Raw genomic sequence first — 113,938 nt, forward strand, 5'->3', positions numbered from 1 at the left:
AACGCCGCCGCCCGCCGGGGATAGTCCTCCGGCGGATGATTCGCCGCCCGCCGGTTATCCGCGCCCGCCAAATTCCGTGGTGCCGGGGCCGGCCGGGGGCTCAGTCCAGCGCGACCGCGCGCACCCTCTCGACGAGCTCGGCGTACTCGGCGAACTCGGACGGCGTCAGCGCGCGCCCGTACACGGCCGCCGTCACCCGGTTCGTCGCGGCCTCGGCCTCCGCGCGGCGGGCGACGGCGGACGCGTCGGCGGCCGCGTCGTCGGCGACGTCGAGCCAGCCGACGAACCGCGCCCGGGCGGGTCCGCCCTGCGCGAGGACGGCGTCCAGCGGGGCGAGCCCGGCGGCGGTCGTCGCGCACAGGTGCACGGCGCCGCGCCACTCGCGCAGGACGTTGATCAGCTGCATCAGCCGGGCGGGCCCGCCGGCCGCGGTCGCCTCGGCGCGCCATCCGGCGAACAGCGGCAGGCCGGAGCCGTCGGCGGTATCGATGACCCGCCCGGCCAGCTCGGTGAGCCGTTCGACCGCCGCGGCGTCGAGACCGGACAGGTGGTCCTCGCCCCACCGCGCGCAGGCGCGGCCGTACCGGCGGGCGGCCTCGCGGGCGCCCGCGACGGCCACCCCCTGCTCCCAGAAGAGCCGGACGGCGCCGGGCTCGAACCAGCCGAACGCGGCGCACACCACGCTCGCGTCGACGTCGCCCAGCACACCGCCGCGCCCGGCGAAGTACCACGCGAACGGGTTGTCGTACCCGGCCTCCTTGCCGCGCTCGCCGGTGACCCGGTCGAGCATCCAGGCCGCGCCGACGTCGTGGACGTTCTTGTCGACGGTCGGCACGGTCCGGTCGAGGTCGGTAACGGTCGGTTCGCCCACGCGCGGCACCCTTCCCACAAGAAACCGAATGGTCTTCGGTTGGGGAGGGTACCGGGACGGAGCACCCGTCGGCTACGGCCCGTCCGGGAGCTACCCGAGGCGCAGCCGCTCGACCGGGTGCGGGCCCTCGGTCTCCAGGCGGTACTCCTCGCCGTACTTGTCGATGTGCTCGTCGATGACGCGCTGCTGCGGCGGCCGCTCGGCGTTGATCTTGGCCTGCCACTCCTCGAACCGACGGTGCGCCTCCTGGACGTAGCCGGTGCCCAGCGTCGTCCAGTCGATCTGGGTCGCCAGGACCTCCCGGACGTACTCCTTGTTCGGCTCGAACCGGACCGGCTCGGGCAGCGCGGGCGCCAGGATGCTCTCGGGGTCGCGGCCGTCGTGCCGCCGCATCAGGTCGCACGCGATGTGCAGGTGCTCCAGCTCCATGTTCAGGTGGAGCTCCCAGATGTTCTTGACCCGCGGGTCGGTCTCGGTCTGCATGAACGAGTAGTAGAGGTAGCACTCGTTGTACTCGTGGTTGACGAGCCGCTCCCACCAGGTCTCGCCCGGGTCGACCAGCGACTCGTAGTGCGTGACGTGCTCCTCCTCCACCAGGCCGATCTCCTGGTAGAGCTGGCGGGCGATCGGCTCCATGTACATGGGGCCGACGTTCATGTAGAAGTTCATCGTCTGCTGCTCGGCCGACATGATGGTCAGCGCGTGCAGCTTCGACAGCGGCGCGGCCGTCTCCCGGTCGTAGGGCTCGCGGACGTTGTCCATCGGGTGCCGGTGCTGCAGCGGGCCGGGACGTCCCGGCATCACCTCGGTGAGCTGGTCGACGATCTTCTCCGCCCGGCGGTGCTCGATCATCTCGTACAGGTTCGCGTACCGGTAGAGGTGGTCGAAGTCCTCCAGCAGCCCGAACTCGTACGCCTGCTTGAGGTAGGGGTCGGGCTCCATCCGCGCGACCCAGCCGGTGAGGTCGACGGCGACCTGCTCGTAGGACAGGGTCGTCTCGAGGACGGACGCCTGGCCGGGCAGCAGCCAGTTGACGGTCTTCTGCTGCTGCTGCTCCATGTAGCGGACGTGCGCGAGCTTCTGCTTGACCTCGGGGTCGGGGCACACGCGGTTGAAGTGGTGGCTGAACATGATCGCCTCCACCTCGATGCCGTTCATCGTGATGATGCGGCACTTGGTGTAGGGATCGGCGTGGTCGGGGTCGACGGGCGCGACGTCGAGCTGACCCCAGTTGCGCAGCTGCTCGTCGAGCGGGATGCCGCGGTGTTCGAGCGGGTTGAAGGCCACCAGGCTCACCCTCCTGTGGGACGTTCGTCGGTTCGGCCGCCGCTTGTCGCCGGCCGCGTCTCGTGGGCAAGCCGCACGTACCCCGCCCGCCCCTTTCACACATGGATCGGACGGCCGCGTACCGGATCTTTGCCCGCCCATCGCCCCTTCCTCGCTTACCGGACCGGGCGACGGGTACTGCACCGGCGCCCGCGCCGTGAGCCGGGCGGACCGCTCGCCGAGACACCGGAGGACCCGCATGAGCACCGCACCCACCGCGGTCGAGAACGACATCGTCGACCTGCTGCGCGCCCAGCACGGCCAGATCCGCGACCTGTTCGACAAGGTCGAGCACACCACGGGGAGGGAGCGCACCGAGGCGTTCCAGGCGCTCGTCCGGCTGCTCGCGGTGCACGAGACCGCCGAGGAGGAGATCGTCCACCCGGCGGCCCGCAAGGCGCTGCCCGGCGGCGACGGGATCATCGCGGACCGGCTGCTCGAGGAGCGCGCGGCCAAGGAACTGCTCGCCGAGCTGGACGGCATGGACACCGCGGCGCCCGACTTCCTGGAGAAGCTCGACAGGCTCCGCATCGAGGTGCTGACGCACGCGCGCGCCGAGGAGCGCTACGAGTTCGACCGGCTCGGCGCCGCGTTCACCGCGGGGCAGCGCAAGGGCATGGCGGCGGCCTTGAAGGCCGCCGAGGCGACCGCGCCCACGCATCCGCATCCCGGCACGGAGAGCGCGTCGAAGAACATGATCATCGGGCCGATGGCGGCGGTCGCCGACCGCGTCCGCGACATGATCCGCGACGCCCGCGACAAGGGCTGACGGCCGGGACGGCCGGGCGCCGTCCTACTTCCAGTCGAGGCAGACCACGACGGCGTCGTCGGCCAGGTCGGCGCCCTCGTGGTACTCGATCAGCTCGTCGATGACGGTCAGCGGGACCTCGGCGGCGTCCTGCAGCCGGGTGCGGCGGGTGGCCTGCTCCAGCGCGGTCGCGCCGAACTCGCCGCGCGCGGTCCGGGCCGAGAACACGCCGTCGCTGACGACGACGAGGCGGTCGCCGGGCTCGAGCCGGAACCGCTGCGGCTTGTACTCGGTGTCGGGGAACATGCCGAGCGGGAGCTGCTGCTCCAGCTCGACGGTGGTGACGTCGGTGCCGCGCATCCGCAGGATGCGCGGCGACCCGGCGTCGATGACGTGGACGACGCCGTCGGCGAGGTCGATGCGCATCACGAGCGTCTCGGTGAACTCGCGGCCGCCGTAGCGGACGTGCACCATGTCGTTGGCGAGGCTGGCCTGCTCGGCGATGTCGGCGCCGGACCGGCGGGCGTTGCGCATCGCGCCGACGGTCAGCGACGTCAGCAGCGCCGCCTGGATGCCGGTGCCGGAGCCGTTGGTGACGGTGAGCGCGAGATGGTCGTGCTCGGTGGACCAGTCGAAGTTGTCGCCGCCGATGGAGTAGGCGGGCTCCAGGTGCCCGGCGAGGCTGAACCGGTCGCCGGTGCAGGCGTGCCCGGGCAGGAGCTGCCACTGCAGCTCGGCGGCGAGGGTGAGGCGCTTGTGCCGCCGGGCCCGCTCGTAGCGGTCGGTGTGGTGCCACGCGACCTTCAGCGCCGAGCCGAGCACCTCGCCGATCTCCACGAGGCCGGCGAGCTCGCCGTCCGTCCACGGGTCCGCGGCGGACAGCTCGAGCACGCCCATCCGCTCGCCGCGGCTGGTGACGGGCACGAACAGCACCTCGGGGGCCGCGCCGCCGCCGTCCCGGCCGGGGGAGAGCCGGACGGGACCCCGCGACACGAACGCCCGGCCCGCGTTCGTCCCGCGGATGCGCAGGCCGCCGGCGCCGTCCCCGTTCCCGGCGGCCCGGGTGCCGGCGGGGGCGCCGAGCGGCGGGACCGGCAGCAGGACGCGCGAGTGGTAGTCGTTCACCAGCAGGCGCACCGCGGCGAGCCCGGGGCGGGCCTCCGCGAGGGCGGCGGCCAGCGCCTCGGGGAGCGCGTGCGCGGGCGCGGAGCGCAGCGCCCGCTCCACCGCGCTCCAGGGACTCGCAGACCCGCCACCCACTTCGTACCCCGTCCTGCCCCAAAACCAATGATCATGACGAACGGCGACCGCCTGCCCCCCGGTCCGACTCGCCCGGTGGGTCCCACCCGCTCGGGACGGAGAACCGCAGGGGAAGACTGCCAGAAAAGTTTGCCATATGGCAAATACTTGACGGCGTGCGGGGTGGTGCGGCGGCGCCCCGCCGTGCTCCGCGTCATGGGCGCGCCCGCCGGCCGCCCGTCCGGGCGTCCGGTCAGGCCGTCCGCGAGCCCGCCGCGCGCACCGCGCCCGGCCCGCCCGCCTCCAGCCGGTCGCACGCCATCCCGAACTCGGTCAGCGCGTCGATGAGCCGGCCCCGGGACGTCGCCGACATCTGCTCCAGCACCTCGCGCACCGCCTCCCGGCGCCGCCGGGTCAGCTCCCCGTGCAGCCGCTCGCCCTGGTCGGTGAGCCGCACGATGATCTCCCGCCGGTCGGCCGGGGCCGCCTCGCGCACCACCAGCCCGGCCGCCTCCAGCCGGTCGCACAGCCGGCTCGTCGAGGACGGGATCGCGCCGAGCTCCTCCGCGAGCCCGCCGAGGTTCAGCCGCCCGAACCGCGCGATCGCCTCCACCGCGCGGAGCTGGATCGGCGACACCGCCGGTTCCAGCCCCTGGTCGGCGCGGCTCCACAGCAGCGCCGCCGTGCTCAGCACCCGCTCCACGGCGGCCGTGACGTCACCCGGCACCTCGCCCGGCGCGGGGCCCGTCCCGCCGGCGCCCGTCCCGTCCGCCGCTTGCCCGTCGGCCGGCGGCCCAGGTCGTCGCTGAGTCACACCCCCGCCTTTCTGGAGCTCCTACATCGCGCCCCCGGCGCGCCGCCGTGCCCGCGCGGCCGGGTTCCGGGCGCGGTGCGGGCGGTACCCCACGATACGCCTCAGCCGGGCCCCCGCCGGGACGGATCGGGACCGGTGCGCAGCCGGTCCACCAGGTCGCCGAGCGCGCTCTCCGACACCGGGTCCTCCCAGGCCCAGAACGGGACGGCCCGCAGGTGGCGGCCCTGCGGGTCGAGGATCTGCCCCGCCAGCTTCATCTGCCACAGCCCCACCGCGCGGTCGGTGACGGTCAGTTGCGGGAAGCCGCGGCGCAGCGCCGTCTCGAACGACTGGACCCGGTCGATCGACCGCAGCCACACCGCGAACAGCATGTTGTCCGCGCCGGACAGGGACGCGCACATCCGCGTCTCGCGCAGCCCCGCGAGCCGTCCGGCCAGCCGCGCCACCTCGTCCGGCGGCGCGCTCGCCCACAGGTACACCGTCACCGGCCAGCCCGACAGCGACCGCGCGACCTCGCACCGGTACATCAGCGCGCCGCCCCGCTCCATCCGGGCGAGGCGCCGCCGGACGGTCGTGGGGCTGAGACCGGTCCGCTCCGCGAGCCGCGCGACCGGCTGCCGGCAGTCCTCCACGAGCAGCCGCGCCAGGTCGCGGTCCGCGGTCCGCAGCGCCGGGTCCCCCGTGCCGCTCGGACGGTCGCCGAGCAGCACCCCCCGCTGCCGCTCGTCGAGCCGGTCGAGGCGCCACCGGCTGCCCTCCGAGTGCAGCGTCGTCGCGATCTGGGTGCGGGTCGCGGTCACGCCCGCCAGCCGCCCCAGCCGGAACCCGACGTAGCGGGCCAGCTCGGCGTTGTCCCGCAGGACGACCGTCGCGATCAGGTCCCGGCCGCCGGTGACGTGCTCGAGGTTGAACACGTGCGGGTCCTCGGCGATGTCGGCCGCGACCTCGTGCAGCCGGCCCGGCGCGCAGTCGATCTCGATGAACGCCACCACCGGCGTCATCCACTCCACCGCCACCGGGAAGCACGCCAGCCAGGCCAGCCCGGCCGCGGTCAGCCGCGCCCAGCGGCGCGCCGCGGTGGAGCCGTCCACGCCGAGGGCCGCGCCGATCCGGCGCCAGTCGGCGCGGGGCGCGGTCTGCAGCGCGGTGACGAGCAGGTGATCCAGTTCGTCCAGGGTGCCCGATGTGTGCATTCGATCCGGGTTTCGCGGCGGATACCGGCAGGTGACGGCCGGGGAAACGGTGCGAACCGCACCATACCCGCATGTCGATCCGTGAAGACGCCGCCGACCTGCGGGAAGAACTGACCGTCCTGCGCCGCGCCCTGCACCGCGAGCCGGAACTCGGCCTCGACCTGCCGCGCACCCAGGAGAAGGTGCTCGCCGCCCTGGACGGCCTGCCGCTGGAGATCTCCACCGGAAAGGCCCTGACCTCCGTCACCGCCGTGCTGCGCGGCGGCCGCGCCGGACGCCCGGACGGGACGCGCGCGCCCGCCGTGCTGCTGCGCGGCGACATGGACGCGCTGCCCGTCCAGGAGGACACCGGCCTCGACTACGCCTCGGCGATCCCCGGCCGCATGCACGCCTGCGGCCACGACCTGCACGTCGCGGGCCTCGTCGGCGCCGCGAAGCTGCTCGCCGCCCGCCGCGCCGACCTGCCCGGCGACGTCGTGTTCATGTTCCAGCCGGGGGAGGAGGGCATGGGCGGCGCCAAGATCATGATCGACGAGGGCGTGCTGGACGCCGCCGGCACGCGCGTCGCCGCCGCCTACGGCCTGCACGTCTTCTCCACCGCCCTCCCGCAGGGCATCGCGGTGACCCGGCCGGGGCCCGTGCTCGCCGCGTCCGACGCCGTCCACGTCACCGTCCGTGGCAAGGGCGGGCACGGCTCGTCGCCGCACGCCGCCAAGGACCCGGTCCCCGCGCTCGCCGCCATGGTCACCGCCTTCCAGACGATGGTGACCCGCGACCTCGACGCCTTCGACCCCGCCGTGGTCACCGTCGGGTCCGTGCACGCCGGGACCGCGGGCAACGTCATCCCCGAGACGGCGACGCTCGAGGCCACCGTCCGGTCGTTCTCCGAGGACGCGCACCGCCGTGTGCGCGCGGGGATCGAGCGGGTGGTCCGCGGCATCGCCGAGGCGCACGGCGTCACCGCCGACCTCGACTACGCCGAGCAGTACCCGGTCACCGTCAACGACGGCGCCGAGGCCGCGTTCGCGCTGGACACCGCCCGCGACCTGCTCGGCGACGAGCGCGCCTTCGAGGCGCCGCGCCCGATGGCCGGCTCCGAGGACTTCTCGTTCGTCCTGAACGAGGTGCCCGGCGCGTTCCTGGGGCTGGGCGCCTGCCCCGCCGACCGCGACCCCGCCACCGCGCCCATGAACCACTCCCCGCAGGCCGCCTACGACGACGCCGTCCTGCCCGACGCGGCCGCCCTGCTCACCGAGCTGGCCGTCCGCCGGCTGGCCCGAGGGGAGTCCGCGTGACGGCCACCGCGGGCGCCAAGGCCCCCCGCCCCGAGGGCCCGGACGGCGCGCCGCCCGTCCAGTCGGTGACCGCCGTCGTCGGCGTGCTGGTCATGTTCGAGATGGTCAGCGGCTTCCTGCAGGCCGGCGTCGCGCCGATGCTGCCCGGCATCGCCGACCACCTCGGCGTCTCCGACTCCGCCGTGACGTGGGTCGTCGCGGTCCAGCTCGTCGCCGCCGCGGTCAGCGTCCCCGCGTTCGGGCGGCTCGGCGACCTGTACGGGCACCGCCGGATGCTGCGCATCGCGATCGTCTCGACCGCGATCGGGTCGGTGCTCGTCGCGCTCGCGCCGAACTTCGGGCTCCTGCTGCTCGGCCGCTTCCTGCAGGGGCCGCTCGCCGCGCTACTGCCGCTGGAGATCTCGCTCGTCCGCGACCGGCTGCCCGTCGAGCTCGCCCGCCGCGCGATCGCCCGGCTCGTCGGCGCCCTCACCCTCGGCGGGCTGCTCGGCGGCGTCGGGATGGGCGTCGCGGACGCCGCGTTCGGCGACGTCCGGCTCGCCCTCGCCGTCCCGGCCGTCCTCGCGGTGCTGTGCGTGCCCGTCGCGTGGATGTACGTCCCCGAGTCGGTCACCCGCGCCGCCGGGCGCGTCGACTGGCCCGGCATCACGATGCTCGGCCTCGCCGTCGTCGGCGTCCTCGCGGGCGTCTCGCTCGGCGGCGAGCAGGGGTGGCTGACCGGCACCGCCCTCGGCTGCCTCGCGTTCGGCCTCGTCCTCCTCGTCGCCTGGGCCGTCATGGAGCTGCGGGTCGCGCAGCCCCTCGTCGACCTGCGCGCCATGGCCGGACGGCACGTCGCGCCGTACTACTTCGCCTCGTTCGCGTTCGGCGTGGTGTACTTCGGCGTCCAGTCCCCGAACTCGACGTTCATGGCCGCCGACCCGGACGAGGCGGGCTACGGGTTCGGCATGTCGGCGCTGTCGATCTCGATGGTCATGCTGCCCGCGATGGTCTGCAGCATCGTCGCGTCCACCCAGACCGCCCGGCTCGCCGCCAAGATCGGCTACCGCAACGCGCTGATCGGCTCCTACGGCCTCGTCGCGGTCGGCTTTGCCGGGATGGCCGTCGCGCACGGCGCCGTCTGGCAGTTCGTCATCGAGCTGATGTTCATGGGCCTCGGGCTCGGCGTCGCGCTCAGCGCCATGCCGACCGTGATCGCCGAGGCGAGCGACCCGTCCCGCACCGGCGTCTCGACGGCCCTGTACAACAACGTCAAGACGATCGGCGGCGCCGTCGCGGGCGGCGTGTTCGGCACCGTGCTCGCCGCCGCCGCGGGCTCGGACCACCCGAGCGAGGGCGGGTACATGACCGTCTGGATCGTCAGCGGCCTGTTCGCCCTCATCGCCGCCGCGCTCGCCCTCCTCGCGGGCAAGCAGCGGGCGTGACGGACGGACGCCCCCGGCACCGGGCGGTCACGACGCCGTGCGGCCGATGGGTCGCCCCGCGCAGTTCCATCGCGAAGAAGAAGTACGGGATGTCCGGCCCATCGACCCGATGACCAGCGCCGACGGCACCAGCGGCCCCCGCGCCAGCGGCAGGACGGCGGCGGCATGGCTCAGCGTGAACGGCACGCGCGCTCCCTCACGGCACTCGACGAGATCGTTCGCCGAGTACGACGGGCCGCCGCCGCGCCGAGTTGTGGAGGGATCGTGAAGATCCGTCAGGTCGGCTGCGGTGCCTTCCGGCGGGACGCCAGCAGCCGCTCGAGACCGCCGGGGGACCCCGAAGGCTCGGGCAGGCGGCGCGCGTTGAAGTCGTCGACGAGGGTCCGGACGGTCTCGCGGGCGCACGACTTGTTCGTCCCGATGAAGCCCGTCGGGCCGCGCTTGATCCAGCCGGTGACGTACGCCCCGGTCACGGGCTCGCCCGTGCCGACCCGGCCCGCCGTGTTCGGGACCGTCCCGGTGGCCGCGTCGAACGGCAGGCCGGGGACGGGACGCCCGTGGTAGCCGATCGACGACAGCACCAGGCCCGCCTCGACGAACTCGGTCTCCCCGGTCGGCGCCGCGCGGCCGTCGACGAGTTCGTTGCGGACGAACTCGACGCCGTCCGCCGTGATCCGCGCGGGCGACAGCAGGTACCGCAGCGTGATCCGCCGCTCCCCGGACGGCGCGCGGCCGTCGAGCCCGCGGAGCATGCCCAGCTTGTGGACGGTCGAGTGCGGCGCGCCCTCGCCGGGTTCGAGGCTCGCGCCGGCCGCGTCGACGGCGACGCCGATGCCCGGGACGTCGAGCAGGCCGCGCAGCTCGGCGACCGTGAACGCCGACTGGGCGGGGCCGCGCCGTCCCGCCACCACGATCTCCTCGAGGCGGCTCCCGCAGAGGGCGTCCAGCGCGGCGGGCGCGATGTCGGTGCCCGCGAGCCGCTCGGGGTCGCTCGCCAGGACGCGCGCCACGTCCAGCGCCACGTTCCCGTTCCCGACGATCACCGCGCGCCGGTGCGACAGGTCGAACGTCCGGTCCGCGTGGTCCGGGTGGCCGTTGTACCAGGCGACGAACTCCGTCGCCGTCCCGGCGAGCCCGGCGCCCGGGACGTCCAGCCGCCGGTCCGACGACGCGCCCACCGCGTAGATCACCGCGTGGTGGTGCTCGAGCAGTTCCTCGTGCGTCACGTCGCGGCCCACCTCGACGCCGAGGAACAGCCGGAAGCCGTCCTGCGCGGAGATCCGGTCGAAGAGGTCGGTGACCTGCCGGGTCTTCGGGTGGTCGGGGGCGACGCCCGTCCGGGCCAGCCCGTACGGGACGGACAGCCGCTCGAACACGTCGACCCTCGCCCCGGGGACGGTCAGCAGCTCGTCCGCGGCGAACATCGCGGCCGGGCCGGACCCGACGATCGCGACCCGCGGGGGTTCGCCGCCGCGCACCCGCAGCGGCGGGGGCTGCGGCGCGAGCAGCGGCGCCGGCGGGCGCGGCTCCCGGTAGAAGTCGGCGTTCAGCGGCAGGAACGGGAGCTGCTCCTCCGCCAGCTTCGTGTGCGGGACGATCGCGCCCACCGGGCACGCCGACACGCACGCCCCGCAGTCCACGCACGCCGCGGGATCGATGTAGAGCATCTCCGCGGTGTGGAAGTCCGGCTCGTCCGGCGTCGGATGGATGCAGTTGACCGGGCACGCGTGGACGCACGAGGCGTCGTTGCAGCACGACTGCGTGACGACGTGGGGCATCGGGCTACGCCGCCTGCCGCGCCGGCCGGTGCGGCTCGCCGCGGTACCGCGACGCCGGGCCGTCGATGCGGCACATCCGCCACAGCCGCTTCGACACCGGGTTCATCAGCCCGAGCTGCTCGGCCAGCATCCGGACGTCCCCGAAGTAGCCGCGCAGGATCTCCCGCGAGTGCGGGCGGCTCCAGAACGCCTCCCGGATCACCTTGCGCGGGATGCCGAACTCCTTGGCCATCTCCGGCGGCGGCGCCATGATCGCGCCCGCCAGCCAGCGCATGATCAGCGGGTACGCGATCGACGTGATCGCGCGCCCCGCCTTCGTCTGCCGGGACACGTGCTCGTGCAGGAACCGGTGCGCGAACGAGATGTGCCGCGCCTCCTCGGCGATGTGGATCTCCATCGTGCGCAGCAGCGCCGGCGGCCGCGCCGCCCCGTCGTGGATGACGCTCTTCTGGAAGTGGTCGATCGGCTCCTCGCCGGCGAGGATGCCGATGAAGAAGAGGATCGGCAGGTGCGCGCCCAGGTGCCAGTAGTTGGACGTGATCCGGTAGTGCCGCCGCATGCCGGGCACGTCCGCGCCCGTCCGGTTCACCATCTCCTGGAACATCTGGATGTGGTTGCACTCCTCCGTCATCTCGTGGAGGCAGTACCGGAACTCGGGCGACCCGTTCGGCAGCCGCATCGCGTACTGCATCATGCCGCGGATCAGCACGCTCTCGAACTGGAGCCCGACCTTGGTGATGTTGGCGGACCGCCACATCCCGATGGCGATCTTCTTCTCCTCGGGCAGCGCCTTGTACCAGGGGTGCGCGCCGAGCGGGTCGCAGTCCGGGAGGATCCACCGCGGGTCGTTCGTGTCGACGGCGAACTCGGGGGAGTCCCAGTCGATGTCCAGGTACGGGTCGAAGCGCCGGTGGACCGATCCCTCGGACAGGGTCCGCAGCACGTCCCGGTAGTCCTGATCGATCTTCACGATCGCCTCCAGCCGAGCGACGTTTACACTTACAGGGGCGACTGTAAGCAGCAGATGACCAAGGGGTCAATACCCGAACCGGATCCGGCAGGGTGATGTGGGATACTTCTGGGACCCGGAAGGAAGGCCACGGTGACCCAGACGAAGAGCGCGACCAGGCGCCCGTCCCTGTCACCCGAGCAGATCCGGGTCAGGATCCTCGACGCCGCCGCCGACTGCCTCGTCGACGGCGGGTTCGCCTCCGGACGCCTGCTGTCGGCGATCGCCCGCAAGGCCGGGCTGTCTCGCCCAACCCTTTACAAGTACGGCGGCACGATCGACGACATCAAGCAGGCGCTTCTCGAACGCGAGCTCGCCGCCTTCCTCGACGCGCTCGCCCCCCGCCTGCGCGCCCTCGCCTGGACGGTCGACGGCATCGCCGACCTGCTGATCTTCATCGTCGGCTACGCCCGCGGACACACCCTCCTCAACGCCGCGCTCCGCGACGTCCCCGAACTCGTCCTCCCCGTCTTCACCCTGCAGGCCGCGGGCCCGATCCGGCTCATCACGGAGATGGCGGAGCCGATCGTCCAGGAGCAGATCGACGCCGGGAGCATCCCGCCCGTCGACGTCCCCGTCCTCACCGACGTCCTGTTCCGCGTCACGCTCTCGACCGTCCTCATCCGCAGCGACATGGACTTCGACGACCCCGCCACCCTCCGCAGCTACCTGCACACCGCGATCAACTTCGCCGCCGAGCTCCCGACGTCCTGAGCTCCAGCGCCGCCACGGTGACCCGGCCGCCGAACAGGCTCAGCCGCTGCGCGAACACCGGGACCAGGCCGCTCCCGACCGCCTGCACCAGCCCCTCGTCCGGGACCAGCACCACCGCGCGCCCGTCCGCGGCCAGCACCCGCGCGATCTCCCGCCACAGCCGCGCGGGCCGGTCCGCGAGCCGTCCCCGCGCCCCCACCTGCACGCCCCACGGCGGGTTGCACAGCACGCGGTCGACGCTGCGGTCGTCCACGGGCAGCGCCCCGGCGTCGCCCCGCCGCACCCGGACGGGCGCCGCGCCCGCGTTCCGCGCGGCGGCCCGCAGCGCCCCGGCGTCGAGGTCGAACCCCTCCAGGGACGCGCCCGGCTCCCCGACCTCGATCAGCAGCGTGCCCGCACCGCAGCACGGATCCACCACCCGATGCCCCGGCCGCACCTCCGCGAGCTGCGCCATCGCCGCCGCGACCGGCGGATGCAGCGTCCCGGGCACGCTCTCGACCTTGTAGGCCCGCCGGTGCGCGGGCCGCTCGCCCACCCGGAGCAGCACCGACGCGCGCGTCCCGTCCAGCGTGACCCGCCACCCCGCGCACCCGTCCGGCGGGGCCGTCCCGTCCCGCCGCGAGTGGTACGGGACGCCCGCCCGCTCCGCGAGCACCCGCCCCACCGCGTCCTCGACGTCGAACCGGTTGAAGTTCCGGCGCCCCAGGAAGGACGCCGACACCTCGACGCCCGCGAACCCCCGCGGCCCGCCGAGCGCCCCGCGCTCGCGCACCAGCCCGTCGACGTCGACGCCCCGCGCCAGCCGGGCGAGGGCTTCGAGCCCGTCCCTGCGCCTCCCGACGTCCTCGCCACGGGCGGCCACCAGGAACACGTCGTCGGCCGTGCGCAGACTGCCCACGGCTCCCCGGAAGCCGACCTCGCGGTGACCGACCGACTCGACGCACGCGGACCCCGTCCGCAGAATCTCCGTGCTCACCACGGGCTCCAGCCCGCGAACGCACCGCGCCACCAGGCGCGCCGCCGTCACGAGACGGCGAACGCACCGGGACGCGGAGAACCACCGAACGCACGCATGACAGCGTTCTCCCACGTCGCAACCCGGGACGGCGCACACCGCCGCCCCGCATCGCCGGCGCCGGGCCCTGCCGCGCCGCGCCGACGGGCCGCTAACGCAGGTGGAAGAACGTCATGATCGCCATGCTAGCCCCGGCCCGCGCCCGTATTCATCCCGTTTTGCGTGCCGGCAGGGAAGGTCGGCCCGCGGCGCGGCGGACGACGCCCTAGCGGGACGGGCGGTACGGGGCGGTGGGGAGGCCGCGGACGGGGGTGGGGGCGGTGAGGACGCGGCCGTCGGCGGGGGCGGGGGAGTCGAGGCCGTAGGCGGCGGTCGTGACCAGCACGCGGTACGGGGGCCACGGGGACAGGCACACGCTCGTGGGTTGCAGGGCGGGGACGGGGAGGTCGGCGAGGAGTTCGCCGGACGGCGCGTAGCGGCGGACGGCCGAGGCGCCCCAGATCGCGGACCACACGCAGCCCTCGGCGTCGACGGCCATCCCGTCCGGGGAGCCGTCGTGGACGCGGGCGAACATTTCGCGCTCGCCCGGCGTGCCGGACGCGGGGTCGATCGGGACGCGGTAGATCACGCCGTGCGGGCTGTCGGCGAGGTACATCGTCGTGCCGTCGGGCGTGAACACCGGGCCGTTCGGCACGGTCAGGCCGTCCATCACCCGGTGCACGGAGCCGTCGCGGTCCGTGCGGTAGAGGGAGCCCGCGCCCTGCGTGCCGTCGTAGGCCATCGAGCCCGCCCAGAACCGGCCGGACGGATCGGCCGCGCCGTCGTTCATCCGCATGGGCGTGGGCGCGCCGTCCTCGGGGCGGGCGAGCCACTCGGGGGCGGCGTGCTCGCGCAGGAGGACGACGCCCGTGCCGGCGGCCGCGATCCAGCCGTCCCCGGCGGGGGCGACGGCGCCGAGCGGAAACGGGACGGACGCCGCGAGGGCCGGGGGCTCGAGGCGGTACAGGTTCCCGGCGAGGAGGTCGACGGCGACGAAGCCGCCGTCGACGGCGCGCAGGCCCTCGCCGAGTTCCCACGGGCCCGCGCCGGGGAGGGGCGTGAACGGTCCGGCGGTCATCGCAGCGCGGCTCCTTCGGGCAGGCCGAGCAGGCCGAGTTCGTCGCGGCGGGGGAGGCCCTCCCAGTCGCCGCGGCTCTGCACGGCGAACGCGCCGACCGTGTGGGCGCGGACGAGGCGGGCCTCGGCGTCGAGGCCGTCGAGCAGCCCGGACAGGTACCCGGCGACGAACCCGTCGCCGGCGCCGACCGAGTCGACCGGGCGGACGCGCCGCGCGGGCACCGTGCGGGTGCCCTCGGCGGTGTGCGAGCGGGCCTCGGCGCCGTCCTTGACGACGACCTCGCGGGCGCCGTTCGCGAGGAGCCGTCCGGGGTCGCCGATCAGCGGGAGCTCGTCGGGCGACGCGATGACGTGGTCGGCGCGCGCGGCGAGCGGGGCGAGGGCCGCGGCGGCGGCGTCGCGGGTCCAGAGCCGCTCGCGGTGGTTGACGTCGAGGCTGACGCGGGCGCCGCGGGCGCGGGCGAGGTCGCACGCGGCGGTGACGGCGTCGCGGCACGAGCGGCTCAGCGCGGGCGTGATGCCGGTGACGTGGACGATCGCGGGTTCGAGGTCGAGGGCCGTGACGTCGTCCGGGCTCAGCCGGGACCCGGCGGAGCCCTCCCGGAGGTACTGGACGCGCGTCACGTCGGGCAGCCGCTGCTCGAACATGATCACGCCCGTGGGGGCGGTGTCGTCGCGCCGGACGCCCGAGACGTCGACGCCCTCGGCCCGCAGGGTGCGGGTGACGAGGTGGCCGGGTTCGTCCGTCCCGACCCGCCCGGCCCACGCGGCGGTGTGCCCGAGGCGGGCGAGCCCGATCGCGACGTTGCTCTCCGCGCCCGCGATGCTCGTCGCGAACCCGGCGCCGAGGCGGATCGGGCCCGTGGCGCGCAGGGCCATCATCGTCTCGCCGAGCGTGAGGACGTCGACCCGGGTCACGGCCGCACCGCCGCGACGAACGCGCGGGCCCGGCGGCGCAGCGCGCCGAGGTCGCCGCCGTGGGGCGCGTCCCCGCACAGCGGCGAGCCGACGCCGACCGCGACGGCGCCGAGCGAGAGGTACTCGACGGCCTCGGCCTCGCCGACCCCGCCGACCGGGACGAACGGGACGTCCGGGAACGGGTCGCGCAGCGCCTTCAGGTAGCCGGGGCCGTTCGCGCTCGCCGGGAACAGCTTCACGGCCGTGGCCCCGGACGCGACGGCGGACGCCGTCTCGGTCGGCGTGAGCGCGCCCGCGAGCACCGGCAGGCCGAGCCGCAGCGCCTCGTCGACGCCCGCGCCGAGCGACGGCGTCACCGCGTATCCGGCGCCCGCGTCCCGCGCCCGCCGCGCGTCGTCCGCCGTCAGGACCGTCCCGGCGCCGACCCGGACGCCCGCGCCCGCGACCTCCTCGATCACCCGCAGCGCGTCCGCGCCGCTCAGCGAGACCTCGATCAGCGCGATGCCCTCGTCGGCGAGGGCGAGCGCCGTCCGGACGGACGCGGCGCGGTCCCGGCCGCGCACGATCGCGACCAGCCGGTTCCGCCGCAGTTCCTCGATCATCCGGTCGTTCACCATTCCGCGTGTCCTCCGTCGGGGTGCCGCCACACCGGCGGCCGCCAGCGGTGCCCGGTCCGGCCGGCGGCGCGCACCGCGTCCTCGTCGATCTCGATGCCCAGGCCGGGCGCGTCCCACCGCTCGATCGAGCCGTGCACGAACGCGAACGGCGACGTGTCGGCCAGGTAGTCGAGCACCTCGGCGCCGTCGTTGTAGTGGATGCCGATGCTCTGCTCCTGGATCAGGAAGTTCGGCGTCGCGAACGCCACCTGCAGGCTCGCGGCCAGCGACAGCGGGCCGAGCGGGCAGTGCGGGGCGAGCAGCGCGCCGTGCGTCTCCGCGAGCGACGCGATCCGCCGCACCTCGGAGATGCCGCCCGCGTGCGACAGGTCCGGCTGCGCCACCGCGATCCCGGCCTGCAGCGCGGGCAGGAAGTCGGTGCGGGAGAACAGCCGCTCGCCGGTGGCGATGGGCGTCACCGTGGCCGCGACGACGTCCCCGAGCCGGTGCGTGTACTCCGGCAGCACGGGTTCCTCGACGAACAGCGGCCGGTACGGTTCGAGCAGCGGGACGATCCGGCGTGCGGCGGCGACGCCGATGCGGCCGTGGAAGTCGACGGCGAAGTCGTTGCCGTCCCCGACCGCCTCCCGGACGGTCGCGACCCGCCGGACGATCGCGTCGATCTCGCGGACCGTCGGGGACGGGCCGACCCGCCCCGACGCGTTGATCTTCACGGCGGTGAGGCCCGCCGCGAGCTGCGCCGCGGCGGCGTCGCCGACCTCGCCCGGTTCGTCCCCGCCGACCCAGCCGTACACCCGGACCCGGTCGCGGACGGCGCCGCCGAGGAGCTGGTGCACGGGCACGCCCAGCGACTTGCCGAGGATGTCCCAGAGCGCCTGGTCGAGGCCCGCGACCGCGCTGGACAGCACGGGCCCGCCCCGGTAGAACGCCGCCTTCGTCATGAGCTGCCACAGCCGCTCGATGTGGCGCGGGTCCTCGCCGAGCAGGAGCTCCGACACCTCCTCGACGGCCGCGCGGGTCGTCTCCGCGCGCCCCTCGACGACGGGCTCGCCCCAGCCGACGAGGCCGTCGTCGGTCTCCACCCGGCAGAACAGCCAGCGCGGCGGCACCAGGAACGTCTCGACTCCGATGATCTTCACGCCGTCCCCTCGCCGACACGGCGCCCGCCGGTCACGCCGACCCCTTGGTGATGCTCCAGCCGCCGTCGACGAACAGCGACGCGCCGGTGACGAACGAGGCGTCCGGCCCGGCGAGGAACGCGATCGCGGCGGCGACCTCCTCCGGGCGGCCGAGGCGGCCCGCGACGGTCTCGGCGGCGCTGCGCTCCCGGTCGTCCTCGCCGATCCCGTCCCACTGCGCGGTCAGCACGGGCCCCGGCAGGACGGCGTTGACCCGCACCCCCGGGCCGTACTCGACGGCGAGCTGCCGGGTCAGCCCGGTCAGCCCGGCCTTCGCCGCCGCGTACGCGGGGCGGGCGGGCAGCCCGAACGCGGCGTGCACGGACGACACCACCACGATCGACGCGCGCGGGCTGCGGCGCAGGTCGTCCAGCGTGGCCCGGACGCCGAGGAACGTGCCGGTGAGGGTGACGTCGAGCTGCCGCCGCCACGACTCGACCGAAACCTCGTCGGCCGCGCCCGGCTCGTAGCGGACGGCGTTGGAGACCAGCACGTCGACCGGGCCGAGCGCCGCGCGGCAGGCGCCGACGGCGCGCTCCCAGTCGGCGGCGTCGCCGACGTCGCAGCGCACGCCGAGCGCGCCGGGCAGCTCCGCCGCGACGGCCTCGACCTCCGGCGCGACGTCGAGCAGCGCGACGGCGTACCCGTCGGCCGCCAGCCGCCGCGCGGTCGCCGCGCCGATGCCGCTCGCCGCGCCCGTCACGACCGCGACCGGCCGTGCCCCCGTGGACGCCGTCATCGTCCCCCCGCCTCCATGTGCCGCGTCTCCTTCGTCTGCGTTTCCGTGTCCCGCGTGCGCGCCACGCCCACCCGGACGGCGAGCGACGTCGAGCCGCCCGGCGCGATCGGCTCCCAGGGGCCGAGCGCCTCGCACTCGACGATCCGGTCCGGCGGGTTCAGCCCGCCGAGATGCTCCAGCGGCCGGGGCAGCGGGTGCTCCATCCACACCTCGGCGCGCGAACCGCCGTCGGGGTAGGCGGCCCCGTCGCGGACGTCGAAGTCCATCGTCAGCCGCCGTCCCGCGCGCGTGTAGGCGAGCCGCCCGGTGGCGCCGGGGAAGCCGAGCTTGCCGACGACGTCCTGCGCCGGAACCTCGATCGCGCCCGGATCGGGACGCGTCCACGCCGGCGCGGCCGTCCCGACCGCGAGCTCCACCGGGTCGGCGGAGCCCGGGGCGACCTCGACGCGGACCGTCCCGCCGCCCGGGTACTGGGCGACGTTCCACAGCGCCCACCGCACCGGAGCGTCGGTCTCGTTGACCGCCGTCAGCCGCAGGTCGTAGGAGGCCCCGGCGGCGAGCCGGAACTCCCGGCGCAGCCGCAGGCCGGTCCGCGGGTCGTGCTCGCTGGTCAGCGTCACTTCCGCGAACCCCGGCCCGGTCCGGACGTCCGCGCGGTACGGGCCCGAGTCGAGCACCGGATCCGGCGGCCCCGCCCACTCGGCGTCCGACGACCAGCCCTGCGGCGCCGGCCACGTCTTGTCGCCGCCGTAGTTGCGCCAGTTCGCCATCGGCCCGGACGTGCGCTCCGGCCGGTGCCCGCCGGCCGGGTGCAGCCGGTCGTCCAGCAGCGCGGGGTTGCGCCACAGGAGCTCGTCGCCGTCGTGGACGAGCGCGAGCAGCCGGCCGCCGAGCGCCGGGACGATCCCGAGCCGCAGCACCCCGTTGTCGAGCCACACGACCTCGTACGGGCCGGACGCGTCGGTCCGGACGTCCGTCATGAGGCGTCCGGCACGAGGACGACCTTGCCCTTGCTGTTCCCGGCGGCGAGCGCGTACGCCTCGTCCGCGCGGGAGAACCCGAACGCGTCGCTGACGACCTTCTCGGGCCGCAGCCCCCACCCGACCAGGTTGCGCGCCAGCTCGCTCATCGCGGGCAGCGACGTCACCCAGGACGCGTGGATCGTGAGCTGCTTGTGCAGGAGCGTGTCCGACACCTCGGTGACCAGGTCGCCGCCCTCGCCGACGAGGGACACGTGCCCCCATTCGGCGGCGGCCTCCAGCGCGAGGCTCCGGCCCGGCCGCGAACCCGAGCAGTCGATCGTGACGGCCGCGCCGCCGCGCCCGGTGAGGTCCGCGACGGCCTCGGCCGCGCGGTCGTCCGAGGGGAGCGTCGCGTCGAACACGCCGAGCCCGTCCGCCCACGCGCGCCGCGCCTCCGACGGCTCCACGCCGATGACCTTGCGGGCGCCCATCCCGCGGCCGATCATCCCGGCGGCGAGCCCGACCGGGCCGAGCCCGACGACGAGCAGGTCGGCGTCGCCGCTGACGCCCGCGCGCCGCAGCCCCTCGTAGGCGGTGCCGAACCCGCAGGCGATGAGCGCCCCGTCCACGTACGACAGCTCGTCCGGCAGCGGCACGCACGTCCGCTCCTCCGCGAGCAGGTACGGGGCGTGCCCGCCGTCGCGCTGCCACCCGTACGACTCGCGTCCCGCGTCGCAGCTGATGTAGTGCCCGCGGCGGCAGTTGTCGCACAGGCCGCAGCCCACGATGTGGTACACGATCACGCGGTCGCCGACGCCGAAGCGCCGCACCCCCGGGCCGGTCGCGACGATCCGGCCGGACGGCTCGTGCCCCGCGACCACGCCGCGGTAGGCGGGGCCGTCGACGCCCCGGTACCCCTTGTACTCGCGGTAGATGAAGCCGATGTCGCTGCCGCAGATCCCGGACGCGCCGACCTCGACCAGCACCTGCCCGTGGCCCGGCTCCGGCACCGGGTACTCGCGGAGCACGGCCGTCGAGTCGCCGGGCAGGAAGACGCCCTGCATCGTTGATTCCATGGAAGCACCCCCGGTTCTCAGGCCGCCGCGTTCGCCCGGCCGCGCCGCGCGACGAGCACGTTGATCAGCACGGCGCCGACGATGATCACGCCGCGCACCACGTTCTGCAGGAAGGAGTCGACGCCGAGCAGCACGAGCCCGTTGCCGATGACGGTGATGAACACGACGCCGAGCAGGGTGCCGAGCATCCCGCCGCGGCCCCCGGCGAGCGCCGTCCCGCCGATCACCACGGCCGCGATCACGTCGAACTCCAGGCCGGACGCGGCGCCGCCGCTGCCCGAGCCGAGCCGGGCGGCGAGCAGCACGCCGGTGATCGCCGACAGCAGCCCGGTCGTCGCGAACAGCAGCACCCGGACGCGGGTCAGGTCGATGCCCGCGAGCCGCGCGGCCGCCGCGTTGCCGCCGATCGTGTAGATCGACCGCCCGTACGCGGTGAACTTCGCGATGTAGGCGAACACCGCGAACAGGATCAGCATCACGATCGCGGACGTCGGGACGCCGAGGACGTCGCCGCCCAGCACGTCGAACAGGCCGCTGTCCGGGAGCGTCACCGGCAGCGCGTCCGTCAGGTACAGGCCGAGGCCGCCGAGGACGCTCCACAGGCCGAGCGTCGTGATGAACGACGGCACGTCGAACGCGGCGCGCAGCCAGCCCGCGAGCGCGCCCCAGGCGACGCCGAGGGCGAGCGTCACCAGGATCGCGACGACCGGATTCAGGCCCCACTCGGTCGCGCCCTTCGCGACCAGCACCGACGCGAACGCCGTCGCCGGGCCGACGCTGATGTCGATCTCCCCGGCGATGATCACCAGCGTGACGCCCCACGCGGCGATGCCGACGGACGCGGCGTCCCGCAGGATGCCGAGCTGGTTGTCCAGCGTCAGGAACCCCGCGGCCGAGCTCGTCAGCGCCACGTACAGGACGACGATGGCGACCAGCAGCCCGATCTCGTTCAGCTGGTGCGCCCGGCCCTGGAACAGGCGCGCCGCACCGCCGCCGGTGCGCGCCCCGCCGGGCGGGGCGGTCTGCGTGGTGGTCATGGATCTCTCCTCGATATTCCGGCGGCCGCTCACGCGGCCATGGCGGCGGACAGGACGGCGTCGACGGTCACGTCGTCGCCGGCGAACTCGGCCGCGACCGTCCCGCCGCGCAGCGCGATCACGCGGTCGCACACCAGCGGCAGCTCTTCCAGTTCCCCCGACACGAACAGCACGGCGGCGCCCTGGTCGGCCAGCTCCCGGACCAGCCGGTAGATGCCCTCCTTGGCCTCGACGTCGACGCCGCGGGTCGGCTCGTCCAGCAGCAGGATCCGGCTGCCCGCGTGCAGCCACCGGCCGATCACGGCCTTCTGCTGGTTGCCGCCGCTGAGCGTGGCGATGGGGGAGCGGCCGGACGCAGTCCGGATCGACAGCCGCTCGATCAGCCCGCGCGCGACCCGGTCGACCTTCGCGGGCACGACGGACGTCCCGCTGCTGACCGCCCGGAAGTCCGACATCACCATGTTCTCGCCGACGCCGAGCAGCGGGACGATCGCCTCGCCCTTGCGGTCCTCGGGCGTCAGGCCGACGCCGCGCCGCTTCATCCCCGCCGCCGTGACGCGCGGGACCTCGCGGCCCTCGATCCGGACCGTCCCGGCGGCGGCCGGGTCGAACCCGGCGATCGCCCGCAGGATCTCGGTCCGTCCGGACCCCATCAGCCCCGCCAGCCCCAGGATCTCCCCCGGGTACAGGTCGAACGACACCTCGGCGACCTTCGGCGGCACCCGCAGCCCCGACACCGACAGCAGCGGGACGCCGTCCCGCCGCACGTCCCGCGCCGGCGGGCGCACCGCGGCCTCGTAGGTCGAGCCGAGCATCATCGCGACGGCCTCCTCGGTGGAGGTGGCCGCCATGTCGACCGTCCCGACGACCTCGCCGTTCCGCATGATCGTCGCGGTGCGGGCGATCCGCCGGATCTCGTCCAGCCGGTGGCTCACGTAGACCACCGCGACGCCGTCCGCCGCGATCCGCCGCACCGCCTCGAGGACGATCTCGACCTCGGCGGCGGCGAGCGCGCTCGTCGGCTCGTCGAGAATCAGCAGCTTCGGGTCGCGGCGCACGGCCCGGCAGATCTCCACGAGCTGCTGCTCGGCGAGCGGCAGCGCGCCGACGCGGGCGTCGGGGGAGATGCGCAGCCCGAGCCGGTCGAAGACCTCGCGGGCGGCGGCGCGCATCGCGGCGTGGTCGACGCGGCCCGCGCCCGTCCGGGGCCAGGCGCCGAGGAACAGGTTCTCCGCCGCGGTCATGCCCGGCACGAGGCTCAGCTCCTGGTGGACGGTCCGCACGCCGAGCTCCCCGGCCCGGCGGACGCCGCCGTCGCCGAGCGCGGTGCCGCCGATCTCGACGGTGCCCGCGTCGGCGCGCTCCACGCCCGACAGCACCTTGATCAGCGTGGACTTCCCGGCCCCGTTGCGGCCGAGCAGCGCGCGGACCTCGCCGGGCTCGATCTCCAGGTTCGCCCCCGTCAGCGCCCGGACGCCCGGGTAGTGCCTGGTGACGTCGGCGACGCGCAGCAGCGGCGTGCTCATTGCGCTCCTTCTTTCCTCGGACGGGACGACGACGGCGTGCGGCGCGCGGCGGTGCGGCGCGCGGGCGGCCTACGGGATGCCATCGGGGTGCTCCTGCATCCAGCGGGCCCCGTCCTTCGGGCCGAGGTAGCGGTCGATGGGCGCCGGGATGATGAAGTCCTCCGGCGGGTTCCCCGCGAGGACGTTCTCGACGGCCTCGCCCGCCAGCCGTCCGACCTTGATGCCGGAGATGTCCGCGACGCCCTTGAGGACGCGGCCGTCCTGCAGCTTCCCGGCCGCCTCGACGGACATGTCCCCGCCGAACACCGCGACCTTCCCGGCCTTGCCGCGCGCCTCGACGGCCCGCACGGCGCCGAGCATCTGCGACCCGGCCTCGCCGTAGAAGGCGTCGATGTCGGGGTGCGCGGTGAGGAGCTGCTCGCCGCGCTGGACGGCCTCGTCCATCGTCAGGCCCTGCTGGTTCGCGACGATCTTCGCGCCGGGCACGGCGGCGGTCAGCGCCTTCTCGAAGCCCTGCCGGCGCTGGATGCAGACCTCGAACTGCTCGCAGTTGATGACGCCGACCTTCGGGTCCGCGATCCCGGCGGCGCGGAAGTGCGCGGCCATCTGCTCGCCGCTGACCCGCCCGAACTCGAACGGGTCGCCGAGCACGAAGGCGTCCACGTACTCGCGCGCGGCGGCGTCCTCGACGCAGGTGTTGTAGCAGATCACCGGCACGTCGCTCTCGTGGGCGAGGCGCAGCGCCGGGACGGACGCGGTGGCCGAGGCGGGCGACACGACGAGCGCGTCGACCTTCGCGGAGCTCATCGTGTTGACGAACGAGCTCTCCTTGGCGGGGTCGGACTGGATGTTGGTCTGGACGAGCTGCGGCCGGTCCGCCCCGTGCCCGAGCACCCCGCCGAGCCCCCGCTCGACCCCGGCGTAGTAGCCCTCGGCGTTGAGGTAGACGACGCCGATGCGGCCGTTCTCGCCCACCCTGTCGCAGGCGGCCGTGACCGCCAGTACCAGAGCCGCGAGCAGGGCGGGCACGAGCACTGCCCGGCCGACCGGCCGCCCGCGGCGCTTGGCATGGTTCATCGACGTTCTCCTCGTTCCCGGCTGCCCGGATCGTTCCCGGATGCGCGCTGACCTTGTCTAATGCCTCTCCGGCGACCCTGTCAATATTAATTCATAATTTATTGATAGTCTGGTCGGCGTTAGAGTGCTCGCCGGACGACAGGGAAGGACCGCCGCACGTGGTGCACTACTCGGAGCGTGGGCTGCACGGCCAGACGGTGCAGGAGATCGCGCGCCGCATCCTGACCGGGGAGCTGGAGCCCGGCGACACCATCGACGTGGCGGCCCTCGGCGACGAGCTCGACCTCAGCCTGACCGCGCTGCGCGAGGCTTTGAAGGTGCTCGCCGCGAAGGGGCTGGTCGCGTCCCGGCAGAAGCGCGGCACGTTCGTCCGCCCCAGGGCGGACTGGAGCCTGCTCGACCCGGACGTCATCCGCTGGCAGTTCGCCAACCGCAACGACCAGGCGTTCCTGGAGAACCTCGCCGAGGTCCGCGGCATCATCGAGCCGCAGGCCGCCCGGCTCGCCGCGCTCCGCCGCACCGCCGCCGACCTCGCCGCCCTCGACGGCGCGCTGCGCGCCATGGCGGAGGCCGACGGGGACATCGCCCTCGCCGTCCAAGCCGACCTCGACTTCCACCGCGCCCTGCTGACCGCGACCCACAACGAGCTGCTGCAGCGCATGGAGGTCGTGATCGAGGTCGGGCTCGCCGAGCGGGACCGGCTCGTCCACGGCGTCCGCCGGCACGACGACCCGGTGCCCAGCCACCGTGCCGTCCTCGACGCCGTCCACGCCGCCGCCCCGGACGACGCCGAGCGCGCCATGCGCGACCTGCTCGCCAAGGCCGCCCGCGACCTCGACACCCTCGACCGCGACTGACCACCCGCCGAGATCATTGATCTCTCATCGCAAGAATGCGACTCTCGTCAGGGACGCGGGCGAGAGGACGGAACGCGATGCCGGTGATCGACATGGACGGGGTGCGCGCGCTCGGGCGCGAACTGAGCAACTGGGGACGCTGGGGCGACGACGACCAGCGCGGCACGCTGAACCTCGTCACCCCCGCGTGCGTGAGCGCCGCCGCCGCGGCCGTCCGGCGGGGCGTGTCGTTCTCGCTGGCCATGCCCGCCGACGAGAACGGCCCCCACGACCTGCGGACGAGCGGGCGGTTCAACCCCATCCACACCATGACCCGCTACCGGGGCGACACCCCGCGCGGCGAGTTCACGGGCGGCTTCGCGTCCGCCGAGGACATGCTGATCATCGGCACGCACTCGTCCACGCACGTCGACGCGCTCGCGCACCTCTGGTACGACGACCTGCTCTACAACGGCTTCCACCACGACGACGCAGTGACGGCGCGCGGCGCGGAACGCTGCTCGATCCAGAACCTCGCCGCGGGCGTCGTGGCGCGCGGAATCCTGGCGGACGTGCCGCGGCACCGCGGCCTCGACCACCTGCCGCCGGGCACGGGCGTCGGGCCGGACGAACTGGACGCCGTGCTCGCCGCGGCCGGCGTCGTCCCGCGCGAGGGCGACGTCCTGCTGCTGCGGACGGGCACCTACCCCCGGCAGCGGCGCGGCTTCGACGTCGAGCCGGGCCGGTCGCCGGGCCTCACCTGGGAGTGCGCCCGCTGGATCCGCGACCGCGGCATCGCGGCGGTGTGCGCGGACAACCTGGCCGTCGAGGTCCTCGGCGCGAACGGCGACGGCCCGATGATCCCGTTCCACATGCTCGCGATCCGCGACATGGGCCTGCTCCTCGGCGAGATGTTCGACTTCGAGGACCTCGCCGCCGACTGCGCCGCCGACGGCGTCCACGAGGTCATGTTCACCGCGTCGCCGCTGAACGTCCCCTACGCGGTCGGCTCACCCCTCAACCCGCTCGCCGTCAAGTGACGGCACGTCCGTCTGGACGAACACCGCTCGCGATAGCAAACGAGCCCGTACGCTCGGCGGCGGAACTCGCACGCACGAAGACGGCCGGGGGAGTTGTGGCCGAACCACATGAGCACGGCCCGCTCGGCCCCGAGGACGCGGTGCGGCTGCGATGCCTTCGAGCTGCGGCGTACGCACAGGCCGACTTCGAGGAGCGGGCGGAACAGGCTCGCACGGGCTCCGGCGAGTTCACACCGGCGGACGAGGCGATCCCAGGCTGGGCCGGGGACGATCGCCGTCAAGTGACGGGCTGAGGGTGCGGGGGCGGGGCGGGGGCGCGGAGGGCGGTGAGGCAGAAGCGCCAGACGTTGTCGGCGAGGAGCCGGCGGTCCGGCGGGTCGGCCATGCCGATGATCAGCGACAGGAACGAGTTCGTCACCATCGACGTGATGATGTGGACGTCCCAGTCGAGGTCGGCCGGGGACAGCAGGCCCGCGTCGGACGCCTCGACGATCAGCTCGCGCATCAGCGCCTCGTAGGCGCGGCCCGTCGCGGCGATCGTCTCGGGGCTGGTCGCGGCGATCCGCACGTGCTCGTGCGCGATGACCCGGCTGAGCGCCTCGTTCTCCCGGTGCCACTCCAGCGGCCGGGTCACCGCGAGCCGCAGCCGTTCGAGGGGGTCGTCGGTGCTGGTCATGACGTGGTCGCGGATGCGCGGCGTCGAGTCGGTGACGATCGTGGTGAAGACCGTCCGGAGGAACTCCTCCTTGCCGGCGAAGCATCGGTAGAAGGTTTTGATCGCCACGCCCGCGCGGCGGACGAGCTCCTCGATCGTGTACGAGGAGTCGCCGCGTTCGAGCAGCAGCCGGTGGCCCGCGGCGACGAGCTTCGCCCGCGGGCCGACGAACGTTCCCGGGCGGGGGCGCGCGGTGGCGCCGCGCTCGACGCGTTCCGCCCAGCCTGGCTCCAACGTCACCCGGCAAGGCTACCGCGCGGCCGATCGCGGGCCGGGCGAAAGACCGGGAGCGCGACATCCGGGGCGATCTCCTCGAACGCGACCTCCAGCCGCATTCCGACCTCCAGACGGTCGGTGCCGAGCACGGTCGCGTGGACGAGCGGTCCTTCGTCCAGCTCCACCAGCGCGACGTTCGGTGGCGCGCCCGCGAACGAGGTCGCGTACCGCTGGTGGACGATCGTCCAGGTGACGAGCGTGCCGCGCCCGCTCGCGTCCGTCCAGGCCATCGGCGCGGCGCCGTGCTTCGGGCAGGCGCCGGCCGGCCACACCGCGTGCCCGCACGTGCCGCAGCGCATGACCAGGTACCGGCCGTCCCGGCAGGCCGCCCAGAACTCGGCGTCCGCCGCGTCCGGCGCGACGTCCCCGGGGAACGGCCGCGGCGTCCCGTTCCCGCTCACCGGTGCCTCCCGAGGACGAGCGACACGTGCGCCCACGAGCCGTGCACGCCGCCGTTGCCGCCGCTGCCGCTCACCAGGCACAGCTCGGCGTCCGGCACCTGGTTCGTCGGCGCGTCGCCGCGTATCTGCATGATCCCCTCCGACAGCGGGGTGAAGCCGGTCGCGTAGAACCCCGAGTGCTGCCCGCCCCCGGTGTTCGTGGGCAGCGTCCCGCCGGGCCCGGTGCGCCCCTCGCGGACGAACGCGGGCGCCTCGCCCGCGCCGCAGAACCCGTACTCCTCGAGCTGCAGGAGGGTGGCGATCGTGAACGGCGCGTAGAGCTGCGCGACGTCGATGTCGTCCGGTCCGACGCCCGCCTGGCCGAACGCGCGCGGCGCGGCGTCGGGGAGCGCCCCGAACCGTCCCGCCATCGTCCCGTCCCACCAGTTCGCGATGTTGTGGCCGGTGCCCGCGCCGAGCACGGCGACGGGCGTGCCCGCGCAGTCCGCCGCCCGCTCCGCGGTGGTGAGGACGACGGCGGCGCCGCCGTCGGTCGGCCGCGAGCAGTCGAGCAGCCGCAGCGGGTCGACGATCATCCGGGACGCCTGGTGGTCGGCGACCGTGATCGGCGCGCCGTACCCGACCGCGCCCGGCCGGACGCTGCCGTAGCCGCGCTCCACGACGGCGACCTCGGCGAGGTCCGCCGAGGTCGCGCCGTGGACGTCGAGGTACCGGCGGGCGGCCATCGCGTAGACCGCGCCCGGCCCGACCAGCCCGTACAGGTACGGGTAGCCGTAGCTGTACCCGCCGATGTCCGACCTGCCGCCGCCACCGTGGTTGGGCTCCAGCCGGGGCGCCGTCCCGGTGAACGCCTCCCCGTAGACGCTGAGGACGTACTCGGCCTGCCCGCTCGCGAGCAGCCCCGCCGCGACGACCACCGAGAGGGCGGGCGTCGCGCCGCCCGACATCAGCGCGAACGACGAGCGCGGCGACAGGCCCGCGTACCGCAGGTCCTCGGGCAGCGCGCCGAAGCAGATGACGGTGTCGATCCGCTCGCGGGGCACGCCCGCGTCCGCGAGCGCGGCGTCGATCGCCCGCCGCCGCAGCTCCCGGGGGGAGATCCCGAGCCGGCGTCCCTGCTCGGTCAGGCCGAGCCCCACGATGGCGGCGCCGGTCACGCGGCCCCGCCGGGCGCCGGGAGGGTCGCGGTGTCGGCCGGGGTGAACTGGAACAGCCGCTCGGCGTTGCCGCGCAGGATCTTGTACTGTGTCTCGGCCGGCAGCCCGGCCAGCCGCTCGTGCGCGAGCTTGATCGAGTGCGGCCAGGTCGAGTCGGAGTGCGGGTAGTCGGTCTCGATCATCACGTTGTCCTCGCCGATGAGGTCGAGGTTGCGCAGCCCCGCGATGTCGTCGATGAAGCAGCCGTACACGTGGTCGCGGAACGACTGCCGGATGTCGAAGTTCAGGTAGTCGATCGTCTGCGCGCCGCCGTCCTTGCGCTCCTGCTTGCTGCCCTTGTTGGGGTCGTAGTCGACGCCGCGCTGCACCCAGTACCGCTGCTTGTCGATGACCTGCTCGGCGCGCTCCAGGAAGTACGGGATCCAGCCGATGTTGCCCTCGGCGAGCGAGATCTTGAGGTTCGGGAACCGCTCGAACACGCCGCTGAACAGCCAGTCGAGCATCGTGCCGGACGTCCGCACCGCGCCCCACGACAGGTTCGCCATGAAGGACGTGTCCTTGTTGATGGACGGAATCTGCGACGACGAGCCGACGTGCATGCAGATGACGACGCCGCACTCCTCGGCGGCCGCGAAGAACGGGTCCCAGTAGCGGTCCGGGTCGTTGATGGTGGGCAGGCCGAGCGGCTCGGGGTTCTCGCTGAACGCGACGGCGCGCACGCCGCGCTCGGCGACCCGCCGCACCTCGGCCGCCGCCTTCCGCGGGTCCCAGAGGGGGATGAGGGTGAGCGGGATGTACCGGCCGGGGGCCGCCGCGCACCACTCGTCGATCATCCAGTTGTTGTACGCCTCGATGCAGGCGAGGCCGAGCTCCTTGTCCGCGCCGCGGTAGAACGTCTGGCCGCAGAACGCGGGGAACGTCGGGAAGGTCATCGAGGCGAGGATCCCGGCCTCGTTCATGTCCTCCGCGCGGGCGACCGGGTCGTAGCAGCCGGGCCGCATCTCGTTGTAGCCGAGCGGCTCGGGGCTGTAGCTGCTCTTGTCGCGGCCGATGCAGGCGGACAGGCCGCTCGCCCGCATCTCGAAGTCGAGGTAGTACCAGGTGCCCTTGCCGTCGGCGTCGATCTCGAGGCGGGGGCCGCGCTCGCGGTGCTTCGCGGGCAGCCACCGCTGCCACAGGTGGCCCGGCTCGAGGACGTGGTCGTCGACGGAGATCAGCCAGTTCAGGTCGGGAGTCGCTTGCGTCATGACGGGTCGGTTCCCTTTCGTTTGTGGTGCGGACGCGTCTTTCGTGCGGGACGGGCGGTGCCGGGGCTCACGCCTTCGCGGGGGCCGGCTCCGGCTCGGCCGCCGTCGTGCGGCCGCCGCGGATGAGCAGGGCGAGGACGGTGCCGGCGAGGGACACGCAGGTGAAGATCACCACGGTGGTGACGAAGGAGCCGTGCGTCGGGATGTGGGTGCCCTCGACGGTCGAGGTCGCGAGGATCACCGAGGTGATCGCGAGGCCGCAGGCGACGCCGGTGTTGAGCGTGACGCGGTTGACCCCGGTGGCCTCGCCGGTGTTGCGCACCGGCACCGCCTCGACGACCAGGATCGGCAGCGCGGTCAGCGCGAAGCCGTTGGCGAGGCCGGTGAGGCACAGGCAGAACATGGTGCCGGCGAGGGACTTGTCCAGGAACATCCAGAGGAAGATGCCGAGGGCGTAGATGAGGGTGCCGAGGACCAGGCACGGGCGGGCGCCCATCTTCCCGGCGATCCGCCCGCTCACGATCGCCCCCGCGTAGGCGACGACCGCGACGACGAGCAGCACGTACCCGGCGTCCGTCGGGGACAGCCCGAGCCCGACCGGCGCGGTCTCGGGCAGCTGCAGGACCATGTGCGACAGGATCGACACCGCGCCCATCGGCCCGGCGCCCACCATGAAGGCCGCCGCGGTCGCCAGCGCCACCTTCCGGTTGCGGAACAGGTCGATGCTGACGAGCGGCTCCGGCGTGCGCCGCTCCCACCGGACCCAGGCGAGCAGGACCGCGACGCCGACGGCGATCGACAGGATCACCCGCGGGTCGCCCCAGCCCCAGTCCTCGGTCTGGCTGACGCCGAGTAGGATGCCGCCGACGCCCGGGGCGAGCAGCAGGGCGCCGACCACGTCGACCGACGGCCGGGGCGTGATGCCCGGGGTGCGCGGCAGCGCGAACAGCGCGATCAGCGCGGCGGCGGTGCCCATCGCGGTGGCCGCGACGAACATGTTCCGCCAGCCGCCGTGGTCGATGAGCAGGCCCGCGATCAGGGAGCCCGCGCCGGTGCAGACGGGCACGACGCCGCCGAGCAGCGACATCACGAACGGGACGCGCCGTTCGGGCAGCAGCTCGCGGACGAGCCCGAACGACAGCGGCAGGGCCCCGGCGGCCATCCCCTGCACGCCGCGGCCGACGACCACCAGCCACAGCGAGGTGGCGAGGACGCTGATCAGCGAACCGACGGCCGCGACCGCCAGCACGGCGACGAGCACGTTGCGGCGGCCGAAGATGTCGCCGAGCCGTCCGGCGGTCGCCGCCGACACCGCGCCGACCAGCAGGTAGGCGGTGCCGGTCCACCCGACGGCCGCGGAGTCGGCCTCGAAGACCCGCATGAACGTCGGGATGGCGGCGAGCGCCATCGCGGTCTCGAACACCGCGAAGATCTCGATGGCGACCAGGGCCACGATGAGGCGGGTGGCGCCGCGCCCGGCGCCGGACGGCGGGGCCCCGCCCTGCGGGGGACGGTCGGGGGTGGTGGTCACGGGTCCTCCTGCGCATGGGGTGGGTGGAGGCGGGGGTGGGGTGGAGGTGTGACGGGGGGCGCATAGGGAGAGGAAGCGGGACGGGACGAGCGCCCGGCGGGAACCGGACGGGCGCCGCTCAGAGCACCTCGGCGTCCTTGAGCGCGAGGATCGCGTCCCAGTCGTAGCCGAGTTCGAGGAGCACCTGCTCGGAGTGCTCGGCGTGCTCGGGGGCGCGGGTCAGGTCCGGGACGCGCTCGTCGAACTGCACGGGGGCGCTCATCAGCCGGACCTCGGTGCCGTCGTGGTCGACGGGGACGGCGTAGCCGTTCGCGGTCACCTGGGGGTCGTCGGCCGTCTCCCGCATCGTGCGCAGCACCTCCCACGGGGCCTCGAACCCCGCGAACCGGGTCCGCCAGTCGGCGAGGGTGCGGGCGGCGAAGACGGCCTCGAGCTCCGCGACGCACGCGTCGTAGTTCGCGGTCCGGGCCTTCGCGTCGGCGAACCGTTCGTCGTCGACGAGGTCGGGGCGGTCGACCTGCCGGCACAGGCCGGGCCACCAGCGGTCCGACTCGATCATCATCAGCGCGATCCAGCGGCCGTCGGACGTCCGGTACCCGCGGGCGATCGGGTTCGCCGAGCGTCCCGTCTGGACGGGGAACTCCCGTTCGAGGCCCCAGCTGTAGAGGATCGCGCTCGAGTGCTGCCACAGCGCGGTGCCGAGCAGGGACACGTCGACGAGCGCGCCCTCGCCCGTCCGTTCGCGGCGGAACAGCGCGGCGGCGATCCCGAACGCCAGGTTCATCGCCCCGGCCTTGTCGCCGAACGCGGGCGGCTGCGGCAGCGGGCGGTCGGCGTCCGGCGCGGTCAGCGCGGACGCGATCCCGCCGCGCATCCAGTACGAGGTGAAGTCGTACCCGCCCCGGTCGGCGTCCTCGCCGCGCGGGCCCTGCCCGGTGGCGCGGGCGTACACGATGCGCGGGTTGCGGGCCCGCACCGCGTCCTCGTCGAAGCCGAGCTTCTTCCGCGCGGGGCCCCGGAAGTTCGTGACGAACACGTCCGCGTGGTCGACGAGCTCCATCAGCAGCTCGCGGCCGCGCGGGTCGCGCAGGTTGAGCCCGACGCTGCGCTTGCCCCGGTTGGTCTGCGCGGTGACGATGTTGACCCCGCCGAACGACGGGACGACGCCGGACGACGCGAGCCCGCGCTGCGGGTCGCCGGTGACCGGGTCCTCGATCTTGATGACGGACGCGCCGAAGTCGGCGAGCACGGCGGCCGCCGCGGGCGCGAACGTCCACTGCGCGACCTCCAGCACCCGCACGCCGTCGAAGACCGGCGCCCCGGGGGCGTGCCCCTCTCGCTCCGGCGCCGCCCGTTCGGGCGCCGCCCGCTCGGCCGGGCTCATGCCGGCCGCGCCGCGGCGCGGTGCGCGGGCCGCGCGACCGGGGTGGGCGAAATGGCGTGACCGAATGGCTCTGCCCGCATGGTGGTGTCTCCTCGAAGGGGTGGCCGCAAGCGACGTGAACGGGGCGTGGTCGCTGCTTCGTCGGGGCGAACGAAAGTCACCGTAACCAGTAGAAGCTCATATGTCCATAGGTAGAAGGCGCTTCTCCGATGGCGCGGCGGAGAGGTGATCAAGAACCGTGTCCCCGGCGCCGAGGGACCATCCATACTGGCACGCTGACCTGGTCGAGATTATGGAGAAGGTCATTCTCTTGACGCGGTAGTCGCCGCCGCTTATGGTGAGCCCACCCGACCGATCGCCCGCCCGACGCGGCGCCGAGCGCTCCCGGGTGTCTTTTCCGGCCATTTCTCGCACATTCCTCGGCAACCCGAGAACCGCGCACGAGCACTCATACGGAGGCGCCGAATCATGGGCCAACTGGACGGCAAGGTCGCGTTCATCACCGGAGCCGGCCGCGGGCAGGGGCGCTCGCACGCGGTGCTGCTCGCCGAGCACGGCGCGGACGTGATCGCCGTCGACATCGGCGCCGACATCCCGACCGTCCCCTACCCGATGGCGACCCCCGACGACCTCGCCGAGACGGCCCGGCTGGTCGAGGCGGTCGGACGGCGCTGCGTGACCGAACTCGCCGACGTCCGCGACATCCACGCCCTGAACAAGGCGCTCGAACGCGGCATGGCCGAGCTCGGCGGCGTCGACATCGTCCTCGCCAACGCTGGCGTCCTGCACAGCGACCGCACCGAGACCACCCTCGAACAGGCCGCCGCGCGGTGGGACGACGCCGTGGGCGTGATGCTCACCGGAGTGTTCAACACCCTCAAGGTGGTCCAGCGGCCGCTCATCGACCAGGGGCGGGGCGGCGCCATCGTGATCACCGGCTCGACGGCCGGGCTGAAGGGCATGACGGACGGCTCCGGCGGCATGTCCGGCTACAACGCGGCCAAGCACGGCGTCGTCGGCCTCGCGAAGGGGTTCGCGCGGCTGCTCGGGCAGCACAACGTGCGCGTCAACGTCGTCCACCCGACGGCCGTCGACACCTTCATGATCAACAACCCGCACTCGCCGATGACCAGCGCGAGCGGCGCCGCCGCGCTCGCGCGGGTGCTGCCGGTCGACCGGCTGCAGCCGATCGACGTCAGCCGCGCGATCCTGTGGCTGGTGTCGGACGCCGCGTACGCCGTCACCGGCGTGGCGCTCCCCGTCGAAGCCGGCGTGAGCCTCTGATGAGCCCCCGCTCCTACGTGGACGGCGCCCGCCTCGGCTCCGGGGAGCCGTTCCGCGTCGAGAACCCGGCCGACCTGTCCGCGGTCGCCGACGTCCCCGCGGCCGAGCCCGCCGACTTCGAACGGGCCGTGCACGCCGCCCGCCGCGCCTTCGACGGCGACTGGTCCCGGACGCCCGCGGACGAGCGCGCCGCCCTCGTCCTGCGGTTCCTGGACGCCCTCGAAGCGCGCCGCGAACCCCTCGAGGACACGATCGTCGCCGAGACCGGCGCGCTCGCCGCGTCCGTCCGCACCCTGCACGTGAGCGGCGCGATCGCGCAGGCCCGCGACGCCGTCCGGCTGCACGCGGCGCTGCCCGCCGAGGAGCACAACCCGGTCCCGCTGGACGCGCTCGTCACCGGCGGCCGCGTCGCCGCGAGCGTCCTCGCGTGGGAGCCGCTCGGCGTCGTCGCCGCGATCCCCGCCTACAACGTGCCGCTGTTCCTCGCGCTGTGGAAGGTCGTCCCGGCGCTCCTCGCGGGCAACACCGTCGTGCTGCGCCCGAGCCCGCTCGCGCCGCTCGCCGTGCTCGCGGTCGGCGAGGCCGCCCACGAGGCCGGGTTCCCGCCCGGCACGGTGAACGTGCTGGCCGAGCCGGGCAGCGCGGGCGCCGAGCTGCTCACCACGATGCCGCAGGTCGACGCCGTCTCGTTCACCGGCTCGGCCGCCGTCGGCGCGGCCATCGCCGCGCAGGCGGCGCCCACCCACAAGCGCGTCATGCTCGAACTCGGCGGCAAGTCCGCCGCGATCTACCTGCCGGACGCCGTCGACCGCGCCGCCGCCGGGATCTCGATCGTCATGCGGGCGATGGCGGGCCAGGGCTGCGCCCTGCAGACCCGGGTGCTCGTCCCCGACCACCTGAAGAAGCAGGTCCTCGACGACGCCGCCGACGCCGTCGCCGCGCTCCGGCTCGGCGACCCCCGCGACCCGTCCACCGAGGTCGGCCCACTGATCAGCGCCGCGCAGGTCGCCCGCTGCGCCGAGCACGTCGCGGCCGCGCGCGGGCACGGCGGACGCGTCGTCGCGGGCGGCCGGGCCCGGCCCGACCTCGGCGGCCACTTCTTCGAGCCCACCGTCGTCGACCTCGACGGCACCGCCAACCCCCTCGCCCAGGAGGAGACGTTCGGCCCGGTCGTCTCCGTGCTCGGCTACCGCGACCCCGACCACGCCGTCGCCCTCGCCAACGACACCGTCTACGGGCTGTCCGGGGCGGTGTACGGGCCCGCGGACGAGGCGCTCGCCCTCGCCCGGCGCGTCCGCGCCGGCACCGTCTTCGTCAACGGCGGCTACATCGGCGCGTTCGCGTCGTCCGGCGGCCGCCGGCACAGCGGCGACTGGCGCGAGCGCGGCCGCGAGGGCATCCGGGCCTACCAGCAGGCCAAACACGTCACGGCCGTGAGCGCCTGACCCCCACGGGAGAAACCAGATGCTAGACGAGATCGCCCGGCTCGACCCGGTCAAGATCCGCACCCTCTTCGACACCGGCGGCGAGTACCGGCGCTCCCGGTCCGGCGGCGACTTCGCCCTCGACTTCCACGCCGGGCTGCGCCGCGCCCGCGAGACCGGGCCCGTCCACGAGGGGACGGTCGAGCAGGTGCTCGGCCTGCCGCACCCGGCGCCCGTCGCCGGACGGGCGCTGCCCCCGGCGGTCTTCTCGGTGTTCGACTACGCCACCGTGAACGCCGTGTTCCGCGACCCCGAGACGTTCAGCTCCGAGGCGATGCAGAGCACGTTCGACACGTTCGGGCGCAACATCCTCGGCATGGGCGGCGCCGAGCACTCCCGGCACCGCGCGGTCGTCCAGCCGTCCTTCAACCGCAACATGATGCAGTGGTGGGCCGACCGCTGGATCGACGGCATCACCCGCACCCTGCTCGACCGGATCGAGCCGCGCGGCGCCGTCGACCTCAACCTCGAGTTCTGCGCCCTGCTGCCGCTGCTGACCATCACCGGCAGCTTCGGCATCGGCATGGACGACACGCTGCGGCTCCGCGAGCTGATCGAGCAGATGATCGGCGCCACCGTCGAGCGGGACGACCGGATCGCCGCCGCCGCCGAGGCCGGCGAGATCCTCGGGCCGGTCATCGCCGACCGCCGCACCGCGCCCCGCGACGACCTCATCAGCAAGCTGCTCAACGAGACGATCCGCGACGAGGACGGCACCCGGCGCGGCCTCACCGACGCCGAGATCCTCGCGTTCGCCCGGCTGATCCTCACCGCCGGGTCCGGGACGACCTGGCGGCAGCTCGGCATCACGCTGTGGGCGCTGCTGAACGCCCCCGACCAGCTCGACGCCGTCCGCCGCGACCGCGCGCTCGTCCGCAACGCCATCGAGGAGTCGCTGCGCTGGGAGGTCACCGACCCGACCTTCTACCGCACCGCGACCCGCGACACCGAACTCGGCGGCGTCCGCATCCCCGCGGGGTCCCGCGTCGCGCTCTGCCTCACCGCCGCCAACCACGACCCGGCCCGGTGGGACGACCCCGAACGGTTCGACGTGCACCGCCCGCTCCGCCCCCACCTCTCGTTCGCCGGCGGACCCCACGTGTGCCTCGGCATGCACCTCGCCCGCGCCGAGATGAGCGTCGCGCTGAACGCGATCCTCGACCGGCTGCCGAACCTGCGCTGGGCCCCCGACGCCGCCCGTCCCGTCCTCATGGGCCTGCACTGGCGCGGCCCGAGCGAGCTTCCGGTGGTGTTCGGATGACCGACCGCACCGACGCCGCCCCCGCGGCCATCGACGTCACCCCCGAGACGTGCGCCGGCACCGGCATGTGCGGCTTCTACGCGCCCGACACCTTCGGGCTGGACGACGACGGCAAAGTGACCGTCCTGGACGAACGGGGCGACCCGCCCGCCGACGTCCGCAACGCCGCCGAGGCGTGCCCCACCCGCTCCATCCGTCTCCGGCCGTAGGAGCCGCCATGCGAACGATCCCCAGCGAACTGGCCGAACGGTACGAGGCCGAGGGATGGTGGACGCGCGACACGGTCGGCGACCTCCTCCGGCGCGGGCTCGACGCCGCACCGGACACGGTGTTCCGCGTGCACTCGTCCGTCCGGCCCTGGTCCGGGACCTTCGCCGACGTCGAGCACCTCGCCCGCCGCCTCGCCGGCGGCCTCCGCGACCGCGGCGTCGGCCCCGGCGACGCCGTCGCCTTCCAGCTGCCGAACTGGATGGAGGCCGCCGCGGCCTTCTGGGCGTCCTCCTTCCTCGGCGCCGTCGTCGTGCCGATCGTCCACATCTACGGGCACAAGGAGGTCGGCTACATCCTGGACGCGGTGAAGCCGAAGGCGTTCATCACCGCCGAACGGTTCGGCCGCCTGGAGCACGACCCCGCCGTCAGCGCGTCCGTCCCGCACGTCGGCGTCGTCGGCCGCGACTTCGACGACCTGCTCGGCGACCCGTTCCCCGGCGTCGCCCCCGTCGACCCGGCGGGCCCGGCGCTGATCACGTTCACGTCCGGGACCACCCGCGACCCCAAGGGCGTCGTGCACAGCCACCAGACCCTCGGCTGCGAGGCCCGCCAGCTCTCCGACCGCTACCCGCCCGAGATGGCCCGGCAGCTCACCTCCGCCCCCGTCGGCCACTTCATCGGCATGGTGAACGCCTTCCTCATCCCAGTACTGGACGGCACGCCGATCCACCTCGCCGACGCCTGGGACGCCGGCCGCGTCCTCGCGCTCATGGACAGCGACGACCTCATCGTCGGCGGCGGCGTCCCGTACTACATCACGAGCCTCCTCGACCACCCCGACTTCGCCGACCGGCACCTCCGCCGGATGAAGTACGCGGGACTCGGCGGCGCGCCCGTCGCCACCGCCGTCACGTCCCGCCTCACCGACCTCGGCATCATCGTCTACCGCTCGTACGGCAGCACCGAGCACCCCTCCATGACCGCGTCCCTGCACACCGCGCCCCAGGACAAGCGGCTGCACACCGACGGCAAGGCGCTGCCCGGCGTCGAGCTGCGCCTCTCCGACGACGGCGAGATCCTCAGCCGCGGCCCCGACCTGTGCCTCGGCTACACCGACGACGCCCTCACCGAGCGGGCCTTCGACGCCGACGGCTGGTACCGCACCGGCGACATCGCGGTCATGGACGACGACGGCTACATCACCATCACCGACCGCAAGTCCGACATCATCATCCGCGGCGGCGAGAACATCAGCGCCCTCGAGGTCGAGGAGGCGCTGCTCGCGCTGCCGTCCGTCGCCGAGGCCGCCGTCGTCGCCGCGCCGGACGCGCGCCTCGGCGAGCACGCGGCCGCGTTCGTCCGGCTCAAGGCGGAACCGGCGCCCACCCTCGACGACGTGCGCGCCCACCTCCAGCGGACGGGCCTCGCCCGGCAGAAGTGGCCCGAGGAACTGCACGTCGTCGACGACTTCCCCCGCACCGCCAGCGGCAAGATCCAGAAGTACGTGCTGCGGAACGCGGTCAGGGCTCGATGAGGCCGACCCGGATGGCGTAGCGCAGCAGCTCCAGCCGGTCCTTCATGCCGAGCTTCGTGAGGATGTTGGCGCGGTGCCGCTCCACCGTCTTCACGCTGATCACGAGGATGCTCGCGATCTCCTTCGAGGAGTGCCCCTCGGCGACGAGCTTCAGCACCTCCTCCTCCCGCGGCGTCAGCACGCCGTCGGACCGTCCGGCCCGGGCCCGGTCGAGGTACGTGCGGATCAGCGTGCCGACCGCGCCCGGGTACAGGAACGGCTCGCCGCGCACCGCCGCCCGGCACGCCGCGATCAGGTCCCGGTCCGCCAGCGTCTTCAGCACGTACCCGGCCGCGCCCGCCTTCAGCGCCTCGAACAGGTACTGCTCGTTGTCGTGCATCGTCAGGATGAGCACCCGCAGCCCCGGGAACGCGCGGGTCAGCTCGCGGGTCGCCTGCAGCCCCGTCATCCGCGGCATCGCCACGTCCAGGACGGCCAGGTCCGCCTCGACCCCGCCGCGCAGCAGGGCGATCGCCTCCGCGCCGTCCCCGGCCTCGGCGACGACCCGCAGGTCCGGCTCCCCGTCCAGGATCAGCCGCACCCCGCGGCGCACCAGCGCGTGATCGTCGGCCAGCAGGATGCGGATCACGGCAGCCCCTCCGGGACGGAGCGGCGCGCCGGCACGAACAGCGTCACCCGGGTGCCGCCCCCCGGCGCCGCCTCCAGCGTCAGGGTGCCGCCGACCAGCAGCGCGCGCTCCCGCATCCCGCGGATCCCCGCCCCCTCGCGGACGTGGCCGAGCCCCTTGCCGTCGTCCTCCACCCGCAGCAGCACCCCGCCGGGCTCGCCCGCCGGGGCCAGGCTCAGCTCGACCTCCGACGCGCCCGAGTGCCGCGCGACGTTCGTCAGCGACTCCTGCGCGATCCGGTACAGCACCAGCTCCACGTCCGGGTGCAGCGCGGGCAGGTCCGGGTGGAGGTTCCGCTCCACGCGCAGGACGGTGTGCGCGTCGAACTGCGACACCAGCGCGGCGAGCGCGCTCCCCAGCCCCAGGTCCTCCAGGACGTCCGGACGCAGCCGGCGGGCGATCCGCCGCACCTCCTCCAGGCTGTCCCGCGTCGTCTCCTGCGCCACCCGCAACTCCTCCCGCAACTCCGCCGGCGCCCGGCCCGTCAGCCGCTTCAGGTCCAGCAGCAGCGCCGTCAGGCTCTGGCCGATCTCGTCGTGCAGCTCCCGCGCGATCCGGCGCCGCTCGTCCTCCTGCGCCAGCAGCACCCGCGCCGTGCTCGTGCCCCGCTCGTCCTCCAGCCGCTCCAGCATCCGGTTGAACGCGTCGATCAGCGTCGCCACCTCACCGCTCCCGGTCACCGCCAGCCGCTGCCCCGGACGCAGCAGGTCCACGGTCTCCATCAGCCGGATCAGCTGCTGCAGGGGAGCGAGCCCCCAGCGCAGCAGCGCCGCGTTCGCGAGCAGCATCGACGCCAGCCCCGCCGCGAGCACCAGCGCCTCCGTCAGCCGGATCGGCACCGACACCGTCCACGGCCCGACCATCAGCAGGACGGTCGCCACCGTTCCCACCAGGGTGTTCAACCAGAAAACGCGCCAGAACAGCCGCACCCGCACCCCCTCCGCTCCCATTGTCCGCCGCCCGCGCACCCCGCCCGTCCCGGCGAGGGCCCTACACCCTCCGCCGTCCGTAAATGGGTGCCGCCCCCGATGGTGACACCCGCGGCGGCCGCCCAAGGTGGAAGGCAGACGGCATGTGAGGAGGACATCGATGCTGCTGGACAGGACGAACCTGCCCAGGACGGGCACCTCGTTCACGTTCACGACCTCCGCCGGGCAGCGCGCCGGCGTGGTCGCGCACCGCGACGGCCGCCGGGACCTCGTCCTGCACGGCCCCCACGGGGTGGCGTGCACGATCGCCCTCACCGACACCGAATCCCGCACCGTCGCCGAACTCCTCGGCGCCCCCGCCGTCGCCGACCGCGTCCCGCACCTCGCGCTCGCGCACCTCGAAGCCGTCCACATCCCCGTGCCCGCCGCGTCGCCCTACGCCGGACGCCCCCTCGACGACCTCCGCGCCCGGGCCAGCGTCGTCGCGATCCTCCGCGACGGCCGCGCGATCGACGCGCCGTCCGGGACCGTCCGGCTGCGCCACGGCGACGCCCTCGTCGCCGTCGGCGCCGAACCCGCGATCCGCGCGCTGCGCCGATCGCTCGCACCCTGAGAGGAGGGCCCGTGGCCCGCGACCGCACCGGCGTCCCGCAGGTGAACCTGCCGCTCACCGGCTGGACCGTCCGCCTGCACGACGCGCACCTCGTGGTGGACCCGGGCGGCTCCCCGCTCACCCACCACGTGCTCGCCCAGCCGATCCTCGGCGCCCACCACGTCCGGCTGGCCCGCCCGTTCGGCCCGGCGGCCGTCGACACGGTCACCGTCGCCTACGGGACGGCGTCCGGCCCGGTCGTCCTGGCCCGGCACCGCCCGTGGCGCCCCGCCCGCCTCGACGAGATCCGGCCGGTGATCCTCGCCGACCGGATCTGGGTGGTCGAGCAGCCGGGGCGCTACGACGAGGTCCGCGCGGGGGACGCCGTCCGGCTCCTGTGACTCAGCGGGGCGCCCGCCCCTGGCACCGCACGCAGTACCGCGCGTACGGCAGGATCTCCAGCCGTCCGGCGGGGATCGCCTGCCCGCACCCCTCGCACCCCCCGTACGTCCCCTCGTCGACACGGCGCAGCGCCCCGTCGATCTCCGCGAGGCTCTGCCGCAGGTTCTCCAGCCGCGAGTAGTCCGCCGCCTCGACCTCCTCCAGCGGCGACCGCTCGATCTCCTCCTCCAGCGCGACCAGCTGGGCCTCGCGCTTGCGCCGCTCCTCCTCCAGCCGCCGCCGCACCTCGCGGGTCGCCGAGCCGTCCGACACATCGTTCGCCGTCATGTGCCATCCCTTTCCATGGTGAGCGGAGCACGTCCATTCACCATCGGCGATCGGAACTCCCGGCGACATCCGTGCTGACACCCATTTCCGGGCGAGTCAGGCCCCGGACGTTCGGGCGGTGGCGGTGACCGCGACCCGGTCGCCGTTGCCCGCGTCGCGCAGCACGGCCCGGGCGACGCCGCGCCGCAGGTCCGCGGTGGCGACGACGGGCCCGACGCGGGCGGCCTGCAGGTAGCGCAGCGCGAGCGACCCCACGGTGCCGCCGGGGGCCAGGGACAGCACGGCCTCCTCCGCGGCGAGGGCCAGCAGCCCGCCGTGGACGGTGTTCGAGGAGTTGAGGCCCTCCTCGGACCGGGGCAGGAGCACCGTGCCCGGCTCCCGCCGCACGCACCCCGCCCGCTCGGCCAGCGGCATCTCCAGCCGTCCCGCCGGCGCCGGCATGTCGACGCTCAGCCGCTCCGGCAGCCGGACCGCCGGATCGGGCGCGATCATGAACGAGGCGGCGCCGAAGCCGAGGGGCGCGCCGCCGGCGGCGAACTCGACCTCGGCGACGAAGATCGACCGTCCGGCCTTCACGACCCGGGCGGCGCCGCGCACGTCGCCCGAGGCGGGCGCCGGACCGTACAGGTGGACGTCGAGCTCGATGGTGACCGGGACGCGCGGGGCCATCGTGCGCGCGGCGAGCAGCCCGGTCAGGTGGTCGGTCCACGCCGCCAGGACGGACGTCCGCAGGTGCGCGGTCCCCGGCACGTGCAGGTGCGGCGTGACGGCCCCGGTGCCGTGCAGCTCCTCGCCGTGCGACCGCACCGCGAGGCCGAACTCGGTGAGGATCCGGCTCCGGCCGTGCCAGGCCGCCTGTGCCCGTCCCATGCACCCTCCGTGAAAGCGTGATTCTCCTCTTAGAAAATCATATTTTCACGGGCGGGCGATCACCGCGCCCCGGATTCGCGCACCGGCTCGGCGGCCCAGCTGGCCAGCAGCCGGAGCCGGTCCTCGGAATCGCTGCCGGGCTCCCCGCTGTAGACGACGAGGGTCAGGTTGTCGGCGGGCAGATCCAGCGACTCGTAGGTGAGCCGCAGCTCCCCGACGACCGGATGGTGGAAGGGCTTCGCGCCGATGTGGTGCTGCCGCACGTCGTGGCGGGCCCAGCGGGCCCGGAAGTCGTCGCTGCGCGTGGACAGCTCGCCCACCAGCTCCGTCAGCTCCTTGTCGAAGGGATCGCGACCGGCCTCCGCCTGCAGCAGCGCGACGGTGTCGTCCGCCGCGCGGTCCCAGTCGCCCCAGAATTCGCGGGACCGCGCGTCGAGGAAGATGAACCGCGCATGGTTCGGGACGGCGCCCCGCGCCGCCTCGATCATGGGCGCGTAGAGCGCGCGTCCCGGCGCGTTGGCGGCGAGGATGTCGCCCCGGCCGTTCATGACGATGGCCGGGTCCGTCATGCCGTCCAGCATCCGCTGCACCGTTGGCCGGACCCGCTGCGGCGCCGACCGCCGCCGGCGGCGCGGCCCCGGACCGGCGGCCCGGGCCAGGTCGTCCAGATGGGTGCGCTCCTCCTCGTCGAGCCGGAGCGCCCGGGCCAGCGCGTCCAGCACATGGTCGGACACCCCGGACAGATCACCGCGTTCCAGCCGGGAGTAGTACTCCACGCTCACCCCGGCCAGCTGCGCGACCTCCGCCCGGCGCAGACCCGGCACCCGGCGGGCGCCGTACGAGGGCAGCCCCGCCTCCTGCGGGGTGATCCGGCCCCGCCGGGAGGTCAGGAACTCACGGACTTGGCTGCGCTGATCCACGCCTCCAGGCTAAGCGCCCGGTTTCACCGAAAGGGTGCCCTGCCAGTACACCTGTCGGCAGTGCCTTCTCCCATCCCGCCCCGGAACGTTCCATGGGAGTCGACCCCGAAACGACAAAGGAGCTTCACCTTGCGCGTTCACGCCTATGCCGCACCGGCCGCCGGCCGGCCGCTGGCCCCGACGACCATCGAGCGGCGTGACGTCGGCCCGAACGACGTGCTCATCGAGATCTACTACGCAGGCATCTGCCATTCCGACATCCACACGGTCAACGGCGACTGGGGCGCCCAGCCGTTCCCCGTCGTCCCCGGCCACGAGATCGTCGGCGTCGTCGCCGCGACCGGCGCCGACGTCACCCGGCACGCGGTCGGCGACCGCGTCGGCGTCGGCTGCATGGTCGGCTCCTGCGGCGCGTGCGCCAACTGCCGCAACGGCGACGAGCAGTACTGCGTCGAGGGCATGATCCCCACCTACGCGGGCACCGACCGGGACGGCACCACCACCCAGGGCGGCTACAGCACGCACGTCGTCGTCGACGCCGACTACGTCCTGTCGGTCCCCGACGGCATCGACCCGGCCGCCGCGGCCCCCCTCCTGTGCGCCGGCATCACCACCTACTCGCCGCTGCGCCGCTGGGGAGCCGGCCCGGGCCGCCGCGTCGCCGTCGTCGGCCTCGGCGGCCTCGGCCACATGGCCGTCAAGCTCGCCCACGCCATGGGCGCCGAGGTCACCGTCCTCTCGCAGTCGCTGAAGAAGCGGGAGGACGGCCTCCGCCTGGGCGCCGACCACTACCACGCCACCTCCGACCCCGGCACCTTCGAGCGGCTCGCGGACCGGTTCGACCTCATCGTCAACACCGTCAGCGCGCCCATCGACGTCGACGCCCACCTCCGCCTCCTCGCGGTCGACGGCACCCTCGTCAACGTCGGCGCCCCCGCCGAGCCGCTGAACGTCAACGTGTTCAGCCTGCTCAACGGCCGCCGCTCCTACGCCGGCTCCATGATCGGCGGCATCGCCGAAACCCAGCAGATGCTCGACTTCTGCGCCGAGCACGGCATCGGCGCCGACATCGAACTCATCTCCGCGGACCGCATCAACGAGGCCTACGAGCGGGTCCTGGCCTCGGACGTCCGCTACCGCTTCGTCATCGACACCAAGACCCTCGGCTGACCCGCGACCCGTCCGGGCGTCCGCGGTCGGAGGTTCGCTCCGCCGCGGACGCCCCGCCGTCCGGAAAGCGGTGATCGAGAAGTGAGACCCGAGGTGCTTGCCTTCGTCGCGGACGGACCGCTCCCGGACTGGGACGCCGACGAAGCGGAGATCGGCCGGCGCGGCGAGCGGCTGGAAGCGATCGCCCCCCGACGCCGGCGAATGGCACCGGACTCTCTGGCTTCGCGCGGTCAACGGCGGGCTCGTCGAAGATCCGGACGAGCACGACTTGTGAGCCGTCCCGGGAAGCGTCGTCTCCTCCTCGGGTAGGACGCGGGCCGCCGCGCTTGTGCGTTCGCAGCAGCGGCAAGTGCGGACGCGTGCACGACGACGAAAGGCCTCCCGCCGAAGAGCCTGGAAAGGTACCTCGGCTTCCTTCCAGATGTGGAGACCTTCCCCGTGCCTGCATTCCTCTACCGGCTGGGCCGCACGGCCTTCGAGCGGCGCTGGTACGCCGTCGTCGTGTGGCTGGCGATCCTGGGCGCCGCGGGTGTCGGCGCCGCCACCGCACCGGCCGCGACCGATGACGGGTTCGCGATGCCGGGCATCGAGTCCCAGCGGGCCTTCGATTTGGTGGAGCAGCGTTTCCCGGGCGCCGACCGCGACGCGGCCGACGCCCGGATCGTGTTCGTCGCGCCCGAGGGGCAGCGGGTCACCGCGGCAGACAACCGCGGCGCCATCGACGGCGCCCTCGCCGAGGCGGCGCGCGGCCCGCAGGTCGCGAGCGTCGTGTCCCCCTTCGCGGCCGGTGCGGTCAGCGACGACGGCACCACCGCCTACGCGACCGTCGGCTTCGACGCCGCGGCCGGCGACCTCACCGATGCCGGCAAGGAGGCGTTGGAGAGCGCGATCGACCGGGTGCGGGACGCCGGCCTGACGGTGGAGGTCGGCGGCACCGCGCTCGCGACGCAGCCCGCCGCAGGGGGCGCGGCCGAGGGGGTCGGCGTGCTCATCGCCGCCGTCGTGCTGCTGGTGACCTTCGGTTCGCTGGCCGCCGCCGGGCTCCCGCTGCTCACCGCGGTCCTCGGCGTCGGGATCAGCATGGCGTCCATCCTCGCGCTGGGCGGCGCGTTCGGCCTGTCCGTGACGACCGGGACGCTGGCGACGATGCTCGGCCTCGCGGTCGGCATCGACTACGCGATGTTCGTCGTCTCCCGGTACCGCGAGGAACGCGCGCGGGGGAGCGCGCCCGCGGAGGCGGCGGGCCTGGCCGCGGGGACGGCGGGTTCGGCGGTCGTGTTCGCCGGGCTGACGGTCGTCATCGCGCTGGCCGGTCTGTCGGTGGTCGGCGTGCCGATGCTGACCAAGATGGGGCTGGCCGCGGCGGGGGCGGTCGCCGTCGCCGTCCTCATCGCGCTGACCCTGATCCCGGCGCTGCTGGGGTTCTTCCCGGACGCCGTCCTCGGCCGGAGCGTCCGGAAGGGGACGGCGAAGGAGAACGGGCGCGCCGACGGCGTGGGCGTCCGGTGGGCGCGGCTGGTCCTGCGGCGGCCCGTGCTCGTCCTGCTCGCCGGTGTCGCCTTCCTCGGAGTGCTCGCGGTACCGGCGACGCAGCTGCAGCTGGGCATGCCCGGCGACGAGGCCAAGCCCGTCTCCACGACGGAGCGCCGGGCCTACGACGCGCTCGCCGCGGGTTTCGGGGCGGGGTTCAACGGCCCGCTGACCGTCGTCGTCGACGCCCGGGACGCCGCGGACCCGAAGGCGGCCGTGAGCCGGGTCGCCGCGGAGATCGGCGGGACGAGCGGGGTCGTCTCGGTGTCGCCCGCCCGGTTCGACCCCGCGGGCGACACCGCGCTGCTGTCGGCCGTGCCGGCCACCGGCCCCGCCGACGAGTCCACGAAGGAACTCGTGCACACCCTCCGCGAGGCGCGGGCACCGGTCGAGGCCGCCACCGGGGCGACGTACGAGATCACCGGTAGCACCGCGGTGAACATCGACGTCGCCCAGAAGATCCAGGACGCGCTGATCCCCTACCTCGCCGTCATCGTGGGGCTGGCGTTCGTCCTGCTGCTGGTGGTGTTCCGGTCCGTGCTGGTGCCGATCAAGGCGGCGCTGGGCTTCCTGCTGTCGGTGCTGGCGGCGTTCGGGTCGGTCGTGGCGGTCTTCCAGTTCGGGTGGGGCGCGGAGCCGCTCGGCGTGGAGCAGCCGGGGCCGATCATGAGCCTGATGCCGATCTTCCTGGTCGGCATCGTGTTCGGGCTCGCGATGGACTACGAGGTCTTCCTCGTCACCCGCATGCGCGAGGCGTACGTGCACGGCGACGGGCCCGGGGAGGCCGTCGTCGGCGGTTTCCGGCACAGCGCCCGGGTCGTGGTCGCCGCCGCCCTCATCATGATCGGGGTGTTCGCGGGCTTCGCCGGCTCCGCCGAGACCATGATCAAGATGATCGGGTTCGGGCTGGCGGGCGCGGTGCTGTTCGACGCGTTCGTCGTGCGCATGGCGATCGTCCCCGCCGTCCTGGCCCTGCTCGGCGACCGCGCCTGGTGGCTGCCGCGGTGGCTGGACCGTGTGCTGCCCCGCATCGACGTGGAGGGAGAATCCCTCCGCCGCGGTCCGGGCGCCGGGGAAGCCGGGGCCCGCGCCCCGGAAGCCGTCCGCCTGTAGCCATTACCCTGAGTGACGAGGGCCGTCCGTGCTCGGCGCGGACGGCCCTCACCGACCGTGGGAGCCCCGCCGTGGGACGGCGAGGACCGGGCACGCCCACCGGGAGAACCGATGATCGACACCTGGCAGCGCCGGACGATGGAGCATCCGCGCGTCATCGACGCCATGACGGCCGTGGCGGCCTTCGGCCTGTTCCTTCTGGGATGCGAGTTGACGGTGTCCGGCTCGCACGAACCGGACACGGGGGTCGGGCTGCGGGTGATCCTGGCGGCCGTGTCCTGCGTGGCCCTGCTGTGGCAGCGCACCCGCCCGCGCGCCGTCGTCGTCGCGACCGCCGTCTGCGCGGGCGCCGCGAGCGGGCTCGGCTACCTGCTCACCCCGCTGATCCTCGCACCGGTGATGCTCGCGCTGTTCCAGCTCGCGCTGCGGACCGACCGCAGGACGACCCGCCTGTTCACCCTCGCCGTCCTGATCCAGGTGGTGATCACGGCGGTGTTCGCCGACACCGGCCACCCGCTGGCGTACCGGACGATCGCGCCCGCCGCGTGGGTGCTGCTGCCCGTGGTCGGCGGCAGCGCGGTCCGGCTGCGCAACGCCTACCTCGACGAGGTGCGGGCCCGCGCCGAGCACGCGAGCGCACCCGGGAGGAGGAGGCGCGGCACCGGGTCGCCGAAGAGCGGGTGCGCATCGCCCGGGAACTGCACGACGTGGTCGCCCACCACCTGGCCCTGGCCAACGCCCAGGCGGGGACGGCCGCGCACCTCGCCCGCAACGGCCCCGAGCAGATCCGCGGCATCCTCACCGACCTGTCGGGCACGACGTCCTCGGCGCTGCGCGAGCTGAAGGCGACCGTGGGCCTGCTGCGCCGGGCGGACGACACGGCGGACGGCACGGAGGCGCCGTCACTCGAACCCGCGCCCGGCCTCGCCCGGCTCGACGAACTCACCGCGGCATGCGGCGCGGCCGGTCTCGCGGTCGACGTCGTCGTCGAGGGCGAGCCGCGTCCGCTGTCGGCGGGCGTCGACCTGACGGCGTTCCGCATCGTCCAGGAAGCCCTCACCAACGTCACCAAGCACGCCGCCGCCGCGACGGCGCGGGTGCGGCTCGCCTACGGCACCGACCGGCTCGCCATCACCGTCACCGACGACGGCACCGGCGCCGCCCCGACCTCGCCGGGACGCGGTTTCGGCCTCATCGGCATGCGGGAGCGCGCCGGCTCCGTCGGCGGCGACGTCCGCACCGGGAACCGTCCCGAAGGCGGCTTCGAGGTGGCCGCGACCCTGCCGCTGCACGTCCGCGACCCGGAGAACACCCGATGACGATCCGTGTACTGCTCGCCGACGACCAGGCCCTCCTGCGCGCCACCTTCCGCATCCTGATCGACTCCTGCCCGGACATGGAGGTGGTCGGCGAGGCGGGCGACGGCGCGCGCGCCGCCGAACTCGCCCGCGAGCACCGGCCGGACATCGTCGTCATGGACATCCGCATGCCCGGCACCGACGGGCTCGCCGCGACCACCGAGATCTGCGCCGACCCGGGCCTGTCCGGCACCCGGGTCCTCATCCTGACCACCTTCGAGACCGACGAGTACGTGGCGCGGGCGCTGCGCGCCGGTGCCAGCGGCTTCCTCGGCAAGGACGTCAGCGCCGACGCGCTCCTGGAGGGCATCCGGACGGTCGCCGCCGGGGACGCGCTCCTGTCGCCCGCCGCCGTCCGCGCGCTGGTCGCCCGCTTCCTCGCCGCACCGGCGCGCGACGACCGCCTGGGCGCGCCCGAGCAACTGGCCGAACTCACCGCCCGCGAACGGGAGGTGATGGCCCTCGCCGCGCAGGGGCTCTCCAACGCCGAGATCGCCGACGCCCTCGTGATCAGCCCGTTCACCGTGCGGAGCCACGTCCACCGGGCCATGGTGAAACTGGACGCGCGCGACCGCGCCCAGCTCGTCGTCATCGCCTACCAGACCGGCCTCGTGCGCCCGGCGCCTCCCCAAAGCGGGAGCTGACGGGCGCGGACGGTGCCGTCGGCGCCGGGGAAGCCGAGGTGGGACGGCGTGTTTTCCAGGCGCAGCGGGACGGTCTCGGCGAGCCGGCCGCACGGACCGGCGCGGCCGAGCAGCAAGTCGGCGATCGCGGCGCCGCCGGCCTGCCGGGAACCAACATCACCGCTGTTCCGCCGAGGGTCATCGGCCGTGCGTCCACTCTGCGCCGACGAAATGCGGCGACTCCGCCGCCGCTCCCTCTTCGAGCAGATTCAGGAAGTGCTTGACGACCGGTGCCTGGGGGCGTCGCGGGTCGAACAGGACGCCGATCGGGCGGGTCGGTTCGGGGTCGACGAGCCGCCGCCGTTCGAGATGGGCGAACTCGATGAGCGGAAGGACGAGCCCGGGGACGGCCGACACCCCGAGCCCCGCCGCGGCGAGGCCCGCGACGGCGGCGATGTTGCGGGCCTCGGTCACCGGGCCGAGCCGCACCTCGGCCTCGCGCAGTGCCCGGTCGGTGAAGGTGCGGACGCTGCTGGCCGGGTCGAAGGCGATGAACGGTTCGTCCTCCAGCTCCGTCCAGGGAAGCCCGCCGGGGTCGGCCCCGAAGCGGTGGTCGCGGGGGAAGACGCAGAAGAAGTGGTCGACGGCGATCTGGCGGAAACCGAGCCCGTCGTGCGGGCCGGTCAGCACGGTGACCGCCAGATCGACGTGGCCGCCCTGCACTCGGTCGAGCACCTGGTCCAGCAGTCCGTCCTCGATCTGGACGCGCACGTCGGGGTGATCGCGGCGGAACCGGGACACGATCGCGGGCAGCAGGGTCGCGGCCAGCGAGGGGAGGGCCGCGATCCGGACCAAGCCGCGGGTGCCGGCGAGGAAGCCGGCGAAGTGGCCGATCCCGCGGTCGAACTCCGCCACCACCCGTCCGGCGACCTGGGCGAACTCCTCGCCCGCGGGGGTCAGCAGCACCCGCCGCGTGGTGCGTTCGAAGAGCACGACGCCGACGCGGCGCTCCACCTCGGCGACCGTCCGGCTCAGCGACGACTGGGCGAGCCGCATCCGCTCGCCCGCGGCGGTGAAACTGCCCTCCCGCGCGACGGCGAGGACGATGCGCAGTTGCTGGATCGTCAGGTCCATGCGCTCTCCGCATCAATGTATGCGCGATCGATGTTGGACGAACAAGAGTGTCGGACCTCACACTCGTCGGCAACCCCGGAAAGGAGGTGGGCACATGGTGGCCGCGCTTGGGTTCGTCACCATCGGGCTGTTCCTCGCCCTGACCCTCACCAGGAAGGTGTCGGTGCTGCTCGCGCTCGTGCTGGTGCCGATCGCGACCGCGCTGGCCGGCGGGTTCGGCGGCGACCTCGGCGGCATGATCGCCGACGGGATGGTCAAGGTCGCCCCGGTGGCCATCATGATCACCTTCGCGGTGCTGTACTTCAGCCTGATGATCGACAGCGGGCTGTTCGACCCGGCGATCCGCCGGGTGCTGCGCTGGGCCGCGGGCGACCCGATGAAGATCACCGTGGGGACGGCGGTGCTGACGCTGCTGGTGGCCCTCGACGGGGACGGCGCGTCCACGTTCCTCATCACGGTCTCCGCGCTGCTGCCCATCTACAAGCGGCTCGGCATGCGGCCGGTGGTCCTGACCGGCGTGGTCTGCCTGGGCGCCGGGGTGATGAACCTCGTGCCCTGGGGCGGCCCGACCGCCCGCGCGATGGCCGCGCTCAAGCTGGACGGCTCCGACATCTTCCTGCCCGTCCTGCCCGCCATGATCGCCGGGATCGCGTGGGTGCTGCTCGCGGCCTACCTCATCGGACGCCGGGAACGCGCCCGGCTGGCCGAGCAGGGCGAGGCGCTGCCCGCCCCGGAGACGGTCGCGGAACCGGACGCCGCCCCGCGAACGGCGCGCGTCCTCCTCTGGTTCAACCTGCTGCTGACCGTCGCGCTGATCGCGGCGCTGGTCGCCCAGCTGATGCCGCTCGAGGTGCTGTTCGCCGTCGCGTTCACCGTCGCCCTCGCCGTCAACCGGCCGACGTGGCCGCGACAGCAGGAACTGCTGGAGAAGCACGGGGCCAACGTCATCCTGGTCACCGCGATGATCTTCGCGGCGGGCGTCTTCACCGGCATCCTGGGCGGCACCGGAATGATCACCGAGATGGCGCGCGCCATCGTGTCGGTCGTCCCGGACGGCGCCGGCGGCGTCCTGCCGACCGCGACCGCCGTCACGAGCATGCCGCTCAGCCTGGTGTTCACCCCGGACGCCTACTACTACGGCGTCATGCCGGTCGTCGCCGAGACCACCGCCGGGCTGGGCGGCGACCCCGCCGAGATCGGCCGGGCGGCGATCCTGGGCCAGATGACCACCGGGTTCCCGCTCAGCCCGCTGACCGCGTCCACGTTCATCCTCCTCGGGATGGCCAAGGTCGAGTTCGGCGCCCACCAGCGGTTCATCTTCGGCTGGGCCTTCGGCACCACGCTCGTCATGACCGCGGTCGCCCTGCTCACCGGCGCCATCTGACCATCGACCATCGGGGCTCCCATGACCACGACCACCACGTCCGTGCGGATCGGCTGCGGCGCCGGGTTCGCCGGCGACCGCATCGAGCCCGCCGCCGACCTGCTCGACCGCGGCGACCTCGACGTCCTCGTCCTGGAATGCCTGGCCGAACGGACCATCGCGCTCGGCCACCGCCGCAGGCTGAAGGACCCCGACCAGGGCTACGAGCCGCGCCTGCGCGCCCGGCTGTCGGCACTGCTGCCCCACGCGCGGCGCGTGCCGATCGTCAGCAATATGGGCGCGGCCAACCCCACCGCCGCGGGCGAGGCCACCCGAGCCCTGGCCCGCGAACTCGGCCTGGAACTACGGATCGCCGTGGTCACCGGCGACGACGTGCTCGACCGCATCGACCTGACCGCCCCCGCCCTCGAGGACGGCAGACCCCTGCAGGACCACGGCCCCGTCATCTCCGCCAACGCCTACCTGGGCGCCGACGCGCTCATGCCCGCCCTCGCCGCCGGAGCCGACGTCATCCTCACCGGCCGGGTCGCCGACCCGTCCCTGTTCCTCGCACCCCTCGCCCACCGCCTGGGCTGGAACCTGGACGACCCGCCCCGCGTCGCCGCCGGGACCATGGTCGGCCACCTGCTGGAATGCGCCGGCCACCTCACCGGCGGCTACTTCGCCGACCCCGGCCGCAAGGACGTCCCCGGGCTCGCCGACCTCGGCTTCCCCTTCGCCGACGTCGACACCGCCGGGACCGCCACCATCGGCAAGCTCCCCGGCACCGGCGGCCTGATCTCCCGCGCCACCGTCCGCGAACAACTGCTGTACGAGATCACCGACCCCGCCGCCTACCTGACCCCCGACGTCGTCCTCGACCTGCGGGGCGTCACCGTCGAGGACGTCCGCCCGGACGTCGTGCGGGTGCGCGGGGCCGCGGGCCGTCCCCGCCCCGGCACGCTCAAGGTGAGCGTCGGCTACCAGGCCGGCCACCGCGCCGAAGCGGAGATCTCCTACGCGGGCCCGAACGCCCGGCGCCGCGCCGAACTCGCCGGCGAGATCGTGGCGACCCGGCTCGGACGGGCCGGGGTGCACCCGCGCACCGGCGTCATCGGCACCCCCGACGAGGAATGCCGCCTGCGCGTCGCGGCCATCACCCCCACGCCCGAGCGCGCCGACGACGTCTGCCACGAGGTCGAAGCCCTCTACACCAACGGCCCCGCCGGAGGCGGCGGCGTCCGCACCCGAACCGACGAGGTCATCGGCATCGTCTCGACCTTGCTACCCCGCGAAGCCGTCACCCCCGCCACGCACTACCTGGAGGTCCCCGGTGCGCACGAAACTGCATGACATCGCGCACGCCCGCGCGGGCGACAAGGGCGACACCTCGACCATCTCGGTCTTCCCCTACCGCGACGAGCACTACGCCGACCTGGTCAGAGAACTGACGGCCGAAGCGGTGCGCCGCCACCTCGGCACCCGCGGCGAAGTGGTGCGCCACGAACTCCCGAACCTGCACGCCCTGCACTTCGTGTGCCGCCAGTCCCTGGAAGGCGGCGTCACGACGTCCCTCGCACTGGACACCCACGGCAAAACCCTCAGCTCCCACCTCCTGTCCCTGGAGATCGAAGTAAGCGACTGACCCCTCGAAGACACCACAAGACCGACGCGGACACCCGGCAAGACGTACAAGGCCGCCCGAAGGCCGCCGCTTCCTGGTCAACGACTACCCCAAGGGCAAGCGCTACCGCCGCCTCAAGCTGAGCCCCAGATCGTCGCCAAGCTCAAGCCGCCGACCCAAGCCGCCCAGGCTCGAACTCGTCGACCCCGAGTCCCTCACCTTCGAAGCCTTCAATGGCCGCGCCTACACCCACGGCACGATCACGGCCTACAACCTCGGCAAGTGCAAGTGCGACCACTGCCGAGCCGCTTACGCCGCCTACCGCGCCAAGCGTCGCGCCCAAGGCAAGGACAGCCCCCGCAACCCCCGCGTCGTCGACGACGACCCGCACATCCCCGCCGGCTGGTTCCGCACACACTGCTGGCACCCGGCCCGAGAAGCAGCCGACCTTGGATGGTCATGTAGCGGCAATCGATCACCGTCTATCACCGTCTATGCCCAGGGCCCGCGTCCGCCTCCTGGCAGACGGCAACGGCGGCTCCGTGCCACAAGCACGAGGCGACCCTCAAGGCCAAGGTCCAGCGATGGCGCGGAGCCGCTCATAGCCTCGGGGAGGCGTGCCGAATGTACTCTGACTAAGGACGCGTCCCCACTCGACCGGAGGCAGCAGGAGCCATGCCAGCGATGACTCTCCCATTGCCCTCCGGCGACACCTGGACTCGGGCAGACTACGAGGCGCTACCCGAAGACCTCCCAGTACGTGTGAGCCTCATCCACGGAGAACTCGTCGTGAGTCCACGGCCCCGCCCGATCCACCAGCGCATCGCGCGGCGTCTGGCGACCCGTCTCGAAGACGCGGCCCCTGACGCCTGGCAGGTCGACACGGACGTGGATGTACTGCTGGACGACGACGAGACGGAGCCGGTCGAGATCGCCCCCGACATCGTCGTCTACTCGGTCGAACACGATCCATACGAACGTCCGATCCACGCAGAGTCGGTCACCCTCGTCGCCGAGGTGGTGTCACCGTCGACCAAGAGCAAGGACCGCCGGATGCAACCGGCCCTGTACGCAGGAGCCGGGATCCGGCACTACTGGCGGGTGGAGACCGACCAGACCGAACCGGCGTTCGCGATCTACACCTACGAGTTGGACGACGCCACCGGCGGATATGTAGCGACCGGCGTCCACCACGACCGCATCACCGCGACGCTGCCCTTCGCCCTCGACATCGATCTCAAAGCCGTCTGCGAACGCTGACCTCACCTGGATCGGCACCCGTCATGTGATCTTCGCCTGCGGGACGGGCCGGTAAGTAGCGCAGGGACGAACTGGACTTCCATCCACAACGCGCCGTCCTCGGTGCAGTCCAACCGCAGCGTCACGTCGCCGGCCTTCTCGGACGCGTAGCGCAGGGCCTCGGTGACCGGCTAGCAGGCCATTAGGCACGGCACGAAGTCGTCCATATCGCGAAGGTTTCCAGATGAACCGGGATGCCGCTCTGGCGTGCTCGATCCCAGTGACAAATGGGTCACGAATGATCTTGAAAGGGGCCCTCAAGATCGCCCTGCAGGGCTCTGACCTGGGGAGGTATGAGAGCGGGCGACGGGAATCGAACCCGCGTAGCCAGTTTGGAAGACTGGGGCTCTACCATTGAGCTACGCCCGCGCGGCGCCGGGAGGGCCTGGGCGGTCCTTGTGCGCCATCCGTAGCGTACAGGGTTTCGGGTGCGGTCGTGGTCGCCGGGCGGCGGGCGGGGGCGATCGGCACTAGACTTCGGGCAGCACCCGCGCTCGCGCGTCGGTGTGCGGGCTGTAGCGCAGCTTGGTAGCGCACTGGCTTTGGGTGCCAGGGGTCGTGGGTTCGAATCCCGCCAGCCCGACCATCGGTAGTTTCGTGACCTCATGGGCATATCCCCCGGACGTACGTCCTGAGGGGGAGACATGAGGGCGGTTCAGTATCGCGAGGTGGGCGGTGCGCCCGAGGTCGTGAGCGTGCCGGATCCGGAGCCGGGGCCCGGGCAGGTGCTGCTGAAGGTGTCGGCGGCCGGGGTGTGCCATTCGGACATCGCGGTGATGGGCTGGACGGCCGAGCAGTTGACGTTCCCGTTGCCGTTGACGCTCGGGCATGAGGGGGCCGGGACGGTCGAGGCGGTCGGCGACGGGGTGCGCGGGGTGTCGATCGGGGAGTCGGTCGCGGTGTACGGCCCGTGGGGGTGCGGGGCGTGCGTGATGTGCGCGCAGGGCAAGGAGAACTACTGCGTGCGGGCGGACGAACTGGGGATCATGCCGCCGGGGCTGGGGGCGCCGGGGGCGATCGCGGAGTACCTCGTGGTCGATGATGCGAGGCACCTCGTGCCGTTGGGCGATCTGGATCCGGTGACGAACGTGCCGTTGACGGACGCGGGGCTCACGCCGTACCACGCGATCAAGGGGGCGCTCCCGAAGCTGGTGCCGGGGAGTGCGGCGGTCGTGATCGGGACGGGCGGGCTCGGGCACGTGGCGATCCAGCTGCTGCGGGCGTTGACGCCCGCGACGGTGATCGCGCTCGATGTGTCGGAGGAGAAGCTGGAGCTGGCGCGGACGGTCGGGGCGCACGAGGTGGTGCTGTCGGACGAGCGCGCGGCCGAGCGGGTCCGCGGGATGACGGGCGGGGTGCAGGCGGTGTTCGACTTCGCGGGGGTGCCGCCGACGGTGGCGACCGCCACGTCGGTGGCGGCCGCCGAGGCGGAGGTCGTGATCGTGGGGATCGGCGGGGGCGTCGCGCAGGTGGGGTTCGGCGCGATCGCCTTCGACGCCTCGGTGCGGGCCCCCTACTGGGGGTCGCGGGGCGAGCTGATCGAGGTCCTGGAGCTGGCCAGGGCGGGGATCATCGACGTCCATGTGGAGACGTACTCGCTGGACGAGGCGCCGAAGGCGTACGAGCGGCTGCACGCCGGGAAGGTGAACGGGCGGGCCGTCATCCTGCCGAACGGCTGAGCAGGGCGCGGGCGTCGGCGGTCGCGAGCTCCATCGCCCGGGGGAGGCGGTCGGCGTTGCGGCCGCCCGCGTGGGCGACGGGGCCCTTGCCGCCGGCGCCGCCGCCGACCTCGCGCGCCGCGCGGGCGAGGAGGTCGCGGGGCGTGCCGAGGCCGGGGCCGAGCGCCGCGACCAGTGTCGCCTTGCCGTTGTGGCGGGCGCCGAGGACGACCGCGTCGGCGTGCGGCAGGAGTTTCGTGGCGACGGCGCGCAGGTCGGGGACGTCGACGATCCGGGTGATGAGGCGGCCGCCCGGGTGGTGCTCGGGGGCCGACGCGAGGGTCGTCACGAGGTCGTCGAGTCGCCTGCGGTGGAGCGCCTTCAGTTCCCGCTGGGCTTCGAGGAGGACCCCGATGCGCTCGGTGAGCCGGTCGGGGGGCGCGTCGAGGAGGTCCGCGAGCTCGGTCAGGACGTGGTGCTCGTGGTCGTAGTGCCGGAGGGCGTCGGCGCCGGTGAGCGCCTCGATGCGGCGGAGCCCGGTGCCGATCGAGGATTCGCCGACGACGCGGACGGGCCCGGCCTGCGTGCCGTGGGCGACGTGGGTGCCGCCGCAGAGCTCCCGGGACGCGTCGCCGATGTCCACGACGCGGACGGTCTCGTCGTACTTCTCACCGAACAGCGCGATCGCACCCGCCGCTTCGGCCTCGGTGCGGGACGCCTCCCAGACGCGCACCTGCGGGTCGTCGAGGAGGTAGTCGTTGACGAGGGTCTGGACGGGCGCGACGTCGACGGGGGAGAAGTGCGCGAAGTCGAAGCGGAGCCTGCCGGGTTCGACGCGGGACCCCCGCTGGACCGCGTGGTCGCCGAGGACGCGGCGCAGCATCGCGTGCAGGACGTGCGTCGCGCTGTGCGAGCGGGCCGTGGCCGTGCGGCGGTCGGCGTCGACGACCGCGTGGCCGGGGCCCGGGCGCGGTTCGCCGTCCACGACACGGACGGTGTGGACGTGCAGGCCGAGTTCGGGCCGGGTGTCCAGCACGCGGAGGGTGCCGGTGGGGGTGCGGATCTCGCCGGTGTCGCCGACCTGGCCGCCGCTCTCGGCGTAGAACGGGCTGCGGTCGAGGATCACCTCGAGCTCGCCCGCGCCGTCGACGAGGGCCAGGACGCGCGTCTCCGCCTCGGTGGTGTCGTGGCCGACGAACTCGGTGGGGCCGTGCTCGGCGAGGAGGCGGCGGTAGAGGTCGCGGCGCGCGACCGCGGAGTCCTTGGTGCCGCGGCCGGCGTCGCGGGCGCGGCGGCGGCGTTCATCGACGAGTTCGCCGAACCTGTCCTCGTCGACGGTGAGGCCCGCGGAGCGCGCCGCGTCGAGGGTGAGGTCGATGGGGAAGCCGTAGGAGTCCTGCAGCGTGAACGCGGTGTCGCCGGAGAGCGTGCCGGACGAGCGGGAGATCGCGCCGTCGAGGAAGCGGGTGCCCTGCCGGAGCGTCTGCTCGAAGCCCTCTTCCTCGGACGCGGCGACGTGCCGGATCAGCTCCGCGTGCGACGCGAGCTCCGGCCACGTCCCGCCGAGGTTGTCGACGACGCCGGCGGTGAGGGGCGGGAGCGCGTCGTCGATGCCGAGCCGGCGGGCGTGCAGGATCGCGCGGCGCATCAGCCGCCGCAGGACGTGCCCGCGCCCGTCGGGGGACGGCAGGACGCCGTCGGCGATGAGGAACGCGATGGAGCGGGAGTGCTCGGCGACGATGCGGAAGGAGACGGGTTCGTCGGTGTAGTCCCGGTTCGCGAGTTCCTGGACGAGCCGGAGGGTCGGGCCCACGAGGTCGGTCTCGCACACGCCGTCCACGCCCTGCAGGATCGCCGCGAGGCGGTCGAGGCCGAGCCCGGTGTCGATGTTCTTCGCGGGCAGTTCGCCGAGGATCGGGTAGCCCTCCTTGCCCGGTCCCTCGCCGCGGAGGTTCTGCATGAAGACGAGGTTCCAGAGTTCCTGGTACCGCTCCCCGTCCACGGCGGGACCGCCCTCGCGGCCGTGGCGCGGCCCGCGGTCGTAATGCAGTTCCGAGGACGGGCCGCAGGGCCCGGGAATGCCCATCGACCAGTAATTGTCCTTCATTCCGAGTCGCTGGATGCGGTCGGACGGAACGCCGATGCGGCGCCAGAGGCGCACGGATTCGTCGTCGTCCAGGTAGACGGTGACCCATAGCCGGTCGGGGTCGAGACCGAAGTGCTCGGTGAGCAGCTCCCACGACCAGGAGATCGCCTCCTGCTTGAAGTAGTCGCCGAAGGAGAAATTGCCGAGCATCTCGAAGAACGTCGTGTGCCGCGCCGTGCGGCCGACGTTCTCGATGTCGGAGGTGCGCACGCACTTCTGCACGGACATCGCCCGCGGATGATCGGGCGTCGCCTCGCCGAGGAAGTACGGCTTGAACTGGTTCATCCCCGCGTTCGCCAGCAGCAGCGTGGGATCGGACGGGACGAGCGGGCCGGACGGGACGGCGCGGTGATCGCGCTCGCGGAAGAAGTCCAGGAAGGTCGTGCGAATGTCAGAAGAGCGCATGGAACGGCCTCACGAGGTCGATGGGATGACGGCGCACACCGCCGAGCCGGGCCGGGCACGACTGCTCGTTCCCCAGCTCGGCGCGGCTAGCTCGCCGCCCCACCTCGTGAAAGGCCATCGGACTTCCTGACTCGCGGACGTTCATTTCACCGTAGCGCACGGAAAGCGCGATCGGCACGCCCTTAACCTTTACGGTGGCGGGCGTGTACGACTATGTGGGTCCCGCCGAGTTGTTCGCCGGGGCGGATCCCGGCAGGGTCGGTGAACCGGTCGGCTCGCGGGCGGACATCGACGGCCTGGACGACGAGCCCTTCACCTACGTCGTCGATCTGGACGGCGTTCTGCGGATCGCGCCCCGCCGCAGCGAGCACGTGTCCTGCGCGGGCGGGCGTCCCGTCCTGGCGGCGGGCGAGATCGCGTTCGGGGACGGCCGGGCCGTCGAGGTGACGAACCAGTCGACCGGCTACTGCCCTGGTCCCGAGTCGTGGTCGGCGGTCGCGGCCGCCCTCGACCGCGCGGGCCTCGGCCGTCCGGACGGCTTCACGCACGTGTTCGTGTTCCGCCACTGCCCGTCGTGCGCGGAGCTCAACGTGGTGAAGGACGAGCATTTCGTGTGCGTCTTCTGCGACGCCGACCTCCCGGAGCGCCGACCCTAGCCGGGGCCGTCGGCGAGGACGCGGGGGAGCGCGTCGAGGCCGGTGATGCGGACGACGCCCGCGTGGTCGGGCGCGGGGCCGTCTGAGCGGTCGAGCCAGACGCCGGTCAGGCCGGCCGCCGCGGCGCCCCGCGCGTCGGTGTCCAGGCGGTCGCCGACGTAGGCGACGGCGGCGGGCGCCAGCCCGAGCCCCGCGCAGGCGGTGCGGAAGATCTCCGCGGCGGGCTTGGCGCAGCCGGCCTCGCTGGACGCGGTGACGTGCGGCAGCCGTTCCGCGAGCCCCATGCGCGCGAGCTTCGCGCGCTGCTGCCGGACGTCCCCGTTGGTGATCACGCCGAGCCGCAGGCCGCGCGCCGCGAGCGCCGCGAGGGCGCCGGGGACGTCCGGGTACGGCCGCCACGCCGCCTCGTAGCGACCGGTGTAGGCGGCGAACCACGCGTCGGCGCGCGCGTCGTCCCAGGTGCCGAGGCCCAGCTCGCGGGCCAGCCGGACGATGCGGGCGCGGCGCTGCCCGGTGAAGTCGAGCTCGCCCGCGAGGTACCGCTCGATCGCCGCCTCGCCGAGCTCGTGCCAGCGCGGGACGAGCCACGCGGCGTCGGCGTCCGGGAACGCCCCGGCGATCGCCTCCGCGGCGGCGCCGTCGTGGTCGAAGAGCGTCCCGTCGAGGTCGAACAGCACCGCTTCGATGTCGCGCACGGTCCGCACCCTAGACGAGCCCGCCCGGAAACTCGGATGAATCGGCTGGAGTGCTCTTGGAGCATCCGGAACGTGGACATCGCGCGGCGCCCTGGAACGCGGGCGTCCCCGCCGCCGACGGCGAGGCCCTCGGCCCCGCGTACTACTTCGAGCACCACGTGAAGCTCCTCCTCGCCCCGGGCGCCGAGCCCGGCGCCGAGCCCGGCGCCGCGCCGGGGCTCGCGGAGGTCGTCCGTCCGCACGCGGCGCACGTGTCGCGCAACGCCCGCCGCGTCCGGGCGGACGGACGCGCGGAGCGGTTCGTCACCCGGCGCTGCAGGCGGGTCGGGGCGCGGACGGCGGGCGCCCGGCTGGACGCGCTGACCGGCGCGCTGCGGGCGCGCGGGACGGTGCAGGTCGACTCCTCGTTCGGCGAGCGGCTGCCGGTCGAGCCGGACGTCGTGCTGGTGCCGGTACCCGACGGGCCGGACGCGCTGGGCGAACCCCGCGAGGTGCCGCTGCGCTGTGCGACGCCCGCGCTGTCGCTGGCCTGGAAGGTGCACTGGCTGCTCAGCGAATACGCGCCGCAGCCCAAGGACCTGTACGACGCGTGGCTGCTCGCGGGCCACGTCGGTCTCGACACGGGCCTCGTCGACGGGCTGACGCCGCGCCGCCTGGAGGGGATCGGACTCCTCCGGCTCGATCCGGAGGAGTTCGAGAACGCGTGCCCGCAGGCCGACGGGCCGCCCGCGCGGTACGTCCGGGAGCTCGCGGAACGGCTCGCGGACCCGCGCGCCCCCCGCCCGTGACCCGACCCCCGGACGCCGGGAAGGGGCGGGCCCCCGACCGGCGTCCGGGGTAGGTCGGGGGCCCGCGTGGCTCGGCCGGCGGGGGCTGGGAGGTTCCCCCGCGCCTGGATCAGCCGAGACCGTTCCTCATGGAGGTGATCAGCTCACCTCCCGTGGTGTCGCCGCTCAGTTCCCAGAAGAAGGCGCCGCCGAGGCCCTCGCCCGAGGCCCAGCGCATCTTGCCGTCGATGGTGGCGGGGGTGTCGTAGCTCCACCACTGGCTACCGCACTTGGCGTAGGCGGTCCCGGCGACGGTGCCGGTGGCGGGGCAGCGGCTCTTGAGGACCTTGTAGTCCTCGATGCCCGCCTCGTAGGTGCCGGGCGCGGCGCCGGTGGCGGTGCCGCCGGGTTCGGACTGCGTGACGCCGGTCCAGCCGCGCCCGTAGAAGCCGATGCCGATCAGCAGCTTGCTCGCGGGGACGCCCATCGCGGTGAGCTTCGCCATGGTGTCGGCGGTGTTGAAGCCCTGCTGCGGGATGCCGGGGTAGGACGTCAGCGGGGAGTGCGGCGCCGTCGGGCCCTGCGCGGCCCACGCCCCGAAGAAGTCGTAGGTCATCGGCAGGTACCAGTCGACGTACTGGGCGGCGCCCGCGTAGTCGGCCTTCTCCAGCTTGCCGCCGTCGCTGGCGTCGGCGGTGATCGCGGCGGTGACCAGGTTGTCGGTGCCGAACCGGTTCCGCAGGGCGCGCATCAGGTTCTCGAACGCCTCGGGACCGCTGGTGTCGCAGGTGAGGCCGCAGGCGTTCGGGTACTCCCAGTCGATGTCGATGCCGTCGAAGACGTCCGCCCAGCGGGGGTCCTCGACCAGGTTGTAGCAGGACTCGGCAAACGCCTGCGGGTTCTGGGCGGCCTGGCCGAAGCCGCCCGACCAGGTCCAGCCGCCGAAGGACCAGATGACCTTGATGTGCGGGTACATCTTCTTCAGCTTGCGGAGCTGGTTGAAGCTGCCCTTGAGCTCCTGGTCCCAGGTGTCGGCGACGCCGTCCACGCTCTGGTCGGCGGTGTACGCCTTCTCGTAGTCGGCGAACGAGTCGCCGATCGTGCAGCGGCCGTTCTGGACGTTGCCGAACGCGTAGTTGATGTGGGTGAGCTTCTCGGCGGAGCCGCTCGTGTGGATGTTCTTGACGTGGTAGTTGCGCTGGTAGACGCCCCACTGCGCGAAGTAGCCGATGACCTTGTCGCCGCCGGGGCCGGGCTGGCCGCCGCCCGCGTCGGTGGTGACGGACACGGCGTTGGACGCGGCGGACTCGTTCCCGGCGGCGTCGCGGGCCTTGACGGTGAACGTGTAAGCGGTCTGGGCGGTGAGGCCGGTGACGTTGGCCTGGGTACCGGTCACCGTCTGGACTTTGGTGGAGCCGCTGTACACGTCGTAGCCGGTGACGCCGACGTCGTCGGTGGCGGCGGTCCAGGCCAGCGCGACGGTGGTGGCCGTCTTGCCGGTGGAGCGCAGGCCGGTCGGGGCGGTCGGCGCCTCGGTGTCGCCGCCGGGCCCGCCGGAGCCGTCGCACGCGGCGCCGTTGACGGTGCAGCCGGTGAACCAGCCGGGGCCGGTGCCGCCGAACCCGAAGCTCGTGCTCGCCCCCGCCGCGACGGCGCCGTTCCAGCCCGCGTTGGTGAAGGTGTACTTGTTCCCGGAGACCGTCTTCGTCGCGTTCCAGGTAGCGCCGACGGACGTCCCGGACGGCAGGTCGGCGACGAGCGTCCAGCCGTCGATCGCGGCGCCCGTCCCGTTGGTGATCGTGCAGCGGCCCTCGAAGCCGGTGCCCCAGTCGGAGGTCTTGGTGCAGGTGGCGGTGACGGTTCCGGCCGACGCCGCCGGGAGCGCCGTGAGGAGTCCGCCGGCCGCCGCGAGGACGGCCGCGCCCGCGAGCGCGATGGCCCGCCGTACGCCCGGTCTTGACATGATTCTCCGTTCGTTCGGCCCCCGAGCAAACAGGAATCCCCGCTCAACTCTTAGGAAACTTTCCTAAGAATTGTGGCGATGGTAACCGGGCGGATCCGGCCGTTCAAGGGCCGGACGGGACGCCGGCGGGGCCCCGGCGGGCGGTGCGGGCGCTGGTCCGGGCGTCGGCCTGCACACGTACGTACGGGGCGCGCGGCGGAAAAAGTTCAGGCCCCGCCGAACCACCCGGGGACGTCCAGCCGCCACGGATCGGCGGGCGTGAGGGCGCGGAGGTCGTCCTCCAGGGCGCGGACGCGTTCGGGGCCGAGCCGTCGCGACCAGTCGGCGCGGACGCGCTCGAAGGCCGCCTCGGAGCGCCGCAGGGCGTCGACGGCCCGCGGCGTGAGCCGGACGGTCTTGCGGCGGGCGTCGCCGGGGTCGGGCACCCGTTCGACGTAGCCCGCGCGCTCGAGCGTCTCGATCATCTTGCCCGCGGCCTGCTTGGACACGCCGAGCCGGCGGCCCAGTTCGGCGGCCGAGGAGCCGCCGCGCATGATCGCCTGGAAGACGAACCCGTGCGTCGGGCGCAGGTCGGGGTGGCCGTGGGCGGCCAGGTCGGCGTGGACCTCGTCGATGGACGCGCGGAACGCCAGGAACATCCGCAGCGGCAGCTCGAACCCGGGGGATTCGCTTGACATGAAAGACAACCTCGTTGACCATATAGACAACCTCATTGCCTAACTTAGGGGATTCCGCCATGACCCTCGTCCGCAACGCCGACGGCCGCCGCACCGAGACGCCGAACGGGACGATGACCACGTTCGCCACCCCCACCCAGGGCGGCACCGCCGGGCTCGCCGTCTGGCGCGTCGACATGCTCCCCGGGAGGACCGGCCCCCGGCACGCCTTCGACACCGAGCAGGTGTGGACGTTCCTGGACGGCGCGGCCACCGTCGACGTCGGCGGCCGCACCGAGCGCGTCGGCCCCGGCGACACGCTCGTCCTGCCCGCCGACGTCGCCCGGCAGATGACCACCGGCGCGGACACCGGCTTCACCGCCGTCGTCGCCGGGCACGCTGGCTGCCTCGCCTACGACCCGGACGCCCTCATCGACGAGAGCAGGTGCGACATCGCGCCGCAGGGGGACGAGCGCATCGTCCCGCCCTGGGCGCGGTGACGGCGCGCGCGCCGGTCTAACCGGCGTTCAGATAGGCCAGGACCGCCAGGACGCGCCGGTTGTCGTCCTCCGACGGGGGCAGCCCGAGCTTGCCGAAGATGCTGTTCGTGTGCTTGCTGACCGCCTTCTCGGTGACGAACAGCCGCGCGGCGATCGCCGCGTTCGTCCGTCCCTCGGCCATCAGCCCGAGCACCTCGCGCTCGCGGGGGGTCAGCGCCTGCAGCGGCTCCTCGCGGGCGTGCCGGGTGAGCAGCTGGGCGACGACGTCCGGGTCGAGGGCGGTGCCGCCGCCCGCGACCCGGCGCACCGCCTCGACGAACTGCTTCACGTCCGACACCCGGTCCTTGAGCAGGTAGCCGATGCCGCCGCTGCGGTCGGACAGCAGCTCCCGCGCGTACAGCTGCTCCACGTGCTGCGACAGCACCAGCACCGGCAGGCCGGGGATCTCCCGCCGCGCCTGCAGCGCCGCCTTCAGCCCCTCGTCGGTGAACGTCGGCGGCAGCCGGACGTCCACCACCGCGACGTCCGGGCGGTGCGTCGTCAGCGCCCGCAGCAGCGACGGGCCGTTGTCGACCGCCTCCGCCACCTCGAAGCCGAACGCCTCGAGGAGCCTGATCAGGCCGTCCCGGAGGAGGGCGAGGTCCTCGGCGATGACAACGCGCACGGCAGCTCCATGGTCACGACGGTCGGGCCGCCGGTCGGGCTCGTCACCGCCATCGTCCCATCGAACGCGGCCAGCCGGCGCTCGATGCCGCGCAGCCCGCCGCCGCCCGCCGGGTCCGCCCCGCCCGTCCCGTCGTCCCCGACGATCGCGAGCAGGCGGGCGCCGTCGTGCTCCACCTGCACCCAGGCGCGCCGCGCGCCCGAGTGCTTCACCACGTTGGCGAGCGTCTCCGCGACCGCGAAGTAGGCCGCCGACTCCACCGGGGCGTCGGCGCGGCCCGGCAGGTCGATCCGCACGTCGACCGGCAGCGGCAGGCTCAGCGCCAGCGCCGCCACCGCCCCCTCCAGCCCCCGCTCGGCCAGCACCGGCGGATGGATGCCCCGGACCAGGTCGCGCAGCTCCGTCAGCGCGGTGCCGCCCGCCTCCCGCGCCTCGGCGAGCAGCTTCGCGGCCGTCTCCGGGTCGTGCTTCAGCATCTCCTCGGCCAGCCCGATGTTCATGCTCAGCGCGACCAGCCGCGCCTGCGCGCCGTCGTGCAGGTCGCGCTCGATCCGGCGCAGTTCGGCGGCCGACGCGTCCACCGTCTCCGACCGCGTCTCGGTGAGCCGCTCCACCCGCTCGGCCAGCGAGCCCCGCGTCGGCGCGAGCAGCGACCGGCAGAACAGCGCGTGCCCCTTGAGGAAGGCCGTCCCCGCCGGGACCGACACCGCCGTGAGCGCCGCGCCCAGCACGACCGTCCCGACGTAGCCGGTCGCGCCCCAGTCGTTCAGCATCCAGAACGGGCCCCAGCCGTAGTCGATCAACGGCGCCAGCCACGGTGCGACGAACACGCCCTCCAGCCCGTACACGGTCAGGCCGCCGCCGAGGACGCCGAGGACGAGCCCGAGCGGGGCGTTCAGCAGCGACCACAGCAGGTCGCGCCACGTCGCCGGGTCGCCGAGCAGCCACCCCAGCCGCCGCCACGGGCCCATGCGGCCGGACGGCCGGGGCCGGTACGGCGCCGGGATCCGCACCCCCGACCAGTCCGCCGCCCACAGCCGCTGCTGGTTCGCCACGCCGCGCAGCCCGACCACCATGACCGGAGTCAGGAAGACGCCCGCGCCGAGCGGGATCAGGAGGATCGACACGACCGTCAGGATGAACAGCGGGAGCCCGACCGCGCACGCCACGACGACCTGGACCAGCCCGCGCACGAAGTTGAGGAAGGCGCGCCGGACGAACCGTCCCCGGCGATCGGCGGGCCGCTCGTGCTCGTTCAACGTTCCTCCAGGCGTCCGATGGTGCTCCGCGCCCATTCTCGGACCCCGCGCCGCGGGCGGCAGTGGGCCCAGGCCCCCGTTCCGCGCGGCACGAGGTGGAGTTATGCCTACCCTCTCCGGCAGGCGGCGGGAAGGGAACCGCCACGGGAAGGGAACGCATGGACGAGCGTGCACACGCCCGGCGCCACGTGCTCCTGGATCCCGACGGCACCCAGGGCGACTGGCTGTACGTCGTGGTCCGGGCCGGGACGGGCGTCGTCTACGAGCAGCAGTACGGCGGGACGGCGACGCTGCACGCCGGGGTCGAGGGCTACCTCGTCCCGGTCGCCGCCCGCGACCCGGTGAGCGGCCGCGACGGGCTGCGCGAGCTGCGCGACGTCTTCGAGCGCACGCTGCGCGGCGCCGGCGCCGGCGGCCGCGCCCTCGACCCCGGCGTCCTCGACCGGATCCGGTCCGCGGTCGGGGCGCTGCGCTTCTGGGCGTCCGGCCCGGGGCGCGACACCGGGTGGGCGCCGCTCCGGGTGGACGACGACCGCATCGCCGAACTGGACGAGGCGTGGATCCCCGTTCGGACGCCCGACGGGCCCGGCGTCCTCCTGTGGAGCAACTCCGACTGAGCGCGGCGCCCGGCGGCACGGCGCCCGTCGGACGGAGGCCGTACGGTGGGCGGGCGGCGCACCGGGAACCGGGCACGCCGGGGTGACAAGACAAGCGGGCCGGTTCCCTGGACAATGCACTGCGACACCCAGGGGAGAAAGCGAATCGAAGTTGTGACAGCGACCACTGGCCAGACGGCCACCGAGCAGACCGTGACCGGGCAGTCCGCGGGAGCGGACGGCCCGCCGCCGATCACCCGGCGGATCGCCGACGAGATCGGCGTCCGCGAAGGACAGGTGCGGGTCGCGGTGGACCTGCTCGACGGCGGGGCGACCGTCCCGTTCATCGCCCGCTACCGCAAGGAGGCGACCGGCGCGCTCGACGACGCGCAGCTGCGGGCCCTGGAGGAGCGCCTGCGCTACCTCCGCGAGCTGGACGAACGGCGCGGCGCGATCCTGGAGTCGATCGAGTCGCAGGGCAAGCTGACCGGCGAGCTGCGCGCCCGCATCATGGCGGCCGAGTCGAAGGCGCGGCTGGAGGACATCTACCTCCCGTACAAGCCGAAGCGGCGCACCAAGGCGCAGATCGCCCGCGAGGCGGGCCTCGAACCGCTCGCCGACCTGCTGCTGGACGACCCGGACCGCGACCCGCAGGGCGAGGCCGGGGCCTACGTCGACGCGGAGAAGGGCGTCGCGGACGCGGCCGCCGCGCTGGAGGGCGCCCGCGCGATCCTCGTCGAGCGCTTCGCCGAGGACGCCGACCTCATCGGCGAGCTGCGCGAGCGCATGTGGAAGCGGGGCCGCATGACCTCCCGCGTCCGGGAGGGCAAGGAGGAGGCCGGGGCCAAGTTCTCCGACTACTTCGAGTTCGCCGAGCCGCTGGAGAAGCTGCCGTCGCACCGCGTCCTCGCGCTGTTCCGCGGCGAGAAGGAGGAGATCCTCGACCTCGACCTCGAACCGGAGGAGGAGCCGCAGGAACCGGGCGTCCGGACGTCCTACGAGGCGGAGATCGCGCGCCGGTTCGGCATCGTCGACCGTGGCCGCCCCGCCGACGGGTGGCTCGCCGACACCGTCCGCTGGGCGTGGCGCACCCGGATCCTGGTGCACCTCGGCATCGACCTGCGCACCCGGCTGCGGCAGGAGGCCGAGGACGAGGCCGTCCGGGTGTTCGCCGCGAACCTGCGCGACCTGCTGCTGGCCGCGCCCGCCGGGTCCCGCGCGACGATGGGCCTGGACCCGGGCCTGCGCACCGGCGTGAAGGTCGCCGTCGTGGACGCCACCGGCAAGGTCACCGCGACCGACACGATCTACCCGCACGAGCCGCGCCGCAAGTGGGACGAGTCGATCGAGACGCTCGCGAAGCTCGCCCGCGAGCACAACGTCGACCTGGTCTCGATCGGCAACGGGACGGCGTCCCGCGAGACCGACAAGCTCGCCGCCGACCTGATCGCCCGGCACCCCGACCTGAAGCTCACCAAGATCATGGTGTCCGAGGCGGGCGCGTCGGTGTACTCGGCGTCGGAGTACGCGAGCCGCGAGCTGCCCGGGATGGACGTGTCGCTGCGCGGCGCCGTCTCGATCGCCCGGCGGCTGCAGGACCCGCTCGCCGAGCTCGTCAAGATCGACCCGAAGTCGATCGGCGTCGGCCAGTACCAGCACGACGTCTCCGAGGTGAAGCTGTCGCGCTCCCTCGACGCCGTCGTCGAGGACTGCGTGAACGCCGTCGGCGTCGACGTCAACACCGCGTCCGCGCCGCTGCTGACCCGCGTGTCCGGCATCGGCGAGGGCCTCGCGGAGAACATCGTCGCGCACCGCGACGCCAACGGCCCGTTCCGCAGCCGCGACGGGCTCAAGGGCGTGCCGCGGCTCGGCCCGAAGGCGTTCGAGCAGTGCGCGGGCTTCCTGCGCATCCGCGGCGGCGACGACCCGCTCGACGCGTCGTCCGTCCACCCGGAGTCGTACCCGGTGGTGCACCGCATCCTCGGCGCGGCGGGCGGCGACATCAACGGGCTCATCGGCAACACCGCCGTGCTGCGCGGCCTGCGCCCGGACGCGTTCGTCGACGAGACGTTCGGCCTGCCGACCGTCACCGACATCATCGCCGAGCTGGAGAAGCCGGGCCGCGACCCGCGCCCCGCGTTCAGGACGGCCGCGTTCAAGGAGGGCGTCGACAAGCTCTCCGACCTCGAGCCGGGCATGATCCTCGAGGGCGTCGTGACGAACGTCGCGGCGTTCGGCGCGTTCGTCGACGTCGGCGTGCACCAGGACGGGCTCGTCCACATCTCCGCGATGTCCGACAAGTTCGTGTCCGACCCGCGCGACGTCGCCAAGCCCGGCGACATCGTCCGGGTCAAGGTGCTGGACGTCGACCTGCAGCGCAAGCGCATCTCGCTGACGCTGCGGCTGGACGACGAGCCCGGCCGCGAGCAGGGCGGCCGGCGCGGCGACTCCCGCGACCGGCGGCAGGGCCGCGGCGGACCGGGCGGCGGCGGCCAGGGCGGCGGCCAGGGCGGAGGCCAGGGCGGCGGGCGCGGCCAGAACGCGCGCGGCGGCCGCGGCGGCGGTCAGGGCGGCGGCCAGAACGGCGGCGGCCGCGGCGGCCAGGGCGGCGGGCGCGGCCAGGGCGGCGGCGGCCGGGGCGGCCAGGGCGGCCAGGGCGGCTACTCCGGCGGCGGCGGCGCGATGGCCGACGCGCTGCGCCGCGCGGGCCTCGACAAGGGCCTGCCCGGCGACGGCCGCAAGGGCGGCAAGCGCCGCTAGGACACCGCAGCCGGACGCACGGCGGGCCGCCGTCCCCTTCCGCACCGGGAGGGGCGGCGGCCCGCCGCGTCACCGCCGTCCCCGCGTCCGGGGCCGTGCCGGTGCTGCGTCAGCGGCGCGTCAGTGGCGCGTCAAGGGCGGCGCCGTTCGCCGTCCCGCCTCCGCCCCTCCTCGGACGTCTCGGACGCCTCGGGCGGGCGCGGCGGCGGCACGTCGGTGCTCCAGCGGCCGGACGGCCCCCGCCCCAGCGGATCCTGCGCGAACGGCCCGGGCGGCGGCGGTTCCCGCAGCCAGGACGGCTCGTCGCCGCGGTCCTCGTACGTGGGGGCGCCCAGCGCGGGCTCGGCGAGACCGGGCCCGCCGAAGCCGCGCGCCGCGAAACCCCGGTCGCCGAGCGCGGGACCGCCCGCGCCCGTCCCGCCGAACGGGTCGCGCGCGGCCGCCTCGCGCTCGCGGGCCGCCTCCCGCTCCGCGTCCGCGACCGGCCGGTGCCGCGGGAACTGCAGGACGGCGACGGCGGCGAGCGCGAGCGCCCCGATCCGCATCGCCGACCGCTCCGGCTCGTCCGGCCACGGCTGCCCGTACACGAACGTGCCCATGATGAGCAGGTACGACTTCGCGCAGACGGTCATGACGGTCGACACGATCGCCACCCGGCAGCGCTGGAACGCGGCGACCATGATCCCGAACCCGATCGCCGCGGCCAGCACCGTCAGGTACGGCCACGGCGTGGCGAGGATCCCGGGGTCGGCGCGGTGCGCGTGGTCGCTCCACCCCTTGATCGCGATCTCCGCGGTGCCGACGGGGAGACCGGACGCGACGCCGTAGGCGATCCCGGTGATCGGCCGCGCGTGCCGGCCGTCCGGCCGGTGGTCGCCGACGACGAGGATCAGCAGCGGCACCAGGATCGACGGCGCGATCACCAGGCCGAGCCGCCAGGCCGGCGCGTCCGCCGAGCTGAGCGGATCGTCGCCGACCACGGACGCCGCCAGCAGCAGGATCGCCGCGCCGGTCAGCACGAGGCTCAGCCACTCGCGCGCGGTGAGCCGCTCGCCGAAGAACGCCAGCGCGATGATCAGCAGCGGGACGACGCCCGACATGAAGATCGGCACCGCGGTCGGCAGGGACAGCTTGCTGAGGGCCACGATCTGCAGGCTCAGCCCGCCGAGGACGAGGCCCAGGCCGATCAGGAACACCCAGTTGCCCAGGATCGTCCAGATCATGTGCAGGATGCGGTTGCCCCGGAGGACCGCCATCCGGTCCGCCGCCAGCTTGAAGACGGCGAACCCGAGGTAGTACAGGGCGGTAGCGCTGAAGGCCGCGGTTATCCCGTTCATCCCGGACGAGTATGAAGGCTCCGGGTGCCCGATGTCACTGCCTGTACGGCCCCGTTAACGCGGAATCGTCGTCCCGCCCGTTCCGACGTGCACGTATGCTCGCCGTAACCCGCGCGCTCCCGCCGCGTCCCGTCCCCGTCGACCTGCGTTCCGCGCGCGTTCCCGCGCGCGACACCGCGGCTCGGCACCCTCCCGAGAGGCCGCGCCCGGCGCCGGACGGGGGCGCGTCCCCGGGTTTCTCCGCCGTTGTGGACCTCCGATGTCCGCAGACGACGCCCGTACCCCATAGACTTGCGCGCGAAGGCGCGGAGCCGTATTCGGCGTGCCCGCGCCGCCCTGAGACACTGCCGGGCTGAGGAATGACGCGCAGCCGGACCGGTCGGCCGGGATCGACCCGGCCGGGATCCACCGGGTCCGTGCGCGGGATGGCCGAGGGCTCGCAGGCAAGAAGGACAGAGACGCGTCGAACGCCGCGGCCGAGACAGCGCCCGATCAAGGAGACCAACCCCAGTGAAGACCGATGTCGAGGAGCTGACCCCCACCCGGGTCAAGCTCACCGTCGAGGTTCCGTTCGACGAGCTCAAGCCGAACCTCGACAAGGCGTACAAGGAGATCTCGCAGCAGGTCGCGATCAAGGGTTTCCGACGCGGAAAGGTCCCCGCCCCGCTGATCGACAAGTACGTCGGCCGGGGTGCGGTCCTGCAGGAGGCGGTCAACGACGCCCTGCCCGGTCTGTACGGCAAGGCCGTCGAGGAGAGCGAGCTCTTCGTGCTCGGCCAGCCCGACGTCGAGGTGACCGAGCTCGACGACGGCAACCAGTTCGCGTTCACCGCCGAGGTGGACATCCGGCCGAAGTTCGAGGTGCCCGACTACGACGGCCTCGAGGTCGTCGTGGACGACGCCGAGGTGACCGACGAGCAGGTCGACGAGACGATCGACAACCTGCGCGAGCGGTTCGCCTCCCTCACCACCGCCGACCGGCCGATCGAGGAGGGCGACTTCGCCACCATCGACCTGGTCGCGAAGATCGACGGCGAGGAGGTCGCGGACGCCTCCACGGCCGGCTACTCCTACGAGGTCGGCAGCAAGTCGGCCGTCGAGGGCCTCGACGACGCGCTCGTCGGGCTGTCGGCCGGCGAGGAGAAGACCTTCACCAGCACGCTGGCCGGCGGCGAGCACGCCGGCGAGGAAGCGGAGATCACCGCCACCGTGCAGAGCGTCAAGGTCAAGAACCTGCCCGAGCTGGACGAGGAGTTCGCGCAGCTCGCGAGCGAGTTCGACACCATCGAGGAGCTGCGCGAGGACGTCCGCAAGCGGCTCGAGCGGCAGGTGCGGATGCAGCAGCTGTCCGAGGCCCGGGACAAGGCCCTCGAGGCGCTGCTGGAGAAGATCGACATCCCGCTGCCGGACGCCGTGGTGGACGAGGAGATCGGCCGCCGCAACCAGCAGCTCGAGCAGCAGCTGCAGATGGCCGGGATGTCCAAGGAGGACTACCTCGCCGACCAGGAGAAGTCGGAGGAGGAGTTCGAGTCCGACGTCGCCGACGCGGCCCGGCTCGCCGTCAAGGGCGGCTTCGTCCTCGACCAGCTCGCCGTCCAGGAGGAGCTGAACGTCGAGAACGAGGAGCTCAGCGAGTACGTCGTCACGCAGGCCATGCAGATGGGCGTGCAGCCGCAGCAGCTCGCCCAGTACCTCACCGAGAACAACCAGCTCCCGGCGATCGTCTCGGAGGTGCTGCGCAGCAAGGCGCTGAACCTCGTCGTCGAGCACGTCAGCATCAAGGACGAGTCCGGCAACGTGATCGACGTCGAGGCCGTGCAGCGCGAGCTGAACGGCGAGACGGGCGAGACCGTCGAGGCCGGCGAGGACGCCGCCGAGGACGCCGAGGCCGGTGCGGCCGCCGACGAGACCGTCGAGGCCGGCGAGACCGCCGAGACCGGCGAGGCCGCCGCGGACACGGCGGAGGCCGCCGAGGAGAAGCCCGCGGACGCCGAGGCGTCCGAGGACGCCGCCGAGGGCAAGAAGGACGCCTGAGGCGCTCTCCGAGCCGCTCGCGGCCGCGCGAAGCCGATCGTCCGCCGCGGGACCCGCCGCCCGGCCCCCGAGGCCGCGCGGCGGGACGCCCGCGGCACGCGAGGCGCACGCACGCCCCGTACCCGATGCCCGGGTACGGGGCGTGCCGCATTCCGGTAGATCGCCGCATACCCGGCGCGGACCGGGTACGCCCCTGGCGAAAAGGCGGGCCCCCGGGCTTAAGGGGGCCGCTGAGCGCGTTAATGTCCAATCATCCGAACCGATTTAAAGGACCGGAGGAACACCCGGTGAGCATGCCTCCGACTTTCGACGAGTCGTCGCGGATCCAGGCGCGGGTCGCCGAGGCGCCCCTGTTGCCTCTGGGCGACCAGCTCTTCCAGCGGCTGCTGCGCGAGCGCATCGTCTTCCTCGGCCAGCAGGTCGACGACGACATCGCCAACCGCATCTGCGCCGAGCTGCTGCTGCTGTCGGCCGAGGACGGCCGCCGCGACATCACGCTCTACATCAACTCGCCAGGTGGCTCCGTCACCGCCGGCATGGCGATCTACGACATCATGCAGTACGTCCCGAACGACGTCGTCACGGTCGGCATGGGCCTGGCCGCGTCGATGGGCCAGTTCCTGCTGTGCGCCGGCGCGCCGGGCAAGCGCTACGCGCTCCCGCACGCGCGCATCATGATGCACCAGCCGTCCGGCGGCATCGGCGGCACGGCCTCGGACATCAAGATCCAGGCCGAGCAGATGCTCTACGTGAAGAGGACGCTCGCCGAGAAGATCGCCGAGCACACCGGCCAGCCGCTCGACCAGATCGAGCGCGACTCCGACCGCGACCGGTGGTTCACCGCCGACGAGGCCAAGGACTACGGGTTCGTCGACCACGTGGTGCTCAGCGCCACCCAGGTGCCCTCCGAGGGCACGGTCTCCTGACGACCCCACTGACGATTCGGAGGCAACAGTGAGCGATCTGACGCGACCCGGCATCGGCGACTTCGTCCGCCCCGGGGGGCCGGCGGGCGGATCCCCGCTGCCGGTGGACAACCGCTACATCATTCCGTCCTTCGTGGAGCGGACCACGTACGGGGTCAAGGAGATGAACCCGTACAACAAGCTCTTCGAGGAGCGGATCATCTTCCTCGGGGTGCAGATCGACGACGCGTCGGCCAACGACGTGATGGCCCAGCTGATCACGCTGGAGTCGATCGACCCCGACCGCGACATCAGCATCTACATCAACTCGCCCGGCGGCTCGTTCACGGCCATGACGGCGATCTACGACACGATGCAGTTCGTCAAGCCCGACATCCAGACGGTCTGCATCGGCCAGGCGGCCTCGGCCGCGGCCGTCCTGCTCGCCGCCGGGACGCCCGGCAAGCGTGCCGCGCTGCCCAACTCGCGGATCCTGATCCACCAGCCCGCGACCGAGGGCACCTACGGCCAGTCCAGCGACATCGAGATCCAGGCCCGCGAGATCATGCGGATCCGGGAGCTGCTCGAGTCGATCCTGGCCGAGCACAGCGGAAAGAGCATCGACGAGGTGCGCCGCGACATCGAGCGCGACAAGATCCTCACCGCCGAGGAGGCCAAGACCTACGGCCTCATCGACGACGTCTTTGCGAGCAGGAAGCGCAAAGCCGAGGTAGTGTCGTCCTGAGGCGACACGAGGACGAGGGAGTCCCCCAGCCCGGTCGTCACACTTCCGGGCGAGGGGCTTTCCAAGCCCGTCGGAGGCGGTAACGTCGAGTCCAACGTCGAGAGCCTTCGGGACGCAACCGAGCCGCACCGCATCTGAACCAGAGAGCGGCCCCACGAAAAGGAGACAGTTGGGTGGCACGCATCGGCGACGGTGGTGATCTGCTCAAGTGCTCTTTCTGCGGAAAGAGTCAGAAACAGGTCAAGAAGCTCATCGCGGGTCCGGGCGTGTACATCTGCGACGAGTGCATCGATCTCTGCAACGAGATCATCGAGGAGGAGCTCACCGAGACCTCCGACCTCAAGTGGGACAATCTGCCCAAGCCGCGGGAGATCTACGAGTTCCTCGACTCCTACGTCATCGGGCAGGAGACGGCCAAGAAGGCCATGGCCGTGGCCGTCTACAACCACTACAAGCGGATCCAGTCGGGTGACAGCGGCAGGGACGACGCGGTCGAGCTGGGCAAGTCGAACATCCTGCTCCTGGGACCGACCGGCTCCGGCAAGACGCTGCTCGCGCAGACGCTCGCCAGACTCCTCAACGTGCCGTTCGCGATCGCGGACGCGACGGCCCTGACGGAGGCCGGATACGTCGGCGAGGATGTCGAGAACATCCTCCTCAAACTGATCCAGGCGGCCGACTACGACGTCAAGAAGGCCGAGACCGGGATCATCTACATCGACGAGGTCGACAAGGTCGCCCGCAAGAGCGAGAACCCGTCGATCACCCGGGACGTCTCCGGTGAGGGCGTCCAGCAGGCCCTGCTGAAGATCCTGGAGGGCACCACCGCGAGCGTCCCGCCGCAGGGCGGCCGCAAGCACCCCCACCAGGAGTTCATCCAGATCGACACCACGAACGTGCTGTTCATCTGCGGCGGCGCGTTCGCCGGGCTCGAGAAGATCGTCGAGTCCCGGGTCGGCAAGCAGGGCATGGGCTTCGGCGCCCAGATCCGGTCCAAGGCCGACTTCGACGAGTCGTCGGCCGTGCTCGGCGACGTGATGCCCGAGGACCTGCTGAAGTTCGGGATGATCCCCGAGTTCGTCGGCCGGCTCCCGATCATCACCAACGTCCACAACCTGGACCGCGAGGCGCTGATCAACATCCTGACCGAGCCGAAGAACGCCCTGGTGCGGCAGTACCAGCGGCTGTTCGAGCTCGACGGCGTCGACCTCGAGTTCACCGACGACGCGCTGGAGGCCATCGCCGACCAGGCGATCCTGCGCGGCACCGGCGCCCGCGGCCTGCGGGCGATCATGGAAGAGGTGCTGATGTCGGTGATGTACGAGGTGCCGAGCCGCGAGGACGTCGAGCGCGTCGTGATCACCGCCGAGGCGGTGCTGGAGCACGTCAACCCCACCCTGGTGCCCCGCGAGCGCAAGAAGCGGGAGCCCCGCGAGAAGTCCGCGTAACACGCGCGAACGGCGACGCCCCCGGACGAGCCCGTCCGGGGGCGTCGCCGCGTGCGGGGCCGTGGAGGGTCAGCGCCGCCCGGACTCGCCGAGGCCCGCCTCCCGCGCCAGGACGATCGCCTGCGCGCGGTCCGCGACGTGCAGCTTCATGAAGATGTTCGACACGTGGTTGCGGACCGTCTTCGGGCTGAGGTACAGCGTCCCCGCGATCTCGGTGTTGCTGCGGCCCTGCGCGATCAGCCCCAGCACCTCGCGCTCCCGCTCGGTCAGCTCCGGGAACGCCGACCGGCGCGGGTCCGGCATGTCGGTGAAGAACGTCAGCACCCGCCGCGCGATCTCCGGCCCGTAGATCGCCTCCCCGGCCGCGACCGCCCGCACCGCCCGCGCGATCTCCTCGGCGCCCGACTCCTTCAGCAGGTAGCCGCGGGCGCCCGCCCGCATCGCCGCGAACACCGAGTCGTCGTCGCGGAACATCGTCAGCACCAGCACCCCGATGCGCGGGTTCGTCCGGGTGATCGTCCGTGTCGCCTCGATGCCGTTCCCGCCCGGCATGTGCAGGTCCATCACCACGACGTCCGGTTGCAGTTCGGCCGCGATCCGCACCGCGTCCGGCCCGTTCCCGGCCTCCGCCACGACCTCCACGCCGAGCGCCTGCAGCAGCCCCTTGAGCCCCTGCCGGAACACCGGATGGTCGTCGGTGATGAGGACCCGGATCGTCTCCCCGCTCATGGCCTCGCCTTCGCCCGGCGGGTCACGCCCGCCCGTCAGGAGGCCGATGGTATCCGGCGCCCAGCGGGAGGCGGGCCGCGACGACGGTGCCGCCGCCGTTCCGTGACGTGATCGTGCAGCCGCCGCCGACCTCGGCGGCCCACTCGCGCATGGCGTCCAGCCCCCGGGCGGTGCCGCGCCGCCCGCCGCCGCCCGCCGGCGGCAGCCCGGGGCCGGTGTCGGCCACCGTCACGTGCAGGTCCGCGTCCCGGCCGATCAGCACCACGGCGCTGCTCTCCGGCGCGTGCAGCCGCACGTTCGTGAGCGCCTCCCGGACGATCCGGTACGCCGCGACCTCGACCGCCGCGGGCAGCTCGCCCGGCGCCCCGTCGCAGCGGACCTCGACCCGCTTGCAGCAGCCCGCGGCGAACGACTCGATCGCCGCGACCAGCCCGAGGTCGTCCAGCGCGGGCGGGCGCAGCCCGTGGGCCAGCTCCCGCACCTGTCCGACCGCGCACGCCAGCCGGTCCCGGACGTCCGCGAGCAGCGGGTCCGTGCGCTCCGGTTCGCACGCGAGCGTGATGCGGGCGGCGTCCAGCGACATCGCGAGGCTCGCCAGCGTCGGGCCCAGCCCGTCGTGCAGGTCGTGCCGCAGCCGCCGCCGCTCCTCCTCGCGCCCGGCCAGGATCCGCTCCCGGGAACGCTGCAGGTCCGCGGCGATGCGGTGGAGGTGCGGGATGGTCGCGGCGTGCGCCGTCACGGCCCCCGCGGCGAACGCGCCGGCCAGCACGGCGGCCCGTGCCAGTACCGCTCGCATCCCGTACCTCTCCCTCCGGCGCCCGCGATCGCGGGCTCCGCTCTCCAGGGTGACCCGGGACGCGACCCGGTGTCAGGTGACCGGTGTCCCGAACCGGGCGGGAAAGCCCTTTCCGGGTGTTCGGGGGCGGGCCGGGGAGCCGTGCGGGTCGTGCGGGTCGGGTGGGCCTGGGGGCGGGGGAGGGTAGCCGCTCATGGGTCTCCTCGTTCAGGGCGGGACGGGCGGGCTGGGAGCGTGCCCACGGTCATTCCATCGACGCACGAGCGGTCCCGGGCGTTCTACCGTTCTCGTCCCCGTAGAATCGTCAGCCGTGACACAGCCCAGCAATGAGCGCGGCCAGGGGGCCGTCGCGGACGTCGACCTGCCCACCCAGTACCGACCGGCTGACGTCGAGGGCAGGTTGTACGAGCGCTGGGTATCGGCGGGCCTCTTCGCCGCCGATCCGGCCCGCGACCCGTCCCGGCCCGCGTACTCGATCGTCATCCCGCCGCCCAACGTGACCGGGTCGCTGCACATGGGGCACGCCCTCGACCACTCGATCCAGGACACGCTCGTCCGGCGCCGCCGGATGCAGGGGAACGAGACCGTGTGGGTGCCGGGCATGGACCACGCGGGCATCGCCACCCAGAACGTCGTGGAGCGGGAGCTGGCCAAGGAGGGCCTGTCCCGGCACGACCTCGGCCGGGAGAAGTTCGTCGAGCGGGTCTGGCAGTGGAAGGCCGAGTCCGGGGGCCGGATCCTCGGGCAGATGCGGCGGCTCGGCGACAGCGTCGACTGGTCCCGCGAGGCGTTCACGATGGACGAGCCGCGGGCCCGCGCCGTCCGGACGATCTTCAAGCGGCTGTTCGACGACGGGCTCATCTACCGCGCCGAGCGCATCATCAACTGGTGCCCGCGCTGCCTGACGGCCCTCTCCGACATCGAGGTCGAGCACAAGGACCGCGAGGGCGAGCTCGTGTCGATGCGGTACGGGTCGGGCGAGGACGAGATCATCGTCGCGACCACGCGGGCCGAGACGATGCTCGGCGACACGGCCGTCGCGGTGCATCCGGACGACGAGCGGTACAAGCACCTGGTGGGGCGGGAGGTCGAGCTGCCGCTGACCGGCCGCCGCATCCCGGTCGTCGCGGACGAGCACGTCGACCCCGAGTTCGGCACCGGCGCGGTCAAGGTGACCCCGGCGCACGACCCCAACGACTTCGAGATCGGGCGGCGGCACTCGCTGCCGTCGCTGACCGTGCTGGACGAGCGCGGCGTGGTGACGGCGCACGGCCCGTTCGAGGGCCTCGACCGGTTCCAGGCGCGGCCCGCCGTGGTGGCGGCGCTGCGCGAGCAGGGCCGGATCGTCAAGGAGGTCCGTCCGTACGAGCACTCGGTCGGGCACTGCCAGCGGTGCGCGACGGTCGTCGAGCCGCGGGTCTCGCTGCAGTGGTTCGTGAAGGTCGAGCCGCTCGCGAAGGCCGCCGGGGACGCCGTCCGGGACGGCCGCGTGGCGATCCACCCGCCGGAGATGGCGGCCCGCTACTTCGAGTGGGTCGACAACATGCACGACTGGTGCATCAGCCGGCAGCTGTGGTGGGGGCACCGCATCCCGGTCTGGTACGGGCCGGACGGCGAGACGGTGTGCCCGGGCCCGGACGAGGAGCCGCCCGCCGGGTGGACGCAGGACACCGACGTCCTCGACACGTGGTTCTCGTCGGCGCTGTGGCCGTTCTCGACGCTCGGCTGGCCCGACGACACCCCGGACCTCAAGCGCTTCTACCCGACGTCCGTGCTGGTCACCGGGTACGACATCCTGTTCTTCTGGGTCGCCCGGATGATGATGTTCGGGCTGTACGCGATGGACGGCGTCCCGCCGTTCGGCACGATCGCGCTGCACGGCATGGTCCGCGACCAGTACGGCAAGAAGATGTCGAAGTCCTTCGGCAACGTCGTCGACCCGCTCGACTGGATCGACCGGTACGGCGCCGACGCGACCCGCTTCACGCTGCTGCGCGGCGCGAACCCCGGCGGGGACGTGCCGGTGGCCGAGCAGTGGGCCGAGGGCTCCCGCAACTTCTGCAACAAGCTGTGGAACGCCACCCGGTTCGCGATGATCAACGGCGCGCACGTCGACGGCGACCTGCCGGACGAGCTGACGACGATCGACGCGTGGATCCTGTCGCGGCTGCACGCGGTCATCGCCGAGGTGGACGCGCAACTCGAGGCGTACGACTTCGCGAAGGCGTGCGAGACGCTGTACCACTTCGCGTGGGACGAGGTCTGCGACTGGTACGTCGAGCTCGCGAAGGTCCAGCTCGCGGACGACCGCGCGCCCGCGACCCGCCGCGTCCTCGGCGAGGTCCTGGACAACCTGCTGCGGCTCCTGCACCCGGTGATCCCGTTCGTCACCGAGGAGCTGTGGACGTCCCTCACGAAGGGCGAGACGATCGTGCGGGCGGCGTGGCCGGCGGCCGACCCGTCCCGCGCCGACCGGGACGCCGAGGGGCTGGTGGAGTCGCTGCAGCGGCTCGTCACCGAGGTCCGCCGGTTCCGCGCCGACCAGGGCCTCAAGCCGGGCCAGAAGGTCGCCGCCGCCCTCGAGTGGAACGGGTCCGCGCTGGCCGCGCACGAGGAGGGCGTCCGCTCCCTGCTGCGCCTGACCGCGCCGGGCGACGGGTTCTCCGCCACCGCGTCGCTGCCGGTGGAGGGCGTCACGGTCCGGCTGGACACGGCCGGGGCCATCGACGTCGCCGCGGAGCGCAAGCGCCTCGAGAAGGACCTGGCCGCCGCCCGCAAGGAGGTCGACCAGGCGAACAAGAAGCTCGGAAACGAGGCGTTCATGGCGAAGGCCCCCGAGGCCGTCGTCGCGAAGAACCGCGAGCGGCTCGCGCAGGCCGAGGCCGACATCGCGCGCCTGGAGACCCAGCTCGCCGCCCTGCCCGCGGGCTGACCCGAGCCCGCCGCCGCGCCGGCGTCCCGTCCGGGGGCGCCGGCCGGGCCGTTCACCGTGCCACGCCGCCCGCAGAGGGTTACCATCCCCATGATCGCGGGCATTCCGGTCGCCTCGAGAACCCCCCGGGAGTGCAATGGCCGACTCACGTCCTCGGACCGACCCGCCGGGCCGCCGCGCCGACGACGCGGCGCCCGGCGACGCCGCGCGCGTGCCGCCGGGGGACGGGACGGGCGAGTTCACGGTCGCGCCGACACCGTGGGGCGACTCGGTGCCGTGGTGGTCGGCCGAACCGCGCGGGGGGACGGGCCCGCAGCGGGTCGCCGACCCGAGCGGCCCGCAGCGCCTGCCGTCCGACGGGTCGGGCCCGCTGCCGGTCCAGCCCGACGGGACGGGCCCGCACCGCATGCCCAACGGCACCGGCCCCCACCGCATGCCGAACGGCACGGGCCCGCACCGCATGCCGAACGGCACCGGGCCGCTCCCGCCCGTCCCGGACGTCCCCGCGCGCCGGGGCTCGGGGATGCTGCTGGGCGCGGGCGCGGGAGCCGTCCTGCTCGTGATCCTGGTGGCGGGCGTGCTGCTGCTGCGGTCCGGCGACGCGACCGGGGAGACGTCCGGGGGGCGCGCGCAGAGGGCCAAAGCGTTCGAGTCGACGCGGACGATCGTCGCCGGGGCCACCGCGGGCGGCCTGCGCCGCGAGACGCTGCCGGCGCAGGTCGCCGTCGCGTACCCGTTCGTGATGGGCGGCGTCGAGGCGGGCGGGGTGCCGGCCGCCGAGAAGGGCGCCGCCGTCTACACCGAGGGCCCGGACGGGGTGTTCGACGTCCTGTTCGTGGGCGGGACGGGCCGGGTGGAGGATCCCGCGGCGTTCCTGCAGAAGATCCGCCCGACGACGTACATCGGCGGGCAGAACGCCAACCCGGGCGAGGCGGGCGGCAAGGCCGTCTGCGGGACGTTCGCCGTGCTGACCGACGTCCACACCTACTGCGCCTGGGCGACGGGCGACTCCTACGGCGTCGTCGCGTCCAACGTCGCCTCGCAGCAGCCCCGCTACGCGATGATGGACGCGCTCATGCTCCGGATCCGGGCGGACGTCGAGCGCGCGCGCTGACGAACAGCCGCTCGGTGTCGGCGTCCACGACGTCGAGGACCAGCCCCGTGAAGTAGACGGTGCCGAGCGCGAGCACGCGCCGCCCGAGCGCGGCGATCGCCGCGGGCGTCACCGCCGCGGCCTCGGCGGTCCGCCAGCCGGGCGGGAGCGGCCGGGTGAACCGCAGGTGCGGCAGCGGCAGCCGGACGAACGTCACCGCGAGCCCGTCGAGGGCCGCCACGGCGCCGTCGAGGTCCTTGTGGTCGGGCAGGCACACCAGCACGTGGTCGACGCCGCCCCACCGCCGGCGGGCCGCCGCGAGCGCCGCCCGGACGCCCGTCCGGTCGATGGCGGAGTCGACGAGCACCTCCGCGTCCGAGCCCGGCACGGGATGCGCCGACAGCCGGCCCGGCAGGACGACCGACGCGAGCACCTCCCGCGCGCGCTCGGGCGGCGCGTCGCGCCCGAGCAGCCGCCGGGCCGCGACGATCCCCAGCTCGGCGCTCGTCCGCCCGAGCCCGGACGGCAGGACGTCCAGGAACGCGGGATCGTCCGGGCGGATCACCTCGACGGGCGCGAGCGCGGCGGTCACCTCGGCCGACTGCGGCGCCGACACCAGCCGCGTCCCGGGTCCCGCGACGCCCCGCTTCTCCCGCGCGATCTCCGCCGGGGTGTCCCCGAGGACGCCCGCGTGCTCGAGGAACACGGGCGTGATCGCCGCGACGTCCGCGCGCACGAGGCTCACCTCGTCCGACCGCCCGCCCATCCCGGCCTCGAGGACGATCGCGTCCGCGCTCGCGCCGCGCGCCCGGACCAGCCCGGCGAGCATGAACAGCCCGGAGGGCGACAGGTAGCCGTCCGACCGTGCGGGCAGCCCGGCCATGCGGCGGTCAAGCTCCTCGGCCAGCGCGCCGAGTTCCGCGGCGGTGACCGCGCGCCCGTCCACGCGGATCCGGTCCCGGTTCGTCCGCAGGCCCGGGCTCGTCACGGTGACCACCCGCAGGCCGGCCGCCGCCAGGTACGCCGATGCGTAGACCGCCGCCGTGCCCTTCCCCTTCGACCCGACCACCGTGAGCACCGGCGCGTCCGGCGGCAGGACGCCCAGCGCGTCCGCCAGCGCCCGGGCCCGCCGCAGGCTCCGCCGCTCGCCGGGGGCCCGCGCCTCCCACTCCCGGAAGAACACCGCGTCCGCGTCCATGCCCCCATCATCCGCGAGCCGACCGGGCATGCGGGCGTCCGCCCCTCGGAAGGCCGCGGACGCCGGTCCGGGCGGGCGGCACGGGATGGGGCGGGGCGGGGCGGGAGTGCGGCGGGCTGCGGATAGGCTCGGAACATCCCCGTCCGTCATGCCGTCCGTCATCGCCAGGAGCATCGTGAGCCAGCCAGCCGAGCCGCTCGACTACCGGGACGCCGTACGGGAGATCCGGAGCCGCGGCGTCGAGTGGGACATCGACCCCACGCTCGACCGCGTCCGCGACCTGGTGGACGTCCTCGGCGAACCGCAGCGCGCGTACCCGGTGATCCACATCGCCGGGACGAACGGCAAGTCCAGCACCGCGCGGCTCGTCGAGTCGCTGCTGCGCGAGCGCGGGCTGCGCACCGGGCTGTACACCAGCCCCGAGCTGAGCACGCTGCGGGAGCGGATCGCGATCGACGGCGAGCCGATCTCCGAGGAGCGGTTCGTCGAGGTGCTGCGGGACGTCCTGCCGTACGTCGGGATGATCGACGAGAAGCACGGGGTGCGGCTGTCGTTCTTCGAGGTCCTCACGGCGATGGCGTTCGCGGCGTTCGCGGACGCGCCGGTCGACGTCGCGGTCGTCGAGGTGGGGATGGGCGGACGCTGGGACGCGACGAACGTCGCGGACGGGACGGTCGCCGTGCTCACGCCGGTCGGGCTCGACCACACCCGGTACCTCGGCGACACGCTGGAGGAGATCGCGGGGGAGAAGGCCGGGATCGTCAAGCCGGGCGCGATCGCGGTGGTCGCGCAGCAGCCGGTGGAGGCCGCGGAGGTGCTGCTGCGCCGGGTCGCCGAGACGGGCGCCACGGCGGCCCGCGAGGGCATCGAGTTCGGCGTGCTGAGCCGGGACATCGCCGTCGGCGGCCAGCAGCTGCGGATCCAGGGCCTGCACGGCGTCTACGACGAGATCTTCCTGCCGCTGTTCGGCGAGCACCAGGCGAGCAACGCCGCGGTGGCGCTGGCGGCGGTGGAGGCGTTCGCGAGCGGCGCGCCCACGCGGGGCGAGCCGAACCTGGAGGCGGCCACCCGGATCGCGCCGGGCGAGACGTACACCGGCGGGGACATCGGCCAGCTCGACCCGGCGCTGGTCCGCAGCGGGTTCGCGAAGTCCGCGTCGCCGGGGCGGCTGGAGGTCGCCCGGACCGGCCCGACGGTGCTGCTGGACTCCGCGCACAACCCGGCGGGGATGGCGGCGACCGTTCAGACGATCACCGAGGCGTTCGGGTTCACCCGGTTGGTCGGGATCCTCGCGATCGCCGAGGACAAGGACATCCCGGGCGTCCTGGACCAGCTGGAGCCGGTCCTGGCGGAGCTGGTCGTCACCCGGAACTCGTCGCCGCGGTCGCTGCCGCCCGAGGAGCTGGCCGACGAGGCCGAGAGCGTGTTCGGGTCCGACCGGGTGCACGTCGCGGAGCGGCTGGACGACGCCATCGACCGGGCGATCGGGCTGGCCGAGGAGACCGGGGAGTACCGGGGCGCCGGGGTGCTCATCACCGGTTCGGTGGTGACCGCCGGCGACGCGAGGACGCTGCTGCGCGTGGAGGAGGGGCGTTGAGCACCATGGCCGACGAAGTTTCGGGCGAAACGCGACAGAGTTCCGGACGGCCGAAAAATCCGGTGCGGAGTTTGCTGTCCGCGGTGCTGACCTGTGAGGCGCTGATCATCGGCCTCGCCGCGCCCGTCGCGGTCACCGTGATGGACGTGCCGGGCGCCACCGCCGCGTGGGTGTGCGGCGGTCTCGCGGTGATCTGCCTGGTCCTGACGGGGATGCTGCGCTTCCCGTGGGCGGTCACGGTGGGCGGCGTTCTGCAGGTCGTCATCATCGCGACCGGGTTCATGGTCCCCGCGATGTTCGCGCTCGGCGCCATTTTCGGTGCCCTGTGGGCCACGGCGATTTGGATGGGACGCAAGGCGCAGGACGCCGCGGCGCGCTAAATTCATCGGGCACGGCATCGTTCCATTCCGCCGAATTCCCCGACCACTCCGCTCCCAATTCCGACATCTTTCTCTTTCGGGAAATCACGCGCGGCGGATGACGACTCCGAGGAGGAGGCGTGTCCCTGCCCGCAGATTCCACCCCCGCCGACCCGAACCACACCGACCCGACCGGCCCAGCCCCGACCGGCGCCGATCCGAGCGGCCCGGGCTTGAGCGGCGCCGACTCGACGGGCGCCGACTCGACCGGACTCGGCTCGACCGGCGCCAGCGGCGTCGACGCGACCGGCCCAGACCTGACTGGCCCAGACCCCAACCGCACGGATCCCGACCCCTCCGTCTTCGACCTCGCCCTCCGCGAGCACTTTCTCCGCGAGCAGGCGCTCCACGAGGACGCCTTCGGGGAGGGCGCCCCCCGCGAGCACACCCTCCACGCGCGCGCGGCGGCGGGCGTTCCGCCCGCTTCGCCCGCCCCGCCTGGTCCGTCGCGGTCTCGGGAGCGGGGCGGGACGGTCGGGGCGCTCGTGGTCGTCGCGGCCGCGATCGCCGCGTGCGCGCTGGCGGTGCCCGACGCCACCGCCGGGGTCGTCCCGGACGCCGCGGACGCCCTCGGGCTCGACGGCGGGCACGCCGCGCACGTCGCGGGCCTGCTGCGCGCCACCGGGCTCGCGCTGCCCGCGCTGGTGCTCACAGTGCCGCTCGCGGCGCTCGCCGCCCGCCGCCTGCCCGCCTGGACGGTGCTCGCGGCGGGCCTGCTGACGCTCCTGGCGGCCCTCGGCGCGACCCGGGCGGTCGACTCGGTGGCGCTCGCCGGGACGGTCCGCGCCCTGCAGGGCGCCGGGGCGGGCATCGCGCTCCCGGCGGCGCTCGTCCTCGTCTGGGAGCGGGGCGGCCGCGCCCTGGCGGCGGCGTGGGCGGGGCTGCTCGCGGCCGCGCTGCTGCTCGCGACGCCGCTCGTGCTGGACGCCGTCCCGCAGCCGCCGGGCGACGCCCCCGCCGGGACCGGACGCGACTGGCGCGCGGCCCTCGCGCCCTGGACGTGGCCCGCCGCCGCCGCGCTCGCCGCCGTCCTCGCCCACCGGGTCGCGGCCGGGCGCGTCCCGTCGCCGCTGCCGCCGCCCCGCCAGGCCGAGCGCGGCGGGCTGCTCCTGCCGTTCGCGCCGTGCGCCGCGTTCGCGCTGCTGGCGGTCGTCGCCGCGCACGGCTGGTCGCCCGGGGCGCGGCTCGTCGTCGCCGGGATCGCGGTCGCGGCGCTGCTCGGCCTCGCGCTCGCCGGCACCCGGGACGCGGCGACCGGCAGCCCGTTCGGCTGCGCGATCGCGATGGTCGCCGCCGGGCTGCTCGTCCAGCCGGCGGCGGGCCCGCTCGCCGGGATCGCCGCCGCCCAGTCGCACGCCGGGGGAGGCGCGGGCGCCCCGTCCCCGGCGCCGTTCGCCGCGGGGGCCGCGGCCGCGCTCGCCGCGGCGGCGCTGTCCACGCGCGCCCCGGCGCGCGGCGCCGTCCTCGCCGGGCTCGTCCTGATGGCGGCCGCGCTTCCGCTCGGCGCCGTCCTGCTCGGGACGGGCGCGCCCTGGGCGCCGCCGCTGCTGCTCGTCCCGCTCGGCGCGGGGGCCGGGCTGGCGCTGGCCGCGTCACTGCGGGACGCGGGCCCCGGCGCCGCGCTGTTCGGGCTGTCGCTGTGCTTCCCGGCGGTGCTCGCCGGGCAGCTCGCCGCGCTGTCGCTGCAGGCGGCGTCGCTGGCCCGGATCCGCCCCGAGACGGACGCGCAGCGGCTCGCCGGGCTCGTCCAGGGGCAGCGCACGTGGCTGCTCGCGGCCGCCGCGGCGGGCGTCGTCGCCGCCGCGCTGGCCGCCCGCGCCGCGCGCGGCGCCCCCGTCGCGGCCCGGGCGGCGGGGCGGCCGCCGGGGAGGCGGAGCGCGGCGAACGCCTCCCGGGCTCCGGCGGCCCGGTAGGATTCGCGCGCATATCCCAACCTTCCTGAGGAGATTCACTCGTGTCCGAGCGCACTCTTGTCCTGGTCAAGCCCGACGGCGTCCGCCGCGGCGTGGTCGGCGAGGTCGTCTCGCGGATCGAGCGCAAGGGCCTGAAGCTCGTCGCGCTGGAACTGCGCACCCTCGCCCGCGAGACGGCCGAGGCCCACTACGAGGAGCACGCGAGCAAGCCGTTCTTCGGTGAGCTGGTCGAGTTCATCACCGGCGGACCGCTGGTCGCGATGGTCGTCGAGGGCCCCCGCGCGATCGAGGCGTTCCGGTCGCTGGCCGGCGCCACCGACCCGGTGAGCGCCGCCCCCGGCACCATCCGCGGCGACTTCGCCCTGGAGATCGGCGAGAACATCGTGCACGGCTCCGACTCGACCTACTCGGCCGACCGGGAGATCAAGCTGTTCTTCCCGGAACTGGGCTGACGACGACCGACGACGCGCGGGCCGGAAACCTCCGGCCCGCGTATCTTTAACTAAAATAAGCCTGGTCAGCACCCGTTTTTTCGGTGACTCGCGGTCGCGGGGTACCTGCCCTGACAGCCACTCTCGCGTTACGATGGACACGCCGCTATGAACGCCCGACAATCGTGAAGGGCTCCCTTTTTCATGGGTAACAAGCTGTCGTTTCTCGGCCGTGACATGGCGGTCGATCTGGGCACCGCCAACACGCTGGTCTACGTGCGCGGGCGTGGCATCGTCCTCAACGAACCGTCCGTCGTCGCGATCAACACCAACACGGGGAAGATCGTGGCCGTGGGCATCGAGGCGAAGCGGATGATCGGCCGCACGCCCGGCAACATCGTCGCCGTCCGCCCGCTCAAGGACGGCGTCATCGCCGATTTCGACGTCACCGAGCGGATGCTCCGCTACTTCATCCAGAAGGTCCACAAGCGCCGGCACTTCGCCAAGCCGCGGATCGTGGTGGCCGTCCCGAGCGGGATCACCGGCGTGGAGCAGCGCGCCGTGAAGGAGGCCGGCTACCAGGCCGGCGCCCGCCGCGTCTACATCATCGAGGAGCCCATGGCCGCCGCCATCGGCTCCGGGCTGCCCGTCTACGAGCCGACCGGCAACATGGTCGTCGACATAGGGGGCGGCACCACCGAGGTCGCCATCATCTCCCTCGGCGGGATCGTCACGAGCCAGTCGGTCCGCGTCGGCGGCGACGAGCTCGACCAGGCCATCATCGCCTTCTCGAAGAAGGAATACTCCCTCATGCTCGGGGAACGGACGGCCGAGGAGATCAAGATGGCCATCGGTTCGGCCTATCCCGGCGGCGACGAGGAGCCGCACGCCGAGATCCGCGGCCGCGACCTGGTCAGCGGGCTGCCGAAGACCGTCGTGATCTCCGCTGAGGAGGTGCGGCGGGCCATCGAGGAGCCGGTCAACAGCATCGTTGACGCGGTGAAGACCACGCTCGACAAATGCCCGCCCGAGCTTTCGGGGGACATCATGGACCGTGGTATCGCGCTCACCGGCGGTGGTGCGCTACTGAAGAACCTGGACGAGCGGCTCCGCGAGGAGACCGGCATGCCGATCCACCTCGTGGACAACCCGCTCGACTCGGTGGCGCTCGGCACCGGCAAGTGCGTGGAGGACTTCGAGTCCCTCCGCCAGGTCCTCGTCCCCGAACCCCGTCACTGAGCGCCTCGCGGCACCACTAGGCGGCTCCACTAGAAACGGGGAGGTCGGTGGGTGAGGGACACCCGGCGCACCCGCGTGATCCTCGGCGTGCTGCTCGTCGCGGCGCTCACGATGATCACCATTGACCACCGCGGTGGGGACGACTCCCCGCTGCGCGGCCTGCGCGGACTCGGCGCGACGGTGTTCGGCCCGGTCGAGCACGCGTCCGCCGCGATCGTCCGGCCGATCGGCAACACCTTCGACGCGATCACCGACGCGCCCGGGCAGCGCCGCCGCGCCGAACGGCTCGCGCGGCAGAACCAGCGGCTCCGCGAGCAGCTCCGCTCGGCGCAGCTCGACAAGGACCACGCCGAGCAGCTCCGGCGGCTGCTCGGCACCGCCGGGATGGGCGGCTACGAGATCGTCGCCGCGCGGGTGATCTCCGCCGGCCACGGCTACGAGGACACCGTCACCATCGACGTCGGCAGCCGCAGCGGCATCAAGCCCGACATGACGGTGATGAGCGCGCAGGGCCTCGTCGGGCGCGTCACCCGCGTCGGCCCCGCCACCGCGACCGTCCTGCTCGCCACCGACCAGACGTCGTCGGTCGGCGCGCGGCTCGAGGAGTCCAAGGAGATCGGCATCCTGCAGGGCCGCGGCCGGCACGGCCGCGACGCCGACGAGAGCCCGCTGCGGTTCCAGCTGCTCAACGCGGGCGCGCCGATCAAGGTCGGGCAGCGCATCGTCACGTTCGGCTCGCAGGGCCAGCGCCCGTACGTGCCGGGCGTCCCGATCGGCGTCGTCGAACGCGTCGAGCAGGGCACCGGCGGGCTCACCCGCACCGCCCACGTCCGCCCGTTCGTCCGGTACAGCGCCCTGGACGTCGTCGCCGTCGTCGTCGCGCCGCCCAAGACGGACCCGCGCGACTCGGTGCTGCCGCCCAAACCCAAACCGACCCCCACGCCCACCCCCACGCCGTCGCGGACGCCGCGGCCGAGCGGATCACCGAGCCCCGGCGCGTCGTCCGACGGCGGGACCGAGGCGCGGCCGAGCGGCGAGCGGAGCCCGTCCCCGCAATCGAGCACGGGAGAGTGACGTGCTGAACCCACCGGACCAGTCGCCGGCCGGCCGGAACCTGGTCACCGCGCTGGTCGCCGCGGTCGCGCTGATCCTGCAGGTGTCGGTGGCGAACCGGCTGCCGCTGCCCGGCGGCGTCCAGCCCGACCTGGTGCTGCTCACCGTGGTCGCGCTGGCGCTCGTCGCCGGCTCCGGTACCGGCATGATCACCGGTTTCTGCGCGGGCCTGGCCGCCGACATCGTCCCGCCCGCCGACCACACCATCGGGCGCTACGCGCTCGTCTACTGCCTCATCGGCTACCTGTGCGGCATCGCCTCCGAGGGCGTCGACCGCCAGTCCGCCGTGCCGTTCCTCGGCGTCGCCGGGGGCGCCCTCGCCGGGATCGTCCTGTACGGCGCGACGGGCATGCTGCTCGGCGACCCGCGCGCCGACTGGGCCACCGTGTCCGGCGTCGTCCCGCTGCAGGTCCTGTACACCGTGATCGCCAGCCCGTTCGTGGTGTGGGCGGTGCTGCGGGCCACCCGCCGGTACGAGCGAGGCGAGCGCGGCGCCCGCGGCACCCGCGGCGACCGGTTCTCGGTGCCCGCCGCCCGCTACCGTGCGATGTCCGGACGGAGCGGGAACCTGTGAACCCGCGGACCCACTTCCGGCTCGTCGTGCTGTACGTGCTCGTCGGGGCGCTGCTGCTCGTCCTGCTCGGCCGCCTGTGGACCCTGCAGGTCCTGGACGGCGAGCGGTACGCGTCGATCGCCGCGCAGAACCGCACCCGCGACATCGTCGTCCCGGCCGTGCGCGGCATGATCCTGGACGACCGGGGCCGGCCCCTCGCGCGCAACCAGAGCTCGCTCGTCGTGTCGGTCGACCGGACGGCGCTCGCCCGGCAGGAGGACGGCGGCGAGGCGGTCCTGCGGCGGCTCGGGAAGGTCCTCGGCCTCGGCTACGACGACATCCAGCAGAAGATCCGACTGTGCAGCCCGACCGTGGAGCGGCCCTGCTGGCCCGGCTCGCCGTACCAGCCGATCCCCGTCCAGGACGACACCGATCCGCGGGCCGCGCTGCAGATCATGGAACGCAAGGAGGACTTCCCCGGCGTCACCGCGCAGATCCAGCCGAACCGGGTGTACCCGGCGCCGCACGGCGCGACCGCCGTCCAGACCCTCGGCTACCTCCAGCCGATCACCGAGGAGGAGATGGCCGAGCGCGAGGGCATCAAGGTCACCGGGTACAGCGCCGTCGACCTCGTCGGCCGCGCCGGGCTGGAGGCCGAGTACGACGAGGCGCTGCGCGGCGAGGCCGGGTACCGCCGGGTGCTCGTCGACAGCCAGGGCCGCGTCACCGGCATCGCCGAGGAGCAGCCGCCGAAGCCCGGCTACCACCTCGTCACCAGCATCGACGCCGAGGTGCAGGGCGCCGCGGAGAAGGCGCTGAAGGAGGGCATCGACGCCGCGCGCCGCAACGGCAGCCCCGCCGACTCGGGCGCCGCCGTGGTCATGGACGTCCAGACCGGGCGGCTGATCGCGACGGCGAGCTACCCGTCGTACGACCCGAGCGTCTGGACGGGCGGGATCACCCAGAAGAAGTACGACGCCCTCCTCGGTGAGAAGAGCAACAATCCGCTGATCTCCCGCGTCACGCAGGGCATGGGCCCGCCCGGGTCGACCTTCAAGGTGTCGTCCGTCGCCGCCGCGATCCGCGCCGGCTACGACCTGCACGGCACCTACAACTGCCCCGGGTCGTACATGGTCGGCAGCCGCGCGTTCAACAACTTCCAGGGCGCCAACCTCGGCACGATGAACCTGCACACCGCGCTCGTGAAGTCCTGCGACACGATCTTCTACAAGTTCGCCCACGAGATGTGGATTCGCAACGGCGGCAAGAACGCGCCGCTCGACGCGAAGAACCCGATGGTGGAGACGGCCCGCGACTTCGGGTTCGGCTCCCGCACCGGCGTCGACCTGCCCGCCGAGAGCGAGGGCCGCATCCCCGACGCGAAGTGGAAGCGCGAGTACTGGGAGGCCACCAAGGACGCGAGCTGCAAGCACGCCAAGACCGGCTACCCGAACGTCGCCAAGACCGACCCGGCCCGCGCCGCGTACCTCAAGCAGGTGGCGCACGAGAACTGCGCCGAGGGCATGGTGTGGCGGGCGGGCGACGCCGCGAACCTGTCGATCGGGCAGGGCAACGTGATGGTGACCCCGCTGCAGCTCGTCCGCGCGTACGCCGCGCTCGCCAACGGCGGGAAGATGCACACGCCGCGCATCGGCGTCGCGGTCGTCCGGCCGGACGGCTCGGTCGTCCGGAAGATCGACGCGCCGGAGCCGACGGAGCTGCCCGTGGACGACAAGGTCCTCGCGTACATGCGGGACGCGCTCGCGGACGTCCCGAAGGAGGGAACGGCCGCCGGGGCGTTCAACGGGTTCGACCTCAAGCGCGTCCCCGTCGGCGGCAAGACCGGGACGGCGGAGCGCTGGGGCCAGGAGGACATGTCCTGGTTCGCCTCGTTCGGCCCGACGAAGGACCCGCGGTACGCCGTCGTCGCGATGGTCTCGCAGGGCGGTTTCGGCGCCTCCACGTCCGGCGTGATCGTCCGCAATATCTGGGAGGCGATGTACGGGACGAAGGACCGCGAGCCCATCCTCGACGACGGCCGCCTCCCCACGGAGGTGCCGCGGATGCCGGCGGCCCAGGGCGCGGCGCCGTGATCACCGGGTCCAAGGCCGGGACGGTCGAGGGGTACGCGACGCGCCCGCGGTGGCGCGGCCGCCTCGCCGCGCTGCGCGGGCTCGACTGGCCGCTGTGCGTGTCGGTGCTTGCCCTCTCGGTGATCGGCGCGCTCCTGGTCCGCTCCGCGACGTTCCACTCGCTGGTCGAGCAGGGCCAGGACCCGAACGGCTTCGTCAAGCGGCACGCGCTCAACATGCTGATCGGCTTCGCCCTCGGCGCCGTCGTGTCCCTGCTGGACTACCGGCTGCTGCGCGCGTACGTCCCGATCCTGTACGGCCTGGCCTGCGCGGGCCTCGTCGCCGTCCTGACGCCGCTCGGCGCGACGATCAACGGGTCGCACTCGTGGATCGTCATCGGCGGCGGGTTCCAGATGCAGCCGTCGGAGTTCGCGAAGGTCGGTCTCGTCGTGCTGCTCGCGATGATCCTCGGCGAGCCCCGGGACGGCGAGATCGGCCCGGGCACCCGCGACATCCTGTTCGCGCTCGTCCTGGCGGGCGTCCCGGCCGCGCTGATCCTGATGCAGCCCGACCTCGGCACCACGCTGGTGTTCATCGCGGTCGTGTTCGGCATGCTGGTGATCTCCGGGACGCGCAAGCGGTGGATCTTCGGGCTGGTCGGCGGCGCCGCGTTCGCGATCTTCTCCGTGTGGTTCTTCGGGCTGCTGGAGGACTACCAGATCGACCGGTTCACGGCGTTCCTCGACCCCGACGCCGACCCGCGCGGCGCCGGCTACAACGCCCGCCAGTCGCGCATCGCCGTCGGGTCCGGCGGCTGGGACGGCCAGGGCCTCTTCCAGGGCGAGCAGACCAGCGGCAACTTCGTCCCCGAGCAGCAGACCGACTTCATCTTCACGGTCGCGGGGGAGGAGCTCGGCTTCATCGGGGGCGCGGCGATCGTGCTGCTGATCGGCGTCGTCCTGTGGCGGGGCCTGCGCATCGCGACCCAGGCCGCCGACCTGTTCGGGACGCTCGTCGCCACCGGCGTCGTCTGCTGGTTCGGCTACCAGGCGTTCCAGAACATCGGCATGACGGTCGGCCTGATGCCGATCACCGGGCTGCCGCTGCCGTTCGTGTCCTACGGCGGTTCCGCGACGTTCGCGAACATGATCGGCTTCGGGCTGCTCCAGGCCGTCCATCTGCGCCGCAGGCCGTTCGACTGAACGGTTCGACCGGCCGCGCCGGATCGGTAGGCTGGTCCGTCCATTCCCTGTCCACTGCACGGAGGACGCCGTCATGCCCATCGAATCGCTCTTCCCGCGGCTGGAGCCCCTGCTCCCGGGCGTGCAGAAGCCGATTCAGTACGTCGGCGGTGAGCTGAACTCGCAGGTCAAGGACTGGGACGACGCCGAAGTCCGGTGGGCGCTCATGTACCCGGACGCCTACGAGGTCGGGCTCCCGAACCAGGGCGTGCAGATCCTCTACGAGATCCTCAACGAGCGCGAGGGCGTCCTCGCCGAGCGCACGTACGCGGTCTTCCCGGACATGGAGGCCGTCATGCGGGAGCACGGCATCCCGCAGTTCACCGTGGACGCCCACCGTCCCGTCGGGGCGTTCGACCTGTTCGGCGTGTCGTTCTCCACCGAACTCGGCTACACCAACCTGCTGACGGCCCTCGACCTCGCGGGCATCCCGCTGGACGCCGCCGACCGCACCGGCGAGCACCCGATCGTCATCGCGGGCGGCCACGCCGCGTTCAACCCCGAGCCGATCGCCGACTTCGTCGACGCGGCCGTCCTCGGCGACGGCGAGGAGATCGTCCTCGCGATCACCGAGGTCGTCCGGGAGTGGAAGGCCGAGGGCCGGCCGGGCGGGCGCGACGAGCTGCTGATGCGGCTCGCGGCGTCCGGCGGCGTGTACGTCCCGCGCTTCTACGACGTCGACTACCTGCCCGACGGCCGCATCAAGCGGGTCGCGCCGAACCGTCCGGGCGTCCCGTGGCGGGTCGAGAAGCACACGGTCATGGACCTCGACCAGTGGCCGTACCCGAAGAAGCCCCTCGTGCCCCTCGCCGAGACCGTGCACGAGCGGTACAGCGTCGAGATCTTCCGCGGCTGCACCCGCGGCTGCCGGTTCTGCCAGGCCGGCATGATCACCCGTCCCGTCCGGGAGCGGTCGATCACCACCATCGGCGCGATGGTCGAGAGCGGCCTCAAGGAGTCGGGCTTCCAGGAGGTCGGCCTCCTCAGCCTCTCCAGCGCCGACCACAGCGAGATCGGCGACGTCGCCAAGGGCCTCGCCGACCGCTACGAGGGCACGAACACCTCGCTGTCGCTCCCGTCCACCCGCGTGGACGCCTTCAACATCACGCTCGCGAACGAGTTCTCCCGCGGCGGCCGCCGCTCCGGCCTCACGTTCGCGCCCGAGGGCGGCTCGGAGCGCATGCGCAAGGTGATCAACAAGATGGTCACCGAGGACGACCTGATTCGCACCGTCACCACCGCGTACGAGAACGGCTGGCGGCAGGTCAAGCTCTACTTCATGTGCGGCCTGCCCACCGAGGAGGACGAGGACGTCCTCGCGATCGCCGACATGGCGAAGCGCGTCATCGCGGCCGGCCGCGCGGCGACCGGCCGCAAGGACATCCGCTGCACGGTCTCCATCGGAGGGTTCGTGCCGAAGCCGCACACGCCGTTCCAGTGGGCCGCGCAGTGCGACCACGAGACCGTCGACGCCCGCCTCCGCGCGCTCAAGGACGCCCTGCGCGGCGACAAGGAGTACGGGCGCGCGATCGGCCTGCGCTACCACGACGGCCAGCCGTCGGTCATCGAGGGCCTGCTGTCGCGCGGCGACCGCCGCGTCGGCCGGATCGTCCGCGCCGTCTGGGAGGACGGCGGCCGCTTCGACGGCTGGAGCGAGCACTTCTCCTACGAGCGCTGGACGGCCTGCGCCGAGCGGGCCCTCGCCGACGAGCCGGTCGACCTCGACTGGTACACCCTCCGCGAGCGCGACGAGGTCGAGGTCCTGCCCTGGGACCACCTCGACGCCGGCCTCGACCGCGAGTGGCTCTGGCAGGATTGGCAGGACGCCGTCGACGAGACCGAGGTCGACGACTGCCGCTGGACCCCCTGCTACGACTGCGGCGTCTGCCCGACCATGGGCACCGAGATCCAGATCGGCCCCACCGGCAAGAAGCTCCTCCCGCTCTCCGTCGTCTGACGAGGCGGGCCCCGAGCGACACGAGGCGGCGGCGGGACGGGCCTGACGGCTCGGCCCCCGCCGCCGCCTCGTTTCCACGCTCCGCAGCGGGACGGGCGGGGGTTCGCCGCGCGGTCGCGGCGGCCGGGTGCGGGGTGTCGGGACCGGGTGCTCTGGCAGCGAGAACGCCGATGGGGGCGGGCGTTCGGGCCGCCGGGGCGGGGGCGTTCGCCGGCCCGGCGCGTCCCGGTCCGCGGACCGGGCGTCCTCATCGGGGGCGGGGGCACCGTACTCTATAGGGAGACGTTTCACACTCGGCACGAGTAGGAAGGACGAGAGCCCTGGCACCCAAGCCGGAGGGACCGGCACCGGCCCCCGTGATCCAGCGCCTGCGCGTCCGTTATGCCAAGCGCGGCAGGCTGCGCTTCACGAGCCATCGCGACATCTCCCGGGCCGTGGAACGCGCCGTACGGCGCGCCGGGATCCCCGTCGCGTTCAGCGCCGGATTCACCCCCCACCCGAAGATCTCGTACGCGGGTGCGGCGGCGACCGGGGTTGCCAGTGAGGCCGAGTACCTCGAAATCGGGCTCACCGAGACCCGCGACCCTGCGCGGGTGCGGGCCGATCTCGACGCGGCCCTGCCGCCCGGGCTCGACATCGTCGATGTCGTGCCGGTGCGTGCGGGCGGCGCCGGAGACGCGCAGGCCAAGCCCGGCGCGTTCGCCGATCGGCTCGAGGCGTCCAGGTGGCGGATCCGGCTGGACGGCGTGCCCCCGGGCGACGCCGCCGCGGCCGTGGCCGCCTTCCTCGACGCCGACGTCATCGAGGTCGAGCGCCTCACCAAGAAGGGGCGGCGCCGGTTCGACGTGCGCGCCGCGGTCAGCGTGCTCGAGGCGGAGGCCGACGAGCCGGACCGGCGCGCCGCGGAGGCGGCGGATGCCCCTTGTGCGATACTTCGAATGGTTGTTCGGCATTCCACACCCGCCGTTCGACCCGACGACATCCTCACCGGTCTGCGCCAGATCGCCGACCTCGCGCCGCCGTCGCCGCCAATGGTGACCAGGCTGGCGCAGGGGCCTCTGGACGCGGCCACCGGTGGCCTCGGGGATCCCCTGGATCCCGACCGGGAGATCGGCCCGCCGTCCGGCGACGACGCCGCGGCGGCCGGCGGCCTGCAACGGCCGCGGCCCGGGGAGCCCGCGAGCGCGGATGCCGCCGGCGCCCGCCAGTGAGGCCGAAGCCGTGGTGACACGGAACCGGTCCGCAGGGACGGTGGGCGCGCCCCCGACGACTTCGTCGTCACCGCCGGACGACGGCGGTGGCGACACCGACTGACGGAGAGTTCCCGTGCGGCGCACCGCACCGATCCGCCGAAGGGCGGAACGCGCTGTCGCGCCCGGGAGCCTGACGGGAGATTGCCCGCATGCTGGAGAACGAAGCCGATTCGGCGCAGGCCGAAGGCACCGATGACGAGAACACCGCCGCGACCGAGGCGAACGGCACCGGAGGGTCGGGCGTGACGACGCGCCCGCGCCGCCGCGCCAGCCGTCCCGCCGGTCCGCCGCCCGAGATCGAGGAGGAGCCCGCGGCCCCGCCCGCCGCACCGGACGCCGCGTCCGAGGACGAGACGCCCGACGAGGCCGTCGACGAGGCGGCCGCCGAGGCGGCTGAGCCCGAGGACGCGCAGCCTGAGGACGCCGCGCAGGCTGCGAGCGCCCAGGCCGAGGACGCGCAGAGCGACGCCCCGCAGGGCGACGCCGCGCCGGGGGAGGACGCCGCGCGGGCCGAAGGCGCGCCGGGGGAGGAGACCGCGGAAGCGACGCAGGCCGCGCCGGAGCCCGCCTCCGCCGCCGCCGAGGAGCCCGCGCCCCCGAAGAAGACCACCCGGACCCGCGCCCGCAGGAGCACGAAGGCAGCCGCGCCGGCCGGGTCCGCGGAGACCGCCGAGCCCGTCCCGCCGACCGGCGCCGAGACGTCCCCGGAACTCGCGGGCGAGTCCGCGAAGAAGGCGGACGAGAAGACGGACGAGAAGGCGGAGGAGAAGGCCCCCGCGACCCGGACCCGCACCCGCCGCCGCACCGCCGCCGCGAAGACCGCGGAGCCGCCGGCCGAGAGCGCCGCGCCCGCCGAGCCGCCCGCCGCGTCCGCCGAGGTGCCGCCCGCGCCGACCGTCCCGCCCGCCGTCCCGTCCGTTCCGGAGGTTCCCGCCGTTCCGGTGGCGGGGACGGCGCCCGGCACCGGCGAGGTGTCGGAGACCGAGCCCGCGAGCGGCATCGCGGTGCCCGGCGTGACCTTCCAGCCGCCGATGGTGGTGTTCCAGCCGCCGCAGCCGAAGGCGGAGGACGCCGCCCGCCGCGAGGAGGCGGTCAAGGCCGCCGCCGAGACGGCCGAGCGCGAGGCCGACGAGGAGATCGACGACCGCGCCGACGACGACTCCGAGGACCGCCCGTCCCGCCGCAGGCGCCGCCGCGGCGGCCGCGGCCGGGGCCGCAACGGCAGGGACGGCGTCGACGACGAGGCCCAGGGCGCCGAGGAGGCCGAGGAGGAGCCGGCCCCCGCCGACAAGGCCCGCACCGAGAAGGCGGACAAGGCCGACAAGGGCGACAAGGGCGACAAGGTCAAGGACCGGTCCAAGACCGAGAAGACCAAGGCCGCGAAGACCAAGGACGCCAAGGAGCAGCCCGAGGAGGCCGAGGCCGAGGCCGACGCCGGGGACGCCGACGACGAGTCCGGCCAGGGCGGGACGAGCCGCCGGCGGCGCCGCCGCAGGCGCCGGTCGGGCGGCGACGGTGACGGCACGGGCGTCGCCGACGACCCGCCGAACACCGTCGTGCACGTCCGCGAGGCGCGGGCAGTCGAGGACGAGGTCCAGTCCGTGCGCGGGTCCACCCGCCTGGAGGCCAAGAAGCAGCGCCGCCGGGAGGGCCGCGAGCAGGGCCGCCGCCGCCCGCCGGTGATCACCGAGGCGGAGTTCCTGGCGCGCCGCGAGTCGGTCGAGCGGGTCATGGTCGTCCGCCAGGAGGGCGAGCGCACGCAGATCGCGGTCCTCGAGGACGACGTCCTGGTCGAGCACTACGTGAACCGCGCGACGCACCAGTCGTACGTCGGGAACGTGTACCTCGGCAAGGTGCAGAACGTGCTGCCGTCGATGGAGGCGGCGTTCGTCGACATCGGCAAGGGCCGCAACGCCGTCCTGTACGCGGGCGAGGTCAACTGGGACGTCGCCGGGCTGGAGGGGCAGCCGCGCCGCATCGAGTCGGCGCTGAAGTCGGGCCAGTCGGTGCTGGTGCAGGTCACCAAGGACCCGCTCGGCCACAAGGGCGCCCGGCTGACCAGCCAGGTCTCGCTGCCCGGCCGCTACCTGGTGTACGTGCCGGACGGCTCGATGACCGGCATCAGCCGCAAGCTCCCCGACAAGGAGCGCAGCCGCCTCAAGCAGATCCTGAAGCGGGTCATGCCCGACAACGCGGGCGTGATCGTGCGGACGGCGGCGGAGGGCGCCACCGAGGAGGAGCTGGCGCGCGACGTGTCGCGCCTGGCGGCCCAGTGGGACAGCATCCAGAAGAAGGTCAAGAACGCGTCGGCGCCGTCGCTGCTGTACGGCGAGCCGGACCTGACCATCCGCGTCGTCCGCGACATCTTCAACGAGGACTTCAGCAAGCTCGTCGTGTCCGGCGCGGGCGCGTGGGACACGGTGTCGGAGTACGTCGAGTACGTCGCCCCGCACCTCGCCGACCGCGTGGAGCGCTGGACGGACGACCAGGACGTGCTGGGCGCGTTCCGCATCGACGAGCAGATCGCGAAGGCGCTGGACCGCAAGGTGTGGCTGCCGAGCGGCGGCTCGCTGGTGATCGACCGCACCGAGGCGATGACGGTCATCGACGTCAACACCGGGAAGTTCACCGGGCAGGGCGGCAACCTCGAGGAGACCGTCACCCGCAACAACCTGGAGGCGGCCGAGGAGATCGTCCGCCAGCTCCGGCTGCGCGACATCGGCGGCATCGTCGTGATCGACTTCATCGACATGGTGCTGGAGAGCAACCGCGACCTGGTGCTGCGCCGCCTGGTCGAGTGCCTGTCGCGGGACCGTACCAAGCACCAGGTCGCCGAGGTCACCTCGCTGGGCCTCGTGCAGATGACCCGCAAGCGCGTCGGCCAGGGCCTGCTGGAGGCGTTCTCGGAGACGTGCGAGTCGTGCAACGGCCGCGGCATCCACGTCCACCTGACGCCCGTCGACCTGAAGGCCGAGAAGGACACGGGCGGACGGCGCCGCAAGCGCAAGGGCGAGGTCGAGCGGGCCGTCGAGGAGAAGCTGGCGAAGTCGGAGAAGCCGGACGCGAAGGCCGCCAAGGGCGAGCCGAAGCAGGAGGCGGCGAAGGCGGAGCCCGCGAAGGGCCGGAGGGGCCGCGCGGCGAAGGCCGCGGAGGCCGAGCCGGCCGAGGCCGCCGCGCCCGCCGCGGAGGAGGCCGCGCCGGTCGCCGAGCCGGTGCGGACGCGCCCGAAGAAGTCGGGCCCGGCCAAGCGCCCGGCCGGGCCGCCGCCGGAGCCGGACGCCGACGAGGCGCAGCCCGCGCAGGCCGCGGTCGAGGCCGCGGAGGCCGCCGCGGACGTCGCGCCCGGCACGCTGGACGCCGCCGAGGCCGAGCCGGTCGCGGTGCAGGCGAACGGCTCGTCGAACGGGCTGTCGAACGGCGCCGCGCCGGACGCGGCCGAGGCCGCCGAGCCGGCGGCGCCGGCCGAGGCCGCCGCGGGCGGGGAGGGCGACGGCGAGGCCACCGCGGCCCCGCGCCGCCGCACCCGGCGCTCCCGCGTCGCCGCCCAGGCCGCCGACGGCGCCGACGACTGACGGACGGACGGGACGTCCTGGCCCGCGCGCGGGTACGTGCACGCGCACGCGTTCGCGTTCGGGTCAGGGCGTCCAGTACACTCGTACTTCGGTGTGCGGTGACGCGCGCCGACACGAACTCGCACCGCGGCCCCCGTCCGGGGATCGGCCGGTGCACCCCCCGCCGATCCGGTGGGGAACGAGCAGAGAGCGCCGCGGCTTCGGCCCGGCGTGCCGCCTTCGGCCCCGTGCCGGGGGTAGGCCCTCACCCGAGGGCTGGTACAGCCACGCGTGGGACTGGTTCGATCCAGAAGCACGCGCACGACGAGAGGTTTCCGCGGTGTACGCGATTGTCCGCGCAGGCGGCAGGCAGGAGAAGGTCGCCGTCGATGACGTGCTGACCGTCGACAAGCTGGCCGGCGAGGTGGGCTCGACCGTCACGTTCCCGGCCGTGCTGGTCGTGGACGGCGACCAGGTCGTCAGCTCTTCGGCCGACCTGGCGCGCTACGAGGTGACCGCCGAGATCCTCGGCGCGGTCAAGGGCCCGAAGATCAACATCATGCACTACCGGAACAAGACCGGGTACAAGCGGCGGATGGGTCACCGCCAGCCGTACACCGAGGTCAAGATCACCGGTATCAAGTCCGGAAAGTAAGGAGAGCGGTCACATGGCACACAAGAAGGGCGCATCGTCCAGCCGTAACGGTCGCGACTCCAACGCCAAGCGCCTCGGCGTGAAGCGGTTCGGCGGCCAGGTCGTCAACGCCGGCGAGATCATCGTCCGGCAGCGCGGCACCCACTTCCACCCCGGCCCCGGCGTCGGCCGCGGCGGCGACGACACGCTGTTCGCGCTCGTCGCGGGTGCGGTGGAGTTCCGGCGCTACCGCGGCCGCAACGCGGTCAGCGTCGTCCCGCCGGCGGAGTAGTCCGCTTCGGGAAGAGTCTTTCGCAAGGGGCGGACCGTTCGGGTCCGTCCCTTGCGCTGTTTTCAGAGCCCTTCGCGGGGCCGAGCGCAAGGAGAGTCGCCGTGGCCGCTGGTGCGGGATCGGGTGCCCAGTTCGTGGACCGGGTGGTGCTGCACGTCGCGGCGGGCAGCGGCGGGAACGGCTGCGCGTCGATCCACCGGGAGAAGTTCAAGCCGCTCGGCGGACCGGACGGGGCGAACGGCGGCAACGGCGGCGACGTCGTGCTCGTCGTCGACACGAACGCCGCGAGCCTCCTGGAGTACCACCGGCGCCCGCACCGCCGGGCGGGCAACGGCCGGCCGGGGCAGGGCGGGCACCGGACGGGCGCCAACGGCGACGACGTGGTCCTGCCGGTCCCCGACGGCACCGTCGTCAAGGAGGGCGACGAGGTGCTGGCCGACCTGGTCGGCGAGGGCACCCGGTTCGTGATCGCGCGCGGCGGCCGCGGCGGCCTCGGGAACGCGGCGCTGGCCACCGCCAAGCGGAAGGCGCCGGGGTTCGCGCTGCTCGGCGAGCCCGGCGAGGAACGCGACGTCGTGCTGGAGCTGAAGAGCGTCGCCGACGTCGCGCTGGTCGGCTTCCCGAGCGCCGGGAAGTCGTCGCTGATCGCCGCGCTGTCCGCCGCGAAGCCGAAGATCGCCGACTACCCGTTCACCACGCTCGTCCCGAACCTCGGGGTGGTCAGCGCGGGCGACACGACGTTCACGGTCGCCGACGTCCCGGGCCTGATCGAGGGCGCCAGCGAGGGCCGCGGCCTCGGCCTCGAGTTCCTCCGGCACATCGAGCGCTCGTCGACGCTCGCGCACGTCCTCGACTGCGCGACGCCCGAGCCCGGACGTGACCCGCTCAGCGACTTCGAGGTCATCGAGCGCGAACTGCAGGCGTACGACCGCGTCCTCGGCGACCGGCCGCTGTCCGATCGTCCGCGCCTGGTCGTGCTGAACAAGGTGGACGTCCCGGACGCGCGCGACCTCGCCGAGCTCGTCCGTCCGGAGTTCGAGGCGCGCGGGCTGCGCGTGTTCGAGGTGTCCGCGGCGACCCACGAGGGCCTGCGGGAGCTGTCGTTCGCGCTGGCCGCGATGGTCGCGGAGCACCGCGCGAGCCTGCCCCCGGCGGAGCCGACCCGCATCGTGATCCGGCCGGAGCCGGTCGGCGGCGGAGCCGAGTTCGAGGTCAAGACGATGGGCGAGAACACCTACCTGATCACCGGGGAGAAGCCCGTCCGGTGGCTGCGGCAGACCGACTTCCAGAACGAGGAGGCCGTCGGGTACCTCGCCGACCGCCTCGCGCGGCTCGGCATCGAGGACGCCCTGCGCGAGGCGGGCGCCGAGGCGGGCGCGACCGTCATGATCGGCACCGTGGACGACTCGGTGGTGTTCGACTGGGAGCCCGACATCCCGGCCGGGGAGGTCGCCGCGGGACCGCGCGGCACCGACCGCCGGCTCGACGGCCGCTGACCGGGGAGGGACGTCCGTGACCGAACGCGCGGAGATCGCGAAGGCCCGCCGGATCGTGGTCAAGGCGGGCTCGTCGTCGCTGACCACGCCGCAGGGGACGATCGACGCCGCCCGCATCGACGCCCTCGTGGACGTCCTGGCGGCCCGCCGCGACGCGGGCGCGGAGATCGTGTTCGTGTCGTCGGGGGCGATCGCGGCCGGGCTCGGCCCGCTCGGGCTGACGCGGCGCCCGTCCGACCTCGCGACGCAGCAGGCGGCGGCCAGCGTCGGGCAGGGCGCGCTGTTCGCCCGGTACACGTCGTCGTTCGCCCGGTACGGCGTCACGGTCGGGCAGGTGCTGCTGACCGCCGACGACATGATGCGCCGCTCCCACCACCGCAACGCGCAGCGGACGCTCGCGCAGCTCCTCGCGCTCGGGGTGCTGCCGATCGTCAACGAGAACGACACGGTCGCCACCGACGAGATCCGGTTCGGCGACAACGACCGGCTCGCGGCGCTCGTCGCCCACCTGACCCGCGCGGACGCGCTCGTCCTGCTGTCGGACGTGGACGCCCTGTACACGGGCGACCCGCGGCAGCCGGGCGCCCGCCGCATCACCGACGTCCGGTCCCCGGCGGACCTGGACGGCGTGAAGCTGGGCGGGTCGGGACGCGTCGGCACCGGCGGCATGGTCACCAAGGTGGAGGCGGCCCGGATCGCGGGCATCCCGGTGGTGCTGACGAACGCCGCGTCCGCCGCGCGGGCGGTCGCGGGCGACGCCGTCGGCACGCTGTTCCACCCGGCGGACGACCGCCGCCGCGCCACCCGGCACCTGTGGCTGGCGCACGCCACGACCGGGCAGGGCCGCATCGTGCTCGACCCGGGCGCCGTCGACGCGGTCGTCCAGCGGGGCAAGTCGCTGCTCCCCGCGGGCGTGACGGGCGTCGAGGGCGACTTCGCGGCGGGCGACCCGGTCGACCTGTGCGGCGCGGACGGCCGGGTCGTCGCGCGCGGCCTGGCGAACTACGACGCGTCGGAGATCCCCGACCTGATGGGCCGCTCCACCCGCTGGCTGGCGCGCGAGCTGGGCCCCGAGTACGAACGCGAGATCATCCACCGCGACCATCTCGTGGTGCTGACCGACCGCTGACCCCAGGAATTCGACCGGAGAGGAACGTCGGATGAGCGAGCAGGACCGGGAACGCGAGGAGTTCCTGCGGGTGGCGCGGACCGCCCGCGACGCCGCCGCGGGGCTGGCGCCGCTGCCGCGCGCCGCGAAGGACGCCGCGCTGCGCGCGATCGCGGACGCGCTGGTGGACGGGGCCGCGCGGATCATCAAGGCGAACGAGACGGACGTCGCGCGGGCCCGGGAGAACGGCACCCCGGAGTACATGATCGACCGGCTGAGCCTGTCGGCGGAGCGGATCGCCGCGATCGCCGAGGCGGTCCGGGAGGTCGCGGCGCTGCCGGACCCGGTGGGGGAGACGGTGCGCGGGAACGTCCTGCCGAACGGCCTGGAGCTGCGGCAGATCCGGGTGCCGCTGGGCGTCGTCGGGATCATCTACGAGGGCCGTCCGAACGTCACGGTGGACGCCGCCGCGCTGTGCCTGAAGAGCGGGAACGTCGCGATGCTGCGTGGCTCGTCGTCGGCGTACGAGTCGAACTCGGTGCTGGTGACGGTGATGCAGGAGGCGCTGCGGGGCACGGACGTCCCGGAGGACGCGGTGCAGCTCGTCCCCGGCACGTCCCGTGAGTCGGTCAAGCACCTGATGCGCGCGCGCGGGCTCGTGGACGTGCTGATCCCGCGGGGCGGCGCGTCGCTGATCAACTCGGTCGTGGAGGAGTCGACCGTCCCCGTGATCGAGACCGGGGTGGGGAACTGCTCGGTCTACGTCGACGCCGCCGCCGACCTGGACGTGGCGCTGGACATCCTCGTGAACTCGAAGACGCAGCGTCCGTCCGTCTGCAACGCGGCGGAGACGTTCCTGGTGCACGCGGACGTCGCCGACGAGTTCGTCCCGCGCGCGCTTGCTGCGCTCCAGGAGAAGGGCGTCACCGTCCACGGGGACGAGCGCGTCCGGTCGCTCGGTGACGGCGTCGTCGAGGCGACCGAGGACGACTGGTACGCCGAGTACCTCTCGCTCGACATCGCCGCCCGCGTCGTCGGCTCCCTGGACGACGCCGTCGCGCACATCCGCCGGTACGGGTCGGGCCACACGGAGGCGATCGTGACCACGTCGCAGGCCGCCGCGCGCCGCTTCACCGCGCTCGTCGACTCGGCGGCCGTGATGGTGAACGCCTCGACCCGGTTCACCGACGGCGGCGAGTTCGGCTTCGGCGCGGAGATCGGCATCTCCACGCAGAAGCTGCACGCGCGCGGCCCGATGGGCCTGCAGGAGCTGACCTCGACGAAGTACGTCGTCACGGGCGACGGGCACCTGCGCGGCGCCTGACCGTCCGTCCGGTCCGGCGGCGGCTGATCCGAGATTCGTTCATCTATGTGACATCTCGGGGCTTGATGTCACTCGTATCCGTGTGGTCTGATCCACAGCGTGACTCGTGAGATCAGCCGCCGCCGCGTCCTGCAGGGCGCAGCCCTGGGGGCGGGGATCGCCGCCACCGGGCTCACCGCCTTCCCGGCCCGCGCCGCCGCCGCGCCCCGCCTGCGCGGTCCGGTCGCCGGAACGACCCTCGACCGCACCTACCTCCTCGGCGCCCCGGGCGCGGGCGGCTACCGCAAGATCGTCGCCGGCCCGGGGGAGCCGCACGTCCTGCGCCGCGACCTCGGCGGCACCGCGTCGCCCGGCCGGGCCGCGCGCCGCCGCGGCGTCCTCGCCTTCGGGCACCTCACCGACGTCCACGTGATCGACGCGCAGTCCCCGGCGCGCGTCGAGTTCGTCGACCGGTTCAAGGACGCCCTGAGCGTCCTGCCAGTCGAGGGCGCGTACCGCCCGCAGGAGATCCTCTCCACGCACATCGCCGAGGCCATGGTCCGGTCGATGAACGCCGTCGGGCGCGGCCCCGCGACCGGCCTCGACCTCGCGTTCGTCATCAACACCGGGGACGCGGCCGACAACGTCCAGTACAACGAGATCCGCTGGATCATCGACCTGCTCGACGGCGGGCGCGTCCGCCCCGACTCCGGCGACCCGAACCGGTACGAGGGCGTCATGGACCTCGCCGCCTACGACCGCGCCTACTGGCACCCCGAGGGCCCGCCGCCCGGCGCCGAGGCCGACCTGCCGACGGCGCGGCACGGGTTCCCGCGCGTCCCGGGCCTCATGGACGCCGCCCGCCGCCCCTTCCGGGCGACCGGCCTGCGGGCGCCCTGGTACGCGGTGTTCGGCAACCACGACGGCCTGGTCCAGGGCAACCTGCCCATCAACCCGCTGGTCACCGCGCTCGCCACCGGCGGCATCAAGATCGGCGCCCCGGCCGACGACGCGCAGGCACAGCGGCTCGCCCGCATGATCACCGACGGGAACGGGCGCGAACTGGTGCGGCTGAGCCGCGCCCGCGGCGCGTCCGGCGGCGGCCTGTTCCGGCCGGTCACCCCGGACCCGGACCGCCGGATGCTGTCGCGCGCCGAGGTCGTCCGCGAGCACTTCAGCACGAGCGCGTCCCTGCGCGGCCACGGCTTCACCGCCGCCAACCTCCGCGACGGGACGGCCTACTACGCGTTCGACCAGGGCGTCGTGCGGGGCATCGCGCTCGACACCGTCAACCCCAACGGCTACTCCGAGGGCTCCCTCGACCGCGCCCAGCTCGCCTGGCTGGAGGACGAGCTCAAGGCCGGCAGCCGCCGCTACCGCGACGCCCGCGGCGACCTCGTGATGCACGACGTCCGGGACCGCCTGTTCGTCCTGTTCAGCCACCACCCGATCGCCTCCCTCGGCAACCCGCTCGGCGGCGACCGGGTCCTCGGCGACGAGGTGAAGGCCCTCCTGCTCCGCTACCCGAACGTCGTCCTGTGGGTGAACGGCCACACCCACCGCAACGAGGTCGTCCCGCACGCCCGCGAGGGCGCGGCCGGCCCGGGCGGCTTCTGGGAGGTCAACACGGCCGCGCACATCGATTTCCCGCAGCAGAGCCGCATCGTCGAGCTCGCCGACAACGGCGACGGCACCCTGTCGATCTTCGCGACCGTCCTCGACTCGGCCGGACCCGCCGCGCACGGCGGCCGGATCGGCGACCCCGTCCGGCTGGCGTCCCTCGCCCGCGAACTCGCCGGCAACGACTGGCAGGACGCGCCGGACGAGCGCCGCGGCGCCGCCGACGACCGCAACGTCGAACTCCTCGTCCCCAAGCCGTTCTAGGCGTCCAGGGCGATCCGGCACGCCGAAAGGGCCGCCGTGTCCGTGTCACGGCGGCCCTGGCCACGGCACGCTTCGCGCGGCCGGAGGCGCCCGGCGCCGGAGGTCGCGCGAAGCGCGGAGCGGGACGACCGGAGCGTGCGTACGTCGGCCGTTCAGGACCCGAGGGCTTGCACCAGCACGCGAGGATCGTTCCGCGACCGACGGGGGTTCCAGGGGGTCGCCCCCCTGGGCAAGCTCAGTTGGGGCGTCGGGCGATGCGGTCGAAAAGGCCGCCCGCCGCGCCCGCGGCCGCGTCCGCCATGTCGCGGACCTTGCCGACGAACGGGTCCGCCGTCTGCTCCCACGACTCCCGGTACGACCGGGCCGCGTTCCTGATCTCGTCGGTGACCTTCGCGCTGCCGTCGTCGTCGCGGCGCGGGTAGTCCCCGGCGAGGATGCGCTCGTACTCCCCGCTGCGCGCCCACTTCTCGATCTCCGCGAACCGGATCACCGCGAACGGGTGCGACTGCGGCAGCAGGTTCAGGAACTTCAGCAGCCCGTCCCGGACGTCGCCGGCCGCGTCGTACTCGCGGGCCTGCTCCAGGAACGCCTCGGCGCTCATCTCCGACAGCTTCGTCCCGCCCGCGAGCTTCATGTTCACGCGCTTGGCGGCGTCCAGGTCCTGCCCGGCGAGCAGGCCCGCGCGGTCCGACGACAGCTCCGCCTTGCGGAACCACTCCCGCAGCCCGATGATGATCGCCGCGATGCCCACGTTGCCGAGCGGCAGCCACGCCAGCCGCGACCCGAGCCCGATGAGGATCTGCATCATCGTCTGGTAGACGGCGTGCCCGGACAGGATGTGCCCGACCTCGTGCCCGACGACGAACCGCAGCTCCTCGTCGTCCAGCAGGTCGATCAGCCCGGTGTTGATCACGATGAACGGGTTGTCGGAGCCCAGCGCCATCGCGTTCGGGGTCGGGTCCTGCTTGACGAAGACGTCGGGCACCTCCTTCAGGTCGAGGATGTACGACGCGTCCCGCACCATGTCGTGGAGGTGGTGGAACTGGCTCTCACCGACCCGGACGGTCCCGCCGAGGAACATCAGCCTGATGGCCCGCTCGTTGACCAGTCCCGACAGCTTGCGCAGGACGACGTCGAACCCGGACAGCGAGCGCAGCGCCACCAGCGCCGAGCGGTCCGCCGGGTGTTCGTAGGCCCGGGAGCTGATCCCCGGGAAGCGCTTGCGTGCTCGATCCGGTGTGTTCTCCGTCATGTCAGGCATGGTAGTTCCGACGAACCGGCGCGCCACAGGGTTCCCGCCGGACGCCGGGGTGAACGTTCCGGCCGGTTCACCGGCTGGCTATTCTCGTCGTCATGACGCAAAAGCGGCGGCTCGGGATCATGGGCGGCACGTTCGACCCGATCCACCACGGGCACCTGGTGGCCGCCAGCGAGGTGGCGCACTTCTTCTCGCTGGACGAAGTGGTCTTCGTCCCCACCGGCCTTTCGTCCCACAAGGAGGGCCGCAAGGTCGCCGCCGCCGAGGACCGCTACCTCATGGCCGTCATCGCCACCGCCTCCAACCCGCGCTTCTCCGTCAGCCGCGTCGACATCGACCGTCCCGGCCCCACCTACACCGTCGACACGCTCCGCGACATCCGCGACGTCCAGGGGCCCGAAGCCGACCTGTTCTTCATCACCGGCGCCGACGCGCTCGAGAAGATGCTCACCTGGCACGACACCGACGAACTGTTCGACCTCGCCCACTTCATCGGCGTCACCCGCCCCGGGCACCGCCTCGCCGACCCCGGCCTGCCCAACGGGCGCGTGTCCCTCATGGAGGTCCCGGCCCTGTCGATCTCCTCCACCGAGTGCCGCGACCGCGTCCACTCCGGCGAGCCGATCTGGTACCTCGTCCCCGACGGGATCGTCCAGTACATCAACAAGCGCGGCCTCTACCGCGACGAACCGTCCTGACCTGCGCGACGATCCGCACGGCTCGTCCGTCCGCCCCGCTCCGACCCCGCGTCGTCCGACATACCCTGGAGTAGGAAGGGTCGCGTGTGAACGCGGCCGGACGACAAATTGATCGGGCCGCCGGCCCCCGCCCGTGAGATGGTGGAGCCGAGACGACCCCTACAGGGAGGATCGCGAGCGCATCGTGACCGCATCCGAAAGGGCCGCAACGCTGGTCCGGATCGCCGCGGAGGCGGCGGGAGACAAGCTGGCCGACGACATCCTGGCCTACGACGTGAGCGAGCAGCTCGTCATCACCGACGCGTTCGTGCTCTGCTCCGCCCCCAACGACCGCCAGGTCCGCGCCATCGTGGACGAGGTCGAACGACGGCTCCGCGAGGAGGCCGACGCCAAGCCCGTCCGCCGCGAGGGCGAGCGCGAGGGCCGCTGGGTGCTCCTCGACTACGCCGACGTCATCGTGCACATCCAGCACGAGGAAGACCGCGTCTTCTACGCGCTCGAACGGCTCTGGAAGGACTGCCCGGTGATCGAGCTGCCCGAGTCCGTCACCGCGCACCAGGCGCAGCGCGCCCGGACCGTCGGGAGCATCGGTGAGTGACGCGCGCCGCGAGCCCGGCCGGCGCCGGCTCGTCCTGTGGCGGCACGGCCAGACGGCCTGGAACGTCGAGAACCGCTTCCAGGGCAAGACCGACATCCCCCTGGACGGGACCGGCCTTCGGCAGGCCCGCCGCGCCGCCCGCCTCCTCGCCGGGCTGCAGCCGACCGAACTGCTGGCGTCCCCGCTGCAGCGCGCGTCCGTCACCGCGGCCTGCCTCGCCGACGTCACCGGCCTCCCCGTCCGCTACGACCGCGATCTGATCGAGCGCGACGGCGGCGAGTGGGAGGGCCTCACCGGCCGCGAGATCCGCGAACGCTACCCCGCCGCGCACGCCGCCTGGCAGCCGCCCGGCGGCGAGACCAGCGCCCAGGTCGCCAAGCGCGTCGGCGCCGCCCTCGACCGCGCCCTCGACGACCTGCCCCCCACCGGGACGCTCGTCGTCGCGTCCCACGGCGCCGCGCTCAGGCTCGGCATGTCGTACCTCCTCGGCCTCCCCGAGAGCGTCTGGGAGCGCCTCGGCGGCCTGTCGAACTGCTGCTGGTCCGTCCTCACCGAGATGCGCGACGGCGGCTGGCGCCTCGCCGAACACAACGCCGGCACCCTCCCCGAACCCGTCCTCGGCGACGATCGCACGGACAACGGGGCCTGAGGCGAAACGATTCGTGTCCGGTCACTGAAGTCCGATACACTGGCGAAGCCCTGCGGGATGAACGTCCACGCAGCGGCGCGGGGCTATGGCGCAGTTGGTAGCGCGCCTCCATGGCATGGAGGAGGTCTGGGGTTCGAATCCCCATAGCTCCACGCGTTCTTTGTGGAAGAGGCTCCGGGTCCTTGGACCCGGAGCCTCTTTCATGTGCCATCGGCGGCCGCTCCGTAATGGTGCACGGAGCGGCCGGCCGTCCTACCGGTGCGGGGTTGGTCGATCCTCTAGAGGCCCGGGGTGGTCCGCTGCTCGGCGCCCTGGGCCATCGCGGCGCGGAACGTCTGCGGGCCGAAGATGCCGTCGACGTCGATCTGCTTGCGTTGCTGGAACGCGCGGACGGCGCGCTCGGTGGCCGTGCCGTACCAGCCGTCGACCTTGAGGTTCCGGTCCTGCAGGGCCTTCATCGCGGCCTGGACGCCCTTGACGATGTGCGCCTTCCCGTTGTTCGGGCCGTCGCCCGGGAGCACCTCGCCGATGTCGCGGCGGAGCTCGCTCATGGTCTCGCCGGTGACGGTGCCCTCCGGGTCGACGTCGATGAAGCGGGCCCGCTGGTACCGCTTGACGTCGTCGACCATGTCCCGGAGGTACACGTCGCCGTTGGAGGCGGCCGGGTTGCAGTTGTTGTAGTACCCGAGCTGCGTGAGCGCGCAGCGGACGAACGCGACGCGGTAGCCCTCGTCCCCCACGTCGAGCTCCACCCACGGCTGGAGCTCGATGGCCTTCACGACCCGCGGGTCGGTGTCCGGGCCGTCGGCGGACGCCGCGCCGACGCCGGCGACCGCCGTCAGCGCGGCGGCCGCGAGCACGAACATCGTGCGAAGCAGAATCTTCATGTGAACCCCCCGTTCATCGGTTGGATCCTGACATTCGGATGTGATGGGGGCGTCCGACGAATGGTTCGGCCGTGTTGCGTAAAATCGAAAGCGAGTCCGACGGATTAGAACGGGCCCGGGTTTACATAGATCATCTGTTTTTGCCGAAAATGGGCGTTCCGGGGATTATGATCGCGATCTTTCATGGAGATCGCGTATGCGTGCGGCATGTCGGGGACTTGCCGCCCGGACAGGGAGGGCCGGGGTGCCGTACAGGTCACGCATGGTGGGGGGCGGCGTCGAAGGCGGGCGGGGCGTCGCGGTAAATGCGCACGCAAAACGTTGATCACGAGGACGGACGCCTTTGCCCTGGGCGCGCTTGGCGGTCTTGATCATGCGGGAACAGTCGTCGGTGGCGATGCCGATCGAGATGAGGGGTAGCCCCAATGAGAGCTCGTATCACCGGAAGAGCGACCCTGCCCGCCGTCGTGGCCGCCTCGGTCGTGGCGGTCGCGGCGCCCGCGGTGGCGCAGGTCGCGGTGCCGGCGGCGATGGACCCGGACCCGGCCCCGGTCGCGGTGCCGGTGGACAAGGACAAGGACTGCGAGCAGGGGCTGGAGTTCCTGAAGCAGATCAAGCTGCTGCCCAAGCAGCCGGATCTCGCCAAGACGCTGTGCACGCTCGACACCGACAAGTCGTCGGGCGAGGAGGAGCCCGGCCGGCCCCAGGGGCTGCAGATGCCCCGCGACTACACGCCGCCGGCCGCCGGACGGCCCACCGAGCAGAACACTCGCGACCACGACGTGGCCGAGCACCAGGACAAGCTCCTCGGGCTGCCCATGGACTGGCCGGAGGGCCTCACCGTCTGGATCCCGACGCTCCAGCAGGGCCAGTGGCACTCCTACAGCAACAGCGCCGCGGACGGCGCCGCCAAGGACGGGGCCGCCAAGAACGAGGCCGCCAAGGACGGGGCCGCCAAGGACGAAGCCACAGCGCCCATCCGCTGACCCGTCGCGCGGGCCGTGGGGATCCGTGCCCCCCGCGGCCCGCGTTCCGAGCGGTGTCCAACGTGCACTAAGCTCTTCACTGCACCGAGGGGCTATGGCGCAGTTGGTAGCGCGCCTCCATGGCATGGAGGAGGTCTGGGGTTCGAATCCCCATAGCTCCACAGGTTGGTTTCAGAAGAGGCGCCGGGCTCGCGAGCCCGGCGCCTCTTCCGTGTTCAGGCCGTGAAGCGGAGGACGGCGCCGATCTCGTGGTGTTCGCCGCCGTTCGAGGGGAGCACCACCAGTTCGCCGTCGGTCGCCGCGACGGCGCGGACGAGCGCGGCGTCCGCCCGGTCCTCGTGGACGTCCGTCACGCCGAACTCGGTGCGCAGCTCCTCGGGGGACGACGCGAGCTGGACCGGGTCGGGCCCGAACCACAGGCTCTCCCGGGAGCCGGGGTCGTCCTCGTCCAGCAGCAGGGTCTCGACCTGGCCGTTGCGGACGGCCTCGACGATCGCGGGGATGCCGGCCACCGCGCGCTGGCCGTTGGCGAGCTCCCGGTCGAAGCGTTCGGCGACCGTCATGACGCGCTCGGCCGTCTTCAGCTTCAGGATCCGGTTCAGCTCCGCCTCCAGCTCCGGATCGTGGACGTCGGTGTTGCGATCGAGCTCGACGACGTGCTCCAGGACGCTCTCGGAGACCTCCTCCAGGACGGCCGACCGGGCGCGGGTGTCGCCGGCGATCACCACCGCCTGCGCGCCGCAGCGGTCGGCGGCGCGGTCGATCTCGTGCGCGACCTTCTTCGCGTTGAGCTTCCAGACGTTCTCGGACGAGCGCTGGAACCGGGACTGGTTCCAGTCGCCCGCCTTCGTCTTGCGGATCGGGTACTCCTCGTCGCCGTCGACCTCGATGTGCTCGTGCCGTCCGTCGGCGGTCACGCAGTCGATCTCGCCGCCCCGGCGGTCCACGACGGCGACCATGTGGGGGAACCGCTCGCCGCGTTCGGCCAGGTAGGGCAGGACGTGGGGGAGCGGGGCCAGCCGGGCGTGGGGCGTGCGGGGCGGACCGGGGAGCCGCTCGGCGTACACGACCTCGCCGTCCGCCGCGAAGATCACCAGCCCCTCGGAGCGGCGCCGTGCGATCTCGTCCTCGATGGTCGCCTCGATGGCGCGGAGGGTGGCGGCGGGGGTGCCCTGGTCCTCCAGGTCGGTGCGCAGCGCCCGCCACCGCAGCTCGACGGCCTTGGCGGCGTCCTCGGTGGTGCGGGTGAGGTCGGCGTACACCGACGCATAGGGGCCGGGGTGCTGGTACAGCGTCTTGAGGAATGACAGCTCCATAGGGTCGCCGTACCCGATCCATATGGGGCAAACGTAAAGAATGGGGCGTCCGGGGTCAGCCCTCCGCGGACTGCTGCAGCCGCGCGTACACCAGCTGCAGCCAGTCGGACGCGGCGACGGCCGTCATGGTCGCGCCCGCGAACCGGGTGGTCTCGGGTGCGAACACCAGCCCCGCCGCGTAGGCCGTCGCGACCCACTGGCCCGTGCAGAACGGGCAGGTGACCAGCTCCCCGACGGCGTGCCGGACGCCGTGCCCCCGCACCTCCTCGGCGACCTCCGCCGGACCGGACGTCCCCGAGTAGCGGGTGAACGGGGCGCGCAGCGGGCTCGTCACCGGGTCCTTGGCGATCAGCCGGGACAGCTTGTGCGTGGTGACCGCCATCAGCGCCAGGTCGCCCGCGCCGATGGCGGGCACCCGGTCCCGGAACCGCTTCGCCAGCACGCCCAGCGCCCCGGCCGTCAGGGCGTAGACGGCCATGGTGCCCAGGTACGAGCCGAGCGGCCGGTCCTCGTCGCCCGCGTAGCGCTCCTTCTCCCTGCGGGCGGTGTCGACGACGGCGTTCATCACTCCTCCTTCTCCGGGGGGACGATCAGGCAGAACTCGTTGCCCTGCGGGTCGGTCAGCACCGTCGTGAGCCAGCCGTTGTCCACGAACGGGCCGCGGACGACGCGCGCCCCCAGCCCCGTGACGCGCGCGAGCTCGGCGTCCATGTCGGCGACCCGGAGATCCGGATGCACCCGGTTCTTGCCGGACTTCGGCTCGGGGACGCGCTGCAGCAGCATCGTCGGGTTCCGGCTCCGCGGGTCGGTCAGCGTCACGTAGGGCTCGTTCAGCGGGCGGCGCTCGTAGCCGAGCGCCGCGGCCCAGAAGTCCGCGAGAGAGTCGGGATCGGCACAGTCCATGACGATGACGAGTTCCATCCCGATCCATTACCCGGCGTGGGCCGTCCACACATCGGGGACAATGGCCCCGGAAAGGGGACACGTGCGCATCGGCATCCTGGGCCCGCTCGTCGTGCGGGACGCGGCCGGGCGGCCCGTCGAGGTCGGCGGCCGGAGACTGCGCGCCCTGCTCGTCCGGCTCGCGCTCGACGCGGGCCGGCCCGTCTCGGCGGCGCGCCTGCTGGACGACCTGTGGGACGGCGACCCGCCCGGCGGCAACGCCCTGCAGGCGCTCGTCTCCCGGCTGCGCGGCGCGGCCGGCCGGGACGTCGTCGAGCACGGCCCCGCCGGATACCGGCTCGGCGTCGCCCCCGACGAGGTCGACGCCGTCGCGTTCGAGCGCGCCGTCGCCGCCGCCCGCCGGACCGACGACCCGGCACGGCGGGCCGACGAACTCGGCCGCGCCCTCGGGCTGTGGCGCGGCCCCGCGCTCGCCGACGTCGCCGGCGACGACTTCGCGCGCCCGGCGATCGCGCGCCTGGACGAGCTGCGGCTCGCCGCCGTCGAGGACCGGCTCGACGCCGACCGCGCCGCGGCCCGCCCCGCGCCGCCGCCCGCCGAGCTCGCCGCCGTCGCCGCCGCGAACCCGCTGCGCGAACGGCTCCGCGCCCACTACGTCCGCTCCCTGCGCGCGGCGGGGCGCCGCGCCGACG

The 113,938-nt window shown here is 73.6% G+C and carries 104 protein-coding genes and 4 tRNA genes (1 of these 108 running past the window's edge); 60 read left to right on the forward strand and 48 right to left on the reverse strand.

The annotated features are described in order from the left end of the window. Nucleotides 1-100: 100 nt before the first annotated feature. Nucleotides 101-871: an SCO6745 family protein gene (locus AB0L25_RS12320; protein WP_500171301.1), complete on the reverse strand. Its 771-nt coding sequence runs from the start codon at nt 869-871 to the stop codon at nt 101-103. 90 nt (nt 872-961) lie between these two features. Beyond that, entirely contained in the window at nt 962-2,158 is a 1,197-nt protein-coding gene (locus AB0L25_RS12325; protein WP_500171303.1) for a hypothetical protein, read from the reverse strand. A gap of 238 nt (nt 2,159-2,396) precedes the next feature. On the opposite strand from AB0L25_RS12325, the gene AB0L25_RS12330 reads away from it, so the two are divergent. Further along, nucleotides 2,397-2,966 (forward strand): hemerythrin domain-containing protein, encoded by a 570-nt coding sequence (locus tag AB0L25_RS12330; protein WP_500171305.1) that lies wholly within the window; start codon nt 2,397-2,399, stop codon nt 2,964-2,966. Between the two features lie 24 nt (nt 2,967-2,990). Here the strand turns inward: AB0L25_RS12330 and AB0L25_RS12335 are convergent, their stop codons facing one another. The 3 genes from AB0L25_RS12335 to AB0L25_RS12345 all read right to left on the reverse strand — a co-directional run bounded on the left by AB0L25_RS12335 (nt 2,991) and on the right by AB0L25_RS12345 (nt 6,191). Continuing rightward, complete coding sequence (locus AB0L25_RS12335; RefSeq protein WP_500171307.1) at nt 2,991-4,172, reverse strand: PP2C family protein-serine/threonine phosphatase; 1,182 nt, start codon at nt 4,170-4,172, stop codon at nt 2,991-2,993. A 265-nt stretch (nt 4,173-4,437) separates the two neighbouring features. Continuing rightward, a complete protein-coding gene (locus AB0L25_RS12340) occupies nt 4,438-4,998 on the reverse strand; it encodes a MarR family winged helix-turn-helix transcriptional regulator (protein WP_500171309.1) in 561 nt (186 codons plus the stop codon). A gap of 101 nt (nt 4,999-5,099) precedes the next feature. After that, on the reverse strand, nt 5,100-6,191 hold the full coding sequence (locus AB0L25_RS12345) for an Lrp/AsnC family transcriptional regulator (RefSeq protein ID WP_500171311.1): 1,092 nt from the start codon (nt 6,189-6,191) through the stop codon (nt 5,100-5,102). A gap of 71 nt (nt 6,192-6,262) precedes the next feature. Here AB0L25_RS12345 and AB0L25_RS12350 point away from each other — a divergent pair, with 71 nt between their 5' ends. Together AB0L25_RS12350 and AB0L25_RS12355 are read left to right on the forward strand one after the other, a co-directional pair. Next, nucleotides 6,263-7,486 carry a M20 metallopeptidase family protein gene (locus AB0L25_RS12350; protein ID WP_500171313.1) on the forward strand — a complete coding sequence of 408 codons (1,224 nt, stop codon included), beginning with the start codon at nt 6,263-6,265 and terminating at the stop codon, nt 7,484-7,486. Next, entirely contained in the window at nt 7,483-8,910 is a 1,428-nt protein-coding gene (locus tag AB0L25_RS12355) for an MFS transporter (RefSeq protein WP_500171314.1), read from the forward strand. The genes AB0L25_RS12350 and AB0L25_RS12355 overlap by 4 nt, the downstream gene beginning before the upstream one ends. 27 nt (nt 8,911-8,937) lie before the next feature. Here the strand turns inward: AB0L25_RS12355 and AB0L25_RS12360 are convergent, their stop codons facing one another. The 3 genes from AB0L25_RS12360 to AB0L25_RS12370 form a co-directional block, all read right to left on the reverse strand. Then, the gene (locus tag AB0L25_RS12360) at nt 8,938-9,096 is read right to left on the reverse strand and encodes a DUF4184 family protein (protein ID WP_500171316.1); all 159 of its coding nucleotides are present in this window, start codon (nt 9,094-9,096) and stop codon (nt 8,938-8,940) included. Between the two features lie 89 nt (nt 9,097-9,185). After that, nucleotides 9,186-10,688, reverse strand: coding sequence for an FAD-dependent oxidoreductase (locus AB0L25_RS12365; protein ID WP_500171318.1), 1,503 nt, complete (start codon nt 10,686-10,688; stop codon nt 9,186-9,188). Between the two features lie 4 nt (nt 10,689-10,692). After that, nucleotides 10,693-11,658, reverse strand: a complete 966-nt coding sequence (locus tag AB0L25_RS12370) for an AurF N-oxygenase family protein (RefSeq protein WP_500171320.1) — start codon at nt 11,656-11,658, stop codon at nt 10,693-10,695. Nucleotides 11,659-11,790: 132 nt separating this feature from the next. Here AB0L25_RS12370 and AB0L25_RS12375 point away from each other — a divergent pair, with 132 nt between their 5' ends. Further along, nucleotides 11,791-12,411 (forward strand): TetR/AcrR family transcriptional regulator, encoded by a 621-nt coding sequence (locus AB0L25_RS12375; RefSeq protein ID WP_500171322.1) that lies wholly within the window; start codon nt 11,791-11,793, stop codon nt 12,409-12,411. Here AB0L25_RS12375 and AB0L25_RS12380 read toward each other — a convergent pair. The 11 genes from AB0L25_RS12380 to AB0L25_RS12430 all read right to left on the reverse strand — a co-directional run bounded on the left by AB0L25_RS12380 (nt 12,380) and on the right by AB0L25_RS12430 (nt 23,672). Continuing rightward, nucleotides 12,380-13,387: a TRM11 family SAM-dependent methyltransferase gene (locus AB0L25_RS12380; RefSeq protein ID WP_500171324.1), complete on the reverse strand. Its 1,008-nt coding sequence runs from the start codon at nt 13,385-13,387 to the stop codon at nt 12,380-12,382. The genes AB0L25_RS12375 and AB0L25_RS12380 overlap by 32 nt on opposite strands. A gap of 304 nt (nt 13,388-13,691) precedes the next feature. Next, nucleotides 13,692-14,543 carry an SMP-30/gluconolactonase/LRE family protein gene (locus AB0L25_RS12385; protein ID WP_500171325.1) on the reverse strand — a complete coding sequence of 284 codons (852 nt, stop codon included), beginning with the start codon at nt 14,541-14,543 and terminating at the stop codon, nt 13,692-13,694. After that, entirely contained in the window at nt 14,540-15,460 is a 921-nt protein-coding gene (locus AB0L25_RS12390) for a sugar kinase (RefSeq protein ID WP_500171327.1), read from the reverse strand. The genes AB0L25_RS12385 and AB0L25_RS12390 overlap by 4 nt, the downstream gene beginning before the upstream one ends. After that, nucleotides 15,457-16,077, reverse strand: coding sequence for a bifunctional 4-hydroxy-2-oxoglutarate aldolase/2-dehydro-3-deoxy-phosphogluconate aldolase (locus AB0L25_RS12395; protein WP_500171329.1), 621 nt, complete (start codon nt 16,075-16,077; stop codon nt 15,457-15,459). Before AB0L25_RS12395 ends, AB0L25_RS12390 begins: the two co-directional genes overlap by 4 nt. Continuing rightward, the gene (gene dgoD, locus AB0L25_RS12400; protein ID WP_500171331.1) at nt 16,071-17,216 is read right to left on the reverse strand and encodes a galactonate dehydratase; all 1,146 of its coding nucleotides are present in this window, start codon (nt 17,214-17,216) and stop codon (nt 16,071-16,073) included. Before dgoD ends, AB0L25_RS12395 begins: the two co-directional genes overlap by 7 nt. 31 nt (nt 17,217-17,247) lie before the next feature. Continuing rightward, entirely contained in the window at nt 17,248-17,994 is a 747-nt protein-coding gene (locus AB0L25_RS12405; protein WP_500171333.1) for an SDR family NAD(P)-dependent oxidoreductase, read from the reverse strand. Continuing rightward, nucleotides 17,991-18,974: a DUF4380 domain-containing protein gene (locus tag AB0L25_RS12410; protein WP_500171334.1), complete on the reverse strand. Its 984-nt coding sequence runs from the start codon at nt 18,972-18,974 to the stop codon at nt 17,991-17,993. Before AB0L25_RS12410 ends, AB0L25_RS12405 begins: the two co-directional genes overlap by 4 nt. Continuing rightward, complete coding sequence (locus AB0L25_RS12415; RefSeq protein WP_500171336.1) at nt 18,971-20,032, reverse strand: zinc-dependent alcohol dehydrogenase family protein; 1,062 nt, start codon at nt 20,030-20,032, stop codon at nt 18,971-18,973. The genes AB0L25_RS12410 and AB0L25_RS12415 overlap by 4 nt, the downstream gene beginning before the upstream one ends. 17 nt (nt 20,033-20,049) lie before the next feature. Then, nucleotides 20,050-21,069 (reverse strand): ABC transporter permease, encoded by a 1,020-nt coding sequence (locus AB0L25_RS12420; protein ID WP_500171338.1) that lies wholly within the window; start codon nt 21,067-21,069, stop codon nt 20,050-20,052. Between the two features lie 29 nt (nt 21,070-21,098). After that, nucleotides 21,099-22,595 carry a sugar ABC transporter ATP-binding protein gene (locus AB0L25_RS12425; protein ID WP_500171340.1) on the reverse strand — a complete coding sequence of 499 codons (1,497 nt, stop codon included), beginning with the start codon at nt 22,593-22,595 and terminating at the stop codon, nt 21,099-21,101. A gap of 69 nt (nt 22,596-22,664) precedes the next feature. Next, nucleotides 22,665-23,672, reverse strand: coding sequence for a substrate-binding domain-containing protein (locus AB0L25_RS12430; protein WP_500171341.1), 1,008 nt, complete (start codon nt 23,670-23,672; stop codon nt 22,665-22,667). Nucleotides 23,673-23,830: 158 nt separating this feature from the next. Here AB0L25_RS12430 and AB0L25_RS12435 point away from each other — a divergent pair, with 158 nt between their 5' ends. Further along, nucleotides 23,831-24,529, forward strand: a complete 699-nt coding sequence (locus AB0L25_RS12435; RefSeq protein ID WP_500171343.1) for a FadR/GntR family transcriptional regulator — start codon at nt 23,831-23,833, stop codon at nt 24,527-24,529. Between the two features lie 77 nt (nt 24,530-24,606). Further along, nucleotides 24,607-25,548, forward strand: a complete 942-nt coding sequence (locus tag AB0L25_RS12440) for a cyclase family protein (RefSeq protein ID WP_500171345.1) — start codon at nt 24,607-24,609, stop codon at nt 25,546-25,548. 277 nt (nt 25,549-25,825) lie between these two features. On the opposite strand, the gene AB0L25_RS12445 is transcribed toward AB0L25_RS12440, so the two are convergent. The 6 genes from AB0L25_RS12445 to AB0L25_RS12470 form a co-directional block, all read right to left on the reverse strand. Continuing rightward, nucleotides 25,826-26,503, reverse strand: a complete 678-nt coding sequence (locus AB0L25_RS12445) for a TetR/AcrR family transcriptional regulator (RefSeq protein ID WP_500171347.1) — start codon at nt 26,501-26,503, stop codon at nt 25,826-25,828. Next, the gene (locus AB0L25_RS12450; protein ID WP_500171349.1) at nt 26,500-26,940 is read right to left on the reverse strand and encodes a Zn-ribbon domain-containing OB-fold protein; all 441 of its coding nucleotides are present in this window, start codon (nt 26,938-26,940) and stop codon (nt 26,500-26,502) included. The genes AB0L25_RS12445 and AB0L25_RS12450 overlap by 4 nt, the downstream gene beginning before the upstream one ends. Further along, nucleotides 26,937-28,097, reverse strand: coding sequence for a thiolase family protein (locus AB0L25_RS12455; RefSeq protein WP_500171351.1), 1,161 nt, complete (start codon nt 28,095-28,097; stop codon nt 26,937-26,939). Before AB0L25_RS12455 ends, AB0L25_RS12450 begins: the two co-directional genes overlap by 4 nt. Then, nucleotides 28,094-29,344 carry an amidohydrolase family protein gene (locus AB0L25_RS12460; RefSeq protein ID WP_500171353.1) on the reverse strand — a complete coding sequence of 417 codons (1,251 nt, stop codon included), beginning with the start codon at nt 29,342-29,344 and terminating at the stop codon, nt 28,094-28,096. Before AB0L25_RS12460 ends, AB0L25_RS12455 begins: the two co-directional genes overlap by 4 nt. A gap of 67 nt (nt 29,345-29,411) precedes the next feature. Then, nucleotides 29,412-30,875, reverse strand: a complete 1,464-nt coding sequence (locus tag AB0L25_RS12465) for an MFS transporter (RefSeq protein ID WP_500171355.1) — start codon at nt 30,873-30,875, stop codon at nt 29,412-29,414. 118 nt (nt 30,876-30,993) lie between these two features. Further along, entirely contained in the window at nt 30,994-32,259 is a 1,266-nt protein-coding gene (locus AB0L25_RS12470; protein WP_500171356.1) for a CaiB/BaiF CoA transferase family protein, read from the reverse strand. 468 nt (nt 32,260-32,727) lie between these two features. On the opposite strand from AB0L25_RS12470, the gene AB0L25_RS12475 reads away from it, so the two are divergent. Genes AB0L25_RS12475 through AB0L25_RS12495 form a run of 5 tightly spaced genes read left to right on the forward strand, consistent with a single transcriptional unit; the run spans nt 32,728 to nt 38,032 of the window. After that, nucleotides 32,728-33,543 carry a mycofactocin-coupled SDR family oxidoreductase gene (locus tag AB0L25_RS12475; protein WP_500171358.1) on the forward strand — a complete coding sequence of 272 codons (816 nt, stop codon included), beginning with the start codon at nt 32,728-32,730 and terminating at the stop codon, nt 33,541-33,543. Next, nucleotides 33,543-34,988, forward strand: coding sequence for an aldehyde dehydrogenase family protein (locus tag AB0L25_RS12480; protein WP_500171359.1), 1,446 nt, complete (start codon nt 33,543-33,545; stop codon nt 34,986-34,988). The genes AB0L25_RS12475 and AB0L25_RS12480 overlap by 1 nt, the downstream gene beginning before the upstream one ends. 19 nt (nt 34,989-35,007) lie before the next feature. Further along, nucleotides 35,008-36,288: a cytochrome P450 gene (locus AB0L25_RS12485; protein ID WP_500171361.1), complete on the forward strand. Its 1,281-nt coding sequence runs from the start codon at nt 35,008-35,010 to the stop codon at nt 36,286-36,288. Then, entirely contained in the window at nt 36,285-36,497 is a 213-nt protein-coding gene (locus AB0L25_RS12490; RefSeq protein ID WP_500171362.1) for a ferredoxin, read from the forward strand. Before AB0L25_RS12485 ends, AB0L25_RS12490 begins: the two co-directional genes overlap by 4 nt. A gap of 8 nt (nt 36,498-36,505) precedes the next feature. After that, nucleotides 36,506-38,032, forward strand: a complete 1,527-nt coding sequence (locus tag AB0L25_RS12495) for an AMP-binding protein (RefSeq protein WP_500171364.1) — start codon at nt 36,506-36,508, stop codon at nt 38,030-38,032. Here the strand turns inward: AB0L25_RS12495 and AB0L25_RS12500 are convergent. Together AB0L25_RS12500 and AB0L25_RS12505 are read right to left on the reverse strand one after the other, a co-directional pair. Continuing rightward, a complete protein-coding gene (locus tag AB0L25_RS12500; protein ID WP_500171366.1) occupies nt 38,019-38,660 on the reverse strand; it encodes a response regulator in 642 nt (213 codons plus the stop codon). The genes AB0L25_RS12495 and AB0L25_RS12500 overlap by 14 nt on opposite strands. Continuing rightward, nucleotides 38,657-39,649: a HAMP domain-containing sensor histidine kinase gene (locus tag AB0L25_RS12505; RefSeq protein ID WP_500171368.1), complete on the reverse strand. Its 993-nt coding sequence runs from the start codon at nt 39,647-39,649 to the stop codon at nt 38,657-38,659. Before AB0L25_RS12505 ends, AB0L25_RS12500 begins: the two co-directional genes overlap by 4 nt. A 139-nt stretch (nt 39,650-39,788) precedes the next feature. Between AB0L25_RS12505 and AB0L25_RS12510 the strand changes: the two genes are divergently transcribed. Both AB0L25_RS12510 and AB0L25_RS12515 read left to right on the forward strand, forming a co-directional pair. Continuing rightward, the gene (locus AB0L25_RS12510; RefSeq protein WP_500171370.1) at nt 39,789-40,241 is read left to right on the forward strand and encodes a cation:proton antiporter regulatory subunit; all 453 of its coding nucleotides are present in this window, start codon (nt 39,789-39,791) and stop codon (nt 40,239-40,241) included. Nucleotides 40,242-40,252: 11 nt separating this feature from the next. After that, nucleotides 40,253-40,621 carry a hypothetical protein gene (locus AB0L25_RS12515; protein ID WP_500171372.1) on the forward strand — a complete coding sequence of 123 codons (369 nt, stop codon included), beginning with the start codon at nt 40,253-40,255 and terminating at the stop codon, nt 40,619-40,621. 1 nt (nt 40,622) lies between these two features. On the opposite strand, the gene AB0L25_RS12520 is transcribed toward AB0L25_RS12515, so the two are convergent. The 3 genes from AB0L25_RS12520 to AB0L25_RS12530 form a co-directional block, all read right to left on the reverse strand. Beyond that, a complete protein-coding gene (locus AB0L25_RS12520) occupies nt 40,623-40,949 on the reverse strand; it encodes a TraR/DksA family transcriptional regulator (RefSeq protein ID WP_500171374.1) in 327 nt (108 codons plus the stop codon). A 96-nt stretch (nt 40,950-41,045) separates the two neighbouring features. Next, on the reverse strand, nt 41,046-41,819 hold the full coding sequence (locus AB0L25_RS12525; protein WP_500171376.1) for a PaaI family thioesterase: 774 nt from the start codon (nt 41,817-41,819) through the stop codon (nt 41,046-41,048). A gap of 59 nt (nt 41,820-41,878) precedes the next feature. Beyond that, nucleotides 41,879-42,739 carry a helix-turn-helix domain-containing protein gene (locus AB0L25_RS12530; protein WP_500171378.1) on the reverse strand — a complete coding sequence of 287 codons (861 nt, stop codon included), beginning with the start codon at nt 42,737-42,739 and terminating at the stop codon, nt 41,879-41,881. Between the two features lie 129 nt (nt 42,740-42,868). Between AB0L25_RS12530 and AB0L25_RS12535 the strand changes: the two genes are divergently transcribed. From AB0L25_RS12535 to AB0L25_RS12555, 5 genes are all read left to right on the forward strand, one after another. Beyond that, the gene (locus tag AB0L25_RS12535; protein ID WP_500171380.1) at nt 42,869-43,909 is read left to right on the forward strand and encodes an NAD(P)-dependent alcohol dehydrogenase; all 1,041 of its coding nucleotides are present in this window, start codon (nt 42,869-42,871) and stop codon (nt 43,907-43,909) included. A 438-nt stretch (nt 43,910-44,347) separates the two neighbouring features. Beyond that, nucleotides 44,348-46,552, forward strand: coding sequence for an MMPL family transporter (locus AB0L25_RS12540; protein ID WP_500171381.1), 2,205 nt, complete (start codon nt 44,348-44,350; stop codon nt 46,550-46,552). Between the two features lie 111 nt (nt 46,553-46,663). Then, the gene (locus tag AB0L25_RS12545; protein ID WP_500171383.1) at nt 46,664-47,395 is read left to right on the forward strand and encodes a hypothetical protein; all 732 of its coding nucleotides are present in this window, start codon (nt 46,664-46,666) and stop codon (nt 47,393-47,395) included. Further along, nucleotides 47,281-47,871: a sensor histidine kinase gene (locus AB0L25_RS12550; RefSeq protein WP_500171484.1), complete on the forward strand. Its 591-nt coding sequence runs from the start codon at nt 47,281-47,283 to the stop codon at nt 47,869-47,871. Before AB0L25_RS12545 ends, AB0L25_RS12550 begins: the two co-directional genes overlap by 115 nt. Beyond that, nucleotides 47,868-48,554 carry a response regulator gene (locus AB0L25_RS12555; RefSeq protein ID WP_500171385.1) on the forward strand — a complete coding sequence of 229 codons (687 nt, stop codon included), beginning with the start codon at nt 47,868-47,870 and terminating at the stop codon, nt 48,552-48,554. Before AB0L25_RS12550 ends, AB0L25_RS12555 begins: the two co-directional genes overlap by 4 nt. Nucleotides 48,555-48,731: 177 nt before the next feature. Here AB0L25_RS12555 and AB0L25_RS12560 read toward each other — a convergent pair whose 3' ends face one another. Continuing rightward, nucleotides 48,732-49,667: a LysR family transcriptional regulator gene (locus AB0L25_RS12560; protein ID WP_500171387.1), complete on the reverse strand. Its 936-nt coding sequence runs from the start codon at nt 49,665-49,667 to the stop codon at nt 48,732-48,734. 94 nt (nt 49,668-49,761) lie between these two features. On the opposite strand from AB0L25_RS12560, the gene AB0L25_RS12565 reads away from it, so the two are divergent. From AB0L25_RS12565 to AB0L25_RS12580, 4 genes are all read left to right on the forward strand, one after another. Then, nucleotides 49,762-51,051, forward strand: a complete 1,290-nt coding sequence (locus AB0L25_RS12565) for a CitMHS family transporter (RefSeq protein ID WP_500171389.1) — start codon at nt 49,762-49,764, stop codon at nt 51,049-51,051. 21 nt (nt 51,052-51,072) lie between these two features. Beyond that, on the forward strand, nt 51,073-52,383 hold the full coding sequence (locus AB0L25_RS12570; protein ID WP_500171391.1) for an acyclic terpene utilization AtuA family protein: 1,311 nt from the start codon (nt 51,073-51,075) through the stop codon (nt 52,381-52,383). Then, nucleotides 52,364-52,675 (forward strand): AtuA-related protein, encoded by a 312-nt coding sequence (locus AB0L25_RS12575; protein ID WP_500171392.1) that lies wholly within the window; start codon nt 52,364-52,366, stop codon nt 52,673-52,675. Before AB0L25_RS12570 ends, AB0L25_RS12575 begins: the two co-directional genes overlap by 20 nt. 663 nt (nt 52,676-53,338) lie before the next feature. Beyond that, complete coding sequence (locus AB0L25_RS12580) at nt 53,339-53,914, forward strand: Uma2 family endonuclease (RefSeq protein WP_500171486.1); 576 nt, start codon at nt 53,339-53,341, stop codon at nt 53,912-53,914. A gap of 337 nt (nt 53,915-54,251) precedes the next feature. Here the strand turns inward: AB0L25_RS12580 and AB0L25_RS12585 are convergent. Further along, a tRNA-Gly gene (locus AB0L25_RS12585) sits at nt 54,252-54,322 on the reverse strand. Between the two features lie 140 nt (nt 54,323-54,462). Between AB0L25_RS12585 and AB0L25_RS12590 the strand changes: the two genes are divergently transcribed. Both AB0L25_RS12590 and AB0L25_RS12595 read left to right on the forward strand, forming a co-directional pair. Next, nucleotides 54,463-54,539 (forward strand) — tRNA-Pro (locus tag AB0L25_RS12590). 58 nt (nt 54,540-54,597) lie between these two features. Continuing rightward, a complete protein-coding gene (locus AB0L25_RS12595) occupies nt 54,598-55,632 on the forward strand; it encodes an NAD(P)-dependent alcohol dehydrogenase (RefSeq protein ID WP_500171394.1) in 1,035 nt (344 codons plus the stop codon). On the opposite strand, the gene alaS is transcribed toward AB0L25_RS12595, so the two are convergent. Both alaS and AB0L25_RS12605 read right to left on the reverse strand, forming a co-directional pair. Next, complete coding sequence (gene alaS, locus AB0L25_RS12600) at nt 55,613-58,162, reverse strand: alanine--tRNA ligase (RefSeq protein WP_500171396.1); 2,550 nt, start codon at nt 58,160-58,162, stop codon at nt 55,613-55,615. The genes AB0L25_RS12595 and alaS overlap by 20 nt on opposite strands. Then, entirely contained in the window at nt 58,149-58,340 is a 192-nt protein-coding gene (locus AB0L25_RS12605; protein WP_500171397.1) for a hypothetical protein, read from the reverse strand. Before AB0L25_RS12605 ends, alaS begins: the two co-directional genes overlap by 14 nt. Before the next feature lie 25 nt (nt 58,341-58,365). On the opposite strand from AB0L25_RS12605, the gene AB0L25_RS12610 reads away from it, so the two are divergent. Further along, the gene (locus AB0L25_RS12610; RefSeq protein WP_500171399.1) at nt 58,366-58,818 is read left to right on the forward strand and encodes a hypothetical protein; all 453 of its coding nucleotides are present in this window, start codon (nt 58,366-58,368) and stop codon (nt 58,816-58,818) included. Here the strand turns inward: AB0L25_RS12610 and AB0L25_RS12615 are convergent. Further along, complete coding sequence (locus AB0L25_RS12615; protein ID WP_500171401.1) at nt 58,815-59,513, reverse strand: HAD family hydrolase; 699 nt, start codon at nt 59,511-59,513, stop codon at nt 58,815-58,817. The genes AB0L25_RS12610 and AB0L25_RS12615 overlap by 4 nt on opposite strands. A 56-nt stretch (nt 59,514-59,569) precedes the next feature. Here AB0L25_RS12615 and AB0L25_RS12620 point away from each other — a divergent pair, with 56 nt between their 5' ends. Then, nucleotides 59,570-60,301, forward strand: coding sequence for a nucleotidyl transferase AbiEii/AbiGii toxin family protein (locus tag AB0L25_RS12620; RefSeq protein WP_500171403.1), 732 nt, complete (start codon nt 59,570-59,572; stop codon nt 60,299-60,301). 109 nt (nt 60,302-60,410) lie between these two features. Here the strand turns inward: AB0L25_RS12620 and AB0L25_RS12625 are convergent, their stop codons facing one another. Further along, nucleotides 60,411-62,243: a glycosyl hydrolase family 18 protein gene (locus AB0L25_RS12625; RefSeq protein WP_500171405.1), complete on the reverse strand. Its 1,833-nt coding sequence runs from the start codon at nt 62,241-62,243 to the stop codon at nt 60,411-60,413. Between the two features lie 206 nt (nt 62,244-62,449). Continuing rightward, the gene (locus AB0L25_RS12630) at nt 62,450-62,920 is read right to left on the reverse strand and encodes a MarR family winged helix-turn-helix transcriptional regulator (protein ID WP_500171407.1); all 471 of its coding nucleotides are present in this window, start codon (nt 62,918-62,920) and stop codon (nt 62,450-62,452) included. A gap of 59 nt (nt 62,921-62,979) precedes the next feature. Between AB0L25_RS12630 and AB0L25_RS12635 the strand changes: the two genes are divergently transcribed. Continuing rightward, the gene (locus tag AB0L25_RS12635) at nt 62,980-63,399 is read left to right on the forward strand and encodes a cupin domain-containing protein (protein WP_500171409.1); all 420 of its coding nucleotides are present in this window, start codon (nt 62,980-62,982) and stop codon (nt 63,397-63,399) included. Nucleotides 63,400-63,415: 16 nt separating this feature from the next. Here the strand turns inward: AB0L25_RS12635 and AB0L25_RS12640 are convergent, their stop codons facing one another. Both AB0L25_RS12640 and AB0L25_RS12645 read right to left on the reverse strand, forming a co-directional pair. Next, the gene (locus AB0L25_RS12640; RefSeq protein ID WP_500171411.1) at nt 63,416-64,063 is read right to left on the reverse strand and encodes a LuxR C-terminal-related transcriptional regulator; all 648 of its coding nucleotides are present in this window, start codon (nt 64,061-64,063) and stop codon (nt 63,416-63,418) included. Then, complete coding sequence (locus tag AB0L25_RS12645) at nt 64,015-65,322, reverse strand: sensor histidine kinase (protein ID WP_500171413.1); 1,308 nt, start codon at nt 65,320-65,322, stop codon at nt 64,015-64,017. Before AB0L25_RS12645 ends, AB0L25_RS12640 begins: the two co-directional genes overlap by 49 nt. 158 nt (nt 65,323-65,480) lie before the next feature. On the opposite strand from AB0L25_RS12645, the gene AB0L25_RS12650 reads away from it, so the two are divergent. Continuing rightward, entirely contained in the window at nt 65,481-65,939 is a 459-nt protein-coding gene (locus AB0L25_RS12650; protein WP_500171415.1) for a DUF6210 family protein, read from the forward strand. Nucleotides 65,940-66,131: 192 nt separating this feature from the next. Next, complete coding sequence (locus AB0L25_RS12655) at nt 66,132-68,678, forward strand: Tex family protein (RefSeq protein WP_500171488.1); 2,547 nt, start codon at nt 66,132-66,134, stop codon at nt 68,676-68,678. A gap of 131 nt (nt 68,679-68,809) precedes the next feature. Here AB0L25_RS12655 and AB0L25_RS12660 read toward each other — a convergent pair whose 3' ends face one another. Further along, nucleotides 68,810-70,015 (reverse strand): DMT family transporter, encoded by a 1,206-nt coding sequence (locus tag AB0L25_RS12660; protein ID WP_500171417.1) that lies wholly within the window; start codon nt 70,013-70,015, stop codon nt 68,810-68,812. 510 nt (nt 70,016-70,525) lie between these two features. Here AB0L25_RS12660 and tig point away from each other — a divergent pair. The 4 genes from tig (at nt 70,526) to clpX (ending at nt 75,147) form a co-directional block, all read left to right on the forward strand. After that, nucleotides 70,526-72,049, forward strand: a complete 1,524-nt coding sequence (gene tig / locus AB0L25_RS12665; RefSeq protein WP_500171419.1) for a trigger factor — start codon at nt 70,526-70,528, stop codon at nt 72,047-72,049. A 293-nt stretch (nt 72,050-72,342) separates the two neighbouring features. Continuing rightward, complete coding sequence (locus tag AB0L25_RS12670) at nt 72,343-72,975, forward strand: ATP-dependent Clp protease proteolytic subunit (RefSeq protein ID WP_500171489.1); 633 nt, start codon at nt 72,343-72,345, stop codon at nt 72,973-72,975. Between the two features lie 37 nt (nt 72,976-73,012). Continuing rightward, on the forward strand, nt 73,013-73,699 hold the full coding sequence (locus tag AB0L25_RS12675) for an ATP-dependent Clp protease proteolytic subunit (RefSeq protein ID WP_500171491.1): 687 nt from the start codon (nt 73,013-73,015) through the stop codon (nt 73,697-73,699). 173 nt (nt 73,700-73,872) lie between these two features. Beyond that, a complete protein-coding gene (gene clpX / locus AB0L25_RS12680) occupies nt 73,873-75,147 on the forward strand; it encodes an ATP-dependent Clp protease ATP-binding subunit ClpX (RefSeq protein WP_500171421.1) in 1,275 nt (424 codons plus the stop codon). 69 nt (nt 75,148-75,216) lie between these two features. On the opposite strand, the gene AB0L25_RS12685 is transcribed toward clpX, so the two are convergent. Then, nucleotides 75,217-75,876 carry a response regulator transcription factor gene (locus AB0L25_RS12685; protein ID WP_500171423.1) on the reverse strand — a complete coding sequence of 220 codons (660 nt, stop codon included), beginning with the start codon at nt 75,874-75,876 and terminating at the stop codon, nt 75,217-75,219. Nucleotides 75,877-75,898: 22 nt separating this feature from the next. Continuing rightward, nucleotides 75,899-76,672, reverse strand: coding sequence for a sensor histidine kinase (locus AB0L25_RS12690; RefSeq protein WP_500171425.1), 774 nt, complete (start codon nt 76,670-76,672; stop codon nt 75,899-75,901). 310 nt (nt 76,673-76,982) lie between these two features. On the opposite strand from AB0L25_RS12690, the gene AB0L25_RS12695 reads away from it, so the two are divergent. Continuing rightward, the gene (locus AB0L25_RS12695) at nt 76,983-79,604 is read left to right on the forward strand and encodes a valine--tRNA ligase (RefSeq protein ID WP_500171427.1); all 2,622 of its coding nucleotides are present in this window, start codon (nt 76,983-76,985) and stop codon (nt 79,602-79,604) included. 136 nt (nt 79,605-79,740) lie between these two features. Then, nucleotides 79,741-80,718, forward strand: coding sequence for a hypothetical protein (locus AB0L25_RS12700; protein ID WP_500171429.1), 978 nt, complete (start codon nt 79,741-79,743; stop codon nt 80,716-80,718). Here AB0L25_RS12700 and AB0L25_RS12705 read toward each other — a convergent pair. Further along, nucleotides 80,678-81,895: a hypothetical protein gene (locus tag AB0L25_RS12705; protein ID WP_500171431.1), complete on the reverse strand. Its 1,218-nt coding sequence runs from the start codon at nt 81,893-81,895 to the stop codon at nt 80,678-80,680. The genes AB0L25_RS12700 and AB0L25_RS12705 overlap by 41 nt on opposite strands. A 148-nt stretch (nt 81,896-82,043) precedes the next feature. Here AB0L25_RS12705 and AB0L25_RS12710 point away from each other — a divergent pair, with 148 nt between their 5' ends. The 18 genes from AB0L25_RS12710 to AB0L25_RS12795 all read left to right on the forward strand — a co-directional run bounded on the left by AB0L25_RS12710 (nt 82,044) and on the right by AB0L25_RS12795 (nt 105,951). Beyond that, nucleotides 82,044-83,492 (forward strand): bifunctional folylpolyglutamate synthase/dihydrofolate synthase, encoded by a 1,449-nt coding sequence (locus AB0L25_RS12710; protein WP_500171433.1) that lies wholly within the window; start codon nt 82,044-82,046, stop codon nt 83,490-83,492. A 5-nt stretch (nt 83,493-83,497) separates the two neighbouring features. Then, nucleotides 83,498-83,872 carry a DUF4233 domain-containing protein gene (locus AB0L25_RS12715; protein ID WP_500171493.1) on the forward strand — a complete coding sequence of 125 codons (375 nt, stop codon included), beginning with the start codon at nt 83,498-83,500 and terminating at the stop codon, nt 83,870-83,872. Between the two features lie 119 nt (nt 83,873-83,991). Beyond that, nucleotides 83,992-85,824 carry a hypothetical protein gene (locus AB0L25_RS12720; RefSeq protein ID WP_500171435.1) on the forward strand — a complete coding sequence of 611 codons (1,833 nt, stop codon included), beginning with the start codon at nt 83,992-83,994 and terminating at the stop codon, nt 85,822-85,824. A 41-nt stretch (nt 85,825-85,865) separates the two neighbouring features. After that, nucleotides 85,866-86,276 (forward strand): nucleoside-diphosphate kinase, encoded by a 411-nt coding sequence (ndk, locus tag AB0L25_RS12725; protein WP_026404351.1) that lies wholly within the window; start codon nt 85,866-85,868, stop codon nt 86,274-86,276. Nucleotides 86,277-86,459: 183 nt separating this feature from the next. Beyond that, nucleotides 86,460-87,494 (forward strand): rod shape-determining protein, encoded by a 1,035-nt coding sequence (locus AB0L25_RS12730; protein ID WP_500171437.1) that lies wholly within the window; start codon nt 86,460-86,462, stop codon nt 87,492-87,494. A 51-nt stretch (nt 87,495-87,545) separates the two neighbouring features. Further along, nucleotides 87,546-88,568 carry a rod shape-determining protein MreC gene (mreC, locus tag AB0L25_RS12735; protein ID WP_500171439.1) on the forward strand — a complete coding sequence of 341 codons (1,023 nt, stop codon included), beginning with the start codon at nt 87,546-87,548 and terminating at the stop codon, nt 88,566-88,568. 1 nt (nt 88,569) lies between these two features. Further along, complete coding sequence (gene mreD / locus AB0L25_RS12740; protein ID WP_500171441.1) at nt 88,570-89,181, forward strand: rod shape-determining protein MreD; 612 nt, start codon at nt 88,570-88,572, stop codon at nt 89,179-89,181. Continuing rightward, nucleotides 89,178-91,253, forward strand: coding sequence for a penicillin-binding protein 2 (mrdA, locus tag AB0L25_RS12745; RefSeq protein ID WP_500171443.1), 2,076 nt, complete (start codon nt 89,178-89,180; stop codon nt 91,251-91,253). Before mreD ends, mrdA begins: the two co-directional genes overlap by 4 nt. After that, complete coding sequence (gene rodA / locus AB0L25_RS12750) at nt 91,253-92,434, forward strand: rod shape-determining protein RodA (protein WP_500171495.1); 1,182 nt, start codon at nt 91,253-91,255, stop codon at nt 92,432-92,434. Before mrdA ends, rodA begins: the two co-directional genes overlap by 1 nt. Before the next feature lie 73 nt (nt 92,435-92,507). After that, nucleotides 92,508-94,430: a TIGR03960 family B12-binding radical SAM protein gene (locus AB0L25_RS12755; RefSeq protein ID WP_500171445.1), complete on the forward strand. Its 1,923-nt coding sequence runs from the start codon at nt 92,508-92,510 to the stop codon at nt 94,428-94,430. 356 nt (nt 94,431-94,786) lie between these two features. After that, nucleotides 94,787-95,641, forward strand: coding sequence for a TIGR03936 family radical SAM-associated protein (locus tag AB0L25_RS12760; protein WP_500171447.1), 855 nt, complete (start codon nt 94,787-94,789; stop codon nt 95,639-95,641). Nucleotides 95,642-95,832: 191 nt separating this feature from the next. Continuing rightward, entirely contained in the window at nt 95,833-99,255 is a 3,423-nt protein-coding gene (locus tag AB0L25_RS12765; RefSeq protein ID WP_500171449.1) for an Rne/Rng family ribonuclease, read from the forward strand. 319 nt (nt 99,256-99,574) lie between these two features. Beyond that, nucleotides 99,575-99,889 carry a 50S ribosomal protein L21 gene (rplU, locus tag AB0L25_RS12770; protein ID WP_500171451.1) on the forward strand — a complete coding sequence of 105 codons (315 nt, stop codon included), beginning with the start codon at nt 99,575-99,577 and terminating at the stop codon, nt 99,887-99,889. Nucleotides 99,890-99,902: 13 nt separating this feature from the next. Next, entirely contained in the window at nt 99,903-100,160 is a 258-nt protein-coding gene (rpmA, locus tag AB0L25_RS12775) for a 50S ribosomal protein L27 (RefSeq protein ID WP_021595697.1), read from the forward strand. A gap of 101 nt (nt 100,161-100,261) precedes the next feature. Continuing rightward, nucleotides 100,262-101,656: a GTPase ObgE gene (gene obgE / locus AB0L25_RS12780; protein ID WP_500171454.1), complete on the forward strand. Its 1,395-nt coding sequence runs from the start codon at nt 100,262-100,264 to the stop codon at nt 101,654-101,656. Between the two features lie 16 nt (nt 101,657-101,672). Beyond that, on the forward strand, nt 101,673-102,785 hold the full coding sequence (gene proB, locus AB0L25_RS12785) for a glutamate 5-kinase (protein ID WP_500171456.1): 1,113 nt from the start codon (nt 101,673-101,675) through the stop codon (nt 102,783-102,785). Nucleotides 102,786-102,816: 31 nt separating this feature from the next. Then, complete coding sequence (locus AB0L25_RS12790; protein WP_500171458.1) at nt 102,817-104,088, forward strand: glutamate-5-semialdehyde dehydrogenase; 1,272 nt, start codon at nt 102,817-102,819, stop codon at nt 104,086-104,088. A 99-nt stretch (nt 104,089-104,187) separates the two neighbouring features. After that, entirely contained in the window at nt 104,188-105,951 is a 1,764-nt protein-coding gene (locus AB0L25_RS12795) for a TIGR03767 family metallophosphoesterase (RefSeq protein ID WP_500171460.1), read from the forward strand. 235 nt (nt 105,952-106,186) lie between these two features. On the opposite strand, the gene AB0L25_RS12800 is transcribed toward AB0L25_RS12795, so the two are convergent. Then, on the reverse strand, nt 106,187-107,203 hold the full coding sequence (locus AB0L25_RS12800; RefSeq protein WP_500171462.1) for a M48 family metallopeptidase: 1,017 nt from the start codon (nt 107,201-107,203) through the stop codon (nt 106,187-106,189). A 101-nt stretch (nt 107,204-107,304) separates the two neighbouring features. Here AB0L25_RS12800 and nadD point away from each other — a divergent pair, with 101 nt between their 5' ends. The 4 genes from nadD (at nt 107,305) to AB0L25_RS12820 (ending at nt 109,306) form a co-directional block, all read left to right on the forward strand. After that, a complete protein-coding gene (gene nadD / locus AB0L25_RS12805; protein WP_500171464.1) occupies nt 107,305-107,907 on the forward strand; it encodes a nicotinate-nucleotide adenylyltransferase in 603 nt (200 codons plus the stop codon). A gap of 184 nt (nt 107,908-108,091) precedes the next feature. After that, nucleotides 108,092-108,505: a ribosome silencing factor gene (gene rsfS / locus AB0L25_RS12810; RefSeq protein WP_500171465.1), complete on the forward strand. Its 414-nt coding sequence runs from the start codon at nt 108,092-108,094 to the stop codon at nt 108,503-108,505. Continuing rightward, nucleotides 108,498-109,154 (forward strand): histidine phosphatase family protein, encoded by a 657-nt coding sequence (locus AB0L25_RS12815; protein ID WP_500171467.1) that lies wholly within the window; start codon nt 108,498-108,500, stop codon nt 109,152-109,154. Before rsfS ends, AB0L25_RS12815 begins: the two co-directional genes overlap by 8 nt. Nucleotides 109,155-109,233: 79 nt before the next feature. After that, nucleotides 109,234-109,306, forward strand: a tRNA-Ala gene (locus tag AB0L25_RS12820). A 126-nt stretch (nt 109,307-109,432) separates the two neighbouring features. Here the strand turns inward: AB0L25_RS12820 and AB0L25_RS12825 are convergent. Next, entirely contained in the window at nt 109,433-110,041 is a 609-nt protein-coding gene (locus AB0L25_RS12825; RefSeq protein ID WP_500171469.1) for a peptidoglycan-binding domain-containing protein, read from the reverse strand. A 425-nt stretch (nt 110,042-110,466) separates the two neighbouring features. Here AB0L25_RS12825 and AB0L25_RS12830 point away from each other — a divergent pair, with 425 nt between their 5' ends. Both AB0L25_RS12830 and AB0L25_RS12835 read left to right on the forward strand, forming a co-directional pair. Continuing rightward, complete coding sequence (locus AB0L25_RS12830) at nt 110,467-111,027, forward strand: hypothetical protein (protein WP_500171470.1); 561 nt, start codon at nt 110,467-110,469, stop codon at nt 111,025-111,027. Between the two features lie 88 nt (nt 111,028-111,115). After that, a tRNA-Ala gene (locus tag AB0L25_RS12835) sits at nt 111,116-111,188 on the forward strand. 54 nt (nt 111,189-111,242) lie between these two features. On the opposite strand, the gene AB0L25_RS12840 is transcribed toward AB0L25_RS12835, so the two are convergent. From AB0L25_RS12840 to AB0L25_RS12850, 3 genes are read right to left on the reverse strand one after another with little or no spacing between them, the layout of a single operon-like run. Then, nucleotides 111,243-112,343 (reverse strand): baeRF2 domain-containing protein, encoded by a 1,101-nt coding sequence (locus tag AB0L25_RS12840; protein WP_500171472.1) that lies wholly within the window; start codon nt 112,341-112,343, stop codon nt 111,243-111,245. A gap of 55 nt (nt 112,344-112,398) precedes the next feature. Then, a complete protein-coding gene (locus tag AB0L25_RS12845) occupies nt 112,399-112,908 on the reverse strand; it encodes a DUF1360 domain-containing protein (protein WP_500171474.1) in 510 nt (169 codons plus the stop codon). Then, complete coding sequence (locus AB0L25_RS12850) at nt 112,908-113,264, reverse strand: VOC family protein (protein ID WP_500171476.1); 357 nt, start codon at nt 113,262-113,264, stop codon at nt 112,908-112,910. The genes AB0L25_RS12845 and AB0L25_RS12850 overlap by 1 nt, the downstream gene beginning before the upstream one ends. 64 nt (nt 113,265-113,328) lie before the next feature. Between AB0L25_RS12850 and AB0L25_RS12855 the strand changes: the two genes are divergently transcribed. Continuing rightward, nucleotides 113,329-113,938: the 5' portion of an ATP-binding protein gene (locus AB0L25_RS12855; RefSeq protein WP_500171478.1), read on the forward strand. The gene runs 2,738 nt beyond the window's last position; the window shows 610 of its 3,348 coding nt (coding positions 1-610); its start codon is at nt 113,329-113,331; its stop codon lies off the right edge, out of view.

This window comes from Spirillospora sp. NPDC052242 (assembly GCF_040679555.1).
GTDB lineage: Bacteria > Actinomycetota > Actinomycetes > Streptosporangiales > Streptosporangiaceae > Spirillospora.

Coding starts and splice junctions, on each gene's coding strand:
- AB0L25_RS12330 (WP_500171305.1), top strand. CDS start 2,397: ATGAGCACCGCACCCACCGCGGTCGAGAACGACATCGTCGACCTGCTG.
- AB0L25_RS12345 (WP_500171311.1), bottom strand. CDS start 6,191: ATGCACACATCGGGCACCCTGGACGAACTGGATCACCTGCTCGTCACC.
- AB0L25_RS12350 (WP_500171313.1), top strand. CDS start 6,263: ATGTCGATCCGTGAAGACGCCGCCGACCTGCGGGAAGAACTGACCGTC.
- AB0L25_RS12365 (WP_500171318.1), bottom strand. CDS start 10,688: ATGCCCCACGTCGTCACGCAGTCGTGCTGCAACGACGCCTCGTGCGTC.
- AB0L25_RS12385 (WP_500171325.1), bottom strand. CDS start 14,543: ATGACCGCCGGACCGTTCACGCCCCTCCCCGGCGCGGGCCCGTGGGAA.
- AB0L25_RS12395 (WP_500171329.1), bottom strand. CDS start 16,077: ATGGTGAACGACCGGATGATCGAGGAACTGCGGCGGAACCGGCTGGTC.
- AB0L25_RS12405 (WP_500171333.1), bottom strand. CDS start 17,994: ATGACGGCGTCCACGGGGGCACGGCCGGTCGCGGTCGTGACGGGCGCG.
- AB0L25_RS12410 (WP_500171334.1), bottom strand. CDS start 18,974: ATGACGGACGTCCGGACCGACGCGTCCGGCCCGTACGAGGTCGTGTGG.
- AB0L25_RS12415 (WP_500171336.1), bottom strand. CDS start 20,032: ATGGAATCAACGATGCAGGGCGTCTTCCTGCCCGGCGACTCGACGGCC.
- AB0L25_RS12420 (WP_500171338.1), bottom strand. CDS start 21,069: ATGACCACCACGCAGACCGCCCCGCCCGGCGGGGCGCGCACCGGCGGC.
- AB0L25_RS12425 (WP_500171340.1), bottom strand. CDS start 22,595: ATGAGCACGCCGCTGCTGCGCGTCGCCGACGTCACCAGGCACTACCCG.
- AB0L25_RS12430 (WP_500171341.1), bottom strand. CDS start 23,672: ATGAACCATGCCAAGCGCCGCGGGCGGCCGGTCGGCCGGGCAGTGCTC.
- AB0L25_RS12440 (WP_500171345.1), top strand. CDS start 24,607: ATGCCGGTGATCGACATGGACGGGGTGCGCGCGCTCGGGCGCGAACTG.
- AB0L25_RS12460 (WP_500171353.1), bottom strand. CDS start 29,344: ATGACGCAAGCGACTCCCGACCTGAACTGGCTGATCTCCGTCGACGAC.
- AB0L25_RS12470 (WP_500171356.1), bottom strand. CDS start 32,259: ATGAGCCCGGCCGAGCGGGCGGCGCCCGAACGGGCGGCGCCGGAGCGA.
- AB0L25_RS12475 (WP_500171358.1), top strand. CDS start 32,728: ATGGGCCAACTGGACGGCAAGGTCGCGTTCATCACCGGAGCCGGCCGC.
- AB0L25_RS12480 (WP_500171359.1), top strand. CDS start 33,543: ATGAGCCCCCGCTCCTACGTGGACGGCGCCCGCCTCGGCTCCGGGGAG.
- AB0L25_RS12485 (WP_500171361.1), top strand. CDS start 35,008: ATGCTAGACGAGATCGCCCGGCTCGACCCGGTCAAGATCCGCACCCTC.
- AB0L25_RS12490 (WP_500171362.1), top strand. CDS start 36,285: ATGACCGACCGCACCGACGCCGCCCCCGCGGCCATCGACGTCACCCCC.
- AB0L25_RS12495 (WP_500171364.1), top strand. CDS start 36,506: ATGCGAACGATCCCCAGCGAACTGGCCGAACGGTACGAGGCCGAGGGA.
- AB0L25_RS12505 (WP_500171368.1), bottom strand. CDS start 39,649: ATGGGAGCGGAGGGGGTGCGGGTGCGGCTGTTCTGGCGCGTTTTCTGG.
- AB0L25_RS12510 (WP_500171370.1), top strand. CDS start 39,789: ATGCTGCTGGACAGGACGAACCTGCCCAGGACGGGCACCTCGTTCACG.
- AB0L25_RS12520 (WP_500171374.1), bottom strand. CDS start 40,949: ATGACGGCGAACGATGTGTCGGACGGCTCGGCGACCCGCGAGGTGCGG.
- AB0L25_RS12525 (WP_500171376.1), bottom strand. CDS start 41,819: ATGGGACGGGCACAGGCGGCCTGGCACGGCCGGAGCCGGATCCTCACC.
- AB0L25_RS12545 (WP_500171383.1), top strand. CDS start 46,664: ATGATCGACACCTGGCAGCGCCGGACGATGGAGCATCCGCGCGTCATC.
- AB0L25_RS12555 (WP_500171385.1), top strand. CDS start 47,868: ATGACGATCCGTGTACTGCTCGCCGACGACCAGGCCCTCCTGCGCGCC.
- AB0L25_RS12560 (WP_500171387.1), bottom strand. CDS start 49,667: ATGGACCTGACGATCCAGCAACTGCGCATCGTCCTCGCCGTCGCGCGG.
- AB0L25_RS12565 (WP_500171389.1), top strand. CDS start 49,762: ATGGTGGCCGCGCTTGGGTTCGTCACCATCGGGCTGTTCCTCGCCCTG.
- AB0L25_RS12570 (WP_500171391.1), top strand. CDS start 51,073: ATGACCACGACCACCACGTCCGTGCGGATCGGCTGCGGCGCCGGGTTC.
- AB0L25_RS12580 (WP_500171486.1), top strand. CDS start 53,339: ATGACTCTCCCATTGCCCTCCGGCGACACCTGGACTCGGGCAGACTAC.
- AB0L25_RS12595 (WP_500171394.1), top strand. CDS start 54,598: ATGAGGGCGGTTCAGTATCGCGAGGTGGGCGGTGCGCCCGAGGTCGTG.
- alaS (WP_500171396.1), bottom strand. CDS start 58,162: ATGCGCTCTTCTGACATTCGCACGACCTTCCTGGACTTCTTCCGCGAG.
- AB0L25_RS12625 (WP_500171405.1), bottom strand. CDS start 62,243: ATGTCAAGACCGGGCGTACGGCGGGCCATCGCGCTCGCGGGCGCGGCC.
- AB0L25_RS12630 (WP_500171407.1), bottom strand. CDS start 62,920: ATGTCAAGCGAATCCCCCGGGTTCGAGCTGCCGCTGCGGATGTTCCTG.
- AB0L25_RS12635 (WP_500171409.1), top strand. CDS start 62,980: ATGACCCTCGTCCGCAACGCCGACGGCCGCCGCACCGAGACGCCGAAC.
- AB0L25_RS12650 (WP_500171415.1), top strand. CDS start 65,481: ATGGACGAGCGTGCACACGCCCGGCGCCACGTGCTCCTGGATCCCGAC.
- AB0L25_RS12660 (WP_500171417.1), bottom strand. CDS start 70,015: ATGAACGGGATAACCGCGGCCTTCAGCGCTACCGCCCTGTACTACCTC.
- AB0L25_RS12670 (WP_500171489.1), top strand. CDS start 72,343: ATGCCTCCGACTTTCGACGAGTCGTCGCGGATCCAGGCGCGGGTCGCC.
- AB0L25_RS12685 (WP_500171423.1), bottom strand. CDS start 75,876: ATGAGCGGGGAGACGATCCGGGTCCTCATCACCGACGACCATCCGGTG.
- AB0L25_RS12690 (WP_500171425.1), bottom strand. CDS start 76,672: ATGCGAGCGGTACTGGCACGGGCCGCCGTGCTGGCCGGCGCGTTCGCC.
- AB0L25_RS12700 (WP_500171429.1), top strand. CDS start 79,741: ATGGCCGACTCACGTCCTCGGACCGACCCGCCGGGCCGCCGCGCCGAC.
- AB0L25_RS12705 (WP_500171431.1), bottom strand. CDS start 81,895: ATGGACGCGGACGCGGTGTTCTTCCGGGAGTGGGAGGCGCGGGCCCCC.
- AB0L25_RS12710 (WP_500171433.1), top strand. CDS start 82,044: ATGCCGTCCGTCATCGCCAGGAGCATCGTGAGCCAGCCAGCCGAGCCG.
- AB0L25_RS12715 (WP_500171493.1), top strand. CDS start 83,498: ATGGCCGACGAAGTTTCGGGCGAAACGCGACAGAGTTCCGGACGGCCG.
- AB0L25_RS12730 (WP_500171437.1), top strand. CDS start 86,460: ATGGGTAACAAGCTGTCGTTTCTCGGCCGTGACATGGCGGTCGATCTG.
- AB0L25_RS12755 (WP_500171445.1), top strand. CDS start 92,508: ATGCCCATCGAATCGCTCTTCCCGCGGCTGGAGCCCCTGCTCCCGGGC.
- AB0L25_RS12765 (WP_500171449.1), top strand. CDS start 95,833: ATGCTGGAGAACGAAGCCGATTCGGCGCAGGCCGAAGGCACCGATGAC.
- rpmA (WP_021595697.1), top strand. CDS start 99,903: ATGGCACACAAGAAGGGCGCATCGTCCAGCCGTAACGGTCGCGACTCC.
- AB0L25_RS12790 (WP_500171458.1), top strand. CDS start 102,817: ATGAGCGAGCAGGACCGGGAACGCGAGGAGTTCCTGCGGGTGGCGCGG.
- AB0L25_RS12800 (WP_500171462.1), bottom strand. CDS start 107,203: ATGACGGAGAACACACCGGATCGAGCACGCAAGCGCTTCCCGGGGATC.
- nadD (WP_500171464.1), top strand. CDS start 107,305: ATGACGCAAAAGCGGCGGCTCGGGATCATGGGCGGCACGTTCGACCCG.
- AB0L25_RS12825 (WP_500171469.1), bottom strand. CDS start 110,041: ATGAAGATTCTGCTTCGCACGATGTTCGTGCTCGCGGCCGCCGCGCTG.
- AB0L25_RS12830 (WP_500171470.1), top strand. CDS start 110,467: ATGAGAGCTCGTATCACCGGAAGAGCGACCCTGCCCGCCGTCGTGGCC.
- AB0L25_RS12840 (WP_500171472.1), bottom strand. CDS start 112,343: ATGGAGCTGTCATTCCTCAAGACGCTGTACCAGCACCCCGGCCCCTAT.
- AB0L25_RS12845 (WP_500171474.1), bottom strand. CDS start 112,908: ATGAACGCCGTCGTCGACACCGCCCGCAGGGAGAAGGAGCGCTACGCG.
- AB0L25_RS12850 (WP_500171476.1), bottom strand. CDS start 113,264: ATGGAACTCGTCATCGTCATGGACTGTGCCGATCCCGACTCTCTCGCG.